Origin of the sequence: Intestinibacillus massiliensis (assembly GCF_900155735.1) — a bacterium.
In the GTDB taxonomy this organism is placed as follows: domain Bacteria; phylum Bacillota; class Clostridia; order Oscillospirales; family Butyricicoccaceae; genus Intestinibacillus; species Intestinibacillus massiliensis.
The window spans coordinates 433,695-548,124 of sequence record NZ_LT707060.1 but is presented as its reverse complement, the minus strand read 5'-3'; the positions used below and the strand labels follow the sequence as shown (position 1 = coordinate 548,124).

The following is a 114,430-nucleotide window of genomic DNA, read 5'->3' as shown; positions in this document are numbered from 1 at the left end:
TTCCAAGCCTTTTTAATCATGGTGGTTGTCGGGATTTATGCGGTGCTGATCCAGCAGATCGGAACCGCCGACGACATATCCGGCGCAATCTGGGGCTGTATGGGCTATACCGTTTTGCTTTGCTTCTGTCTGTTCAAGACCGGCAGCATATCGAAAGCCGTTTTTACCGCACATTGACAGACAGGAGGAATACCAACCATCAAAGAAACACAAAAGAAAACCTACAACATCCTTTACGCCGACCCGCCGTGGCGATATGAACAGAAAGCAGTACAGGGTGCAGCAGAAAAGCACTATCCCACCATGAGCATTGACGAGCTGTGCGCCCTGCCGGTGGAAACGCTGGCGGAAAAAGACTGCCTCTTGTTTTTGTGGGCAACTTTCCCCCAGCTCCCGGAGGCGCTGCGTCTGATTAAGGCGTGGGGCTTCACCTTTAAGACCGTGGCCTTTGTCTGGCTGAAATTGAACCGCAAAAGCCCCACATGGTTTTACGGGCTGGGCTATTGGACGAGAGGAAACGCGGAAATCTGTCTGCTTGCCAAGCGGGGCCATCCCAAGCGTTACTCCAAAAGCGTCCATCAGTTTATCATTTCCCCGGTGGAGGAACACAGCAAGAAACCAGACATTACCCGCGAGAAAATCATAGAGCTTGCGGGCGACCTGCCCCGCGCAGAACTGTTTGCCAGACAGAAAATCCCCGGCTGGGATGCGTGGGGCAACGAAGTGGACAGCGATTTTTCCCTGTCCGTACCAGAAACGAGGTGACTTTTTATGGCTTATGTAACTGTCCCCAAAGATTTAACCAAGGTCAAATCCAAGGTAGTATTCGGGCTGACGAAACGCCAGCTCATTTGTTTTGGCGGTGCGCTGCTTGTAGGCGTCCCGCTTTTCTTTTTGATCCGGGGCCGCGTCCCGACCAGCGCGGCGGCGCTCATTATGGTGTTCGCCATGCTGCCGGGCTTTCTGCTGGCGCTTTACGAAAAACACGGCCAGCCCCTTGAAGTGGTGGTGCGCCAGATCGTCGAGTGCTGCTTCATCCAGCCCAAGGAACGGCCCTACCAGACCAACAACGCTTATACCGCCCTTGTGCGGCAATCCCAAATGGAAAAGGAGGTCAACGCCATTGTCCAAAAAGCAAAAGAACGAAACGAGCGCAAAAGCGCCGGTCAAGCTCACCCGCGCCGAAAAGAAAGAGATTCAGGCCGTCATCCGAAAGTATAAGGGCGACGGCAAGCCCCATTCGGCGCAGGCCAGTATTCCCTATGAGGCCATGTATCAGGACGGCGTGTGCCGGGTAACGCCCCGCACCTTTTCCAAGTGCATTGAGTTTACGGACATCAGCTACCAACTGGCGCAGGCGGACACCAAGACCGCCATCTTTGAAAACCTGTGCGACCTCTACAACTATCTGGACGCCTCCATTCATGTGCAGTTTTCCTTTATCAACCGCAAGATCGACCCCAAGCAGTACGCCAAGAGCTTTGAAATCCGGGCGCAGGGGGACGACTTTGACGACATCCGCAGCGAGTATTCCGGCGTTTTGCAAGACCAGCTTGTGAACGGGAACAACGGCCTGATGAAGCGGAAATTTATGACCTATACCATCGAGGCAGACAGCCTGAAAATGGCCCGCGCCAGACTGCGCCGGATCGAAACCGACCTTTTGGGCTATTTCAAGAGCATGGGGGCCTCCGCGTGGGGACTGGACGCCAAGGAACGGCTGGAAGTCATGCACAGCATTTTCCACCCGGACGGGGAACCGTTCTCCTTTGACTGGAAGTGGCTTGCCCCGTCGGGGCTTTCCACCAAGGACTTTATCGCCCCGTCCTCGTTCCGCTTCGGCAATGCCCGGATGTTCGGGCTGGGCGGCAAATACGGGGCGGTGAGCTTTCTGCAAATCCTCTCCCCGGAGCTGTCGGATGAAATGCTGGCCGACTTCCTCAACACGGAAAACGGCATTGTGGTGAACCTCCATGTGCAGGCCATCGACCAGAGCGATGCCATTAAGACGGTCAAGCGCAAGATCACCGACCTTGACGCTATGAAGATTCAGGAACAGAAACGGGCGGTAAGAAGTGGCTACGATATGGACATTCTTCCCAGCGACCTTGCCACCTACGGGCAGGACGCCAAGGAGCTGCTAAAGACCTTGCAGAGCCGGAATGAACGGATGTTCCAGCTTACCTTTTTGGTGCTGAATACCGCAGACACCCGGCAAAAGCTGGAAAACGATGTGTTCTGGGCTGCCGGGATTGCCCAGAAGTACAACTGCTCCCTTGTGCGGCTGGACTACCAGCAGGAACAGGGGCTTATGAGCAGCCTGCCGCTGGGGGCCAGCCACATCCAGATTGAACGCTCCCTGACGACTTCCAGCGTGGCCGTGTTCGTCCCCTTTGTGACGCAGGAGCTTTTTCAGGGCGGCGACGCCATGTATTACGGGATCAACGCCAAGACCGGCAACATGATTATGCTCGACCGCAAACGGGCGAGGTGTCCCAACGGGCTAAAGCTGGGGACACCGGGAAGCGGCAAAAGTATGAGCTGTAAATCCGAGATTGTGAGCGTATTCCTCTGCACCCCGGACGATGTGTATATCTGTGATCCAGAGGCCGAGTATTACCCCCTTGTGAATCGGCTGCATGGGCAGGTGGTGAAACTGTCGCCTACCAGCAAAAACTATGTAAACCCGCTGGACATCAACCTGAACTACTCCGAGGATGAAAACCCGCTGGCCTTGAAATCCGACTTTGTTCTGTCGTTCTGTGAGCTTGTCATGGGCGGCAAGAACGGGCTGGAAGCCATTGAAAAGACGGTGATCGACCGGGCGGTACAGGTGATCTACCGGCCTTATCTGGCAGACCCCAAGCCGGGAAATATGCCCATCCTTGCAGACCTGCACAAAGCCCTGTTAGACCAGCATATCCCGGAGGCCGACCGGGTGGCGCAGGCCCTTGACCTGTATGTGTCCGGCAGCTTAAATGTGTTCAACCACAGAACCAACATCGACATTCAAAACCGCATTGTGGCCTTTGACACCAAGGAGCTGGGCAAGCAGCTAAAGAAAATCGGTATGCTCATTGTCCAAGACCAGATTTGGGGTCGCGTCACCCAAAACCGCAGCAAGGGCAAGGCGACATGGTATTTCTGTGATGAGTTCCACCTGCTTTTGCGTGAGGAACAGACGGCGGCCTTTTCCTGTGAGATTTGGAAGCGATTTCGTAAGTGGGGCGGGATTCCCACAGGTGCGACGCAGAATGTGAAAGACCTGCTTTCCTCCCCGGAAATTGAGAACATTTTGGAAAACAGCGACTTTATCTGCCTGCTCAATCAGGCCAGCGGCGACCGCAAAATCCTTGCGGAACGGCTGAACATTTCGCCCCAGCAATTACGGTATGTGGACAATTCCGAACCCGGCGAGGGACTTCTCATTTACGAAAATGTGATCCTGCCCTTTAAGAACCCCATCCCGAAAAACACCCAGCTCTACCAGATCATGACGACCCGGTTAGGCGAGGGGGCGACGGTATGAGCACCTTAACACATTTCAGCCTGTTTTCCGGGATCGGCGGGATTGACCTTGCGGCGGAAGCCGCAGGGTTTACCACCGTATGCCAGTGCGAATGGGCGGATTTCCCGATGGAAGTTTTGAAAAAGCACTGGCCGCAGGTACCAAAATTTAAGGACATTACCACAGTGACAAAGGAGGCATTTTTTGAAAAAACAGGACGAGAAACCACCACGCTTATTTCCGGGGGATTCCCCTGCCAGCCCTTTTCCAGCGCCGGGAAACAAAGAGGATTTGAGGACGAACGGTATTTATGGCCCGAAATGCTCCGCGTTATCCGGGAACTGCACCCCTCTTGGGTGCTTGGAGAAAATGTTGCTGGCTTCATCCATCTGGGGCTCGACAAGACGGTTTTTGACTTGGAGCAGGCAGGCTACGCCGTTAGGGTTTTCGTACTTCCTGCTGTCGCCGTCGGCGCATGGCATGAGCGCAAAAGAACTTTCATCATCGGCCATGCTGCTTCCCACGCCCCTTGCCAGCGACACGGGGGATGTGGGGAAAACTGTCGATGTGCGGATGACCCCGACCGGGAGCTTCCGAAAATACAACCCCAGCGGAACCGTATGGACGGCGCGGCTGTCATGGGCGGTTTACAAACTGCTGGGCAGCCCGCCGGGGGATGTGAAACTGAATCCCGACTGGGTGGAATGGCTGATGGGATTCCCCCGGAGATGGACGGACATTCCATGTGGGCCAAAGAACCGGCGCAAATCCCGTACTTAATCAGCGACCCGCCGGCGAATGTGGCAAAGCGGTTAAAGACTTTGGGAAACGCAGTTGTTCCCCCACAGGTGTACCCCATCCTGCGCTATATTGCAGAGATCGAAACCGGGCGCTGCCGGAACAGACCGCAAGGAGGTGATGTTACATGAATCCCTTAAAACCCCGCGACAAGGTGACGCAGCACATGACCCGCGACGGCCTGACGCTGGATAATCAGACCACCGGCGAAAGCGTCAATGTGTCCAGCCGGGAGGCCGAGCAGGAATACACCGCCCAGCCGGAGGGCGCGGCGGAAAAAATACTGGAACGGGCGGACGAACTGCACGACCGCCATAAGGCAAAGAAAGCGGCCAAGGACGCCGGGGAAACCGTGGCGCAGGCCACCGGCCCCGTTTCCCGGTTGCAGTTTACCGCCGAGGAACGGGCCTCCCCGGAGCTGGCCCCGTATATCAAAAAGGCGGAAAAACGGGCGGATAAGCTGGAAGCGGCTAAAGAAGCCTTGCCGAAAAAGCGCATCGTCACCAAGGAAACCGTTTATGACGAGGCCAAGGGCAAAGCAAAAAGCAGGCTGTATTTTGACAAGGTGGAGAAAGCCCCTCCCCAGCTCAAACCAAACCCGGCCAGCCGCCCTATACAGGAAGCCGGGCTTTACCTCCACGGAAAAATCCATGAGGTAGAACACGAAAATGTGGGCGTGGAGGGCGGCCATAAGGGGGAGGAACTGGCGGAACGGCAGGCGGGCCGCATGATCCGCAGCGGCGTCCACCGCCATAAGCTCAAACCCTACCGGGCCGCCGCCAACGCCGAGCGAAAGTCTATCGCCGCCAACGCCGAGTTTGTGTATCAAAAATCCATGCGGGACAACCCGGAGCTGGCACAGGCGGCCAAGAACCCTGTTTTCCGCTTCTGGCAGAAACAGCACATCAAGCGGGAATATGCCAAGGCAGCAAGGGCGGCGGGCCAGACCGCACAGGGGGCCGCAAGCACCGCCAAGACCACGGCTGCCGCAGCCAAGAAAGCCGCAGAGAAAAGCAGACAGGCCGCGTCCTTTGCCGCCCGGCACTGGAAAGGGGCGCTGATTGTCGGCGGCGTGGGCCTTATGCTCCTGCTGGTGATGGGCGGACTGCAATCCTGCACCGCCATGTTTGGCAGCACCGGGACGGGCCTTGCCGCCACCTCCTATCTCTCCGAGGACAGCGATATGCTGGGAGCCGAAGCCGCCTATGCCGCACTGGAAGCAGATTTGCAGCACGAACTTGACAACTACGAAAGCCTGCACCCCGGCTATGACGAATACCGTTTCGATCTGGACGAGATCAAGCATGACCCCTATGTGCTGACCTCCATCCTCTCCGCACTGCATAACGGCGTGTTCACTTTGGAACAGGTACAGGGCGACCTTGCCATGCTCTTTGAAAAGCAGTACATCCTGACCCAGACCATCGAAACGGAAACCCGCTACCGCACCGAAACGAGGACGGACAGCGAGGGAAACACCTACACCGTGGAAGTACCCTACACCTATTACATATGCAATGTGAAGCTGGAAAACTTTGATTTATCCCACCTGCCCATCTACATTCTCACCGAGGAACAGATGGGCTTTTATGCTGCCTATATGCAGACTTTGGGCAACCGGCCAGACCTGTTTCCCAACGGCAGCTATCCCCACGCCTCCACCCCGAAAGAGCCGACCTACTATGAAATCCCCCCGGAGGCGCTAAAGGACGAAACCTTTGCCGCCATGATCGCGGAGGCGGAAAAGTATGTGGGCTATCCCTATGTATGGGGCGGCAGCTCCCCAAGCACCAGCTTTGATTGTTCCGGCTTCATTAGCTGGGTTATCAATCATTCCGGCTGGAATGTGGGACGCCAGACGGCGCAGGGGCTTTACAACATCTGCACCCCCGTTTCCCCGGAGCAGGCCAAGCCCGGCGACCTTGTATTTTTCGTCGGCACTTATGACACTGCCGGGATGTCCCATGTGGGGCTGTATGTGGGAAATTCGGTCATGCTGCACTGCGGCGACCCCATTTCCTACACAAACCTTAATTCAAGCTACTGGCAGCAGCATTTTTATTGTTACGGGCGTTTGCCTTAAACGCCAGAAAGGAGTAAATCACTATGGCAATGAACAAATTGGAGCGCATTGAAAAGGATATTGAGAAAACCAAGGGCAAGATCGCGGAGCTGCAAAAGCAGCTTCGGGAGCTGGAAGCGGCCAAGACCGAACAGGAAAACTTGCAGATCGTCCAGCTTGTGCGCGGCCTCAACATGACCCCGCAGGAGTTCGCCGCCTTTGTGCGCGGCGGCGCGTTGCAGGCGGCCCCGGCCCCAATCCCAGACTTTGAACAGGAGGACAGCGCCCATGAAGAAATCTAAACTGTTCCGTACTTTGACGCTGGCTGTGGCCGCTGCGCTCTGCATGGCGACCACGACCGTTACCGCCTACGCCGGGGGCGCTGACCCTGACCCGGTGCCGCTGCCGGAAACCACCGAGGCCCCCGCAGAAGTGCCGGAGGAAACCGAAGAACCTACCACCGGCGGCATGGAGCCGGAGGGCGTACCCGTCACCCCGCAGGGCAACGCCGCGCTGGTGGATGATTTTTTCGGGGATAAGCAGCTTATCACCGTCACCACCAAGGCCGGGAATTATTTTTATATCCTGATCGACCGGGCCAACGAGGACAAGGAAACGGCGGTGCATTTCCTCAACCAAGTGGACGACGCCGACCTGCAAGCCTTGTTGGAGGACGGGAAAAAAGAGCCGGAGGTCTGCAACTGTACGGCCAAATGTCAAGCCGGGGCCGTCAATACGGCCTGCCCGGTCTGTAAAAACAACCTGACCGCCTGCAATGGGCCGGAGCCGAAGCCCCAGCCGGAGGAAGAAAAGCCGCAGGAGGAAAAGCCAAGCGGCATGGGCGGCCTTGTGGTGTTCTTTGTGGTGGTGCTGCTGGGCGGCGGCGCGGCCCTCTACTTCCTGAAATTCAAAAAGGAAAAAGTTGACACCACAGGCAATGACGATTTGGCCGAGTATGACTTTGGCGAGGACGAGGACGACGAGGACGAAGCCCCGGAGCCGGACGAGGATATGACAAGCGAAGATGGAAATAAGGAGGACGAAGTATGAGCTATCAGTTAGTAATTGCAGAGAAACCAAGCGTAGCCCGCAGCATTGCGGGCGTGATCGGCGCAGACAAGAAACAGGACGGCTACATGGAGGGGAACGGCTATCTGGTGAGCTGGTGTATCGGCCACCTTGTTTCCCTTGCCGACGCCGGGACTTATGACGAGCGTTTCAAAAAATGGCGCTATGACGACCTGCCGATTCTGCCGCAGGAATGGCAGTACATCATTCCCGACGATAAGAAAAAGCAGTTTGACACCCTGCGTTCTTTGATGGAGCGCCCCGATGTCACCGGCCTTGTGTGCGCCACCGACGCCGGGCGCGAGGGGGAATTGATTTTCCGCTTTGTCTACCAGATGGCGGGCTGCAAGAAACCGTTTCAGCGCCTTTGGATTTCCAGCATGGAGGACGCGGCCATCAAGGAGAGCTTTGCCCATCTGAAACCGGGAACCGATTATGATAACCTGTATCAGTCGGCCCTTTGCCGGGCGCAGGCGGATTGGCTGGTGGGGATCAACGCGACCCGGCTGTTCTCCATCCTCTACCACAAGACCCTGACCGTGGGCCGTGTCCAGACGCCGACCCTCAAAATGCTGGTTGACCGGGAGGCCAAGATCAGCAGCTTCCAGAAAGAGAAATACCACATCGTCCAGATCGCGGCGGGCGGCATGGAGGCGGCCAGTGAACGCATGGGAAACGCCGACGACGCCAAGGCCCTGAAAGCTGCCTGTGAAACGGCGCAGGCCGTTTGTGTGTCGGTAACACGGGAGAAAAAGACGGAGCAGCCGCCCCGCCTCTATGACCTCACCACCTTGCAGCGGGAGGCAAACCGGCTGTTTGGATTTACCGCCAAGCAGACCCTTGACTATGCCCAGCAGCTTTATGAAAAGAAGCTGCTGACCTATCCCCGCACCGACAGCCAGTATTTGACCGATGATATGCTGCCAACGGCGGAAAGCCTTGTGTCCGGCCTGTGGCCGCTGCTTTCCTTTGCGGCGGGGCTTGACCTGTCCCCGCAGTTTGGCCGGGTGCTGAACAGCAAAAAGGTGAGCGACCACCACGCCATTGTCCCGACAATGGAATTTGTGCAGAAAGGCTTTGACGGGCTGACCGAGGGGGAAAAGAAACTGCTGTCCCTTGTGTGCTGCAAGCTGCTGTGCGCCGTGGCCGCGCCCCATGTGTACGAGGCTGTCACCGCCACATTTACCTGTGCCGGAAACACCTTTACCGCCAAGGGAAAGACCATCCTGACTCCCGGCTGGAAAGAGCTTGACCGCCGCTTTAAGGCGTCGTTCAAAACAGACGCCGACGACACCGCCCCGGAGCTTGCGCGTGAACTGCCGGAGATCACCGAGGGACAGACCTTTGACAAGGTAACTGCTGCCGTCACCGAACATTTCACAGCACCGCCAAAATCCTACACGGAAGATACCCTGCTTTCCGCTATGGAGCGCGCCGGTGCGGACGATCTGCCGGAGGACGCCGAACGGCAGGGATTGGGAACCCCGGCCACCCGCGCCTCCATCTTAGAAAAGCTGGTGCAGATGGGCTTTGTGGAGCGCAGGGGCAAACAGCTACTTCCCACCAAAGACGGCCATAATCTTGCCTGTGTGCTGCCAGAGGTGCTGACCTCTCCCCAGCTTACAGCACAGTGGGAAACGGAGCTGACGGCCATTGCCAAGGGGCAGGCCGACCCGGAGGGCTTCATGGCTGGCATTGCAGAAATGACAAGGGGCCTGATCGCAAACTACTCCCAGATCAGCGAGGACGCACAGAAGTTGTTTCAAACCGAGCGTGTGGTTATCGGCAAATGTCCGCGCTGCGGGGAAAGCGTCTACGAGGGCAAAAAGAACTACTACTGCGGAAACCGAAGCTGCCAGTTTGTCATGTGGAAGAATGACCGATTTTTTGAGGAACGGGGCAAGGCGTTCACCCCGAAGATCGCCGCCGCACTCCTTAAAGACGGAAAAGCAAAGGTAAAGGGTCTGCGCTCCATGAAAACCGGCAAGACCTATGACGGGACGGTGCTTTTGGCAGATACCGGCGGCAAGTATGTAAACTACCGTGTGGAACAGAGGGGCAAAAACTAAAAACAGCAAGCATAGGGAGTGTAGCCACACTCCCGGCAAAATACCTGACCCGGCGCACTTGCCGGGCCGGGGATTTTCTCTTTGGGGAAGCCCCAAACCCCTTGTATCAGATCACCACCATAGAAAGGATGTGAACCCCAAATGTCTTACAGCTCCTACGACCATGACGATTTAGAACCGGCCAGCACTATGCGGATCGAGCGCCGGATTTACTTTGAAAGCGGCAAGGCCGATCTTTCCGAAATGGTAAAGCTGCCCCTTGCGGAGCTTCTTTCCCTGCGGGCGGAAAGCGCCGCCGCAGAACAGGAAGTGTTTGACCGCCTGAAAGAACAGGCCGCCGCATGGGAGGAACAGGCCGGAAGAACCCTGTTTCTGGACAAAGCCCTTGAATATGCCCGGACGCTTCCCGTTACCCATACCGCAAACCAGTGGGAGGCCCCGGACGAATACCGCCATATCCGCAGCAACATGGTCTACCAGATGGATTACTCCATTTCCGAGAACACCCGGTATGACAGCGCCGCCCAAAAATCCGTCCCCTACTCGTGGACACTCCGCTGGAGCCTCCGCACTAACGCGCCGGGCAGCTACCGGCAGGCCAAGATCGCCGGACAGGATCGGAAAGTCTTTGCCAGCCGGGAAGAACTGGACAAGTACCTGAATGGCCGGATCAAAGCCCATGAACATTACTTTACCGAAATTTCCCCGGTCATCCCCAAGGAATACGCCGACTATTTCAAGGTCAACGGCTGCCTGCTCCCCGGCTACACCATCGAGGGAGAGGAACCGGCAAAAGCCGCAAAGCTTCCCGCGCAGGAAGAAACCGCGCAGCCGCAGCAGACCGCAGCCACCCCGGAAAGGAGGGAACCCGTGAACGAAGTATTTTCCATTTTTCTTGATAACCGCGCCGAAGCGCAGACCGGCGGGCCGCATGGGTACTGGCTTTCCCTGCCGACTACCGCCGAACAGGTACAGGAAGCCCTAAAGGAAATCCACATTACCGCCGACAACCAGCAGGACTTGTTCATTGGCGGCTTTTCTGCCCCGGAGGGAAAACCGCTGGAACTGCCGGAGGATTTAATCAAGGCCGCCAGCGTGGACGAACTGAACTTCCTTGCTACCCAGCTTCAAAGGCTGGACGCCGTGGAGCTTACGGAGCTGAACGCCGCCATGCAGTCCCCGGCAAAAATGCAGACCATCGGGCAGCTTTTGGACTACGCCGAAAACACCGATTGTTTTGTCTTAATCAACGCCAAGGACAACCGCAGTCTGGGGGAATATTACCTGAATGATTCCGGGCTGTTTGTCGTTCCCGACCCGTGGAAACCGGCCATTGACACCGACCGGCTGGGAAGTTTTATCGCCAGCGAGGAACAGGGAACCTTTACCGATTACGGCTATATCCTGCGAACCAGCGACGAATGGCAGCGCGTCCATGAGGGCCAGCCAGTGCCGGAGGAATACCGGGTGATGGCCTATCCCGCGCCGGAAATTCTGCGGGAGGAAAGCAAGGTGCAGCCGGAGGCGGCAGCGCCTACAAAGGCCCCGCAGCCTGTCACCCCCATTCTCTTAAACGGCCAGAACAGCGCCGAGCGCATGAAAGAGATCACCGACCGGCTGGAAACCGGCATACAGGAGCTTTTCGAGAGTGAACGCTACAAAGCCTATCTCACCACCATGTCCAAGTTCCACAGTTACAGCTTCAACAACACCCTCCTGATCGCCATGCAGGGCGGACAGCTTGTGGCGGGCTACAACAAGTGGAGGGACGATTTTCACCGCAATGTAAAGAAAGGCGAAAAGGCCATCAAGATACTGGCCCCGGCCCCGTTCAAGGCGAAAAAGGAAGTGCAAAAGCTGGACGCACAGGGCAGGCCGGTGATGGGTAAGGACGGAAAGCCTGTTACCGAAGTACAGGAAATACAGGTTCCGGCCTTTAAAATCGTTTCCGTCTTTGATGTGAGCCAGACCGAGGGGGAACCGCTGCCCTCTATCGGCGTGGAAGAACTGACCGGCAGCGTGGAACGCTACGGGGAATTTTTCAAGGCGCTGGAACAGACCTCCCCGGTTCCCATTGGTTTTGAGGACATTCCGGGCGGTTCCCACGGCTACTACCACCTGACGGAAAAGCGGATCGCCATTCAGGAGGGCATGAGCGAATTACAGACCCTAAAGACGGCCATCCATGAGATCGCCCATTCCAAGCTCCACGCCATCGACCCGGAAGCCACGGCCATAGAGCAGGCCGACCGCCCCGACAGCCGCACCCGCGAGGTGCAGGCCGAAAGCGTGGCCTATGCCGTCTGCCAGCACTACGGGCTGGACACCTCCGACTATTCCTTTGGCTATGTGGCCGGTTGGAGTTCAGGCAAGGACTTGAAAGAGCTGAAAGCCTCCCTTGAAACCATCCGGGCCACCGCCCATGAGTTGATTACCACCATTGACGGCCACCTTGCCCAGCTTCAGCAACAGCGGCAGGCCCAGCAGGAACAGCCGCAGGCCGCACCGCTGGAACAGGCCGCCGAGCAACCAGACCCGGACAGTGTATTTTCCAAGCTGTCCCCCAAGCAACAGCAGGAAATGACCGCCAGCGTAAAGGCCATGCTGCAAACCCTCATTGACGCGGATTTGAAATCCACCGGCGAAGTGTCGCAGGGAACCAAGGAGGCGGCGCAGGCGCAGGGCTTTACCATTGCCGGGGATGGAACGCTGGAACAGGCAGAAGCCCCGCAGGAGGCCGCCTACCGTCTGGAAAGCGGCGAATATCTGTATATCCAGACATCGGAAACCGGATACGATTACACACTGTACGGCCCCGACTACAAAGAACTGGACGGAGGCCAGCTTGACAATCTCGACCTATCCCTTGCGGAAGCCGGAAAAGAAATCCTTGCCATCCATGAGTTACCGGCTGGGACAATGGAACCCCTGACCGGCGACAGGCTGGATGATTTTCTGGAAGCTGCTGAACAGACCAACGCCATTCCCCAGCCGCAGGCGTGGAACGGGATCGACGGCCTTTTGAATGGAAAGCCGTTCATGCCGGAGGCGTCCCCGGCTGACCGGGCAGCCGCCCTGATTGAGCTGGCGGAGAAAAACGCCCCGCGTCTGGGCAGCGAGGAACGGCAGTTGATCGTGGCCTATGCCGAGGCCGTGGGCGATAACGACAAGGTGATCGGGCTTATCAACCGCCTGTGTGAACAGGGCTATGAACTACAAAAGGGCCAGATGGATTCCTTTGTGAAAAGCGAGATCGAAAGTGAGATTGCCGTTGCTAACGCCCAGCGGCAGATCGCGCAGAATCCGGCAGCGGAGCCGGTTGTCACGATCCTTTGGAGTGAAAGCCCCCATCTGAAAGACGGCCAGCAAATGCCGCTGCATGAAGCCGAGGCCGTTTTCAAGGAGCTGGACAGCGCCAGACGCCATGAACGGGAGCAACCGGGCTATACGGGCCATTGGTACGACAAGACCAAGTTCCGCATTGACTTTACCATGCAGGGCCAGCCGGACAACTACGAGGGGCGGCAGGACTTTGGCGACGGGGACGGTTCCCTGATCCAGCATATCCGGGGCTACCATGAATACTACGCGCAGGATGAAAGCTGGAAAAACCATGTGCTGCACCATGAGGGGCCGGAGGCATGGGAGGCGGACAAGGCCCAGCGGGATATGCTTCTGCATGAGTTCGTCCCGTATATGGAGCTGCATTGCAATCTGGCCGCTATGGAGCAGGAGGCCCGGCGTCCGCTGCGATCCGTGGAAACCCTGACGCCGGAACAGACCGCTTATTTCAACGCGGTTTTGGACTATGTAAAAGAGTGCCGCCCGCTTCTCAATCAGGGCCAGTACCATTTGCCGGAGCCGCCGCAGCTTGCCGACTTCGACCAGAGCTTGCAGGACTACAAAAAACAGATCGAGGCAGAGCTGGAACAGGAGGCCGCCGCTGCCGGGCTGACGATGGAGGAATATATTGCCTCCGACTATGAGGCCCCGGCGCAGCCCAACTTTTCCATCTACCAAGTGCCGCCCGGCCCAGAGGGGCGCGACTTCCGCTACCGTTCCTATGAGGACTTGCAGGCGGATGGGCTTTCGGTGGACAGGAAGAATTACCAGCTTGTCTACACCGCGCCGCTGGACAAAGACACCACACTGGACGAGATTTACCGCCGCTTCAACATAGAACATCCCTCCGATTACAAGGGACATTCCCTCTCTACGGGAGATATTGTGGTGTTCCGGCAGGATGGGAAACAGACCGCCTACTATGTGGACGAGGGGGCCGATTACCGGCAGGTGCCGGAGTTCTTCGCCCAGCCGGAAAAGCAGCTCACGCCGGACGAGTGCATGACCGGCGAACAAATCCAGACGCCGAGGGGCCGTTTCTATCTGACCGACAGGAGCCGGGAACAGATGGAGGCCGCCGGGTATGGATTCCACCACCAGTCGGAGGACGGCAGGTATCTTATTATGGCAAACGGCACAAAGGCCTTTGCCATCCCCACCCAGCCAGAAAGCCATATCAAGACGGCGGAAATGTCCACCGAGCAGAACTACAACATGATTGACGGCATGATGAACAACGCCCCGTCCATGGAGGAACTGGAAGCAAGGGCGAAAGCCGGGGAACAGATTTCCCTTTTGGATGTGGCCGAGGCAGCCAAGGCGGAGGCCAAAAAGCCCAAGCAGACCCGAAAGACGACGCAGAAACAAAAGAAACCGTCCATCCGGGCGCAGCTTGCCGCCGCCAAGGAGGAACAGAAAAAGAAGCCCCCGGCGCGGGAAAAATCAAAAGAAATGGAGGTATGAGGAATGTATTTCACCGTGGAAGAAGAAAACCTGATCTGTCTGTACCACAACGCCGACCGCCGCAGGACGGCGGCAAATCTCCGGGCAGCTTTGCCGGACATGGACAAGGAAATGGCGGCGCTGGCCTGCCAGACCGCCGATAAGCTGGACGCCATGAGTGACGCCGACTTTGCGGCGCAGCGGTTCCACTTCACAGACGAGTAAGCAAAACGCCGGGCGCGAGGGCTATATGGCCCTTGCGTCCGGCATTTTTATATGGTCTTAAACGCTGAAATCATATCGCGAATATTTTGAAATCTTTTGGTTTTATCCGGGTTCAATCCTCTCTCAACAAAATTTCGTAAATTCTGATTCGTAATTTTTTCAGTATTAGTTTTACCTGTCATTACAAAATAAATAACTCTGGTGAGAGCATAAGTTTCGTGAACTATGCCATAAGTGTTAAACCCCTCGACAACCAGTGCAGGATCATTAAAATAACCCTTGAACTCCGTATTAACCGTTGTTAGCGTACTATCAGGAATTTTTACAAGTCCAAAATCTGAAAGTTTAACTACAAGGGTATCGTCGTACTCTTTTATCAAAATATTTTTAGGGCTTATATCACGATGCAGATGTCCTTTTGAATGAAGATAATCAAAAGCGCGTAATATTTGTTGGGCAATTCCTTTTCGCTGTATAATTGTTAAGGTGGAGTTATGAGCAGCGATATATCCGTCCAGTGTATAATCCATATATTCCATAATATACTCATTTTTATCTGGATTGTAGCAGTAAACTTCAAGTATGTATGGAGAAGATAGATCATTCATTACATCAAATTCTCTTTTGAAACGGGCCATTTCTTTATCTGTAAGTTCCTTTTTTGCACGCTTTAAAATAAAAGGCCGATTATAAAAAGTGTCCTTATATTTATAAACATTAGCATAAGAACCGCTTCCGATCAGCTTCAAATCAAATGTAAAATCTTGTTGCTTATGTGAAATGGTTATGCTACTAAGAGGTAAAAAAATAGGAAGTGTATAATATAATTCGACCTTTGCCATATTGGGCGGTAATGAACTGCCTCCACTTGAACTAAGGAAATCTCGACAGCGTGTAAGTAACTCTAAATAGTATGGGTCTATTTGAAAGGCTAAAGGCGTTGCTTTTAGTGAACTTACTAAGCTGAATATAATTTCGATTCTCTTAATTAAATCTCTGCTCGGTTCTGCCCAAAAGTGTGCTTCATGTTCCCCAGTTGGTAGCCTTTCGTTCATTGTTCTAAAAAGTCCAACCAGATCATGATGTAAGGTCATAAGTATTTCCCGAAGTTTTTGATTTCTAAATGATTTATATAAATCGGAGTATTCCACATTTATTTGACTACATGATAATAATTCTCTGTACTGTGATTCAATATAGTTTTCAATATTCATACAAGTTCCACCGTTTCCCGCTTTGTTTTACTGTATTATATCATGCAATTACATAATCGGCAATTATCCAAAACGCCGGGCGCGGGGCTGTATTGCCTCTGCGTCCGGCATTTCTTGTTTGTCCATTTTCCCGCATTTAGAACCCCGTTTTGCGGGGAACAGGATAACTTTATCCATCTGCCTGCTGTCCATGCGGAAAAGCCCTTGATTTCCGTGTATTTTTACCGTCCTAAATGCGTAGACAGGAGGTATCTTTTCCGTTGGCGTTCCGCCTCTTTCTTTCGGCGTACCTGCACCGCACAATCCGGGCAGTATTTGGCCCGGTTGGAGTTGGGCGTAAAGGCCGCCCCGCAGACGGTGCAGCGTTTGATATCATCCCGGCCTTTGGTGATTTCGGCGCACAGGGCCGCGTCCAGCGGCAGGACGGCCACCTTGAACCACCGGCACAGCAGCGAATAGGAAATACTCTGCACACAGACACATTCCTCCCCATCGTCCAGCAGGAGGCAGTTTCCGTTACAGTAGTTGCAGCACTCATGGGTGAGCCTGCGGGCCTTGCGGTATTGGGGGTAACTCATTCTCGGTATATTCATCGTTCCTGCGTAAGCTCCTTTCCCGGCGCTGTCCGCAAAATGCTGTCCACATTCTGTTTGACAATGCCGTATTCTTTCAATTTTTGTTTCGCTTCGCTGTATTGTGCGGACAGCCGTTCCCGTTCTGCGTCCAGCTTTTTATACTCGGTTTTGAGGGCGTACAGGTTGGGGAGCTTTGTGATCCCAGCCTCTTTGAGCGCCTTTGCCGCCGCCTCATACAATATCAGTTGGCTTTCATGCTGCCGCTGGAACGCGGCCTTGTCTTTGACATTTCGCAGTTCCAGCACCACAGGCCGGAGCTGCTTGTAGGCGGAGAGGTTTTTTATCAGCAGCGCCATATCCCCAAGGCGGCGTTCTGCGTCTTTCAGGGCGGAGGCCGCCGCGTCGCCCACCGCGCTGATCTCGGCCAGCCTGCTTTCCAAGCCCTCGTAGCTGTCAATCTGGTGTTCCGTGATGAAGTTTAAGGAGTTGGCGGCCTGTTTCAAGTTGTGCAGCTTCGCCCACCGCGCATAGCCCGCCGACTGCTGGGCCTTGATACTGTCCTCCAAGGCGATCCGCAGGGAGATTTCCCCGGCGCTTCTTCTGCGCGGCCCTCGGTCGATGGCAATGCCCTTGATTCGCTGGGTGATCCGTTCCTCGGTGTAATCCTCCCCCAAGGTCTTGCAGCGGGTGAAGCGTTCCTGTCCGGGGGCGCGGAATGAAATAAACTTGCCCTGTTTGACTTCATAGCCCTGCGCCTCCATGAGCTGCAAAAAGCTGTCAAAATCTTTGGACTGCGGGATGGCCGCGTCGATAGCAATTTTTAGTTTTGCTTTCCAGCTCTTGCCCTTTTTCTGTGCGTCCCACTCGGCATAGGTCTTGCCCTTGTCCTTGCCGGGCTTTACCACAGACAGGCCGTGTTCCTTGCACAGCCGGTCGCTGGTGCGCCGGATAAAGGCGTAGCTCTGACGGTTGGAAATGTACTTGCGCTGGTTCGCCATATCCACGGCGCAGATAATGATGTGGTTATGCAGGTGGCCCTTGTCAATGTGGGTGGTAATCACATAGGGGTATTTGCCTTGCAGCACTTCATCGGCAAGCTGCCGCCCGATCTCGTGGGCCTGCTCCGCCGTGGTTTCCCCCGGTTCAAAGGCTTGTATCAGGTGATGTGCCAGATTGTTTCCCTTTTGGTACGCCTGATCCAGCAGCATTTGAAATTCTATATCCGCCGTTTCATAGGAACAGCCATAGGAAGAAACGAACAGCTTTTCATCGGTCTTGTCCGGGTTCTCGATGTAGTCCAGCGCCTTTTTCAGCGTTGACTTGATAGGATGGATCTTTGTAACTGCCATATCTGTGCCAGCGCCCCCTTGATGTCCTCCAAGTCCTGCGCGTACACAGTCCCGGTACTGTTGATACGCCTTGCAATCTGGTTGATGTTGACGCCGATTTTTTGCAGCTCTGCGGTCTGCGCCCGGACGGGGCCGGTGTCGATATGGACGATATAGCCGTCGATCAACATTTTCCGGGCGTAGGCAGAAAAGTTCTTTGTGCCAAGCTGGGCCATCTTCTGTTGGATCAGCGCCCGTTCCTCCGGCGTCACTGGGACGCGCAGCACAAATTTCCGTTTTCGGTTTGCCATTGGTTCACCTCCGTTCATTCAGGGGTTTGGGGACTTCCCCAAGATACAAACGGGAAGCCGTTTGCCGGGAGTGTGGCTACACTCCCTATGCTTGCTGTTTTTCTTTTCCTCCACTCCTAATACTCTGAGAAGCCATCAAACTACCCGCAAAATAGCGCTTTGGAAAGAAAAATTTGCAAAAAAATAAGAGGCCCTTGGCCTCCATACAACAAATGATAAACAAATGCCGAATCCGTTTGACGCGTTCGCTTGACGGTCCGTGTCTACAGCACATCGTTAAACTTACCCGTTCTTTTGTTTTACCTTTGCAGAGAATACGGTATAAAAGATTCTGTCATACTACTTTCATACTATCAATTTAGAAGAGGTAAAACACGATGAAACAAAATTACAATGAAATCTTGCGGGAGTACCGCATCTACTTGACCGAACATGAAAAATCTCACGCAACCATACAAAAGTATGTTCGTGAGTTGGTTTGGTTTCTTTCATTTTTACAGGGGGAAGAACCTACAAAAGCAAAGGTGCTGGAATATCGAGAGCAACTGCAACAGAGCCACCATGCCCGCACCGTAAATGCCAAGCTGTCCGCCATTCATTCCTATCTGGACTACCTGGGGCTGGCGGCCTGCAAGGTGAGGTTTTTGAAAATCCAGCATACGGTATTTGTGGATGACAGCCGAGATTTGACCGAAGCGGAATACCACCGCTTGTTAGACGCTGCCAAAAGGAAAAAGGACAGCCGCCTGTATCATGTGATGCTTGCCATTTGCACCACCGGAATCCGGGTCAGTGAGCTTTCCTTTCTGACTGTGGAGGCATTGCACAAAGGAAAAGCGGAAATCCGCATGAAAGGCAAAATCCGCACCATTCTCTTGACAAAAGAGCTGTGCCGGAAATTGAACGCCTATGCCAAAGAAAAAGGCATCCGAACGGGGTATCTGTTCTGCACCCGTACCGGAAAGCCCTTAGATCGAAGCAATATCTGTCATGATATGAAAAAGCTGTGCCGGGCGGCGCGGGTAAATCCTGAAAAGGTCTTTCCCCACAATTTGCGGCACTTGTTTGCAAAATGCTATTATGCCATCAAAAAGAATCTGGCATATCTTGCGGATATTTTAGGACACGCCTCCGTGGACACCACGCGTATCTATGTAGCTATGGGCACACGGGAACATGAGCGAACCTTACAGCGGATGCATCTGATCTCATAGCACCACGGAATAATGATTCTGTGGTTCCATGGCCCCCTTGCTCAGTTACAAGTAGAACTGATTAGCTCTATTATAAGTGTATCAGAGCAGATTTTCAACCATTTATTACATATAGAACAGCAAAATAAATACGAAAAATAGACCTGCACCGCGAAATATGTGCGCAGGTCTGCTTTTTATGCCTGTCAGAACGCCCTTAGTTGATTAAAATAATAATTTTCTTCCTAGAAGCAGTAACGATTACCCCAGAATCATTATTCTGCGGTAATTGAATCGTTCAGAAAAGGAAAGTTTGTGGTTAGGATATTCCCTTTGAAATGGCAGGAGGTGAATAAAGTGGAAGAAAGATGGTCGGTAGAATTGTTGGAGTGCTTGGCCCAGAAGGCCGGATGTGGGTATCTGTCGGATTTGCGGTATCTCAGCCCATGGGAGCAATTCCATCTGTCCAGGGAGCTTTTACATGTTCCTTCGGAAGCCTTTTCGCTAAAAACGTGGAATGACGCCTTGGCTTATCTGACGGGTCTTTCCCAGCAAGCGGATGCATCCGCCGCGAAAGAAACGTTGATGAAGCATCTATCGGAACACTGTAGCGGTTTGCAACGTCATCCGAGCCGAGAATGAATTTGAATAGAAAGGTGGTTAGAATGCTATGCAAATTACTGTTGTAGGCGCAGGTTATGTGGGGTTATCTCTTGCCACTCTGTTAGGCCAAAAGCATGAAGTAATAGTGCTTGATATTGATGAAGAAAAGGTTGCGAAAGTTAATTCCCGTATTTCTCCCGTTCAGGACGTATATCTCGAAAAGTTTTTTGCCGAAAGAAAACTAAATTTGACAGCCACTGTAGATACGGCAATAGCATATAAAGACGCCGAGTATGTAATTATTACAACACCTACTAATTATGAGGATGAAACCAATAGCTTTGATACTCATGCGGTTGATTCCACCATAGAAATTTGTATGGCAAATAATGATCATTGCATTATGATCATCAAAAGTACGGTTCCTGTTGGGTATACAAGGAGTGTGCGAAAAAAATATAACACCAGCCACATTCTATTTTCCCCTGAATTTTTAAGAGAAACGAAAGCCCTATACGACAATTTGTACCCTTCCAGAATTGTTGTTGGTACAGATATTGCAGACCCTGCTATGGTTATCCATGCACAGGTTTTTTCAACCATCTTGCAAGAGTGCGCAAATAAAGAAGATATTCCCGTCTTGATTATAGGGCTTGATGAAGCAGAAGCCGCTAAACTTTTCGCTAATACTTATTTAGCCATGCGTGTTGCGTTCTTTAACGAATTGGATACCTTTGCAGAAATGAATGGGTTAAGTACAAAGAACATCATAGATGCAATTTGTCATGATCCTCGAATTGGTAAGCATTATAACAATCCATCTTTTGGCTATGGCGGATATTGCCTCCCGAAAGATACAAAGCAGTTGAAATCAAGTTTTCATGATATTCCTGAAAATTTGATTACCGCTGTGTGTCAGGCAAACCACACCAAAAAAGGCCATGTCATAAAGGGAATTCTGAATAAACATCCTGGCACAGTTGGTATTTACCGCTTAACGGCAAAGTCTAATTCTGACAATTTCCGTTCAAGTGCTGTTTGGGGTGTTATGGAGGGGCTTTCCAAAGAAAAACAAGAAATTGTAATATATGAACCCTTATTAGGCGATGCCGCAGAGTTTATGGGTTATAAGGTTGTACATTCTTTTGCGGAGTTTAAGCGTTCATGTGATGTTATTGTTGCTAATAGAGTTTCCAGTGAACTCTCGGAAGTTATGTATAAGGTTTATACAAGAGACATCTTTGGAAGAGATTGACCCGGCGAGGCGGTGATTGTAATGTACACATTTTTCTTGATGGTCGAGGATTATATCAAAACTCATAACCTTCACCTCTTTATGTTTTTCTTCGCATTCATTTTCATTCGATGGGGAATAGTATTTTTCCATGCTATTCGATATAAGCCATATGATTATGAAGATAAAGAAATAAATTATTTTACATCGGTGCTGCTCCCAGTCGTTGACGAACCATTAGATCTATTTTATAGTGTTCTGATGAAAATAGCACGCCAGAATCCGTCTGAGATTATAGTTGTCATTAATGGGCCAAAAAACGAGGGGCTTGAAAACCTGTGTGTAGATTTCAACAGGAATTTACCAATTTGCTTTACTCCTATTCAGCATTATTATACACCTGTTGCCGGTAAGAGAAATGGGATCCGTGTGGCAATGGAGCACATTAATCCGAATTCCGATATAACAGTGCTTGTGGATAGTGATACGGTATGGACAGAGGATACTTTGTCCGAGTTGCTGAAGCCTTTTGCTTGTGATCAAAAAATTGGCGGTGTTACAACCAGACAGAAAATACTTGATCCTGACCGCAAACTCGTAACCATGTTTGCAAATTTGCTTGAAGAGATCAGAGCTGAAGGAACGATGAAAGCAATGAGCGTTACAGGCAAAGTGGGCTGCCTTCCCGGCAGGACAATTGCTTTCCGTACTCAGATTTTGAAAGATGTGATGTATGACTTTATGAATGAGACATTCATGGGATTTCACAAAGAAGTATCCGATGACAGAAGCCTCACAAACCTGACGCTCCGAAAGGGGTACAAAACAGTTATGCAAGACACCTCAGTAATTTATACAGATGCGCCCACCGAATGGAAAAAATTTATCAGGCAGCAGTTAAGATGGTCGGAAGGTTCACAGTATAACAATCTGAGAATGACTCCTTGGATGTTAAAAAACGCCAAGCTGATGTGCTTTATTTACTGGTCAGATATGATTAGTCCGATGATGCTGGTTAGCGTTTATGCCAATACTATAATTTGCAAGGTGTTAAATATACTTGGCTGCGCGATTCCAACATTGGCATATACCGCTCCATGGTGGCAGATCATTCTCTTTATTCTTCTTGGTTGTATCATTAGTTTTGGTTCACGAAATATTAAGGTTATGAGAAGTGTGAAGTGGTATTATACATTACTGCTTCCAGTATTCATCCTTGTTTTAACTGTTGTCATGGTTCCTATCCGATTGCTAGGCCTTATGCTCTGCTCTGACGATATGGAATGGGGCACCCGGAAATTGGAGGAGGACAGTGATAAAGTGGAAGTTCCTTAATTGCATTTGTATATTCGCGGCTGCTATATTTATATTATGGGTTGGTTGCAACGAACAGCCTGTCGATACCGAGAAGGCCGATGGCTCTGACAGCATTGCGTCTATTGAGGCTCCGAGTAATAGTCAAGCTACACTGGAAGAACCAACTACGGAATCTATTGTAACAGAATCCTCAGTTGTCGAGTCTGAATATTATCCTATTACAGAGGGACAAAGATATTTGGGCGTTTATGTTCAAGGCCCCGAAGAGACTGATGTTTTAGCTGACAGCATCAATACTTTAGCTTGGTTTGATCGTTTTGATCAGACAAGTGATTACAAGATTTCTTTATGTTTAGACGACAATAAATATATAGCGTTTATCACTTTGCAGCCTACCGACTGGGACTTAAAATTGGTTTCTGACGGGTATTATGATGATTTAATTATTGAATATTTTAAGAAACTCTCTTCGGATAACAGAGCCAATACAGAACTTTTTGTTCGATTAGCGCATGAAATGGAAATGAGGCCCTCTTACAAATCTGGTTGGTACAGTTGGCAAACAGATGATGCTCACGCATATGTAAACGCTTGGGTTCACATTGTGAACTTGGGTAGGGAATATGCTCCCAATGTTAAGTGGGTATGGTCTCCCAACAGGGCAGACGAATACACAACGAAATATTATCCAGGTGATGAGTATGTTGATTATGTCGGATTGACATTGAATAACACATTGGATTCCCGTGAGAGTTTTCAGCAATTCTATGAAAATGAGGGTCAAAGAGACTATTTGGAAGCATATAATAAGCCAATTATTTTTGGAGAGATCGCGGAGCATAGCACCAGTGATGAAGTTCGCAATGAATACATACAATCTGTTTTTGATTATCTTGGAACCTACGATAAATGCATCGGTTTTATTTTCTTAAATCATGATATAGAAAGTGCAAGACAATACAAGTTTACAGATTGCGAATTGATATTAGATACATTTATTGAGAATGCGAGGGATTACATTTGTGCGAAATAAGAAGTTTACAAAGTATCAGATCATGACGAGAGTTGGAACGATTATCAGCATTTTACTGTTTGTTGTCCTTGGATTTTGTATCGAAGTTATTTTCTAAAAAAATGGAGAAAGTGAAAGATGGAACATCAAACCAAAGGAACGTTGCGCAATCAGGCCGTCATTACATCAGCCGGATCGCCCCGAGCAACCACACCGCGGTTCGTAAGGTATTGGATGGGAGCAATTCCCCCTAACGCTGATCCCATTGGCGGTTTCAGGAGGGAGCCGTCATGTGTAGAACGGGATATCGACCAACGGAAATGGGAGTAACACCGTTAAAAAAAACATCCCCCGGCCCGTGGGAAATGTGGCCGGAACCATGAATTTGCGTATGCAATAAAATATCATACTATTTTTTTGTTCGCCCGGAGGGTTTATGCCCTTCCGGGCGAATTTTGTTATTTCCTTCGGCCCGCTCTATCGGTCAAACACTTTTTCAAAATTTTTTTAAAAAAGTGGTGTTTGGCGGGTAGCTGGAGGCCTTTCAACAGTAACTTTGGCGGAAAGGGAGAAAACCACCGAAATCCCCCACAGAAAGGGGGTGAAAAGATGGAAACGATCCCCCGCAATGATTTTATCCTGCGGCACCGCTATGATGCTTTCTGCAAAGCGGTACTCCGCAATGAGGCTAAAAGCTACTGGTCGGAGATGGCGCATCGCCGCGAACGTGAAAAGTCGCTGGATGCTCTGACACAAGAGGAAATGGACAAGCTCTCAGTCGTGGATGATTACCCCAGCGACAGCTACGTTTTTTCGTCGTATGGGTATGACCTGCTGATCGACAACGAGCTTGTAGCCGAGGCGTTCGCCAGCCTGCCGGAACAGGAACAAAGCATTTTGATTTTGCACTGTGTTCTGGATTTGGCAGACGGAGAAATCGGCAGCCTCATGGGAATGTCCCGCAGCGCCGTACAGCGTCACAGGACAAGGACCCTGAAACAGTTGCGTATGAAATTGATGGCGTTCATGCCAGAGGGAGGTAAACGCGGATGAAGGAACCTACATTCAACGGCAGAGAGCTTCTTCCCCTTTCGGTGATGGAAGCTGCCCACGCTGGGGATGCAATGGCTATGGAGCAAGTGCTGCGGTACTATGAGGACTACATAAACAAGCTCTGCATCCGCACCTTGTATGACAGCAACGGCATCCCCTATGTGTGCGTGGACGAGTATATGAAGCACCGTTTGGAAATCAAGCTCATTCATTCCATCATCGTTGCCTTGAAGTAACGACCCGGCCACGGTAACGGAAATGTCTTATTACTCTCTTTCCGCATTTCCGCCGGCTCGGTGGCTGATGTATGTACCTTGACAAATACGCCCGCAGGACAATGGCGGCGCGTCATAGGGCATACGGACACATTCTGTCTACACCGAGCCGGACGGCGGGTGCGCCATGATGCTGGTTTCTACGAAAACAGCGGAGCGACAACCACCCAGCCGCAAAATAAGCGTAGCTGCTTATGGGCGATGACGTGCAGGCAGGACAATGATACTCCCTTACAGCCACAGTCCGAGCGTTAAAAGCGTCACAGGCAATGGGTAGGGCCGTGTGAGAACCACACGGGGGTGAAAAGCCCGTGGAGCTGGGCCGCCAGCCGTCCGTGTTTTGCCCACATTTACAAGGAACCTTTGCTTTGAACAGAAGGAGGCCATATTATGAGTAATAACGATGTGCCTATTTGGGAAAAGTATACGCTTACCATTGAGGAAGCGTCGAAATATTTTCGCATTGGAGAAAACAAACTGCGTCGGCTTGCCGAGGAAAACCCATCCGCTGGCTGGGTGATTTTGAACGGCAACCGCATCCAGATCAAACGGCAAAAATTTGAAAAAATCATTGATTCTCTTGACACAATCTAGTGAAAAAGAGCCTTGACTATGCTATAATACTCTTAAAGCGTGTCAAGGCTCTTTCCGTCATGGAAAGGAGCATGACGAAATGTCAAAAAAAGAACGAGATGAAAAAAGGCGGGACAGCAAAGGCCGCCTTTTGAAATCTGGAGAGAGCCAGCGAACAGACGGAAGATACGCCTACAAATATACGGATACCTTTGGAGAACCGAAGTTTGTGTACTCATGGAAGTTAGTCCCTACGGACAAAATCCCTGCCGGAAAACGCCCGGATATTTCTCTGCGTGAGAAAATCAAGCAGATACAAAAAGACCTTGACGATGGGATTGACACCATCGGTAAGAAAATGACCGTGTGCCAGCTATATGAAAAGTATATCCGGCAGCGGGGCAATGTGAAACGGGGAACCCATAAGAGCCGCCAGCAGTTAATGAAACTTCTGTCCGAGGATAAAATCGGAGGGGCCAGCATCGACAGCGTGAAGCTGTCTGACGCCAAAGAATGGGCCTTGCGTATGCAGGAAAAGGGCGTGGCCTATCATACCATCTGCAACGGCAAGCGTTCCCTGAAAGCCATTTTTCACATGGCCGTACAGGACGATTGCCTCCGCAAGAATCCCTTTGACTTCCAGATCAATGAGGTTATCAACGACGATACCGTACCAAAGGTGCCGCTTACCCCTGCACAGGAAAAGGAGCTTTTGGGCTTCATGCAGAGTGACCCCGTTTATGCCAAGTATTATGACGAGGTATTGATTCTGCTGGAAACCGGACTTCGCGTTTCCGAACTCTGCGGCCTGACGCCTGCCGACCTGAATTTTGACAAGCGGTTTGTGAATGTAGACCACCAGCTTTTGAGAAGCACCGAGGACGGCTACTACATCGAAGCGCCAAAGACAGACAGCGGTTATCGCCAGGTGCCTATGAGCGCAGCGGCCTACAAAGCATTTCAGCGTGTGTTGCACAGGCGAAAGGACGGCAAAGGCGTTGTGGTGGACGGGTATAAGGGATTCCTGTTCTTAAATCGGGACGGACTGCCGAAAGCGGCTGTCAACTATGATTCCATGTTTCAGGGCCTTGCCAAGAAGTTCAACAAGTTCCATGCGGAACCGCTGCCGGAGGTCATGACGCCACACACCATGCGGCATACATTCTGTACCAGAATGGCAAATGCGGGCATGAACCCCAAGGCATTGCAGTACATTATGGGGCATTCCAATATCGTTATGACGCTGAACTATTACGCCCACGCCACGTTCCATTCCGCACAGGAGGAAATGGAACGGCTGCAAGCCAAGTCACAGACCGCCGCCGCAGTCAACGCGCAGCCTGCGTCAGAGAGCGCCCAGGAATCCAAGGCCGCATAAGATACGCAGAATGTACTACTGTTTGTACTACGTTTGAGAACGAAAACATGAGGGGTAATAAGAATGTTTGTGAGGTTCTTCCGATAGGAAAAATGCCGGAAAAGCCCGAAGTTAAGGGCTATACCGGCATATAAGAACATCTAACGAGATAATTGGAAATCTATTAAATGATTGATATAAAATTTTAGGTTTGTGTATAAAACTTTTAATTTTACCCGTTACCATTATAATTGGATTTATTTATGGCTTGTGAAAGGAGGCGGACTATGCCGCGAAAGCCCTTGAACAAAATACTGCGCAAGGCAAAGCGCATCCTGCGGCGCAGGCTGCCGCTCGCCTGTTTTGCGGCGATCCTGCTCGCGCTGTGCGCCACGGCCGGAATTTACCTGTCGCGCAGCGCCATTGCCGAACCGCCGGCGCAGGAACCCCCCGTACAAAATACCGATACACAGAAGGATACCGTCCCCCTGCCCCTCCCCATGGCGGGGAGCGGCGTGACCCTATCGGTCGGCAAACAGTACTATACCTTCACGCTGCGCACGGCGGACGCTTCCCTGTCCTGCGGCCTGCCCTCCCGGGTGGGGGAAGCCGACCGGCGCGCGCTGCGCACCCGCTCGGCCTACCGTTTCCCGGTGGCAAGGGACGGCGTTCCCACAGGCGCCGTCACGCTGACGCTTGACCAGAGCGTGGACGGCACGGTCTTCTACGTCCAGTCCGACGCCCCAGCCCAGGACGCGCTCTACCTCGATATCTCGGCCGCCCAGGACGACGCGCTGACCGTCCGGCCGGTTTCCTTTGGGCGCAGCGCCGCCGTGGACGCGGACGCGCCTACGTGGGACGAACCGTACCCCGGCTCCGCCGCCCTCTATCTCGAGGGGGACGGCGTGCACCTGCGCCTGTCGCGCCTGTGTGCGCTGCGCAGCCTCGGGCAGACGGTGTATACCTACCGTTCGCCGGCCGCCGGCGCGGTGCTCTCGCAGACGGGCGGCGGGCTGCGCCTGTCCCTGCCGCTTACCTGCAAGGAGGGCGAGCTTCTTGACGCAAGCGGCGTGCTCACCGAAACGCCCGGCGTAAACTGGGAGGACGGGACCGCCCGCCAGAACGTCGGCTACCTCGACGCGGCGGATACCGACTACCACATTATGGCCGACGGCGTATACATCACGATGCCGGAGGACTACGCCCCCCGCGACGGCGACGGCCGCCATATTTACCGCACCGCGACCGCCTGGCTGCTCGGCCCCTGCACGTACGACAGCAACGGCCCCATGTTTGCGGCCATCGGGAAGTCCATCGTGTACACCTACCTTGACAATGTAAATGAAAAGGGCTTCCTGCCCACTGGGCCGACCTCGGGGTGGCTGCAAGGCGATTTCGGCATCGGCGGCGGCTTTTACGACACCCGTTTCAATTTCGATACCATGAAGCGCCTGATGCGCGCGGAGACCGTCTGGGACGACCACGAAATCGGTGAAACCGTGCAGCGCATGCTGGACTTTTACTGCGGTTTTGCCGACCGCAACCAGTTCACCTTCCTCGGCCACCCCTTTGTACCGGATTACGGGGATGCGGAAGGGGACTCCAGGGGCGCGCTTAGCTCCCTCAACCACTACCTCGCGGAGGGGCTGCTCCTGCTGCGGGCCGGCGACGCCTACGCAAACGAGGGCTATACCGCGCGCGGCTGGGGCGTGCTGGACGCGATTGACAAGACCTATTACCGCTGGATCCGCGACAACGCCGACCTGTGGTACGGCGTCTACCCCGACGGCTGGCTGCGGCGCGGGGATTACGTCGAGGTCACCTACCTCGACCTGATCGACGCGGCCGCGCTGCTCGACAAATACGGCCGCTGGGAGGAGTACGAGGGTATCCAGACCCTGCTGCACGAAAAAGAGCGCTGGCTCCGCCTGGCGGGGCGGCCGGAACTGCTGGAGGATCATCCCGCGTTTACCTTTGCCGATTGATTGCAATTTGACATGCAATATGGTAGACTGGATTAAATATGTCACAAAGGACCGGATTCGATGTCAAGTAAAAACACCATGACGCGCGACGCGATGCTTTTCCTCCCCGCCAAAATCGTAGAGGGCCTGCTGATCATCGCGTGCTCTTCCCTTTATACGCACATTTTCTATACGGACACGGTCGGGACGTTTAATTTCGTCAATTTTAACGTCCAGATCGCCTACCTCGTCCTCGCGGGCTGGATGGCCAACGCCGCCACCCGCTACGTCGGCGAGGAATACCGCACGGACCAGGGGCGCGGCCTGTTTTCCACCGTTGCGACGGTCTACTTGCTGATCTGCGCGGTGGTCGCCGGGGTATGCTGCGTCACCGCCGCGGTCACGCGCAACCCGCTTTACCTGGGGTTTGCGGTGATGTTCTTCAGCTACACCATCTTCCAGATCCTGAATTCCGCGCTCATCCAGCTCGGCCGCATGAAGGCGTCCATTTTCCTGTCCCTGACCTCCGCGGTGCTCAAGCTTGCGGTGGCGTATGGGCTGGTATACGGCATGCGGAATCCCGCGTCGCCCTTCCCCGCCATCCTGTCGAACACGGTGGCGGACGGTGTGGCCGGGATCGGCGCGGTGCTCGCGCTTTCGCTGCCTACCGTGGTGCGGCTGCAGTATTTTTCCAAGCCCCTGCTGAAAAAGTTCTTTAAATACGGCTTGCCGCTCATGGGCATGTCCATTTCCGTCGCCCTGCTGAACCAGATCGACAAGTATTTCGTCGTCGGCTTCTTCGACATGGACGTATACGGCATCTATTCGAGCAACAACTCGATTGCTTCCGGCCTTTTCACCNTTTTTCCAAGCCCCTGCTGAAAAAGTTCTTTAAATACGGCTTGCCGCTCATGGGCATGTCCATTTCCGTCGCCCTGCTGAACCAGATCGACAAGTATTTCGTCGTCGGCTTCTTCGACATGGACGTATACGGCATCTATTCGAGCAACAACTCGATTGCTTCCGGCCTTTTCACCATGATCTCGGTCGGCATCATGCGCGGCGTCTATCCCGCCGTGCTGCGCGGCTGGCGCGACGGCGGCCGCGCGGAGGCCAAGCCCCTGCTGGATGCGGGCGTACGGCTGTACCTGCTGATCGCCGTGCCCGCCGTGTGCGGGCTGGCCGCGGTTTCGCTGCCCATGAGCCGCGTCCTGTTCGACGTAACCAAGGGCTATGACGCGGGCGCGCCCGTGATTGCGTATACCGCGCTCGCCATGCTCTTTATGGGGCTTGCGGAGTACGCGAACAAGGCGTACGAGCTTGAGCAGTCCACCGTGCACGTCCTGCAAAACAGCGCGGCCGCCGCCGTGATCAAGGTGGCTTCCAGCGTCATCCTGCTCAAAACTGTCGGCTTTACCGGCGGCGCGATGGGCTCGGTCGTGGCCTTTGCGGCCTATTTCATCATCACCGCCGTGCGGGTGCGCCGCCGTTTCCTGTTCCATGTGCCCATGGCGCGGCTCACGCGGATCATCGGCTGCGCCCTGCTGTGCGGCGCGTCGGCGTATGCCTGCACGCTTCTGCCTGTGGGGAACCTCGTGCGCCTGGTGTGCGCGGTCGCGGTGGGCGGCCTTGTCTACGCCGTGACCATCGTGGTTTCCGGGGAAGCGCGGCCGGAATTTGATGCAATCCGCCAAAAAGTGTTTAAACGCTGAACTGAACCGCTTGAATTCCGCGTGTTGCGGTGATATAATAGGAACCTATTTGAAAAACCATTGGGGGACCGGTTTTATGCAGCTTTTAAAGGACGCGATCCTGGAGCGCGGCAGCGTCAAGAACGGCGACGTGCTCAAGGTGGACGCGTTTTTAAACCATCAGATGGATATTCCGCTGATCAACGAGATGGGCAAGGCCTTCCAGGAATATTTTAAGAACCAGCACATCACCAAAATCCTGACGATCGAATCGTCCGGCATCGGGATCGCCTGCATCGCGGCACAGTACTTTAACGTACCCGTCGTGTTCGCCAAAAAGAGCGAGAGCCGCAACCTTGACGGGGCGGTTTATACCTCGCGCGTGACGTCCTTTACGCGCCAGCGCAATTACGATGTGATGGTCTCCAAAAAGTTCCTGGCCGCCGATGACCGCGTGCTGATCATCGACGATTTCCTGGCGCGCGGCAGCGCCCTGCTCGGCCTGATCGACATCATCCGCCAGTCGGGCGCGACGATCGTCGGCGCGGGCATCTGTATCGAGAAAGCCTATGACGACGGCGGCAGCAAGGTACGCGGCCTGGGCATCAAGGTGCATTCGCTTGCAAAAATCGAATATATGGATGAAAACCGTATTGTCTTTGCAGATTAACGCAAAATAAAAGAAGTATCATAGAGAGGTTTCGCAGTTATGGAATTTATCAGTGATCCCAAGCAGTATACCGACACGGTGGAACGCGCCGCCGCGAGCATCGGCAAGGAAGTCACCTTCCGCGGCACGGTGCACCGCGTGCGCGATATGTCCGACTTTTCCTTCCTGATCGTCCGTGTGGAGCGCGGCCTGATCCAGTGCACCTTCCAGGGCGATGCGGTCGGCGATATCCAGCGCGCCGACGTGAAGGACGCCATGGTCGTCGAGGTGACGGGCACGGTGCACGAGGAACCCCGCGCGGAGCACGGTTTCGAGGTTGTCCTGCGCGCCATCCGCATCCTGGCTAAGCCGTACGAGCAGCTCCCGATCCCGCTGGGCAAGAAATATATGGGCCTGTCGCTCGACGTCGACCTGCCGCTGCGCCCGATTTCGCTGCGCCACCCGGTCAAGCAGGCGGTATTCCGCATCCAGGGCGCCATTGCGGACGGCTTTGCGGAATACATGCTGAGCCAGGGCTTTACCCATATCCACACCCCCAAGATCGTATCCGCCGGCGCAGAGGGCGGCGCGAACATCTTTAAGCTGGATTATTTCGGCCAGCAGGCGTACCTGGCGCAGTCCCCGCAGTTTTATAAGCAGTATACCGCGGGCGTGTTCGGCCGCGTGTTTGAGATCGGCAACGTCTACCGCGCCGAGCGCCACAACACCAGCCGCCACCTGAACGAATATATCGGCCTGGACTTCGAGATGGCCTATATCGACTCGATGTACGACGTGATGCAGATGGAGACCGGCATGCTCAAGTATGTCATTTCCTACCTGCAGGCGCACTGCAAGCCCGAACTGGCGCTGCTCAAGGCCGACCTGCCCGTCATCGGCGAGATCCCGACCGTCACCTTTGACGAGGCCAAGCAGATCATGCTGGATAAGTTCGGCCACAAGTCCAAGAACCGTTACGACCTCAACCCCGACGAAGAGGTCATGCTGTGCAAATGGGCGAAGGAAGCGCACGGCAGCGAGTTTGTATTCGTGACGCATTTCCCGTCCTCCAAGCGCCCGTTCTACGCGATGGACGACCCGGAGAACCCGAAGTATGCGCTTTCCTTCGACCTGCTGTTCCGCGGCCTGGAAATCACCACCGGCGGCCAGCGTATCCATGACTATGCCGAGCAAATCCAGAAGCTCGAAGACCGCAAGATGGACGTTTCCCTCTTTGAGTCCTTCACGATGCTGCACAAGTACGGCATGCCCCCGCACGGCGGCCTCGGCATCGGCCTGGAGCGCCTGACGATGCAGATGCTGAACCTGTCCAACGTGCGCGACGCCTCCATGTTCCCGCGTGACATGACCCGTCTGGAGCCGTAACCCCGTGTAAGGCTGCGAAAAATGCAAACGCAAGGCCCGCGCCGGAGGCGCGGGCCTTTTCCCTTCCCGGGCGCAAAAAAAGCGCCCGGCCAATGCCGGACGCCCTTTGATGCGCAATTAGTCCTCGATCTCCAGGTAGTCGCCGAGTTCCTTGAACAGCGCGGTGGTGTCAACGTCGTCCTCAACGACGAGCTGCAGCGGCTCGTTCAGGCTGAGCAGGAACATGCCGAGCAGGCTCTTCGCGTCGACCATACCGCTCTTGCCGTGAATCCAAATATCGAAGCCGAAATGGCTGACGATCTGGTTGATCTTCTGGATGTCTTCCGTATTCTTAACCTTGATGCCTCTTGTCATAATAAATACCTCCCATAAATTTTGATTGTTCGTTTTCTCTTGAGACCATTATAACAACAGGAATTTAAAAAATAAAGTGTTTTTTACCCATTCCGGTTATTTTCATCGTTTTCGCGGCTTCTCAAATTTTTCCGGCCAGCTTTTAGTGCTTTTTCACCAATATGGCATTGCGTTGTTGTGCACAATAACGAAACATCTTTCGTATGGAGGAACCCTATGTCCGAATTACAAGCCCCCCGCTACACTATGGGCGAAGAAATTTTCAACGCCGTCACCCACGGCATCGGCGCGTGCCTGTCGCTGGTCTTTTACGGGTACATGCTCGCGCTGTCTGTGCATTTCGGCGACGTGTGGTGCGTCGCGAGCGTCACCATCTACTGCTTCACCCTGTTTGCCATGTTCATTTCCTCGGCCTGTTACCACGCGCTGCCTTACCCCACGGCAAAACGCGTCATGCGCGTGCTGGACCACTGCGCGATCTACCTGCTGATCGCGGGCACTTACACGCCGTACACGCTGATCAACCTGCGCGGCCCGCTGGGCTGGACGATCTTTGCCGTCATCTGGGCAATGGCCATCCTCGGCATCATATTGAACGCCATCGACCTCAAGCGCTTTGCCAAGGTTTCCGTCGCCTGCTATGTGCTCATGGGCTGGGCGGTCGTGTTCGCGCTCAAGCCGCTGCTTGCGACCCTTGCGCTCGGCGGGATCGTGACGCTGGCCGTCGGCGGCCTGTTTTACACGGTCGGCGTGGCCTTCTATGTGATCAAAAAAATCAAGTATTTCCATTCCATCTGGCACCTGTTCGTGCTCGCGGGGGCGATCACACACTTTTATTCCATCCTGCTTTATGTGCTGCCCGCGGGTTTTGCAGCGGCCTGATTGCATGCAATATGGTTACAGCTTGCAAAAAAAGGTGCTATATCTTCTTGTTTTATCCTGCACTGTAAATAATATGCTTGACCTCCGCGCTTTTATCTGCTAAAATGTAAAATCGAGGTGAGCCTTATGGCTTGCCGCTCAACTTACATTCTAAAGGATGGGTAAAAATGAAACTGAACAAGAGACTGCCGGCCCTGCTGATGGCAGGCGTACTGTCGCTTTCCCTGCTCGCAGGCTGCGGAGGCAGCGACTACAAGGTCGGTGTCTGCCAGCTCGCCCCGCATCCGGCGCTTGACGCCGCGACGGAGGGCTTCCGCGACAAGCTGACCGAGCTGATGAAAGCGGACGGCAAGACAGTCGAAATCGACGTAGAGAACGCAAACGGCGAGACCTCCTCGGTCGCGACCATTATCAACGGCTTTGTATCCGGCAAATCCAGCCTGATCCTCGCCAACGCGACCGCGCCGCTGCAGACGGCCGCCGCCTCGACCGGCGACATCCCGATCCTGGGCACCTCGGTATCCGACTACGGCACCGCGCTGGAGATGGACAACTTTACCGGCGTCACCGGCATCAACGTATCCGGCACGTCCGACCTCGCGCCGCTCGACCAGCAGGCCGCGATGGTCAAGGAGTGGTTCCCGGACGCGAAGAACGTCGGCCTGCTGTACTGCTCGTCCGAGGCAAACTCCAAGTTCCAGATCAACACGATCAAGCCGGAACTGGAAGCGCTCGGCTTCGCCTGCACCGAATATTCCTTCGCGGACTCCAACGACCTGGCAACCGTTGCGACCAAGGCCTGCAACGAGAGCGACGTGCTCTACGTCCCCACGGATAACACGGTCGCCGACAACACCGGCATCATCGCCAACATCGCGATCCCGAACAAGATCCCGGTAATCGCGGGCGAAGAGGGCATCTGCTCCGGCTGCGGCGTCGCCACCCTGTCCATCAACTACAGGGAGCTGGGCGAGACCACTGCACAGATGGCGTACGACATCCTGGTGGGCGGCAAGGACATCAGCACGATGGAAATCCAGTACGCGCCCAACCTCACCAAGAAGTACAACAAGGAAATCTGCGACGAACTTGGCCTGACCCCGCCGGAAGGCTACGAAGCGATCGAAAGCGCCGAATAAACAAAAAGAGCGGAAAAGGGCTTCCCTTTTCCGCTCTTTTTCGCTATACTATATTTATCTGCCCTGATCCGGCAGAATAACCTTTTGGGGGAATGAAACCTTGGATATTACAAACCTGTTAAGCGCGTTGCCCGGCGCTGCGGCACAAGGGCTGATCTGGGGCATTATGGCGATCGGCGTATTTATCACCTACAAAGTGCTCGATATCGCCGACCTGACGGTCGACGGTTCGATCGCCACAGGCGGCGCAACCTGCGTCATGCTGACCCTTGCCGGCATGCCGGTCTGGGCGGCGATGCTGTGTGCGCTGGCGGCAGGCCTGCTCGCGGGGCTGGTCACCGGCCTACTGCACACGGCCATGGGCATCCCGGCGCTGCTGTCGGGCATCCTGACGCAGCTCTCGCTCTATTCCATCAACCTGCGGATCCTGGGCGCGTCGAACCAGTCCATCAACGTCATGAAATATGACCTGCTGATCTCGCTGCGTTACATCACCACCGCTATCTGTGTGACGGCCATTTTCGTCGTCGTCATTATCGCCATCCTGTATTGGTTCTTCGGTACCTCCCTCGGCTGCTCCATCCGCGCGACCGGCGCGAACCCCAACATGAGCCGCGCGCAGGGCATCAACGTCAACATGACCAAGGTCATCGGCCTGATGCTGTCGAACGGCCTGGTCGCCCTGGCGGGCGCGCTGCTCGCGCAGTACCAGGGCTTTGCCGACGTCAAGATGGGCATCGGCTCGATCGTGATCGGCCTGGCCGCCGTCATCATCGGCGACGTCATTTTCAGCCGTATTTTCCGCAACTTCGCGCTCAAGCTGCTGTCCGTTGTGCTCGGCGCAGTGATCTATTACATCGTTTTGCAGATCGTCTTCGCGTTCGGCATCAGCTCCGATTATCTCAAGCTGTTGACCGCCGTCATCGTTGCGATCTTCCTTGCCATCCCCTATTGGAAGGGGAAATACTTCGGCAAACGCGTCCGGAAGGAGGACCGCACCAATGCTTGAACTGACGAACCTATATAAGACCTTCAACGCAGGTACGGTCAACGAAAAAACCGCGATCAACGGCCTCAACCTCAACCTCGCGCCCGGCGACTTCGTCACCGTCATCGGCGGCAACGGCGCGGGCAAGTCCACCATGCTCAACCTGATCGCCGGCGTGTTCCCGGTCGATTCCGGCGCGATCCGCCTAAACGGTTTCAACCTCACCGGCCTGCCGGAACACAAGCGCGCCCGCTTCCTGGGACGCGTGTTCCAAGACCCCATGATGGGCACGGCCGCCACCATGGGCATCGAGGAAAACCTCGCGCTGGCTTACCGCCGCGGCAAGACGCGCGGCCTTGGCAGCGGCATCACCAACCCGGAGCGCACGGTCTTCCGCGAGAAGCTTGAGACGCTTGGCCTCGGCCTTGAAGACCGCATGACGAGCAAGGTCGGCCTGCTGTCCGGCGGCCAGCGCCAGGCGCTGACCCTGCTGATGGCGACGCTGCAAAAGCCCGACCTGCTGCTGCTCGACGAGCACACGGCGGCGCTCGACCCCAAGACGGCGGACAAGGTGCTGCAGATCACCGATGAGATCGTCGCACGCGACAACCTGACCACGCTCATGGTCACGCACAATATGAAAAACGCGATCCAGTACGGCAACCGCCTGATCATGATGGACGCGGGGCGCGTGGTCGTCGACATCCAGGGCGAGGAAAAGAAGAACCTCACCGTCCGCGACCTGCTGGAAAAGTTCAATATTGAAAACGACAGGATGCTGCTCAGCGAATAAGAATCGCGGTGCGGCTGCAAAGGCGGCGGGGATGTCCCCGCCGCCTTTGCGTTCCCGGCGCAGATGCGCTATACTAAATATATCACAGCTAGCCGCTGGAAGGGGGAGGGATCATTATGGCGTCGGCCTGGCTCAGTCAATTCCGGAAAAAGTGGGACGCGGCGGTGCCTGTTATCCTGTTTTACCTTTTCCTGTTTTATACGGTCATCGCAATCTTCGGCATCCATTATGTGATGGCCGTATCCTTTATCACCACGCTGTTTAAAATCCGCCACCTGCGCCCCTTCCACCTGCGCAGCGCCGGAAACACCGTGCTCGTGCTGCTCGCCCTGACGGTGCTGGCCTTTTTCGCGACGCTGAGCCTGCCGTTGTGCCTGCTGCTCAATTTTGCGGTGCCCTTTTTGCTGGTCTGCCTGCAGTCGACACAGTTTAACCAGAAGGGCTATTTCTCGTACGCGATGTGCTTCGTCTTCCTGCAGCTCCGCCCGGTGGGCTGGGAAGGGTTTGCAACAGAATTTGCCGTCGTGCTGTATTCCTGCGCCATTTTGGTGGCAGGGCTTGCCCTGTACGCCCGCTTCCGGCAAAAGCCGCAGGATTTCGGCCAGGCGCGCCGCGGCCTCGGCCTGCTGGCGGGGGAGTTCCGCCGGCTCGCGCAGGGGCAGCGCGGCGGCGATACACAAGGCAGCCTGTTCGACGTCGAAAGCGCGCTGCACAAGCTCGCCTATAGCAGCCGCGGCATGACCCAGGTGGTACGCGGCGACGGCAGGATCCATTATATGTTTGCCCTGCTGTTCCAGCGGTCGGCGTACTTCATATCGGACAGCGGCTACCTGCCGGAAAGCCCCTCGCAGTCGGCTTACCTGACGGACGCCGCCGCCCTGCTGGACGCCGTACAGTCCGGCATGAACCGGACGGACAACGGCGCGCTGGTCGCACAGGCGGCCGCCTTGCAGGCGGGGCTGCCGCCCACGTCGGAACGGCTGTCCACGTTCCTGCGGCATTTTTACGACTTGCTGATGCTCATCTTGCAACAGCTCACCGATACAAAAGCACCGGACAGGGGCGCCTGGAAGCTGCCCCCTTACCTGCGCACGCTGCGCGGCCTGCCGTACCGGCTGCACCTTGACGCGTTTGAGGTGCGCTTCGCGCTACGGCTGTCGCTCATTACAACAATCGGCTTTGCCGTGTGCCAGGTTACGGACATCGAGCATTCCTACTGGCTGCCGCTGAACGCCTTCCTGCTGCTCCAGCCCATGTATGAGGAAAGCGCCCAGCGCATGAAAACGCGCCTGGTCGGCACGGCGCTCGGCTGCCTGCTGGTCTTTGTCTGCCTGCCGCTCCTGCCGGGCACGGCCGGCCACTTCGTCTTCGCCACGGTGCTGATCAGCCTGATGTACTGCTGCACACCCGGCACCTGGGTGCAGCCGATCTTCTCAACCGGCTTTGCGCTGACGCTGGCCTCCCTTTCGATCGGCAGCACGACCGCCATCGAGCTGCGCTTTTTGTATCTCATACTGGCGACCGTGCTCGTGCTGGCCGTCAACCGCTTCGTTTTCCGCACCAGCCTGCCGGGACAGTTCCGTATGAACCTGACCGAGCTGTTCCATTTGCAAACCGGGTACCTCTCGCTGCTGGAACAGTGCGCGCAGCACGATATCGATTACAGCGTGCTCTGCGAGGAACTGACGCGCTTCCACCTGATCTACGACCAGGTGGCGCAATACCTCAGCAAGCAGCCCCCAGGCCCGGCGGTGTCCTTCAACCGCGACCTGTTGCGCCTGATGTGGCGGCTCGCCGCCCAGGCGGAGCAGCTGATCTTCCTGGCGCGCAGCACCCGCCCCGGGGAAGACGACCTGCAATCCCTCGTGCTGTTCGCGCGTGAAATGCAGCGCTGCCTTTATGTCCTGCTGTCCGGCAGGCTGCCTGCCGCAGGTGCGCTGGAAAAATTCTGCCCCCCGCCCCACCAGGATGGGCTGCGGCATCTGATGGAACGGTATGACGACACCCTGCGCGCGCTGTGCGCCCTGATCGCCGCACGGCCGGGTGCAGCGGCCGCGCATGCATAACACTGCCCGGGAACAGCAAAAGGCGCCCGAAAATGGGCGCCTTTTTTGTACCTTTAGCGGATAAAATTCGTAAACGTGCGCGCATGGGTCTCCGGCGGGTCGATCTTGCCCTTTGCGGCGTCGATCACCTTGACCATCCAGGCCACATTGCGGCCGAGCTTTGCCATGACCTCCATGCCCTCGGTGTCCTGCTGTACCTCGCCAGCCTGGTGGCCGTGTACCGCGCCCCAGTAGTCCGAGGTTACGATGACCATCTCCATTGCGTCCATGGTGCCGAGCAGCTGCTGGTAGGTCTCCATGCCGCCGGAACGGCGCAGCGTGCAGATCGCCGCGCCGACCTTGTGATGCAGCTGGTTGTCCACACAGCCTGCGCACAGCATCAGGCGGTCGAGCACGCACTTCATGCCGCCCGCAATGCCGCCGTGGTAGACCGGGGAACCCAGGATAATGCCGTCCGCCTCGATGCACTTCTTAATGATCTCGTTCACGCCGTCGTCGTCCTGTACGCATTGCAGCTCGTGATTTTCGATACAGTGGCTGCACGCCAGGCACGGGTGCACGCGGGTACCGATCTGCAGGATCTCATAATCGATCCCGGCCGCTTGGACCGCCTTGCCGACCTCTTCCAGGCACTGGTAGGTGTTGCCGTCCTTGTGCGGGCTTCCGTTAATCGCCACAACTTTCATGTTCATTCTCCTCCCGAATCAAATCAGTCATATATCTTCCAGCGCCGGATCTGGACGCAGGATTACAAAGTGCTCAGGCCATGCCGCCCGGATGCGCGTCGCCGTGCTCCCGGTAACGCCGCATGACCATGATGATATGGTTGAGCTGGGTGCCCATGATCATCACCGTGCCGGTGAGGTACAGCCACAGCATGAGCACGATCATCGCGCCCAGGGAGCCGTACAGGATGGAATAGCGCGCCATATTGTCCACGTAAAAGGAAAAACCGATGGAAAGCGCAAACCATGTGAGCATGGAAAACAGCGCGCCCGGCAACACCTCGCGCCACGCGAGGCGTATGTTGGGCACCATGCGGTTGAACAGCATCAAGAATACGAAAATAAAGGCGATCGCGAGCCAGTAGCCGCCGCTGTGCGCCAGCCCGTCCAGCCAGCCGGGGATTGGGAGCCATTTCCCGATCAGGCGGAGCGACGTGCGCCCGATGACCACGATCAGGAAGCTGCCGATAATGGCGAGCAGGAAGCCCGCGGTAAAGAGCAGGGACAGCAGCCCCTGGTACAGGCCGCCCACCCGCAGCTCCACCCGGTATATGCGGTTTGCCGTGCGCATCAGGGAGCGCATGGCGCGCGACAGGAAAAACAGCGTCAGGCCGATGCCGATGACCAGCGGGCTGATGGACGGCTGCGTGGTAATATACTCGACATAGCTCTGTATCATGGTCTGCAGGCTGTGCGGCATGAACTGCGTCACCGTGTTCAGGCTTTCCGCAGACAGGTTCATCCGCGCCAGCACCGAGTTCAGGAACATCAGCAGCGGGAAGAACGAGAACAGCAAAAAATACGCAAGCTCGGCCGCAGATTGGGAGACCCCATCTGAAAAATAGCGGCGGAACATCTGTCGCAGCACATAGCCCAGCCGGCTGGATTTTTGCATCCCTTCCCCTCCCTTCCCCGGATTTGTATCTATTGTACCAGTTTCCCCCTGTCATTACAATATGAAAACGGTCGGACGGTACGGCAAAAGAAATGCTTGAATTTCCCGCGGGATGTGGTATACTGAAATCGAACAAATATTCGTTTCTGAGGAGGTGCCCCCATGACGCTGCCGCTGCGCGCGCATACCTGCTGCTTTTCCGGCTACCGCCCGGAAAAGATACCCGGCTGCGACCCGGCGCAGGCCGCCCCGCCCGCCGCCCTCGCGGATTCGCTGCTGCGCGCCGTCTGCAACGCGGCGGGGCTGGGGTACACGCATTTTGTGACCGGAATGAGCCGGGGGTTTGACCTTTGGGCGGCACAGGCCGTCCTGGCGCTCGCCGGCACCGCCGGGCTCTCCCTTGTCTGCGCCATCCCGTTCGACGGGCAGGATGCGGGCTGGCCGCCCGCCTGGCGCGCGGCCTACGACGAAGCGCTCCGCCATGCGGCGCAGGTCTTCCTGCTTGCGCCCGCCTATGCGCCGGGCTGCTACCACACGCGCAACCGCTTCCTGGTGGAATCGTCAAGCCGCCTGATCTGCTATTTTGACGGCCAGCCCGGCGGCACGGCGTACACCGTCCGCTATGCAAAGCGCCGCGGCCTGGAACTTGATAATGTGGCCGACCCCCAGGTCTCGCTGGGCGGCCTGCTGTATGGAACCGGAAAGGAGTGACCCCCATGACCACAAACGCCACCCTATACGCCTGCTGCGGTATCGACTGCGCCGCCTGCAGGGACTTCCCCGGCGCTTGCCCGGGCTGCGGCGCGGTGCAGGGACGCCCCGGCTGGATCTCGGAGGTGCCGGGCGCGGGCTGCTGCCCCCTTTATGCCTGCTGCACGGAGCAAAAGGGGCTGACGCACTGCGGCCAGTGCGCCGAACTGCCCTGCCGCCTGTTTTCCGAATTCTGCGACCCGTCGCTGCCAAAGGAAGCCGCGTTGGCGGAACTGCAGGCCCGGCTGAACCTGCTGCGCGCACGCACCGACTGAAAAAAGGGCGCCTAAGCGGCGCCCTTTTTCCATGCATATGCAGTTTGGGTCAATTGACCTTGACCGTCCAGCCCAGCTCGTCGGGCTGCTTGCCCCACTGGATGCCGGTCAGCGTATCGTACAGCTTGTGGGTGACCTCGCCGATCTTGCCGCCGTTGATGTGGGCGACCTCGCCCTCGTAACGCAGCTCGCCGACCGGGGAGATGACCGCCGCGGTGCCCGTGCCGAATACCTCCTCGAGCTTGCCTTCGCGGGAGGCCTTCATGATGTCCGCGATCGGCAGGCGCTCCTCGGAAACCGGGATGCCCCAGTGCCGCAGCAGGTCGATGCAGGACATGCGGGTAACGCCGGGCAGCACCGTGCCGACGCAGGGCGCGGTGTAAACCGTACCGCCAATCTTGAAGAAGCAGTTCATGGAGCCGACCTCTTCGACGTACTTGTGCTCCACGCCGTCTAGCCACAGGGTCTGCTCATATCCAAGCTCGTGCGCCTTTACCTGGGAGATGAGGGAAGCCGCGTAGTTGCCGCCGCACTTGGTAAAGCCCGTGCCGCCGGGGCAGGCGCGCGTGTACTCGTCCTCCACGAAGATCTTGACCGGGTTGATGCCGGACTCGTAATACGCGCCGACAGGCGAGCAGATGATGATAAACTGGTGCGTCTTGGACGGGCGCACGCCGAGGTGCGGCTCGGTCGCAATGACGAACGGGCGGATGTACAGGCTGGTGCCCTCCTGGGACGGCACCCAGTCTGCCTCGGCCTTGACCAGCGCCTGGACCGCCTGGACAAAATCCTCCACGGGCAAGGACGGCAGGCACATGCGCTTGTTGGTGTTGATCATGCGCTCGGCGTTCTTATCGGGACGGAAAAGCTGGATGCTGCCGTCCGGCGTGCGGTACGCCTTCATGCCTTCAAAGGACTCCATCGCGTAGTGCAGCACCATGGCCGCGGGGTCGATGGAAAGCGGCGCATAGGGCACGATGCGCGCGTCATGCCAGCCGATGCCCTCGGTATGGTCGATAATGAACATATTATCCGTGAAGTATACGCCAAAGCCCAGCTTTCCCTGGTCGGGCTTTTCCTTATGTGTTTTTGCAAGGTTGTACTTGATATCAAGCATCTTCAATCACTCTTTTCTCTTTCTTGCAATAAATTTTACTAGTTTTATTCTATAAAACTTTTTCCCTTTTTTCAAGAGTATCCGGCGCGTTTTTTTGGATTCTTTTGCACCGCATTGCCAAAACGGGCGGAAAATGATATACTAAGCCCAAATGGTCCGCACCATTTTCAGATCCGCCGAAGGAGCCTTCACATGAAATACATCAAACGCGCGCTTTGCATTGCGCTCGTAACCGCCCTGCTGCTGTGCGCCGCGCAGGTGTCCGCCGCGCAGAGCATCACCCTCACTGCGGTGAACGACCAGTTCCTGCCGCTGTCCGACAGCACGATGCCCGCGCGCAAAAGCGGCGAAATGTACGTCCCCTATTCGGTTTTCACCGGGACGCTCGGCATTTCAGCGTCGTACAACGCCTCGCAGAAAACGCTCGTCCTGTCCGGCCAGTCGAATACGCTGACGTTCTACATATCGGAAGGCTATGTCTACGACCAGAATATGACAAGCTACGCCCAGCCCGCCTACTTTATCAACGGGGGCGTCTATGTGCCGGTCAAGCTGATCTGCAGCCGCTTCGGGCTGAGCTACTCGGTCATTTCCTCGGATTACCCGGTGCTGCGCATCATTAACGACAACGCCACCCTGTCCGACCACGCGCTGATCGCAGGCTCCGCGGAGACGATCCGTAAAATGGTGGCCGCATACCAAGCACCCTCCGGCGAAGGCGGCGCCACTCCCTCGACGCCCGATATCCCGGTCGCGCCGCCCGCGGTTGAGGAGCGCATCCCACAGCCTTCCGTCGTGTACCTCACGTTTACCGGCGCGCCGACCGAACAGACCCCCGCGATCCTGGACACGCTGCAAGAGTTCGGCCGTACCGCCACCTTTTTCCTCGCCGCGGAAGACCCGCTGTCACGCGGGGACGACGTCCGCCGGATCGTGTCGGAGGGGCACGCGCTCGGCCTGGCCGTCACGGCCGACGCCCACAACGCCGACCCGGAAACCCTGGTGCAGTCCCTGGACGCCCAGAACGGGCGGCTGCTGCTGCTCTGCGGTGTCACCACCCGCCTCGTCATGGTGGAGAACGGCAGCGCCACGCTGTCCCAGGCGCAGCGCGACGCGCTCGCCGACGGCGGCTACCGCCTGTGGGACGCCACCCTCGACAGCCGGGACGATAGCCGTACCGCTTTCCGCGCGGCGCGCACCGTGCTGACGGCTTTCCAAAAATCGTCCGATCCCGCCGTCGTGCGCCTGCGCCATGGCGCGCAGGCAGACGGTACGCTGACGTATATCCTGCGCTATATGCAGCAGACCTCGATCCAGCACAGCACCATCCAGCTCAGCGACACGCCGATCAACGCGGTTGGCGACACCCGCTGACCCATACGCCGCATCCGGCAGGGTGCGGCGTCCTTTTTTTGCGTTCCCGCAGGGCTTTCCCCGGCCGCGCGCCGTCTCCGCGGCGCCTGACGCCCTTTGATGTCCCCCTTTCTTCCAATTGATTACTTGCATTATACTGCAAAGCGCGTTATATTAAAAATGCATCTTTATTATAGCTTTCATTCCTTGGAGGAATAGTATGGACCTGATCAACCTGGAACTTTACCGTGTCTTTTATGTAGTCGCCCGCGTTGGGAACCTGTCGCGCGCCGCGGAAATCCTGTATACCGGGCAGCCCTCGGTCAGCAAGGCCATCCACCGGCTGGAGGATGCGTTTGAAACCCCGCTCTTTACCCGTTCCTCCCGCGGCGTCGCCCTAACCGAAAGCGGCGAGCTGCTGTTCCGGCACGTCAGCCGCGCGCTGTCCGAACTGAACGAAGGCGAGCTGCTGCTCAAAAAGCGCAACCATGCGACGCAGGCGCAGCTTTCCATCGGCATCAGCCCGATGCTGTACAAATATTACGTGTCCCCGCACCTCAAGGCCTTCCTGGACGCGCATCCGAACCTCAAAATCAATATCGTCGACCACAGCATGTCGTACAAGGTCATCGAGGCGGTGCGGCAGGGGGCGCTCGACCTGGGCGTGGTCAGCCGGCCGACCGAAGCGGGCGACCTGACCTTTTTGCCGATCGCTTCCATCCAGGAGCTGTTCATCGCCGAGCCGGGTTACCTTGCAAAGCTGCATTACACCGATATCCCGTCCTTTTTCGGGCAGGCCACGCTGATCTTCCTGGAGAAGGGCAACGTGGCGCGCGAATATAACGAGCGGTACCTGCAGGGGATCGGCGTGCAGGCCGTGCCGGAAATCACAACGAGCAACATGGATTTCATCATCGAGCTGGTGGCTTCCGGGATCGGCGTCGGCATCGTGTACGAAACCGCGGTGCGCGACGCGCTCCGGGACGGGCGGCTCAAAGCGCTCCCCTTCCTGCCGCCGATCCCGCCGCGGGAAATCGGGATCGTCCTCAAAAAGGGCTGCCTGCCGACCTTCGCAGTCGATGCGTTCGTCGCGCACTACCGCTCCGCCTTCCTCGCGCAACACGCAGAAAAAGGGCGCTGACCACATGGCCAGCGCCCTTCCTTTTGGTTTATTGCAGGATATTGTGGATGAGCGTAAAGGTTTCCGCACGGGTGATCGGGTTGTTTACCCGCAGCGTGCCGTCCTCATAGCCCTTCATCAGTCCCTTTTCGAGCAAGCCCGCAATGCCCTTCTGCGCCCAGTCCGGCACATCCTTGCCGTCCTTGACGCCGTCCAGCAGCGCGACGTTGTCGCTCGAAACATTTGCCGCACGGGCGATCATGACCGCCACTTCGACGCNAAACCCCGCAAGCCCCTTCTCCCCCCAGTCCGGCACATCTTTGCCGTCCTTGCCGCCGTCCAGCGGCGCGTCGTTGTCGCTCGAAACATTTGCCGCACGGGCGATCATGACCGCCACTTCGACGCGCGTTGCGCCGTCCTGGCCGTTCATGTGGCCCTTCTCGTCGCCGGTCATAATGCCCTTATCCTTTGCGGCCTGCAGGACGCCTGCCGCCCACGCGGAGGAACGGTCGCCCGCCGCCAGCTTTGCGCCGTCGGCCGCCGCGATATCGAGCGCGCCCAGCAGCGCGGAAGCGACCTCTTCGCGGGTGATGCTCGCATCCGGACGGATGTTGCCGTTCTCAGCGTCGCCCTTGATCACGCCGCGCTCCACCAGATCCATCAGGGTCTGGTAAGCCCAGTGGGAAGCCGCGACGTCGCCGCCGATGACGGGCTTTTCCGTCTGCACGACGGTCCCCTCGTCGGCCTTGCCGGAATAATCGTCAAAGTCCTTGGACAGCGCGCGGTAAACGTCGGAGGACTGGTGGCCCGCGCCGTCCGCAAAGGTACCCTTGCTCCAGTCGGCATAGGTGTTCCAGGCATATTCGCTGCCGGCCTTGAGGTCATAGGTATTCAGCACCGGCAGGTAGCTCGCGTCCTTGCCCAGCTTGGAGGTGAACTCGGTCACGATGCGGATATACTTGCCCTTGCCCGCGTCCTTAAGGTCGATGGCGCCCTTGCCGTCCGCAAGGTCGTACGGCTTGGAGGAAGCCACGGTCTTGCCGTCTTCGGAGAACTGGACGGTTGCGCGGATCGCGGAGCCGCCCTTGATCACCGCGTCATAGGCCAGGGATTCCGGGTCGCCGGAAACCTGTACCCATTCGGTGGTATGCGTGCCGGTCGGGACGATGTTGGATTCGTCAAAGTCCAGCCAGATGGCCAAATGATTTGCCTGCGGCCCCTTTTCCGTTGGCTTGTCGCAGATGGTATCGGTCTCGGCCGCGGTCAGCTTGGTGTCGTACAGGCGCATCTGGGAAATTTCACCCGCCAGCATGGTGCGGTCGATGCCGCGGTTGCGCTTGGTCAGCAGCGCGCCGGTGTAGGAGAAGCCGATATAGGTGGAAGCGCCCGGCCAGTTCTTGATCGGGGAATCAAACGCCGGCGCGTCGATATGGCCGCTCGGGTACTTGTTCTGGTAGGAATCGCCGCCATTCGTGCGGTCGAACGTGCCGACATACTGCACCCATTCGCCCTTCTTGATGCCGGCCTTGGGGTCGGTGTCGTTATCGTTCCAGAAGAATTCGCCGTTGTCGTCGTCAAAGCCGATACCGACGGTGATCTTGCCCGTTGCGCGGACAGCCATGCGGTAGAGGTAATTGGTGCCCCAGCCGATGGAAACGCCCTTGGTCATCAGCGGGTTATGGTCGCGCTTGGTGGGGGTGAGCTGGTCGATGCCGGTGCCCTCGGAGACAGGGAGCTTTGCCCAGACCATGCCGGAAATGCCATCGTCCACGGTAAAGTTCTGGTTGTCCGGGATTTCGACATAGTCCTTGTCGCCGTCCAGGATGACCGTGCCGCCGCCCTTATTGTCGGTGCCGAGCTTCGGCGCGCCGTGGAGATAGCCGTTATTGCCCTTGCCGGACTTGTCCTTGACCATCGGCAGGCCCTGGATGCTGCCTTCGATCGACACGGTGACTGGCTCGGAATTGCCGATGCGTACCTTGAAATCGCCGAACTTCTCGAAGGTGTAATCAAACTCCGCCGTCTTGGTCTTGCCGGAGGCGATGGAATACGCCTTGGTCTGGATCGGCTGGTCGTCGATATACAGCGTGGCGTTAGCCGTGCCGTCCTCGTTGCCGATGTTGGTCACGTCCGCCTTGATGTGCAGCTTGTCGCTGTTGATGTCGCTGATTTCCGCGTCGCCCAGCTTGGTGCGGACGTTGTCATAGGCGAAGGTCGCCGGGCGGAAATCAACCTGTACGTTTTTCGCGACACCTGCGACCTGGATGGCATGCTTGCCCATCTCGCTGAGGGTTACCGTACCGCTCAGCACGACGGACTGCCCCGGGTCAAGCGTCTTGACGCCGTTGGACTCGACCTTGACCGGCTCGCCGGTCGTCGACAGGCCACTGTCGGACTTGAGGTCGCCGTAAATGTACTTCATCTTGCCGTTGTCGTTCACCGGGATCACCGCGGCGGCCAGGCCGTCGCCCACGTTCTTGACCGTTGCGGAAACGGTGATCTCGCCGTTGGACTGGATCTTGTCCGGGGTGATCGTCACGCCGGAATAGGAGAGCTGCTGCTTCTTGGTGGAGATGTACGTGGTGCCCACAGACTTGCCATCCGCCATATTATTGGTGGTCAGCAGGCCGCCCTTGATGGTGTGCTCCATGTAGCTGCCCTTCGCGCTCTCGCTGCGGGACGCCTGGTGCGTCATATAGACCGTGCCCGCGCCGACGGTCGGGTCGTCGGAAACCGCGCGCGCATAGCTGTGCGTATGGCCCGCCAGCATCAGGTCGACATGGCCCGGCTCCGCGATCGGCACAATGTGGCGCTTGGTATACGGGTCGGATTCCGGATGGTGCATCACGAGGATGCGGAACGCCTTGTCCTGGTTCTTCGCCAGGTCGTCCTTCAGCCACTGGAGCGCCTTGTCGATCTTGTCCGCGGTCGAAGCGTCCATGGTGCCGCCGGAGGTCTCGGCGTTCATCTGGAACAGCGCCCACGGGTTGCTGTCCATCAGGTCGAAATGTACGTCGCCGTAATCAAAAGCGATGTTGCCGGGGACGGCGGAGCCGTATTCCTCGGTCTGCGTATTGATGACGTACGCGTCAAAATACTCGCTGAAGTCGTGGTTGCCGCAGGCGTAGACCACAGGGTAATTGTGGATGAACTCGCCGCTGCCGAACCAGAAGTTGTACTGCTCCTTCTGGGTGCCGGTGCCTTCCACCATGTCGCCGCCGTGGATGATGAACGCCGGGTCGTACGAGAATACGCCCTCGTCAAAGTATTCCTTGGTCTCAAACTTGTGCGTGTCCGTGATGGAAATAAAACGGATTTCGTCGGGATTTTCCGCAAGCGTGCGGAAGCTGCCCGCGCAGGTCGCGCCGCCCTCGAGCGCGACCTCGTAATAGTACTTTTCGCCGGGCTTCAGGTCGGCCAGCTTGATGCGGTAGATATTCATCTGCTTGCCGCCGTAGCTCGGCGCGTCCGGATCGCGCGCAACCGCCTGCGCCTCGCCCAGCGCCGCCTTATCCGTGCCATAACGGATCGTGGAAGCCGCGTCCTGGTCTGCTTCCCATACGACGACCATGCTGGTCGTCTTCGGTGCCAGCAGGTAGGGGCCGTTCAAGAACTGCGGCCCGTCCGCGGCCAGCGCCGCCCCGGGCAGCATGACGAGCAGCATCAGCACTGCGAGCAGCAGGCTGACGGCCCTCTTCCCTATACGCCTATGTTTTGTCATTGTACATCTCTCCCATCCCTATTTTTTGCGGGGTACTATAACCTTATCTTATAATATATAATCCATGCTTCACAACATCTTTTTTGTACAAAGTCACCAATACATTTTCTGATAATATACCTCGGTTTCAAAAATACAATTGTAAAGTTACCCAAATCATTTTGTGCAATTCTTCCAAAAATGCTGAAAAGCTTTACACCTTTACCGCTTTTACGATGTAAATTTAGTTTGTTTTGGCTAATTTATTATGCAATTATGTATACAATTTGCACATATCGTTACACGACAAAAGCGGCGGAGATATCCGGTTATCTCCGCCGCTTTTGTTATATCTGTTTCCGGATGCGCTCGAGCGCCCCTTTTTCCAGGCGCGAGACCTGCGCCTGCGAAATATGGATTTCCTTGGCCACCTCCATCTGGGTGCGCCCCTCGAAAAACCGGAGCTGGACGATGCGCTTTTCCCGGTCGCTCAGGCCGCCGATGGCTTGCTTGAGCGCGATCTGTTCCAGCCAGTGCTCGTCCGTATTCTTGGTGTCGCCCACCTGGTCCATCACGCAAATGGTGTCGCCCTCCTCCCCCCAAACCGGCTCGAACAGCGATACCGGGTCCATGATTGCGTCAAGCGCAAACACGACCTCTTCCTTCTTGACCCCCATGCTGTTGGCAAGCTCCATAATGGTAGGCTCGCGCTGGTTGTCCCGGACAAAGGCCTCCTTGGCCTGGAGCGCCCGGTACGCCATGTCGCGCATAGAGCGCGAAACACGGATCGCGCTGTTATCGCGCAGGTAACGGCGGATTTCCCCGATGATCATCGGGACCGCATAGGTTGAAAATCGCACCCCGAGGTCAACGTTAAAATTGTCAATTGATTTAATCAGCCCAATGCAGCCTACCTGGAACAGGTCATCCACCGATTCCCCGCGGCCCCCAAAGCGCTGGATGACGCTCAGCACCAGCCGCAGGTTGCCACTGATCAGTTTCTCACGCGCCGCCTGGTCGCCGTCCCTCACACGGTGGAGCAAATCGTTCATTTCCTCGCCCGAAAGCACCGTGAGCTTGGACGTGTTAACGCCGCAAATCTCGACCTTCATCTGCATCCTGAAATTCCCTCCCACAAGTCAAAGCACTTGTTTGTATCAAGCATTTTCCCCGTGGGCAGGAATATTTATACCGTTTTCCGCATCGTATATTTTTAGCCTTTCGACCGCGTTCGCGCGCATTTTCGCCGGCCGCGTGCTTCCTTGCGCAGCCGCGTGCAAATAAAACGGCGCCCCCTGCCGGGATGCACGGCAGGGGGCGCAGGTATTTATATTGTTGGGGCGACGGCGTCTTATTTGCCGCGCGCTTCCCTGAATTCGAGGAACTCGTCGTAGGTGCAGTCCTTATCGAGCACGCCTTCTTCGCGGATCTCGATGATGCGGTTTGCAATGGTCTGCATGAACTCATGGTCGTGGGATGCAAAGAGCAGGTTGCCCTTAAAATCGATCATGCCGTTGTTGACCGCAGTGATGGACTCCAGGTCGAGGTGGTTCGTCGGCTGGTCTACGACCAGCACGTTGGAGCCGAACAGCATCATGCGCGACAGCATCAGGCGCACCTTTTCACCGCCCGACAGCACGTCGACAGACTTATACACATCGTCGCCGGAGAACAGCATGCGGCCGAGGAAGCCGCGCAGCGTGGATTCCAGGGTGTCCTTGGAATAGGGCGCGAGCCAGTTAAGCATGTTTTCCTTATGGCCGTTAAAATACGCGGAATTGTCCTTGGGGAAATAGGACTGTGAGGTCGAAACGCCCCACTTAAAGGTGCCCTCGTCCGGCTCGAGCTCGCCCATCAGGATCTGGAAGAGCGTGGTGGTCGCCAGCTCGTTCTGCGCGAGGAAGCCGATCTTGTCGCCCTTGCGCACGATAAAGGATACGTCGTTCAGCACCTTTTCGCCGTCGATGGTCTTGGAAATGCCCTTGACCTCCAGGATATCCTTGCCCGCCTCGCGGTCCATTGAAAAGCCGACCCAGGGATAGCGGCGGCTGGATGCGGGCAGTTCCTCGACCGTCAACTTGTCAATCAGCTTGCGGCGGCTGGTCGCCTGGCGCGCCTTGGACTTGTTCGCGGAGAAGCGCTGGATAAAGTTTTGCAGCTCCTTGATCTTATCCTCGTTCTTTTTGTTCTGGTCGCGGATCATGCGCTGCGTCATCTGGCTCGCCTCGTACCAGAACTCGTAGTTGCCGACATAGGCCTGCACCTTGCCGAAATCGATATCGACGATGTGCGTGCAGACATTGTTCAGGAAGTGGCGGTCATGCGATACGACAATGACCGTGCCCATGAAGTCGAACAGGAAGTCCTCCAGCCAGTGGATCGCGTGCACGTCCAGGTGGTTCGTCGGCTCGTCAAGCATGATGACGTCGGGCTTGCCGAACAGCGCCTGCGCCAGCAGCACCTTGACCTTTTCGCTGTCGCCGAGCGTGCGCAGCGGGCGGTACAGCACCTCGTCCGAATCCAGGCCGAGGCCTTCCAGGAGCTGGCATGCCTCGGTGTCGGCGTTCCAGCCGTCCATCTCGGCAAACTCGGCCTCCAGGTCGGCGGCGCGGTTGCCGTCCTCCTCGGTAAAGGGGTCCTTGGCGTACAGCGTCTCTTTTTCCTTCATGATCTCGTACAGGCGCGCGTTGCCCTGGATGATCGTGTCCAGCACGGTGAAATCGTCAAACGCAAAGTGGTCCTGGCGCAGCACGGACATGCGGATGCCGGGCTTGACCGACACTTCGCCGGTCGTGGAGTCCAGCTCGCCCGACAGGATGCGCAGGAAAGTCGACTTGCCCGCGCCGTTCGCGCCGATCACGCCGTAGCAGTTGCCCTCGGTAAATTTCAGGTTGACGTCGGAAAACAGCGGTTCCCCGCTGAAGTTCAGACTCAGGTTCGATACGGTAATCATATTGCCTCCATCGCTCTCAAAAATTAATAACTGATTTGCATTATAACACAAAACGGCGGTTTTGTACCCCGTTTTTCATAATTTTGTGAATTTGTACGGCCTTCCCTTGAAATCCACCCGCGTTTTGGCTTATACTAAAGACAGAAACAAGCAAATACTGCAGGAGGTCGAACAGATGAGTGAAATTTTAAAGGTCATTAAGGAACGCCGCTCCACCCGCGCCTTCAAGCCGGCGCAAGTCCCGCTGGAAACCGTCCGGCAGATTACCGAGGCCGCCACTTGGGCGCCCAGCGGCCGCAGCACGCAAAACTGGCACTTCACGGTCATCCACAGCGCCGAAAAATGCCTGGAGCTTGCAAAGGCCGTGGCGAAGGCCGATAACCGCGGCCCGGACTATAATTTCTACGGCGCGCCCACCCATATCATCGTGTCCTGCCCGCGCGACAGCGAGCACGCCTTCCTGGACGGCGGCGCGGCCATGCAGAATATCCTGCTCATGGCGCATGCCCTGGGCGTCGGCTCCTGCTGGATCAACCAGGTGCGCGTCGTGTGCAACGTGCCGGAAATCCGCGCGATGCTGCACGGCTACGGCGTGCCGGACGACCATGATGTAATCGGCTCGGTCGCGCTCGGCTACATCGCCAAGGAGACCCCGGCGAAGCCCCGCCACGAGGGGCTTGTGACCATCGTCGAATAAAAAAGGGAAAGAAGGGTGCGCCATGGACGCGCAGGTAGCCAAACTGAAGGAATGGGTCGGCCAGTCAGACAATATCGTCTTTTTCGGCGGCGCGGGCGTGTCGACGGAGAGCGGCATCCCGGATTTCCGCTCGGTCGACGGGCTGTATAACCAGAAGTACAAGTACCCGCCGGAAACCATCATCAGCCGCAGCTTCTTCGACGCCAACCCGGAGGAGTTTTACCGCTTCTACAAGGACAAGATGCTTGCGCTGGACGCACAGCCCAATGCCGCGCACCGCAAGCTGGCCGAATGGGAGCGCATGGGCAAGCTACGCGCGGTCGTCACGCAGAACATCGACGGGCTGCACCAGGACGCCGGCTCCAAAGAGGTGCTCGAACTGCACGGCTCGGTGCGCCGCAACTTCTGCCAGCGCTGCCGCCGCCCTTTCGATGCGCGCTACATGAAGGATGCGCCCGGCGTGCCGAAATGCCCGTGCGGCGGCGTGATCAAGCCCGACGTGGTGCTTTATGAGGAGTGCCTCGACGAGGCAACCATCCAGAAAAGCGTGGACTATATCGCAAAGGCCGATATGCTGATCGTCGGCGGCACCTCGCTCGTGGTCTATCCGGCCGCGGGGCTGATCAACTATTACCGCGGGCACAAGCTCGTGCTGGTAAACAAGACCGCCACCCCGGCGGACAGCCGCGCCGACCTCGTCGTGCACGGCAGCATCGGCGAAATTTTCGCGCAGCTATAGGCACAAAAAAGCATCCCGTCACGGGATGCTTTTTTACTGTGCCGGGGCGGCCGCCTTGGCTTGCCGCCACAGCGCCAGCCCTGCGGCGGCAAGCCCCACGCTGATCCAGCCGGAGACCGACAGCGGGCCGATAATCCCCCGGTAAGCGTCATACCGCAAGCGTTCCAGCGCAAACCGCAGCACGGCGTACAGGATCAAATACAGCGCCAGCACCCGCACCGGCCGGCCGGTGCGCGCCGCATACCGCGTCAGAACCGCGAAAATGGCCAGGTCTCCCGCAGCCTCGTAAAGCTGCACGGGCAGCAGGGCGGTCCCGTGCGGCGCAACCGGCGACGCGTCAAAATACAGCCCCCACGGCGGCGGGGCGGGGACGCCGTAGCAGCACCCGGCCATAAAGCACCCGACACGGCCAAACGCATGCGCCAGCGGCACCGCGGGCACTGCGGCGGGCAGGAACCCCGCAAGGCGCAGCCGGTACCGCCGCGCATAGAGCGCCGCGCCTGCAACCGCGCCGCACAGGCCGCCGTAAAACACCAGCCCGCCGAACACATAGGCGCGCAGGAACCGTACCGGGTCGCGCAGCAGGAGCACCATATTCGCCGCCATGGCGGGCAGGTTGACGAGCGCATACAGGAGCTGCGCCCCGGCGAGCATCCCGATCACCCCATAGAGGTACAGGAAGCAGCAGTCGTCCCGGTCAAGGCCAAGGCGCGCGCCCCGCAGCACCGTGTACAGCCAGCCGAGCAGCACGCCCGCAACCCCGCAGAGCGCGTAAACCGGCACCGTCCTGCCCAGCACCGTCAGATAGGGAAACATTCCTACACCTCCAAAAAAGAAGGGAGAGGCGCGCCTCTCCCTTTCCCGCTTTTCAGTTGAATGCGCCGGCCGCGCTGATCGCGCCGATGCAGGCCACGCAGGCGACAAAGAAAATCGCGCCGAAAATCAGGGACAGCAGCGACAGGACGAAGCCCGCGGTCTGGATGCCGCCCTCCGCGCCTTCCTTCTTTGCGTTTGACGCCAGCACCAGGCCGACGATGCCGAGGATCACGGACACGATGGCCGTATACCCGAAGAACCAGAAGACCACGCCGATGATGCCGCACACCATGCTGGCGATGGACGCGTTCTTGCCCGGCGTGTCCCCGCCCGGCGCCTGGTTCATAGGTGCCTGATTATTTTCCATACTTTTATCCCCCTACAACGATGACGTCTGCCGCAAAACGCGGCACCCCCCTATGATTCGCGCAAATCCGCGCAAAAGCTCACCGTCAGTATACGTGCTTTCCGCCTGTTTGTCAAGAACTTCCTATCAGGCCAGGCGGACGCGCCGCAGCAGTACCAGCCCGGCCACGAGGGTCGCAAGCTCGGTAAGCGGCACGGCCAGCCAGATGGCCTGCCCGCCGAAAACCGCGGGGAGCGCAAGCACAAAGAGCAGCGGCAGGGCGATGCCGCGCAGCACGGTCACCGTGAGCGACGGCACCGGCCGTACGACGGACTGGAAATAGGTGCTGAAAAACAGGTTCAGCCCCATCGGCACGAATGCCGGGAAATAGGTGCGCAGCACCGGCACCCCCTCCGCCAGCAGCGCCGCGTCCGGCTCGACGAACAGCCCGATCAGCACCTGCGGCATCCAGTACGCCGTCGAAGCCAGCAGCACGCCGAAGGCCAGCACGGTCAAGACCCCCATGCGGCGCACCGCGTACACACGGCCATACAGCTTCGCGCCGTAGTTTGCCGCAAGCACGGGCTGGGCGGCCTGCGATACGCCGTTAAAGAGCGACATGCATACCAGCGCGCAGTTGGCAATGACGCTGTAGATGACGACGCCGCCCCGCCCGATGTAGCGCAGGAGCTGGTGGTTAAACGAAAAGGTGATTATGCCCGCCGCGCCCTCGATCAGGAAGCTGGGCGCGCCGCACGGCAGGATCTGCCCGAGCATCTTGAGCGATACGGCCTTGCGGGAAAAGCGCAGCCCGTTCCCCGCCGAAAGGAAGTGCGTCAACAGCAGCAGTACCGTCAGCGTATTGCCCATAACGGTCGCAGCCGCGCCGCCCGCCATCCCCATGCCGAGATGGAAAATAAAAATATAGTCAAAAATGATATTGAGCACCGCGCCGCCCAGCACGGCGGCCATGGCGCGCTTGGGGTCGCGGTCGTTGCGTACAAAAGCCTGCAAAAAGGTGGAGAACAGGAAAACCGGCGCAAAATGCGCCATGTAAGANCGTTCTGCCGGTAATAGACGCGATCCATAAGCTGCGCGAGCGGGTTGTCCGCCGTGCCCGGCCAGCCTTTGTAGCCGCCAACCGTCATGGTAAAGCCGGCCATGGCCGCGGCACGCCGGTGCTGCATGGCGATGATCTCCTCGTTGGCGCCGACCGCGCAGCGCACCATGCTGCGCACCTCGACCTGCCCGCTCCCGTTAACGGTCACGCGCCCCAGGTTGGAGGACGAGCCGACCCGGCCGGGGAGGTAGGCGTCCATGGAGTAGACGCCGTTATAGATCAGGATGCAAAGGTCGAGCGTGGCGCGCATGTCCGCGTCCGACCAGACGCGCGGCGGCAGCGCACAGGGCGACAGCCGTACCCGGCCACCCGGGTCGGTAACGGAGAACATATCCGAAACCCGCTGCTGGAACGTGAACGCGGCGCGCTCCATCTCTTCCGCGTACCGCGACGGCGCGACCAGCACGGCTTCGCTGGCGAATGGGATCGCGTTGTGCGCCGTGCCGCCGTCAAACGACGCGAGCGCAAACGGCACGCGCTGCGACAGTTCGGTCAAGAACACGCTGAGGAGCTTGATCGTGTTGGCGCGCCCCTTGTCGATATCATACCCCGAGTGGCCGCCGCGGAAGCCGTCGAGCGACAGCCGCCAGGCGCGGTCGCCGGGCGGCACGGCCGTGTGCAGGGGGCGCAGATAGGTTTCGCGCCGCCCCCCGGACGAGGAAACGACAACGTCGCCCTGCTGGAAGCCGTCGGTATTGATCAGGTAGCGCACATCCGAAACGTATTTTTTGTCCATGTGCAGCGCGCCCTTCAGGCCGACCTCCTCGCCGGTGGTAAACAGCAGGCGCACCGGCCCATGCGCGGTGTTCGGATGTGAAAGCAGGTAAAGCGCGGCGGCGTTGCCGATGCCGCAGTCCGCGCCGAGCGAGGACGCGCCGTTCGTACACAGGCAGCCGTCGCGCACCAGCGCAATCACCGGGTCGCGCGCCGCGTTGAACGCGCTGTGCGGCGCGGCCGCGCACACCATGTCCATATGCCCCTGTACCGCCGTCAGCGGCGCGCCCTCGCAGCCCGGCGTGGGCGGCAGGTCCGCGATCACGTTCAGGCTGTCGTCGCGCACCGGCGACAGCCCCATGCGGCGGAGCCTGTCCATCAGGTAATCGGAGGCCTGTTGCTCATTGCCCGAACCGTGCGGCATGTCGCACAGGCCGAGGAACTCCCAGAGCACGCCGTCGATAATCCGCTCGTCCCGGTCGGGCTGCATATAAATCCGCTCAAATTGCATGTTGCCATCCCCTTCCGCCGCCTGCCTTTGCAAGGCGTTTTTCTTTAAGAGTACCATATCCGCAGCACCCGCGTAAAGGGGCAACCGGCCTTTCCGTCATCTGTCATCCGCAGCAAAAAAACTATTGACAGCGTGTAATCCGTATGATAAAATGACAATTGCTTATCGGGCAAAGGATCCGGAGAGGTATCGAAGTGGTCATAACGAGGCGGTCTTGAAAACCGTTTGTCCGAAAGGGCGCGTGGGTTCGAATCCCACCCTCTCCGCCAATTTTTTTTGGCGGAGCCAACCATATACTTGACATGTGGAGACGTACCCAAGCTGGTGAAGGGGCTCCCCTGCTAAGGGAGTAGGTCGAGAAATCGGCGCGAGAGTTCAAATCTCTCCGTCTCCGCCAAAAAAGAAGTCTGAGAAATCAGGCTTCTTTTCTTTTTTACGTATTCAGGCAGCCTTACGGGCCGCGCTGTTTCAGGCTGTTTCCCCATGCTTCCCGGCACAGGGGAAAAAGGCGCGCATATGCCATGGCATATGCGCGCCTTTTTGCGTCTTACCGCCGTATTTTGCAAACTGCTTATTCCGCGCTGATGGTATCGGCAATGGACAGCTCCCGGATGCGCTTTGCCGGCCCGCGCACCGCGGCAAAGGACGTCACCGCTACGATGGCGACGATGAGGGCGAGCGCGCCCAGCGGCGCCTGCCACGGGTCGCCCCAACGGAAGGAGACCATTTTTTCAAACAGGAACCGGTGCAGCGGCAGCCCAAGGATGCAGCCGGCCACGCTCCCGGCCACGGCGTATGCCGCGGCCTCCGCCGTGACCATGCGCACGAGCTGATGGCCGCCCATACCGACCGCCCGCATCGCGCCGTATTGCCGCATCCACGCAGATACGCTCATGGCCAGGCTGTTGATAATATTGCACACGGTAATCAGGGCGATCAGCGCCAAAAAGCCGTATACGAACAGCGCGAACGCCAAATACGCCCCGGTCGCTTCCGCGTTGCCCGCGCGACGGTCGGAAAAGCGGACGCCCTCCCCCGCCAACGCGCGGATCGCCTGCACGTCCGCATCGGTGGCGCGGCCTGTGAGCTGCATATCGATCACCGTATAGCCGCCGTCCCCCATCAGCCGACGGAAGGTGCCCTCCGAACAGATCAGGTCCCCAAAGCCGTTGCCGCTGGAAAACGGGCTGTCCGACAGCATGCCCGTGACGCGTAGGGTGTGGGACGCCCCATTGCAGTCCAGCGTGACGGTATCGCCGACCCGGAACGGATTTTCCGGGCTATATACCGTCAGCACGGCGTCCGTCCCCCGCTCCGTTTCCTGCACCGAACCCTCCAGCAAGGCCTTCTCCGCCCAGCGGAACTGGGGCGCGTCATAGGAAATGAGGTCGGCCGTGCCCGCCTGCCCACCGGTAACAGCGGGCACATCAAAGGCAAACATGCGGCCATAGACACGCGCGACGGCCGGATTTTCCCCCAGCGTTTCCAGAAGGCCGCCCCGCACGGAGCGGGTGTTATCCGCGCTGATGATGGACAGGTCAGGCGTGGCGGGGTTCAGCGGCGTAACCGCATGGTCCATAAAGCTGATTAGCGCGGAGAAGGACAGGAACAGCACGATACTGAGCGCAAAGGAACCCACCATCAGGGCAAAGTTCTTACGGCTGGCCATTGCGTGATGGATGCCGAGCGCCGTGTCCACATGCAGCCGCTTCGCGCCCACCGCGTGCCGGGCAGGCGCGGCCGCATCCGCGTTGCCGGATACCGCGGTCAAGGGTGATACCCGCGCCGCACGCCGCGCAGGCGCGCGGGCGGCCAGCAGCACGGTGAGCAGCCCGACCACCACGCCTGCGGCGATACTCGGGACGCTAACCGCAATCACCGGCATCTCCGCGAAAAAGTAGGGGCTGAGTGCGCGCAACACCGCACATAGCACCCAAATCAGCACGACGCCAATGCCCACGCCGAGCGGGATGGCGAACTGGCACCAGGACAGCGCCTCGCACCGCACCAGCCGGATCACCTGCTTGGGGGTTGCGCCGATGCAGCGCAGCATCCCGAAAAACTGCGTGCGCTGCGCCACATTGCTGTTTAGGCTGCTCGCAATCATCATGATACCAGCCAGGAGGACGAGCACAAACAGCACCCCTGCCGTGGCATAGAGGCACAGCATCATCGGGTCGCCGCTCTGCCCCATCACGCCGAGCAGCCTTACGTTCTGCCCTACCTGCGCATCGGGGATTTGCAGTTGGGACTGGATATCCGCAATCGCCTTTTGTATGTTACAGTAAGGCGTAAACTGCACGTAATACATCCCCGGGTTCGCTGCCGCGCCCTCCGCGTCCGCCCACGGGATGGCGCGGAACTGCCCCGTGGACAGGAACACCCCGACGCAGTCGTACCGCAGCATCATCGCGGTATTGTCCGCAAAGCCGCACACGGCCAGGGGCAGGGTACGGCCTTCCGGCATGTTAACCGTCACGGTATCGCCCAGCCGCAGCCCGAGCGTTTCCTTTGCGTTCTGCGTCAGTACCGCTTCCTGCCCGCCGGTGGGGAAATGCCCCTCCGTCAGCGCGGTATCTATATAGATATCGCTCAAAAAATCCTCGTCAAAGCCGCATATGGCCACGGTCTTACCATTTATGGAATACGTCGGCTCCGCCTTATAGTTGACCGCATCGTACCACGACATCGCCGCCACGTCCGGCCGCGCCGCGATCATTGCGGCATCCGTATCGCTGATGTTTTGAAAGTTTGCGTGCCAGTTGCCATCCGTTTTGTAGGACTGTATTTTCTGGCTGCGGAGAAACATGTCCGCCATGCCGAAAATCGCGGTCACGAGCAGCACGCTCAGGACGATGCAAAATACCGACATCCGGTTTTGCCGCCTATGCGCCCGGGCGGCAACCGGCACCAAATCCAAATAGCGTTTCATTCCCGCACCCCGCCCAGATCGGAGAGCACGCCGTCCGTCACCCGCAGCACGCGGTCGCAGGCCGCGGCCAGGTTTACGTTATGCGTAATCATCAGGATGGTCTGCTGGAAGCGGCGCGAAGCCTGTACCAGCAGCTCCATCACGTCCCGGCTGTTTTTGCTGTCCAGGTTGCCCGTCGGCTCGTCGGCCAGGATGAGCATGGGCTTCATCATCAGCGCCCGCCCGATCGCCACGCGCTGCTGCTGGCCACCGGAAAGCTGGCTGGGCAGGTGGCGGCGGCGGTCGGAGAGCCCTAGCACCTGCAAGACCTCCTCAACGCGCTTTTGATCCGGCCTTTGATAATCCAGCAGCATCGGGAATGCGATATTCTGCTCCACATCCAGCTCGCCCACAAGCTGGAACGACTGGAACACGAAACCGATATTGCGGCGGCGGAAAACCGTGCGCTCCTGCTCCTTCATCGCAAACAGGTCCTGCCCGTCCAGCAGCACCCGCCCGGAGGTGGGCTGGTCCAACCCGCCGATACAATTGAGCAGCGTGCTCTTCCCCGAGCCGGACTCGCCGATCACGGCCGCGAACTCGCCCTTTTCCAGGCGCAGGGACACATCCCGCAGCGCTTCCACGCGCGTCTCCCCCTGGCCGTAGGTTTTGCAGAGCTTTTCTACCTGTAAAATTTCCATTTGAAAAGAAACCTCCTTTATATGGGAAGTTTAACACGCCCGGCTTACAATCCAGTGAATCCCAGCTTACGGTTCCGTAAGGAAGGAGGCGGTAAAGCGCGCGCCCATACCCGGCGCGCTCCACACGCACAGGGCGCCGCCCTGCCCTTCTATAATGGCTTTCGCAAGCGGCAGCCCCAGCCCTACGCCCTGCGTATCCAGCGAATGGCTGCTGCGGTAAAAGCGTTTGAAGATATGGTGGATGTCCTCCGGGGCGATGCCGCACCCGTCGTCCGTGACCGTTATACGCGTCACCGCGGCGGTGCGTTCCCAGGAAACCTCCACCCGCCCGCCTGCCGCCGTGTGGTCGAGCGCATTTTTGACCAAGTTGCCGACAGCCTCCGCCGTCCAATCCAGATCGCACAGGAGCCACGCCGCCGGGTCGCCGCGCAGGGCAAGCGCCTTGTGCTCCCGCGCCGCCCGCGTCACAAGCTCCGCCGTGGCGCGCTTCGCCAGGCTCCGGAGATCGGCCCGCGCCTTTTCAAACACGATGCCGCCCGCATCCAACCGTGTAATTTTGAGCAGCGCCTGGATCAGCCCCTCCATGCGCGCCAGCGCGCCGGCCATCTTCCCGGAAAACGCCGCCACCACGGCCTCGTCCCCGGCGTCGCCTTGTATGATCTCCTGATACATCCGCAGGGCGGCAAGCGGCGTTTTAAGCTGGTGGGAGATATCCGAAATAGCGTCCTTCAGGAACTCCTTTGCCCGGTGCTCCGCCTCCCCCTTGGATTGCAGCGCGGAGGCCAGGCCGTCCACCGCGGCGCACAGCCGCGCGAACGCGCCTTCCCCCACGCGGGGCAGGTGCGTCCCAAAATCGCCGGATGCAAAACGGCGGACGGCCTGCTCCGCATTCTGGCACCGGCGCTCCCACCCGCGCAGGAACCGCAGGGCGGCAAACAGGAGCGCCGCCGCACACAGCGCGACGCCCGCCAGCAGCCTCACCGCCGTCTGCCTCGCAAACGCGCGCAGGGCGGGAAGCAGGTGGGGCGGGGTGTGCGCCGTACGCCCTATCCGGGACAGGAAGGCCGCCCCGCGCCCGCTGTCCGCATCATGCGAAATAGCGGCCGCCACGACCTCCGGCGCCACCGCGCTGCCAAGCAGCGCGTCCGCGACCTGCCGCTCCCGCGTAAGCAGGAGCCGTTCCGCCGCCCGCGCCTGCGCCATGCAAAACAGGGCGCCCAGGATAACGGCCAGCGCGCACACCCATGAAACCGCAAACAGGTACCGCCGTGCCTGCCTGTCCTGTAAAAAGCTCATGCCTGCCCCCCGTCCCATTGGTATCCAAAACCGCGCACCGTGCGCAGATGCCTTGGCTGCGATGGGTTATCTTCAATCTTTTCGCGCAGGCGGCGGATATATACGGAGACCGTGTTGTCATCCACGTAGTTCCCGTTCTGATCCCACAAGGCCTCCAAAATACGCTGCCGGGATACGACGCGACCCGCATTGCGCAGCAGCAGGCAGAGCAGCTTGTACTCGCCCAGGGTCAATTCGAGCGGCCTGCCCCGGAGCAATGCGCGCCCGCCCAGCAGGTCGACCGTCACGCCGCCGCTGCATAGGGTTTGCCCCTCCTCGGCCTTGCCCGTGCGGCGCAGCAGCGCGCGGATGCGCGAAAACAGCTCGCCCATCCGGAAAGGCTTTGTGATATAGTCGTCGCCGCCGCAATCCAGGCCGCGGATGATATTGACTTCCTCGTCCGCCGCCGTCAGGAAAATGATCGGCGCCTTGCCGCCCCGCCCGCGCAACCATTCGCACAGGGAAAAGCCCGTACCGTCCGGCAGGGCCACGTCAAGCAGCAGCAGGTCATACGCCCCGCGCTCCAAGAGGGCTTTCGCCTCCCGCACCGTCCGCGCGACGTCGAACGCATAGCCGTTTTTGCGCAGCGCGTATTCCAGCCCATCGACCAGGCTGATATCGTCCTCCAATAGCAGCAGCTTTTCCATCGTCTCCGCCTCCATACGCTTGTTTTTTCTCATTATAGCAGCAAAGCCGCCCGCCGCACAGCACTTTTGCGCAAGCTTACAAAACCGTAAGGCGCCCCTCGGTCAAATGCACCTGGCGATGCGCGGCAAGAAGCCCCTGCGGCCTTTCATGGCCGCAGGGGCTTCTTCCATCCAATCCGGGGGACCGTTTTTGAAAACACGTTGCATAGGAGCGCCGCATGGCACTGCCATGCAATCCGATTGGCGCATCCCCGTCGCTTCCTCATTTTCCCGGGTCACCGGCCGTCCCTTTAATCTACTGGGAACCACATTCGCGCGCAAAACCCATCCTGCGTCCGCACGGCCTCAAATCGCCCGCCGTGATCCTCCATGATCTTTTCGCAGGTTTTCAGCCCGATCTCCGTGCTCTCCACCCTGCGGCTGTCCTTGGCGACGCGGTTGCAGAGGCTGACCACCAGCCCGCCGCCTTCCTGCGCATAGCCGACCGATACCGCCGCCCTATGGTCGGCGTACTTTTCAACATTCGTAAACAGGTTGGTAAACAGGCGGCGGAACAGGCCGATATTGACGCGCAGCCGGCAGGCCGGGCACACGCCCTCCCGCACGATCTGGAAGCCCCCGCTCTCCAGGTCGAACAGGCCTTCCTCGACCACCTGGCTCAGCAGTTCGCGCCCGTCAACCTCCTCCAGCCCGACCGTACGGCTTGTCGTGTCATAAACCAGGAAGTATTCAAACAGCTTGTCGGACAGCGCCTTGATCTGGTAGGCCTTGCGGCGGCCAACCTCGATAAAATGCTTTTCCTGCTCCGGGCTGTCGCACTTGCCCCCGCAGATCAAATCCAGATAGCCGATGAGCGCCGTCAGCGGGGAGCGCAGGTCATGGCTCATCGCGGTCACCAGCGCGTGGTTTGCCGCGCGCGCCGCCGCCTCCCCCTGTTCCCGCTCAATAATGGAGCGCCGCATATCGTCGATCCCCTGCGCCAGGCTGGCCAGCTCGTCGCTGCCGCGTACGGTGATTTGGTAGTGCAGGTCGCCGCCCTCCAGGATCTTCAGCTCCCGTTCCAGCTGCGCGATATAGGCCGTTTTGCGCCGGATCAGCAGGATGAGCACAATCGCGACCACAACGCCCGCCACGGCGGCGGCCGCAACGTTTACAAGGAGGTAATAGTACTCTTCAAAGTAGAAATAGAATTCCGCGACCGCCGTGCCGTCTGAAAACCGGATCGGGAAGCTCATCCGGCCGGGGCTATAGCCGGCCTCCGTATCGTTGGTGATGCCAACATCGTCGATCACCATGCCCGTCGCGTAGATAAGGCGGTTTCCCTGCCAGAGCATCAGGAGACGACCGGGCATGGTATTTACGAACGTATCCAGGGCTTTGGGATCCGTCATGGACAGGCCGTGCGCGTCCGCGTAATCCTGAAGCTGCCCCGCGCTTTTCCTGGCGCTTTGCTCATAATAGGCGGGGTCGCTCAGCCGCTGGTCGAGGATAGAATACAGCCCTGTGCGCAGCGGCAGGTAGATGCACAGCCCCGCCAGCAGCGCAATGAGCGCGCCCAGCACTAGTTCGGCGCCCAGCTTCCGGATATGGAACCGTTTATTCAATGCAGTACCCCTTCCCCCACACGTTTTTTATGTAGCGCGGGTTCCTCGAGTCATCCTCCAGCTTTTTGCGCAGGTTGCGGATGTGTACCATAATGGTATTGTTCCCGCTATAATAGTAGGGCTCCTGCCAGATGCGCTCATAGATTTCCTGCGCGCTGAAGGTGCGCCGGCGGTTCTGCGCGAGCAGCAGCAGGATGCGGTATTCCAAATCGGTCAGGGCGACCGGTTCGCCGTTATGCCGCACTTCGTTCCGGTCGGCGCGGATGGACAGGCCGGGCAGCGCGACCGCACCGGCCTCCTGCGCCGCCTCGCCTTTCCCGCGGTAGACCTGGTAGCGCCGTAGGATCGCTTTGACGCGCGCGGTCAGCTCCGCATAGGAAAAGGGCTTGGCGAGATAATCGTCCGCCCCCGCGGAAAACCCCATGGCCTTGTCGGAATCCTGGCTTTTCGCGGTCAGGAACAGGATGGGCGCCGTGGAGTTCTTACGGATTTCGGCGCAGGCCGCAATCCCGGAGCGCCCCGGCATCATCACATCCAGGATGATCAGGTCGACCGAAGGGTCCATTTTCGCGACCGCCTCGTCCCCGTTTTCCGCCTCCACCACCTCATAGCCCTCGCTGGCCAGCAGCAGCCGGATGACCTCGCGGATCTCCGGGTCGTCGTCCGCAAACAGGATTTTTGTTTTTGCCACATGCTCCACCCCTTCCGTCCTTTTTACTCATTATAGCGCAAGCGCGGCCTAATTTCTACCGCGGCGTGGCGACGATGACGCGGATGCGCCCGCCCTCGCTGTCCGGCGCGTCATAATATGCCTTCATATTGTAAACCGCAGGGTCCAGCTCGTTGCGGTCGGCCTTGTGATACTGCTGGTCCTTATAGATATATGCCGTGGCGTTGTCCCAGATGGTATGCGTCTCACCCGCCCCCTTAAGCGTCACGCCGCTGATGCTGTCTACCCGGTCTACCTTGCCAAGCTGCACGATGCGCTTTAGCTGGCCATCCTGCGTTTCGATGCGCGCAGGCCCCGGTTTTGCGCCGAGCACGCGGTCTGCCAGGCTGTAAGCCGTCGTTTCCCCGTTTACCAGCACACGGTATGCCGCGCGCAAGGACTGGCCGTCGTTCTCCTCCTTCGCGGAAAGGACGACGCCGTAGCGGTACTGGTCGCCGGTCACCCCCTTGAGGATGAGTGCGGAAACCTCGCCCGCCGCGTTCTTTTCACTGTACAGTACATCTTCACTGCGCAGGGTCAAGCCGTCCAGGCGGCTCAGGTATACCTTCACGGCCGCGCCGTCGGCAACGTCCAGGATGCGTATATCGGGCGCGGCTGGCGATTGGCCCACCCTGCGCCCCTTGTCAGACACCTTGCCGATGACGGCCTGGTTCTGGCGGAGGGACTCTATTTTAACGCCCCCCGAGGGAAAGCTCACGCGCACGAGGCTGCCCACGCTGCGCTTCTGCGCCGCCTTGACGGTATAGCTTTGCCCATCCAGCCCCAGCACGGTCACGGTGGCCGCCTCGTACGGCGCGCCGTTGGCCGACGTATAGGGCGAGGTGCCCGCCGCCGTCACCACGCCGATGATCTCGGTGCTGAGGGCTTCCGCCGCGTAGGCGGCCGCCACTTCCCCGCCGCGCCCAAGCAGCAGGGTGACCACGGAGCCGATGGGAAGCCCGCCGCCGGTGCCGAGCTGGCTTTTCGCCGCCGCGCCGCCGACCTTGTATTCCGTGCCGGACACGGTCACGGCCTCGGGCGCCTCCTTGTCGGGCGCGGCCTTTTCATAGGTGCCAGAGACCTTGCGCGCATATGCCCACACCGTGCGGCTGCCCTTGGCGTAATAGAGCACGTCCCAGGGCTGGATCGCGTCCGCATCCGCCGCCGTGTCGTTGCGGTACACCGCCGCGGGCGTAAACGGCAACATGCCCTGCGCGCCGCCCGCCGGCACCACGAACGGCCCCTCGGTGGCGGGCTGCAGCATCGCGCCTACATCCGGCTTGCCGTCCTTATCCACCTTATAGCCGGCCACCTCGGCATACTTTTTATCGCCCCCTTTGGCCTTCGCCCCCAGCAAGTTATAGAACAGGTAGGTACAGTCGGACAGCGTCAGGCCGGATAACGCGGCGGCGTGCACGCCGTCGGACAGCCCCATGGACTGGGCGAGCGCCATCTGCCCGTCGGGATAGCCGCCGGAAAAGTCCCCGCTGCCATAACCCAGGAGGGCGAGCACCGCGGTCGCGCCCTCCGCCGCTGTGACCGCCTGGCCAGGATGGAAGGTGCCGTCCAGGTAGCCGGTCATCCAGCCCTCCTGCACCGCGGTCTTGATATAGCTCGCATAGGCATGCGTGTAGGGGACGTCCCGGTACGGGGAGGCGTTGCCCGTGGGGGAAACCGTGCCCTTGCGCGCCGAAGCGGAAACCAGCATTTTGGCAAACTCGCCCCGGGTCACCGGGCGGGTGAAATTTGCCTCCCCTGCGTCCATAACGCCCATTTCTACCGCCACCCTGCGCACCGTCTCCGGGGCTTCGGCCGCCTGTGCGGGCAGCACGAGCAGCGTAAGCGCCGTCGCCGCGCACAGCACGGCGGAAAGCATCCTTTTCATCTTCATTCTCCTTTAATCGTATTTGAGCGCGTCGATGGGGTTCATCTGCGCCGCCTTCCTGGCGGGCATAAATCCAAAAAACACGCCGATGATGACGGAAATCCCGAAGGATACGGCTACCGCGTCCAGCGCGGGCGCCATCGCCATCTTCATGATGATCCCGGCCGCAAACGTGCCGGCGACGCCGACCGCAATGCCGAGCAGGCCGCCGACGGTGGAGGTCACAGCCGATTCGATGATAAACTGGTTTAAAACGTCCCGTTCCTTCGCACCCAGGGATTTGCGTATGCCGATTTCACGGGTGCGTTCGGTGACGGAGACCAGCATGATATTCATGATGCCGATGCCGCCGACCAGCAGCGAAATCGCCGCTACGCCCACGAGCACCATGGTCAGCGTACCGTTCATCTTATTGACCGAATTTACGATTTGCTGGTTATCCATAATGTAAAAGGCGTCGTTGCTGCGGTACACGCCGTACAGCATTTCCTGCAGGATACGCCTGCCTTCGCGGTTCTGCGAGGCGTCCTTTGTGGCGAAGACAAAGCTTGATACCGTGCCGCCGAGCTGCCGCGCCTGGGAGTAGGGCAGCAGGATCTGGTCGTCCTCCGACCCGCGGCTGCCGTTGCCCCGCTGCGCCAGTACGCCCACGATGGTATACGCGTCGCCGTTGATCTTGACGGCCTGCCCGACAGCCTTGCCGCCGAACGCCGTGCGGGCCAGGTACGGCCCCACGACGCAGACCTTGCCGCGCTCCTTGACGTCCATATAGCCCAGGAACCGCCCTGCGCCCATCTCCAGCTTTTCCACCTGCTGGTACTGCTCGCTTACGCCGGCCAACTTGGTGGAGGGATACACCTTGGTACCGACGGATACGCCCGCCGATACATCCACACGCGGGCTCATCGACCCAAAAACATCCCGGTGCCCGCGGTAAAGCCCCTCGAGGTCGGCCACGCCTACCGTGCGGGACGATTCCCCTAGCCCAAAGATGGACACCTCCAGGCGGTTTGTCCCCATCTTGGTAAACTCGGACAGCATCTGCTGCGACATGCCCTGCATAATGGATACCAGGATGATGACCGACGCCACGCCGATGATGATGCCGAGCATGGTCAGCAGCGAACGGAGCTTGCTGCCCGCAAGGCTCTTGAGCGCCATGTGCAGGGACTGGCGGAGGCTCATCCGACCACCCCTTCCGCAAACTGTACGCGCGCCGCGTCGACCGCCGGGCCGTCATAGACCACGCGGCCGTCCTGCAGGCGGATAATGCGCTGCGCCTCGGCCGCGATGCCGTTGTCGTGCGTGATCAGGACGATGGTGTTGCCGCCCGCGTTCAGGTTTTTGAGGAAATCGAGCACTTCCCGGCTCGTGCGGCTGTCGAGCGCGCCGGTCGGTTCGTCGGCGAGGATGACCGACGGGTCGCCCGCCAGCGCGCGGGCGATGGATACGCGCTGCTGCTGGCCGCCGGAGAGCTGGCTCGGCAGGTTCTTGCATTTGCCCTCCAGCCCTACCCGCGCGAGCGCTTCCCGGGCGCGGCGGGCACGCTCCGCCGGGGGGATGCGCGCGTACAGCAGCGGGAGTTCCACGTTTTCCTGCACGCTCAGTTTGGGCAGCAGGTTATATTGCTGGAACACGAAGCCAAGCATTTTATTGCGGAACTCCGCCTGCTCATTCTTGTCCAGCGTGGCGGTATCCCGCCCGTTCAGGTAATAGTGCCCATGGGTGGGCACGTCCAGGCAGCCGATGATATTCATACAGGTGGACTTGCCCGAACCGGACTGCCCGACGATCGCCACAAACTCGCCCTTGCAGATCTTGAAGGAAACGCCGTCGGCCGCACGGACCTCGGAATCGCCCATTTGATAAATCTTATCTATTTTTTCAAACTCAATCAGGGTATTGACGTCATGGATTTTCATTGTGTGCCTCCTTAGCCCAGCATAAGCTCATCGCCGCCCATTTCGCCGCCTTCGCCCATACCGCCGGGATCAGGCGAGGGCGGGGCTTCTGCCGGCACAAACACTTCGTCGCCTTCCTCCAGGCCGGCCTTGATTTCCACGTGGTCGCCGTCGGATACGCCGGTTCCCACCTTGACGCTGTGGAAGCCCTGGGGCACGCCGTCCTCCGGCGGATAGTCCCCGCCCGCCTTGTTGCGGGCATACACCACATCCCCATACTGCACGGCCGCAACCGGCACGGCCAGCGCGTTATCCGCCTTGGCCACCACGATGGCGGCGTTTACGTTCATGCCGGGGAGCAGCTCTTTCGGGGGATTTTCGATTTTCACGGTGACCGGATAGGCGGTCTTGCCCTTTTCGGTATTGCCCGCCATGCTGATTTTGGTGACCGTGCCGTCGAACGTGCGCCCGTCGAGCGCGTCGACGCGCACCGTGACGGCCTGCCCCACGGAAACCTTGCTCACGTCCAGCTCGTCGAGCGGGATCGTAAAGACCAGCGCGGACAGGTCGTAAATGACCGCCATGGAGTTGGTGCCGGAACCGCTCCCGAGGGAGTCCCCGGCCTTGACCTCGCGGCTGACCACCGTACCCGAAATCGGGGCGGTGATATTAAAATGATCCAGCCCCGCCCGCGCGTTCATCAGGTTTACCTCGGCCTGCTGGATGGCGATCGAGTTATTTTCCTGCTGGTTTTGCAGCGCGGTGCTGGAAAGCCGCGCGACCACGTCGCCCGCGGCCACCTTCCCGCCCTTCCTGACCTCGAGCCGGGCAACCTTGCCGGACACGCCCGCGGTCACCGTGCTTTCCGCACTGTACGCGAAGGCTGCCCCGCCATTGCCCGCCACGCCGCCGATCACCGCGGTGCCGGAAGCGGCGGGGGAGAGCGCGCCCGGGTTCGGGATGGATATCGTCACGTTGCGCGTGACCTGGAACCCCTCGCCCACGGTCTCGGCGGCGTCAACCTCCTTGACCGTGCCCGCCACCGTCTGGAAGTTTCCGTTTACCGTGACCGACGCGGCCTGCCCCACGCGGAAGCCCGCGGCGTCCGTGGCGTTGAAGGGCACGGTGAGCAGCATTACCGCGCTGTTGCGGATGGTGGCAATCTTGGCGCCCGCCTCGACCTGCTCGCCCACCTTGACAAAGACCTCGGTCACCGCGCCGGATTCCTCCGCGCGGACGGTGGCCTTGCCCAGTTCCTCGGCTTGCTGCCCCGCGGCCAGCTGCGCCTGCCGCAGGGAAAGCTGTGCCTGCTCAATATTCTTGTTGGCCTCGCTCGGGTCGATCCGGTAAAGGAGTTGCCCCTTTTGCACCGTGTCCCCTTCCTCAAAGGTGCATTCCAGCACCTTCCCCGTGACGAGCGGGGTGATCTTAAACTGCTCGGCCGGCGCGAGCGTACCGGTGCCGGTCAGCGTACGGATCAGGCTCTGGCGGGTAACCGGCACGGCCTGCGCCCCGCCGGCGTCTGTGCCTTTGGGCGTTACCAAGTGCATAACGCCCGCCGCGCCCCCGGCGACCAGCACCGCCGCGAGGACGAGCGCCGTGATGCGGCGGGAACGGCGTTTTGCGGGAGCCGCCCCGTCCTGCGCTTTTTCCTTCTTTAAAAATTTCATCGTATCATACCTCTCTGTATCGTACATTCCCATCGCAGGGGGTGTCCCTTAATGCTGTGTATTATACGGAAAGGTACTTTTTTCCGCCATAGTTTTTAAGTATTCTTAAGGAACCTTTAGAAAGCGGGCAGTCGGGCGCGCAAACAGGCCGGGACGCGCAAAGGGCAGCGGTAAAACCGCTGCCCTTCATACGCCTTTGGCCGCCCGTCAATCGTTCGGCTCCTGATAAAAATTGCCGCTGACCTGGTCGGTGCGGATCTGGTTGATAAAAGCGTGCGGGTCTGCCTGCCGCACCTGCCGCAGGATGCCCTTGACCTGGTCCTTCGTGATGACGGTGTACAGCATCGTGCGCTCCTCGCCGTTATAAAGGCCGACGCCCCGGAACAGCGTGGCGCTGTGCCGCGTGTTGCGGATCTGCTGGTACACCGATTCGGATTGGTTCGTGATGATCAGCAGCGTCACGCGCTGGTAACGCAGGTTGAGCATGTGCACGATCTGCGTAGACGCAAACTGGAAGATGATCGAATAAAGCGCCTTGTCCCAGCCGAACATCGCGCCCGCGATGAGCAGCATGACGACGTTCCCCATGAAAATATAGTTCCATGCGTCCACATTACGCTGCTGCGACAGCGCAACGGCAATAAAGTCCGTGCCGCCGCTGGTCGCGCGCCCCATCAGGCACAGGCTAATGGCGAAGCCGTTGATCAGGCCGCCGAAAATACAGATCAGCAGCACGTCATTCGTGATCGGGATGGAGGGCAGCAGGTCGGTCAGCGCGCTCGTCAGGACGATCATGTAGCACGAATAGGCCGAGAAGCGCCGGCCGATAAACCGGAAGCTGACCGCGGCCGGGATGGCGTTCAGCACAAGGTTGATCACCGTAAACGGCAGCGAAAGCCCGGCAAAGCGCGCCGCGCTGCGCTGGATCAGCAGCGTCAGGCCGTTGAAGCCGCCGGGGAACAGCCCGCCCGCGTCGACAAAGCTCTTGATATTGACCGCCATCACGACCGAAGCCAGGGTGATCAGCAGCAACCGCCGGATTTCACGCCCCCACCGGATGCCGGGACCTGTCTTTTTCATTCCCCCACCTCCCTGATACCCATATCATACCATCCCTCTCGCGCCGTGTACAGGCAAACGCCGCGATTTTTGCATTTTTAGGTCTACTGCCGCGTGCGGATTTGTGATATCATAATGGTATCCGTTTGGCGCCGCGCGCGCCTATTTTAACCGCAAAGGAGCCTTTCCCTATGGCCGATGCACGGCAAATACTACAACAATATTTTGGCTACGACGATTTCCGCCCCGGGCAGGCCGAGCTTGTGGACACGCTCCTCGCCGGGCGGGACGTGCTCGGCGTGATGCCGACTGGCGCGGGCAAGTCGCTGTGCTACCAGGTGCCCGCCCTGCTGCTGCCCGGTGTCACCCTCGTCATTTCGCCCCTGATCTCCCTGATGGCCGACCAAGTGAATGCGCTGCGCGAATCCGGCGTGCCCGCCGCCTACCTCAACAGCACCCTGACCCCCGCGCAGCAGTCCACGGTGCTCCGCCGCGCAGCGCAGGGGCAGTACCGCCTGCTCTATGTCGCGCCGGAGCGCCTGGACACGCCCGCCTTCCTGGCGCTTGCCCAGCGCGTCCCCATCCCGCTCGTCGCGGTCGACGAGGCGCACTGTATCTCCCAGTGGGGGCAGGACTTCCGGCCGAGCTACCTGCGCATCCCGGATTTCCTCCGTCAGCTTCCCGCCCGCCCCGTCCTCGGCGCGTTTACCGCGACGGCGGCAGCCGATGTGCGCGCGGACATCGCGCAGCTCCTTGGCCTGCACGAGCCGCTCACCCTTACGACGGGCTTTGACCGCCCAAACCTCTATTTTGAGGTACAGCACCCGGTCAACAAGCCCGCCGCCCTTAAAAAGCTGCTGGAAGGCCGCCGCGGCCTGAGCGGCATCGTCTACTGCGCGACGCGCAAGTCCGTCGAGGAGGTCGCCGCCCTGGTGTGCGGCTGGGGTTTCGACGCGGCCTGTTACCATGCGGGCATGGACGCGGACAGCCGCCGCCGGAGCCAGGAGGACTTCCTCTTTGACCGCCGGACGGTCATGGTCGCGACGAACGCCTTCGGCATGGGCATCGACAAATCCAACGTGGCGTTCGTCATCCATTACAACATGCCCAAAAACATGGAAAGCTATTACCAGGAGGCCGGCCGCGCCGGGCGCGACGGTTCCCCCGCGGACTGCATCCTGCTTTACAGCCCGCAGGACGTGCGCACCGGGCAGTTTTTCATCGAGCACAGCCGGGACGCGGATGAGGCGCTCGACGAGGAGACCCGCCGCACCGTGCTGGAGCGCGAACGCGAACGCCTGCGGCAGATGGCGTTTTACTGCGCCACGACCGATTGCCTGCGCCATTTCATCCTGCGCTACTTCGGGGAACATACGCAGGGCTATTGCGGCAACTGTTCAAACTGCAATACGCAGTTTGAAACCGTGGACGCGACCATCGACGCGCAAAAGATCGTCTCCTGCGTCTACCGCCTGGCCGAGCGCCGCCGCACGGTCGGCAAGGCGCTGATTGCCGATATCCTGCACGGCGCGCGCACGGAACGTATCCTGGAGGCCGGGTTCGACACCTTGTCCACTTACGGGATCATGCAGGAAATGCCGGTGCGCCGCATCCGCTACCTGCTCGACCGCCTGATCGGCGCGGGATACCTGTCCGTTTCCGAGGGCGAATACCCGGTGGTAACCCTGTGCCCGCGGTCGGATGAGATTATCCGTGCGCGCGGCCCTTTCATCATCCGCGTACCGCAGGATATGGCGCCGCGCAAGGCCGCGCGCGCCGAAGCCCCGTCCGGCGCGCTGATGGATGCGCTCAAGCAGCTCCGCAAGCAGATTGCCACGCGGGGCGGCCGCCCGGCCTACACGGTCTTTACGGACGCCTCGCTCGCGGACATGTGCCGCAAGCTGCCCGAAAACCGGGAAGAGTTCCTGTCCGTATCGGGCGTAGGCCAGTCCAAGGCGGACAAATACGGGGAGGCGTTCCTCGCCTGCATCAAAGAACACCTATCTGCGCCGGCAAATTAACGCCGGCAATGGCAGGCCCCCACGGTAAACCGTGGGGGCCGTTCCCATTAAACGCGGTAGCAGACGCGTACCCAGCGGCAACGCCAGCGGGACGCATTATCGCTATTCGATCCGTTATTGTTGCAGTTGCAACAGCAGCGGCAGCAATGGCAGCAACAGCAGCAGCAACGGCATCTGTTAGACGGGCAGCACATACATTTCCCCTCCTTTATCTGAGATATGTAGCCTCGCCCATCTGCTTTATCCTACGCCGCCGCAAGCATAACTGTGCATCCCCTGGCCGCCTTTTCCCTTGCGGGCAAAAAAGCCGCCGCCCGCGGCTTCTGCCGGGAAGCGGAAGCAGGAGACGCCCTCCCTGTCTCCCGCTTGCTGCAATGCACTTGTCCCGCCGCACGTTTGCGTTTATAATAAAATGAAAGTGTAGCTCACAGGAGGGTACCCATTATGCCGTCAATCAACCTGCTCACCAAACCGGCCTCTTCCGCCTGCAATATGCGTTGCCGGTACTGCTTTTACCATGCCATCGCCGAAGCCCGTGAAACCGCTTTTGAGGGCATGCTTTCGGATGAAATGCTTGAAAACCTGATCCGCAGCGGATTGGAATACGCCGATACGCTTTGTTCCTTCGCCTTCCAGGGCGGCGAGCCCACGCTGGCGGGGCTGCCTTTTTATCAAAAAGCCGTCGCGTTGCAGCGAAAATACGCCCGGGACGGTGTCAGGGTCTCCAACGCCTTGCAGACCAACGGCCTGCTGATCGACGAAGCGTGGGCGCAGTTTTTGCATGACGAGCATTTCCTTGTCGGGCTGTCGCTTGACGGCCCGGCGGACATCCACAACCGCAACCGCGTTACCGCGGATGGCAAGGGCACATGGAACCGCGTGATGCACGCCGCCCGTCTGTTTGACCGCTATCAGGTCGAATATAACATCTTGTGCGTCGTTACCGGTGCGAACGCCAAGGCGATCGAAAAAATATACCATTTTTACCGCAAGCAGGGTTTCCGTTACCTCCAGTTCATCCCCTGCCTTGAACCGCTCGGCCAGGCGCGCGGGAGCGAACCGTACCACCTTTCCGTCAAAGAATACGGCGAGTTCCTGATCCGTATTTTCGACCTGTGGTATGCCGACTTTATACGGGGCGATTATGTCAGCATCCGTCACTTGGACAACTGGTTGCTGCTCGCGCTGGGCGACGCGCCCGAAGCGTGCAACATGTGCGGGAAATGCAGCATCCAGTTCGTGGTCGAAGGTGACGGCGGCGTGTACCCTTGCGACTTCTATGTCTACGACGAATGGCGGCTGGGCACGCTGGGGGACCATCCGCTGGAAACGTTGGGCGCCTGCGATACAGCCAAACGGTTCCTTGCCAGCTCCCACCCCATCCCCCAGCAGTGCCGTGCATGCCGGTGGGGCGCGCTATGCCGGAACGGTTGCCGGCGCGACCGCGTCCCCCAGGCGGACGGGGACGCGCCGCTCAACTTCTATTGCGAAGCCATCCGCGCCTTTTTTTCCGCGCGGGAGGCACAATTTATGGACGCCGCCCGCCGCATCCTCCAGCGCCGCACCGCCCCCCGATAAACCTATATATATGGCAAGGCCCCGGATGTTCCCATTAGGAGCATCCGGGGCCTTGCTGTATTGAGGAGAGGGAAGAACGAGCAGTTTAATGCTGTAAATAGCCTTGCGCCCATGTTTTCTGCGCAGGCGGAAAGTGGTCTGCCATGTATGCAAGGCGCCGCCGCGCCTCGTCCACCGTTCCCAGGTATGCGGGGTCGCCCACCCGGTTGACGGTTTCACACGGGTCTATCCTGTAATCGTAATACTCTTCGACGGGCGTTTCGCCCAGCCGATAGCCTAAATATTTGATGTATTTCCCTGTTTCGGCCGTAATGCACTGCCACGCGTTCGAACGGCCGCGGCCGCCGCGGGAGCGGACGGTTTCTTCGGGCGATATCCCAGGCCCGCGCTCTTCCGTAAAATCGCATTCGGAAAAAGCGAAATCTCTTACCTTATCCGCTTCGCCCCTTAGGATGGGCAGCAGGGATCGGCTCGGGATGATGTCGTTATACGCAGGCCATGCCCGGCTGAGCGCTTTTTCCGGCGTAAGCCCCGCCCAATCAAGGATGGTCGCCGCAAGGTCGCTCAGCTCTACCGGGGAAGTGTTTTCGCCTATCGCGCCTGCGCCCGGCAGACGGATGCAGAGCGGCACATTGAGCGCCTGCCTCCACGGTACGCCCTTTTGCAGCATATAATGGTCACCCAGCATATCCCCATGGTCGGAGGTGAACAGGACCAGCGTGTCGTCCAGCATGCCGCGCTCCTCCAGGATGCCGAGGAGCAGGCCGATCTGGTCGTCGATGAGCCGCAGCATGGCTTTGGCCGAACGCCGCTGCCGCCACAGGGCTTCCTTCTGCCCGTCTGTCAGCACCTGCCCGTCGGGCAGGAGGAAATCGTCCTCCCGCTCCATCGGGAACATGTCCAGATACCGCTGCGGCGCTTCATAGGGCTTGTGCGGCCCGCAGAACGACGCTTTCATAAAAAACGGCTTCTCTTTGTCATGTCCGCGCAAGTACCCGGCTGCGACGCGGCCAGTCACCACGTCCACGTAATCCCCTTCGTCAAACCCCCAGGGAAGCGCCTTATCGTAATTATGGTTGGCCGTATCGCCGTTTATCCCACCGCAGGCGGCCATAAAGTCGCGCACCTGCCCCAGGATCCCTTTATCGTCCAGATATTTGGCGTAGTGGTCATAACACTTGTCGAGCTGTTGTTTGCCGGCCGTTTCCCAGACATAATCATAACCATACGCCTTCATAGCCTCCCGCATTTCGTAGAGCGGCATCCCCATGCCCCGCGGCGTGTCCCACGGGTGGGTCTGTGTATAGTGGAACTTGCCCACGCCATACGTGACGTAGCTTGCCTTTTGCAGCGCCTGCATCATGGTCGGGATCTGGGGGAACAGGTCTCCGGACATGGTCAGCATGCCGATTTGGCGGGCGTAGCGCCCTGTGATCAGCGAGGTGCGCGCGGGCGTGCAGATGGGGTTGGTGGTCTGGCAGCAGGAGAACCAGCCGCCCTCGCGCGCAAGGCGGTCAAGGTTCGGCATAACCGCCTTGCCACCCGGCGCATAGCCGACGTAATCGGCACGCTGCTGGTCGGTCATCAATAGCAAAATGTTTTTGGGCATGGCGGTCACAGCCCCAGCCGTTCAAATTGCTCGGCCGGCGCGTCATGCGCGGCCAGCGCGTCGCGCAGCTTTTGTACAATCCCGGCTTCCAGCGGCGCATCGTGGATCGGATGCGCCTGCTCGTAATCGGTTTCGATGTCGAATAGCAACGTTTCCTCATTAAAGGGGGAGCGGCCGACAAATTCCTGCGAAGCGTTGCCCCAATGGATGATATCCGCCGGGAACCGGTAGACCGGGTAATTGGTCCACGGCAGGAAGCGTCCCATTTCAATCCTGCCGTAATCGGCGACATCCACCGCGTCATTTGCGCCGTATATCTGCCGCAAAACGGTCGGCATGGCGGTATAGACGTAAAGCGGCTGGTTCTTTTCATCCTTTGCCGCACGGAAATAGGTATATTTCCCGTCCGTCCACGCAAGTTGCTTGCCGAAATAGCCGTAAATTGCGGCGTCGCGTACCTTTTCCGCTTCTCCGCGCATAAGCGGCAACAGGCTCCGCCCATGGATGGGATACTGCAAAACGTCCCCAGGGATACCGTAGTATTCCAAAACCGTCGGCAACACGTCGATGTTCTGCGTCACCGCGCTGCAGCGGCCGGGTTTAACGTCCGGCGCCGCGACCAGCAGCGGGATATGGAACACCTCGTTGTAGGGCGCCATGAAATTCTTGGCCATGTAGCCGTGTTCGCCCAAGTGGAAGCCATGGTCGGTCGTCAGGATGACCATGGTATCCTCCCACATGCTATATTTATCCAAAACGTCGAGGATCTCGCCCAGATGCCGGTCGGTCATTGTGGTCAGCGCCTTGCAGCGCCGGCGCAGGTGCGCCGTTTCCTCCGGGCTGAACTCATTCGGAGCGTAGGACGGGTGCGTATAGTCCGGCCCGTCGTAGTCGCCCTCCTTCTCATACAGGTCAAGATAATACTTCGGGCAGTCGTACGGCTCATGCGGGTCAAACGCCTCGACCCACAGGAAAAAGTTGTCCGCCTCGTGGTTTTGCTCCAGCCAATCGGCAGCATGCCACATGGTCTTGACGCTGGGATAATCGTACTCGGTGCGGAAATGCAGGCGGTTTTCCCGCTCCGCCTCCGACCATGTGCCCTTAAAGCCGGCAGGCGGCGTATCCGGGCGTTTGCCTTCCCCGCAAGGGCGCGTCCATACCGGGTCGCCTTCCTGCCCGCGGTTCACCTCCCACGCGGTGAAACCCCTGGTATAGTTTTCACCCCCGGGGATCAGGTAATGCGCATGGTCGGAAAACATCTGCGTATGGACGTTCCTTTCGCCCGACAGGATGCTCTGCAGGGATTGGTCGAACGGCTCCATCGCGCCCCACGGCTTTTCCAGAAAATTCAGCCGCCCGGTCATGATATCGCGGCGCGCCGGCATGCAGGGCGCGGAGCCGCACCAATGGCTGTCAAACACGACCGAACGGCGCGCCAGCCGGTCGATATTCGGCGTGATGGCCGGGTCGCTCCCGCCATAGGCGGACAGCATCCGCCGGTTGAGCGTGTCGCACAGAATAAATACGGTTTTCACGCGGTTTCCTCCTTTGCTACCACCATTTGATCAGTTCGGTCACATGTTCGCGCAGCTCCACAAAGTCCTGTGCCATAACGTCGCGCGGCAGCGGCAGCGGGTTTTGGATGACGGTCTTGATCGAGGTCGGTTTGTTGGTCAGCACCATGATGTTCTGGCCGAGGTAAACGGCCTCCTCGATATTGTGCGTGATGAACAGTACGGTCGTCTTGGTGCGCTCCCAAAGCTTGAGCAGCTCATCTTCCAGGCGGAAGCGCAAGTCGATGTCCAGCTGGCCGTAAGGCTCATCCATCAGCAACAGTTCGGGCTTAGTGGCAAACGCGCGCGCAATGACCACGCGCTGTAGCATCGATACCGATATTTGCGACGGATAATAGTCTGCAAATTTGGTCAGGCCGACGATGTCGAGCATTTCTGCCGCGCTCTCTTCCGCCTCTTTCTCGGGCACTTTCTTGATCTTGAGCCCCCACTTGACGTTTTCCTTGATAGTCAGCCATGGGTATGCAGAATACTCCTGGAATATATACGATATATTCTGTTTTTTCGGATCGACCGGGATACCGTTTACGAGGATTTCGCCCGCGGTCGGCACATATAACTTGGTCAACGTATTCAGGAAGGTGGTCTTGCCACAGCCCGTCGGGCCGACAATACACAAGAACTCGCCATCCTGCACCTCAAAATTCAGGTCGTCCAGCACGAGGAGATCGCCGAATTTCTTTGTCAGGTTCTGTACCTTGACCTTGGCTTCTTTTTTCCCTTGCATTTCGTCACCCCCTTACAAAGTATGGTCGACCACGCTGTCAATCTCGCGGCGCAGGCGCAGGAATTCCGGGTCGGTATAGCTGCGCGGCCGGGGCAGGTCGATTTCATATTCGGCCTTGACGCTGGTCGGGCAATTACGCAAAACGAGGATGCGGTCGGCCAGGTAAACGGCCTCTTCAATATTGTTCGTTACAAAAATAACCGTGCGTTTTTCCAGCTGCCTGATGCGTGTCAGTTCCTCCTGCATCAGATAACGCGTTTGCGCATCCAGGTGGCCGAAGGGTTCGTCCATCAGCATGACGAGCGGTTCGTTACAATATGCGCGCGCAATGCCGACACGCTGTTTCATACCACCGGACAGCTTAATGGGATAGGAATTCTCAAACCCCTGCAGCCCGACCAGTTCGATATAGTGCTGCGCCCGCGCGCGCCGCTCCTTTTTGGGCACGCCGCGCATCCGGGGGCCGTACTCGACGTTGCCCATCACCTTGAGCCATGGGAACAGCGCCGTTGTCTGGAACACCACGCCACGCTCGGGGCCGGGCTTTGTGACCTTTTCGCCGTTTACCGTAATTTCACCTCCGGTAACCGGTTCAAATCCCGCAATCGTATTTAAGATCGTCGATTTCCCGCACTGCCCGGGGCCGAACAACACCAGGAACTCATTTTCGCGTACTTTGATATTCAAATCTTCAATCACTTGGAACACCCCTTCGGGCGTTTCAAACGCTTTGGATACGTGGTCGCAGTTAATTAAATATTTCTGTTCCATTTACTGTCCCCTCTCATTCCACGCGCAGAGCTTTGTCTCCAATAGGCGCATGAACGATACCAGCACCAAGCCGGTCAGCGCGATCGCCACAATGCCCACGAGGACCTGCGGCATGTTGCTGGTCTCCTGCCCGCTGATAATCAGCCAGCCAACGCCTTCCGAAGACCGGATCATCTCGGCGGCCACAATGGTTGCCCAGCTGCTTCCGATTGCAACCTGCAGCCCAGCGAAAATATATGGCACGGTGGACGGCAGCACAACGGTGGTAAACAGCTGGCGGTCCTTTGCGCCCAGCATTTTGGCCGCGCGGACAATGGTATCGTCGACAGAACGGACGCCTGAATAGGTGTTAATTGTGATGGTCGGGAAGCAAGCCAGGAAAATAAGGAAATACTTGGACATTTCCGCAAAACCAAACCATGCGATTGAAAGCGGGATCCATGCGATCGGCGGGATGGGGCGGATTAGTTCGATATAGGGCTTCACAATCGCTTCCAGCGGCTTGTACCAGCCCATGATAACGCCCAGCAGGATCCCGGCTGCGCAAGCAACCAGGTAAGGCAGCAGCATGCGCCGCAGGCTGGTCAGGATATGGAAAATCATCGTCTTGGTGCCAATCGGTTCTGCAAAAGAGAGGAAGAACTTATGTAGTACCGTAACCGGGTCGGGCAGGATTTTGCCGAGGTCCGTGCCGTTTGTCGCAAAGAACCAGATCAGGCCAAACAGCAGCAGGCCACCCGCGCCGTATACAAATTTCCGGCCGTTTTTGTACCAAAATTGTGTCATATCAGTACTTACCTCCCTTCAGCACAGCTTTTTCAATCAATGTAATCAGGCCGGTCAGCGCCGCGCCCGTCAATCCGATGACGATCATGCCGACAATAACGATGTCCAGCCGGAAAATGCCGCGCGCCTGCTGGATCATATAGCCGATGCCCTTGGTAGAGGCGAGCAGCTCAGCGGCGACCAACGTCGTCCACGCCTGGCCCAGCGCGATCTTGCAGCCGGTCATAATCATGGGCAGCGCGGACGGGATGGCAATTTGCGTCAAAAGCTCCCAGTTGGACGCGCCGAAGGTCTGTCCAACCCACAAATGTACCTCCTTGGTCTGTTTAATGCCCGAATAGCTGTTGATAACCGTCGCGACCATGGCGGAAATGAAAATGACGAGCGCCTTGCTCAGCAGGCCGATACCGGCGAGCGAGACCATGACCGGTATCCACGCGACGCCCGGCACGGTACGCACCAGGTCGAACACCGGGCGTACGGTCATCTCAATACGCGGGTACCACGCCATGATGATGCCGAGCGGTATGCCGAGGACGATGCCAAGGCCGTAGCCCGAAAGCGCCACCTGCAAGCTGGCCAGCAAATGGACAAACAGCGTGCCGCCCTCCGGGTTGGGGTCGTACAGCTTTTTGATAAAGGTGTGCACGATGGTATCAGGCGAAGGCAGGATATTGGATTTGACCAGGCCCAGCCCCGCCGTAAGCAGCCACCAGACAAAGATGCCGACTGCGATGGAAATCACACTGATCAGCATATATTTGTTGAACTTTTTTTTGGTTTTCATGGATTCCCTCCGTTCCCAATTGCCTTCCGGGATGAAAAAAAGGGGTCCATATCATATGGGCCCCTTTCCCCTGCCAACCCGGGGCAATTCCCATTTAACCTGCTCCGTCAGTTGGCGGTTTTGACTTCAATGCCCAGCGCATCCTTAATCAGGCTGTTATCGATCGCCGACTGCACATTCTCGGCCTGCGATTCCTCGATCGTGCCAATGGAGGCGAAGAATTTGCCAGTGTTGACCATGCCGAACCCCATTACATAATTATCGTCCTTCATGTATTCGGGCGTGACATACGTACGGGATGCAATCTCCTGGTCGAGCGCCTCTTCCGATGTGGTCTTGCCGTTGTCATTGTAGAACTTGTACGAGAACTCCTTACGGGTTTCCGGGTTATTCTGCAGTTCCTCAGAGGCCTTATACATCCCCTTCAGAAGCAGGACGACATCCTCGCGGCGGTCCTTCAGCACATCATAGCGCGCCAGGATGCCGTTCAGGAATTCGCCGCCTGTAGCCTCTTGATAGCTCGCGACCCTTTTCATGCCGGCCTTTTCCATCTGCTCGACAAACGAGAAATCGGCTACGCCAATCATGTCGCCCTGCCCCGCAAGGAACGCCTGCGCGGCGGCGGAGTTATCCATATTGAGGAATTCATAATCCTTGCCCGCCGACAGTCCGAACTGGTTCATATAAGCGGCGGCCATGTGCTGCTGGATGGTGCTGGTCGGCCCGAGGATCTTCTGTCCCTTGAGCGTATCCGCGCTGCCATACATATCAGGGCGCCCCTCTATCTCGCCCTTGTGCTGGAACACCGGGTTATCCGGACGGGCATAAATCCAGGTGCTGTCCCCGATCGTGTCGGTCTCGCCAACCCATGCGCAAAGGCCGGATGCCATGGAGAATACCGACGCAAGGCCGTTGGACGCAACGTCAAGCTGTTCCGCGGCAAGCCCTTCATTCTCGGGCGAGCCGTTCGGGAAGACTACCAGCTCGACGTCAAGCCCCAAATCGTCAAAATAACCTTTTTCCTTAGCATAGACAATGGGGACTGAAATAATGGAAGACTGCACGCCCACCACCAGCGGCTTGCCGCTGGGCTTATCCGCGCTTGCGGAGGTGTCGCCGCCCTTTGGCGTATCATCCGGCTTCTTCGCGTCTTCCCCGCTACTGCCGCAACCGTTCAGGGCACCGGCCATGATCGCCGAAGCCATCAGGACGCTAAACAACCGTTTTACCATATTCTTTTTCATTCCGTACAACCTCTCTTTCTTTTGGAGCACGTTCTCACCTTCCGGCAGCCCGCCGGCTGCTGCATGAGACCACTTGATGGTGTTATTATGCAGGATTATTTCGTTTTGTACCCATTCAAATCTTGACCTGTTCTTTTGTCATGTTGACTTTTGTTTGTACACATTTGTTGTTTTTCACAGTTATAACAAGAACGGCATGGACACATTGCACATAAAATGTCCATGCCGTTCTTTCGCTCAATGTTTCCGGCTTTCCGCCGGGGTGGTGCCAAACTGCTTTTTAAAAACGGAAGTAAAGTAGCTGACGTTCGGGATGCCGACCTGCTCCGCAATGTCGCTCACGCGCAGCGCGGTTGTACGCAACAGGCGCTGCGCCTCCTGCATCCGAAGCGTTAACAAGTATTCTGAGAAATTGACGCCTACCTCTTTTTTAAAGCGCCGGCTGAAGTATTCGGTATTGAGGAAAGCCGCACCCGCCACATCCTGCAGCGTAATATTATCGCGGAAGTGTTTCCGGATATACGCAACGGCCATTTCAATATTTTCCGAATAACGCTGCCCGCTCTTTTCGAGTTTTTCCGAAAACTCCCGGAACAGCTCCCGCAATTCCTCAAGATGCGCCGCGCTGACGATTTGCGCCAACAGAACCGTGGTCGCCTGTTCGCTATCGGCCGCCATTTCGGCGATAAAGCAAAGCAGCCGCTTGAGGCGCCCCACCGCGACCTGCCGCTCCCCAGCCAAGGCAAACAGGCCGTCCATCTGGTCGCGGAAGGCCGGCCAGTCACGGACACTCAGCGCCGTGATTGCATTGTTCCTGTAGACAAACAGCTGTTTATACATAGCTTCCTTGTCCACGTCATTTACGTCCGCACGGGGCTGCTTGTCCGCACCACGGTAAAAAGCGCGCGATTGGTCCCGCCTTGCATCAAGCGCCGCGCGTTTGAATGCGGCTTCGTCGTGGTAGACCGTGCTGATCCCGACAGGCTCGTCCGTACAGGCGCGCACGCGCGCGGAAAACTCGGCTAGGCGCCGTTGCTGTTCCCCCGCGCTCATGCCGCATACAAAGTCCACGAGCACAAAGATGCCGCCATTTTCAAGCGGCAACGTCCACTGCCGCCTGATCCAAGGGAAATTTGCGAGCGCCAACCCATCCAGCACGGCTTTGTTGTAGCGGAAAAGGCAGACAAAATAGTCATGCAGCATGTATCCCATCAGATGTGCGCGCACCGTGTCCCTGTCCAGCAAATCGGCCGCCGGGTCTTCCAGCACCTGGTCAAGGAATTTGGCAAACGATATCCGCTGCGAAACAATCTGTTCCGGATGTTCGCGCTTCCTGCGCTCCACAACCCGGCCTAGGAGGTCCCGCATCGTATGCGGCTCTATCTCGCTTTTCAGGATGTAATCCGCCGCGCCCCGCTGCATGGCGCTGCGCGCAAACGAAAAATCATCGTGGCAGGTGAGCATGACCACGGTGGCCTGCGGCCATCGGCTGCGGATCTGCGTGAGCAATTCAATACCGTCCATACGCGGCATGGTAATATCGGCCAGCACAAGGTCGGCCGGCTGTTGTTCCATAATGCGTAGCGCCGCCACGCCCGACGCAGCGCTGCCCACAATCTCGTAATCCGCGCCCGATTCCCGGATACAATGCGCAATATAGTCCTTAATCGGCGCTTCATCGTCTACAATCAGGATTTTCATTTGCTTCCTCCTGCACGATCACGATGCGGACAGTCGTGCCCTGCCCCTCAACGCTTTCAATATCGATGTGCGAGCGCTCTCCAAAAACGTATTTGACACGGCTGAGCACATTTTTCAGCCCAATACTATTAATCGACCGCCGCTGCCCCTCATTTTCATCCCAAATGTGCGCTAACTGGCTCGTTGTCATACCGCCGCCGTTGTCTTCCACAGACAGGGTTATGCTGTTCCCGCAATGGCAGGCCGTAATGACGATCGCGCCATCCTCCTCGTCCAACGCCGCCAACCCATGGAAAATCGCGTTTTCCACCAGCGGCTGTAAGATCAGCGGCGGGATCATAAACTGTTCCAGCCCATCCTCTATAAACGCAGAACAGTAAAATTTTCGCCCATAACGGTATTCCATCAGCGTGACATAACGGTGCACATATTCAATTTCATCGTGCAGGCTGTGCCCCTGGGGGTTCGCCTTGAGCGGTATTTTGAGCATGCCCATAAAGGCACTCAGCATTTCCAGCGCGCGCTGGTACTGTGACGTTACCACCAGGCCTTTCACGCTCATCAGCGTGTTCCGCAGGAAATGCGGGTTGATCTGCGCCTGTAAAAAGGCGAATTCAATGCGGCGCTTTTCATCCTCTTCTGCCTTGATGCTGCCGATCAGGTCGCGGATACGTAGCAGCATGGCATTGTAGCCCGTGCTGAGGATTTCAACCTCCCGGTACTGCTGCTGCACGGGCATCGCGGGGAACTGGTCGTCGCGCACCAAGAACATATGTCGCGCGCACTCGATCAGCGGCTGCGAAATCTTCCGGATGGACCAATAGCTCTGTATGATTGTGAACAGGAAAGCCACCATGACCACAAGCAATGTAACCAGGATGACCCGGCTGTATGACAGGAAAAACTCGCCTACTGGCTGCTCCTCAACAAAGATCCAGCCGCTTTCCGGATCCTGATAGTTGGAGAGCATCAGCTCACGCCCGGCCTTCTGCGTCAACGTATAGGAATCGAGCGCATACTGTTTTGTGAACGCATCGATCGTGTACAGCCATACGCCGATCATATCGCTGTTGGAATGGCTGATTACAATGCCGTTTTCATCCAAAATGTAGATAATACTGCCCTCTTCCAGCAGTTTCTGATAGGTGCGGAACAACGACGAAGGGGACGCGCCCAATAAAATGACGCCAATGGGGTTGTGCTCGCCGTCATAAAGGGTGTGCGCATAACACAGGCTATAGCTGTCCAGGTTTTTCGCGTCCTGTACCCGCAGGTTCCATGAGGTTTCGCTTTCGCCGCTAAAGTGCTTGATATACCAGTAGGACTGCATCATGCTCTTGATCCAGGCGTCCGAGTGTTCGTACGCCGAATAAACCGTTTTGTCGTTGAGCACCACGTCAATGCTGTATTCACACCCAAATGCCGCCGCCTGCTTCTGTATTTCGCCAAGCAGCGCATTCATTTGCGCGGCAGGCGGATTCCCTCCCGCCTCCCCTTGCGCAAAAAACGGCGATATCTGGTCGTATAAGTGGCACATGACGCTGGTCATTGTCCGCTGGTTGCCCGCGCTGATTTCACTGATCCGCTGGAGCAGCTCAACCCGCGCGTTGCCGCGCTCCTCCAACACAAAGCGGAAGGTCATCGCCAGCACCAGGCAAAGCGCCCCCAGCAAGATGATGATGTTATATACGAACACGCGCCGGAAAATCAATACTTTCATCTTCGGCGGTTTCTTCCCTTCCCGCTTGCCGCCCAGCCCCATAGCCCCTTCCTTTCACATCATGTATATATTTTCTGCTCTGTTGTTTTCTCATTCTACCATCCTGGAACCGGGAATGCAACTTGAATAAATCCCTGGGATAAAAAAACAAAATATTGATAAAAAACGACAAATACACAACAACCGTCCCTCAATAATCCTAGATATAATAAGAAAAAACGCCGCCTGGGATCGGCGGCCAGGATGGAGGACGGGTACGGTGATACTATATTTCGTGATCGCAATCTGTGCGACGACGGTTGGCGCCCTAACCGGAATGGGGGGCGGGGTTATCATCAAGCCCGTGCTCGATTTGCTTGGGAATTACGACGCGGCCACCATCGGCCTGCTAAGCTCCGTAACCGTGTTTGCGATGTCCGTGGTATCGATTATCAAGCAGATACGGCAAAAAACCCGCATTCCAGGCATGACCGCGCTGCCGCTGGCCGTCGGTTCTGTCATTGGCGGCACCGTGGGCGAGCAGATCCTGAAAGCCCTGATCCGGGCGCTCGGCGATAACCGCGCGGTCGTAGTGACGCAGAATATTTGCCTCGGCCTGCTCATTATCCTGGTTTTCGTCTACATGCTTAAAAAGGATAAATTGCCGACGCTGCACAAGCGGGGGCTGGTACTCTCCACGCTGGTTGGCGTGCTGCTCGGTTTTTTCTCATCCTTCCTCGGCATCGGCGGCGGCCCGATCAACGTCGCGCTGCTGATATTTATTTTCTCCCTGGATACCAAAACGGCGACCGTCTGCTCCATCATCACCATCCTGTTTGCGCAAATCTCCAAATTGGGCACGGTAATGCTGACGACCGGCTTTGCCCCCTTCGATTTGGCCATGCTGCCCGTCATGATCATCGGCGCGATTACCGGCGGCTGGCTGGGCGCCAAACTCAACAAGCAGCTGCCGGAGAAAACGGTGGAAATTGCGTTCAACTGCGTGCAGGTCTTTGTATTTGCCGCCTGCGCCTTCAACATCTACCGCAACATATGATACATAACCGCAAAAAGCCTTCCTATTATCAAATAGGAAGGCTTTTTGGGCTGTAACGGCGCGACAGGGCAATCCCACTCAAAATGGGCAGGTTATCCGCCGCCGTAAAGCACAATAAAGCGTGCGACCCACAAATGCGGGCCGCACGCCTTTCCTGTGCCTATAACGGATTATTTTGCGACGTTTTCGCTGAAGTTCATCAGGATTTGCGCAACCTCAGCGCGGGTCGCGTTACCCGCCGGGTCAAGGACGCCGTTGCCCTTGCCGTTCATCAGCTTCGCGCCGACCGCCCACTCGAGCGCCTCGGCCGCATAGCCGGATACCGCGGACCGGTCGGTAAAGCCGGCCAGTTCGCCCTTTGCAGTGACGTCATACGCCTTGTACTGCGCATAGCGGTACAGGATCGCCGCCATCTGCTCGCGCGTGATGGGATCCTCCGGGCCAAACGTATTGTTGCCGTAACCGGAAACAATGGACTTGGAAGCCGCCCAGTTTACCGCGTCCGCATACCATGCCGTGGACGCCACATCCGTGAACGCCGCACCGGACGCTGCGGGCTTGCCCTCCAGGTTGTAGAGCACCTGCGCGATCATGCCGCGGGTCAGCTTGTCCTCCGGGGCAAATTTGGCCGTGCTGGTACCGTTCATCATGCCCTTGCCGGTGACATATTCGACCGCAGCCGCATACCAGTCGCCGGAGGCCACATCGGTAAAGCCGGCCACGCTGTCCGCCGGTACGCCGTCCTGCGACCACTTTGCATATACTTTGGTGTTGCTTGTCAGCTTGACCGTATCGACCTTTTCGGTCAGGCCGCTGTCGGAATACCAGCCCTCGAAGGTGTAGCCCGCGCGGGTGGTCTTGTAACCGGACAGGTCGATCACCGTGCCGCTGGCCTTGCTCACGCTCTTGACCGCCGTGCCGCCGTTCGTGACAAAGGTCAGGGTACGGTTGGACGAGCCGCTCGAACCGCTCGAAGAACTATGCGTGGGTTCGTTGCCGGAATCGGTTGCCTTCGCCACGGTGTAGGTATCGCCGCTCTTGGTCAGCGTGTAGCCGGAAGCCGCGCTCAGGCTGACCGTGTGCCCGTTTGCATCGACCGTAAAGGTTTTGTTGCCGCTGACCGTGGCGGTAATATCCTTCTGCGCCACAATTGTCCCGCCGTTGGCAACCGCGTCTACCGCTTCCTGGAAAGACGCATAGCCCACGCCGCCTACTTCCGCGGCCGCTTCATTCGTCGCCATCAGGGTGAACTTGCTGAAGCCGTTCGGGTTGGTGAAAGTTGCGGTCTTTTTTGCATCCCCAGCTACCGTTGCCGTGTAATAGTACACCTTGCCGTTGTCTTTGACATGCTTGACATACAGCTCAGAACCCGTGCTAAAAGCTGCCGGCAGCGGGACGGTAATCTCGACCGGGGTGTTAAGCGCCAGTTCCTGGGTGTCAACGACGACGGCGTTCTTGCCAGCGTCGTCCGTGACGATGCCTTCCGCGTCAGTAGCCGTAGACGCTACCAGCTTGGCTTTCGGCGTGATGTCAAGGCTCAGTTCTGTGATATCCGATCCGCCGACCTTCGCGTCGGTTACCGCAATATCCAGATACGGCTGGACATAGATGGTCACAGTATCACCAGGATTAACAGTTACGCCCTCGCTTTTCAGGCTCTCTGTCGCCTTTGCAGCGTCTTCTGTCGTGACGCTTGCGGCAACATTGCCCGCCGCCGCCTTAATGGCTTCCTGGCTGACCTCCACGGTGGACGTACCTGGAGCCGGTTTTAGCGCCTCTACTGCCTCTTCAATCGCCTGTTTTTCTTCGTCCGACTTGCCGGTGGTGTCTGCCGGCTTGATCTCCGGAGCAGCGGGAGCAACCGCAACGTTGTCCACCTTCGCCTCGGCAACCATAAAGGCATAGCCGGTTTTGTCGGACGCAACGGCGACCTTCTTATCCGTTAAGTAAGCGCTCGGGTCTGCGGTAAAGTAGCCGCCGGATACTTGAATAACGCACCCAGACACTCCCTTACCATCGTCTATTAACGTGCCTGTAATGTCGCCGCCTTCAATCGTGGTGGTAGCAAACTTTTCTGTTGCACTTGCACTTCCGCCCCAATTTACGTTATTTATTGCGGTAGGCGCAGAAATAATAGCGCCGTTTTTAACTGTAACGGTCCCTATGTATTCTGTACTTTTATCTTTCCAACCGCTATTGAAAATACCCACAGCTTCGCTTTTGATCATGCCGCCGGAGATTTCCCCAATGATGCTGGTGTTCTGGATAGCCGTCATGGTGCCCTGGATCGAGCCGCCGGAAATCTTCTTAATTTCGCCGCCATCATCATTTTTAATTGTGATAACGCCACCGGTAAAGACGCCCCCGGAAATTTCGCCTATAACGCCGGAAACTTTTGGTCCTGGGTTATTCCAACCATTTACCAGCATGGAGGAGTAGGTACCCTTATTTTCAAAAGTACCGCCGGAGATTTTTTTAATTTCTCCGCCATTATAAACCGTATACCAAGAGTTTCCATTTCCGCTGTCATTTGCCCCAGCTTCTCGGCTTCTGGTAAATGTACCGCCGGAAATCTCTTCTACGGTGCCCATATTATACAGCGCGGCTCTTGCATGCGTTACACAGTCTACCGTGCCGTTACCCGTTACAGAAAGCGTGCCACCTGTTTGAACAGATATTGTATGGCTTGCTTTATTCGTTAACGTTTTTCCATCCAGGTTCAAAGTGATGGCCTTATCTGCCGGTATTACAACATCTTCTGCCGTGTCAGATACCAATGTAATTGTCCCGCTGCTTGTAACGGCGGCAATTGCACCTGCGACAGTCTCATAATAGTCATTGCCTACCTTCGCAGCAAACTCGTTGTTTTCGACAGTCGCATTTTCTGAAATGGTAAACTTCCAGTTTAACTCTGGTTCTGGAGCCCAGCGGTAGATACCGACCGTACCGATCTTGCCACCCTGAATATCCGTATGGATCAGTTCTTTACTCGCATACGTGTAGCTGGACGTTGTCCAAGCATTGCCTTCCGTATAAACGCTCTGGATATCGCCGCCTTCAATAATCGTATTGATCGGTTCATTAAAATGATAATTGCCTGTAGCAATACCATAACTACCGTCAGGTACATTCTTTACCACATTGCCGTTCCCAGCAAGTTTCAGCTGCCCGCAATTGTTAATCGCCGATACCCCGTCGTTTGACAAATTCGTTGCGTCAACAGTTACGCCTTCCAAGGTAAGGTCGCAATAATTCTTAATAATAAAATTAAGGTCGACGCTTGTCTGGATTGTCCCGTTTTTAATGACAACCGTGCAGCCTCGGAGCAGTTGTATGCCGTTTGTCTCGGTGCCAGTAGAGCCTACCCCTGTTTTTACGTCAAGTGCATGCCCTTGCATATCCAGGACAATATTTTTATTATCTGTAAACTTTACGCCACCTTCAGCGTTCTGAAGCAAGGTGATCGTCGTAGGATCCGAAGATTCTTGAACTGCCTCAATCGCCGCAGCCAAGGAGGGGTAAGTCTCCTCTCCAATCTGTGCGACGGCAAGCTTGCTTTCATCAGGTTCCGGCGTCCCAGTTTCCTGCGTTTCCACTGGCTCATCAGAACCGGTCATATTGCCCTCAGGTTCGGCAATCCCCTTCGGTTCCCCGTTTGTCCCGGAACCGACAATGTCATTTTCAGTTTCTTCCGGAATTGTTACGGCTGGGGCTTCTTCCTCAACCGGCGGCTGCTCAGCGCTTTCCTCCGCCGGTGTTTCGCCGTCCGCGATGCCAGCAGGGGCAACCATGTCCTGAGCGTTTCCAACGACCGATGCGCCATCGCCATCCGTCGCAAGCGCGCCCGGCAGCAGGGTTAAAACCATGCATAAGCTGAGCAATGCCGACAAAATCCTTTTTTTCATCGTTTTTATTCCTCCTTTAAATGTGATCATCCCTTTTCAGGGATACCGTACCGTCCAACGGGACGTGACCCGTCACCTCCCTGTTCCTGACAAAATAAATATTTTGTCATAAAGCAGGCATCCGGGAAGCGGTGAAAAGCGCAATAAATTGAAGGTTTCTTCCTTATCTTCCTGATATTTCTGGATAATTGCAGCAAAAAAACGACCGGAAAAATTTTGCTTTTTCGGCCGCAAATTGTTATGTAAGAAAATAGCCAATTTCTTGCCTTGTTAGTAAAATAGTGTTAAAATACACATAGTAAGCAGCAAACGCACCCAAGCGGTAACTGCTGATTCTTTGACAAAATATTTATTTTGCCTAAAGGATTAGATTGAGCCGGTCGAGCTGCCGCGCATGTTCCGCGCCTGTGGAGATCAGGTAAATGCGCGTGGTTTCAATGCTGCTGTGCCCGAGGATATCGGCCAGCTTTACAACATCCCGGCTGGCCTTGTAAAACGTCCGCGCAAACAGGTGCCGCAAATTGTGCGGGAACACCTTGCTGGCCGCAACCCCCGCCTTTGCGCAGACCGCTTTCATTTCCGCCCAAATCTGTGTCCTGGAGAGCCCTTTCCCGCTTCTGGTAAGAAAAATCTTGCCGGAAGCGGTTTTTTGTCTCCTTGCGTATTTCAGGAGCTTGGCGCATAGCCGGTTTGGCAGCAAAATCGTGCGGATTTTTCCTTTCAAGCAAATTTCCGCATACCCCGCGCGCGCGGCTTCCACAGTGACGTACTGTACCTCGGAAACGCGGATGCCCGTGGCGCAGACGGTCTCCATCAGCAGCGCGAGCCGCGTCCGCCCCATCCCCTGCGCGGCGTTCAGCAGGCGTGTATATTCGTCCCGCCCCAGCTCGCGCGTGTCGGAGCGGAAGGTCTGCCGCTGGATACGCAGCGTACGGAGCCGGTACCCCGCCCAGCCGCTGCATTCAAAGAACTGGTTCACCGCCGTGACCATGGAATTGACCGTCACAGGCCGGTACCCCTGTTCCAGCAGGCTATCTTTCCATTGCGCCGCAGCCTCCTTGGTCACCGGCCTATCCCCCAGCCATTTAGCCAACGCCCGCACATCGCGCAGATACTTTTTAACCGTCCCGCTGCTCCGCTCCTGCCCCAGCAAGTACTGTTTGAATTTGACCAGCAGCGCATCCGTTATCTTCCGTTTAAACATGCACCGATCCCTCCGTTTTTCTTTTTATGTTATTGTACCCTGATCCGGCGGATATCTATAACGCATCTTTGCTGTTTCTGCTTTTGTGGGGGCATCACAAAATGGTGCCCAGGCACATCCCGTCCCAGGATGCTGAAAAGCCGGAAAGCGGCAGTATCCAAACTGCTACCTTCCGGCTTTTTGCCCTGCTTGGAGGGAAACGCTTCCATGTGGGATGCGGGATCATACCCGGTTATCCAGCGGGCGCACTATCGCGCCCCTGCATGCCTGGGACGGCGCAAAAAAACCGCCGGACGGCTGTCCGGCGGTTTGGGGTTGCAGAAATGGGATTTAGCGCTTGGAGAACTGCGGCGCGCGACGCGCAGCCTTGAGGCCGTACTTCTTACGTTCCTTCATTCTCGGGTCACGGGTCAGGAAGCCCGCGGCCTTGAGGACGGGACGGTACTCTTCCTCGTTCGCCTGCAGCAGCGCACGGGACAGGCCGTGACGGATCGCGCCCGCCTGGCCGGTGAAGCCGCCGCCGACAACCGTGCACTCGATGTCGAACTTGCCGTTCGTGCCGGTCGCTTCCAGCGGCTGGCGGACGATCAGCTTGAGGGTCTCGAGGCCAAAGTAGTTATCGATCGTGCGGTTATTGATCTTGATTTCGCCGGTGCCGCCCGGGAACAGTCTAACTCTTGCTACAGAGGACTTTCTTCTGCCGGTGCCGTAGAAATATGCTTTCTTAGGTTTGTACATTGATCTATTTCCTCCTTACAAGAATTACTTATCCCAAACTTCGGGCTTCTGCGCCGCGTGGTTGTGCTCGCCGCCGGCATAGACCTTCAGGCGGGTCGCGGACTGGCGGCCGATCGAGTTCTTCGGCAGCATGCCCTTAACCGCCAGCTGCATAGCCAGTTCCGGCTTCTCAGCCATCATGGTCTTGTACTGGACTTCCTTCAGGCCGCCGACCCAGCCGGTGTGACGGCGATAGTACTTCTGGGTGAGCTTTTTGCCGGTCAGGACAGCCTTGTCCGCGTTGATTACGATGACGAAATCACCGGTATCGACGTGGGGGGTAAACTCGGGCTTGTGCTTGCCGCGCAGCAGGGTCGCAGCGATCGCGGCAGTCCGGCCGAGGGGCTTGCCTGCAGCGTCCAGCACGTACCACTTGCGTTCAATGTTTTCAGCTTTTGCCATAAAAGTGGACATGAAACTTTCCTCCGTTTTTATATTTAAACATTTGTTTAACAACTTTTGGGGTTCCAAAGAGAACCTTATATATTAAACCACACCATTTCACGCAAGTCAACCACTTTTTCCGCTTTTTTAATTTATCCCCGAACGAACTCCCGTATCCTCTCTCATCCTCCTGCAATCTCCCGTTTCCTCAAAACCCAATTTAAATTTTTCCCGTTGCCGAAGGCCGCCCATTCTGCTATAGTAATAGGAAACGCACTACCGGAAAGGGGTAAATCCCATGCAAAAGCTGCTTTCTTCAGTCCGCCGCGCCGTGGACCATTACCATATGATTAGCGAGAACGACCGGATCGCGGTCGGCGTGTCGGGCGGCAAGGACTCGCTGGCCCTGCTTATGGCGCTCGCGAACCTGCGGCGTTTTTACCCCGTGCCCTTCGAGGTGGCCGCCATCACCCTGGAAATGGGCTATGACGGGATGGACTTCTCCCCCGTGCAGGATTTATGCGACGGGCTTGGCGTCGAGTACATCCGCATCCCCACCCAGATCAAGCAGATCATCTTTGACGTGCGGCAGGAAGCCAACCCGTGTTCCCTGTGCGCCAAAATGCGGCGCGGGGCGCTGCACGAGGCCGCGCTTGCCGCCGGCTGCTATAAAGTCGCGCTCGGCCACCATTTTGACGACGCGGTGGAAACCTACCTGCTGTCGCTGTTCTACGAGGGCCGCATTTCCTGCTTTAAACCCGTCACCTGGCTCGACCGCCGGGATATTACGCTGATCCGCCCGCTGCTTTATACCAGCGAACAGGATATCCGCAATTTCGCGCGGCGGCAGGCGCTCCCGGTTGTGCACAACCCCTGCCCGGCGGATGGCAACACCAAACGGCAAGAGGTCAAGGAACTGCTGCAATCGCTGGAACAATCCATGCCGGGTGTGCGCGAGCGCATCTTCGGCGCCATGCAGCGCTATCCCCTGCCCGGCTGGGAACCCGACCGCACCTTCCGCAAACGGTAATCGGCTCGGCGGCCTATGCCCGCAATATCACAAAAGGCTTCACCCGTGGAACCGGGCGAAGCCTTTTTTCATGCCGCGATGGCGTGCCACTCCCCGCAACCGGGCAGAAGGAAGCGCCCCGTGGGGGAACGGGGCGCTTCCGATGTGGGGAAAGGGGGTAAATTATTTCTTGTCCTTTTGTTTACGTGTTTTAGTATACCCCGGATTTGTGAACAAATCATGAGCAGGTTGTGAATTGCCTGAAAATTCGTCAGGCGGCAGGCCATGCGCGTTTTTCCAAAGCTTTTGCTTGAAAATGTAATTGAAGGCGGCATTGCATCGGGGGTATAATGGAAGAAACCGGCTAGGACAGGCCGGGACACTGCTATATACCGGAGGATATTGAGATGTTGACGGAACAAGGGATTTTAGAAAATTTCGGCAAGGGCTTTGACTGCTCCCAGGTGGTATTCGGGGAATGCGCGGCGCGCCTCGGCCTGGACGAAGCGCTTGCGAAGAAAATCGCGGCGTGCTTTGGCGGCGGCATGTGGTACGGCCACGAGTGCGGCGCAGTGACAGGCGCGCTGATGGCGGTCGGCGCGAAATATGGGCACAGCGAACCCGGCGACGCGGACACGAAAAATGCCGCGCTCGCCAAGATGCACGAGTTCCGCGCGAAGTTCCTGGAGCGCCAGCCAAGCTGCGTCTGCAAGGAAATCCTGGGATATGACCTTTCCGTGCCGGAGGATATGCAAAAGATCCAGGACGAGGGGCTCCTGACAACCCGCTGTCCCAAGGTCGTCCGCGACGCGCTCGAGGTATTGGAGGAAATCCTGTGACAGCCTCGGAACAGATTGCCGAGGCCAAGCGCCTGTGCCTTTCCGGGGAACGGCTGCCGCGCGGCCTGGTGACGGCGCTGCTCGCCATCCCAACGGATTCGGAGGAATGCGAAGCCCTGGGGCGCGCCGCGCGGGAGGCGGCGTCCGTGCTCTGCCACGACCGCGCCTATCTTTGGGGCGCGATCGGGTTGGATTTCAAGCCCTGCACCATGAACTGCGACTTCTGCTCGCTGGGCGAGGCCTGGGGCGTCGTCGGGCAGCCGCAGGAACTGGGCGAGGCGGAAATCATTGAGATGGTGCGGCGCTACCACGCGCAGGGCGTGCGCTGGATCGTACTGCGCACCACGGAATTTTACAGCTTGGACAGGCTTTCCGTGCTGCTGCAGTCCATCCGCCGGGCGGTGCCGGGGGCGTATGAACTGGGGCTGAACGTCGGCGAATTTGACGACGCGCGCGCGGAAGCGCTGGCTGCTATCGGCGCGGATTTCATTTACCACGCACTGCGCCTGCGCGAGGGGCGCGATACGCGCTTCGACCCGGCGCTGCGCCTCAAGACGCTGCGCGCGGTGCAACGGTCGCCGATGAAGCTGGTCTTCCTGGTCGAGCCGGTCGGCGTGGAGCACACGGACGAGGAAATCGCCGAACGCATCGACACCGTACTGGACTGCGGCGCGCAAATTTCCGGCGCGATGGTGCGCGTCCCGGTGCAGGGCACGCCGCTGGGACGTTACCCCAAGCTGCCCGACCGCCGCATGGCGCAGATCATCGCGGTGATCCGCCTGGCATGCGGCCGCTTTGCACCGGATATCTGCGTGCATACGGCGAGCGAATGCGCGATGCAGTGGGGCGCAAATGTCACAGTCGTCGAGCAGGGGGCGATCCCGCGCGACACCGCCCCATCCGAAACGGTTTGGAACGGCTTCACCTGCGATATGGCGCGGGCGTGGTTCCAAAACGCAGGCTATACGGTACATCAGACGCCGAAATAACGATATAACGGCAAAAAAGCCGCCATTCGGTTGAATGGCGGCTTTTGGTATGCTTTGGGTCAGCCGACGAGCAGCTTGATAAAGAACAGGATGCCGATGATGACGATCACCGGGTTCAGCTCCTTCACGCGGCCGGACAGCAGCTTGAGCAGCACATAGCTCAGCACGCCGAAGACCAGGCCGGTGGAGATCGAGTACGCGACGATCATCATCAGGATGGTCATGAAGGCCGGGAAGCCCTCGGTATAATCGGCGAATTCAATCTTGGTCACGTTCTCCAACATGAACAGGCCGACGACGATGAGCGCCGGGGCGGTTGCGAAGGACGGGATCACCGTGATCACCGGGGTAAAGACCAGCGCAACGAGGAACAGCAGGCCGGTGACGATGGAGGTCAGGCCGGTGCGGCCGCCATCCGTCACGCCGGAAGCGGATTCCACGAAGGTGGTAACGGTCGAGGTGCCGAGCACTGCGCCCGCGGTAGTGCCGACCGCGTCGGCCATCAGCGCGCCCTTGATGCGCGGCAGCTTGCCGTCCTTATCCAGGTAGCCGGCCTTTTCGGAAACGCCGATCAGCGTGCCGAGCGTATCGAACAGGTCGACAAACAGGAAGGAGAACACGACGATGGCAAAGTCCAGGATGTGGATGCCATGGAAGTCCATCTTGAAGAAGACCGGGCCGATGGAGGGCGGCAGGGAAAAGATCTTCTCCGGGATCAGCGAAAATACGCCCGCGTCCGGGTTGACCACATAGATGCCGGTGAGCTGGCAGACGATGCCGAGCAGCCAGGTGATCAGGATGCCCCACAGCAGCGCGCCGCGCACCTTGCGGACGACGAGGGCGATCGTGATGAGCGTGCCGATCAGCGCGAGCGCCACGCCGACCGTCTTGACGTTGCCGAGCGCGACGAGCGTGGAATCGTTCCCCACGATGATGCCCGCGTTCTGCAGGCCGATGAACGCGATGAACAGGCCGATACCGACCGAAGTCGCGGACTTCAGGTTTTTCGGGATCGCGTTAAAGATTGCCTCGCGGACATTGACCAGGGACAGCAGGATGAAGATAAGGCCTTCTACGAATACCGCAGCCAGCGCCGTCTGCCAGGTGTAGCCGTTCTGGATGACAACCGTGTAGGCAAAATACGCGTTAAGCCCCATGCCCGGCGCGAGCGCAAACGGGTAGTTTGCAAAAAGCGCCATGCATGCGGTACCGAGGAAGGATGCGACGGCCGTTGCCGTGAGCACGGCGCCCGCGTCCATCCCTGACGCGCCCAGGATCGACGGGTTTACGATCAGGATGTACGCCATGGTCATGAACGTCGTAAGGCCGGCCATGATCTCTGTGCGGAGCGTGGTGTTGTTTTGCTTGAGCTTAAAGACTTTTTCCAGCATTTCTTTTCCCCCTTTTCTTTTGTAACGAACACATATTTTTATATTAACGGTTTATTCACAATTTTGCAACATAAAATTCATTTTTTACCGCAGATCCCGTCAAAAACCAGAAGGGGCTGCCTGCAAAAAACAAGGGGAAATGTAAAAAAACGCCCGCATCCCCATATATCCACAGCCTTATACGGCTTTTCCGTTTACAGTGTGCGCGCCAAAAACGGTCAGAAAAGGTGGCGGCAGCCCCTGCTGTCGCCGCCTTTTCCCCGTACCTGCCCCTAAAAGCGCTGGCCGCCCGGCTTATTTAAGGAACTTCTGCGCCCCGTCCGCCAGCCGCTGCAGCTCCTCCACGAGGCGCGCCGCGTGCCACCCGTCGGCCACGGCATGGCTTGCGCAGATGGCAAACGGCATATAGGTGCGCCCGTCCCGCACAAAATACCGCCCGAACGTCAGGATGGGGCGCAGCATGCGCGCAGGCTGGAAGGTGTCGAACGAGCAGCTTGTGAACTGCAGCCACGGCGTCATGGACATGGGGCAGCAGTTCGGCGGCGCGTCCGGGCGGCCCTTGTAGCCCTTGCAGCGCCCCCAGGTATCCATATCGTGCACAGCGCCCTGATAAAACGTGTCAAAATCGGGGTCGTACGCACTCCAGATGTCCGAAAAGGTGTGGTCGTCCTCATGAAAGACCGTGTAGGACGGATGCACGCTGTCGAAATAGCCCAGGCGCCCCGCTTCGTCGTAGCCCATGCGGAAGGCGGGCACCTGCCCGATCGCGGTACACGCGAGGTACAACATCACCGGGTACAGCCGCAAACCCCGCGCACGCACGGCGGAAAGCAGCGCCGTTACGTCCAGCTCGACCGTCACGTTCCAGTTGAGCGGCAAAAAAGTCGTATACGCCTCATAGTGCGTGCGGCGCTCCCAGGTTTCAGGATCAATCGGTTGGAAAGACATAAAAATCCCCTTTCTCTCAGCTGCCAAAAAACCGTCTTTGGCGGGAAGCGCACGCGGGGCTGCACCTCGGATGCGCAAAAGCGGCGGGCTGCGCGCGCCCGCCGGGCACACCTGCCGCCGTTTGTATCAAAAACCTGACGCCCGTCCCGGCTTTTACAGGATTGTAAGCAACGCCCCGCCAACCCCCGCACGCCCGGGCATGCAGGCTTATAGGCAACGGAAAAGCCCCTTTCTGCCTATATTGTAGCAGAAAGGGGCGCGGCATGTCAAAACGCTTTACGCGCCGCGGCGCGTTGGGCGCTAGACCCACTTCAGGATATCCTTTTTCATGCGGGAAATAATGCGCTTCTCGAGGCGCGAGATGTAGGACTGCGAGATACCGAGCAGGTCGGCCACCTCTTTCTGCGTTTTGCCCTCTGCGCCGTTCAGGCCGAACCGCATGGAGATAATGCATTTTTCCCGCTCCGGCAGCCGCCCGAGCGCCCGGATGAGGAGCTGTCGGTCGACGTCGTCCTCCAGCGGCCGCAGCACGCTGTCCGGCTCGGTGCCCAGGATATCGCTCAGCAGCAACTCGTTGCCGTCCCAATCGGACGAGAGCGGCTCGTCGAAGGAGACCTCCGAGCGCTGGCCGGACACCTTGCGCAGGTGCATCAGGATCTCGTTCTCGATACAGCGCGAGGCGTACGTGGCAAGCTTGGTATTTTTGTCCGACTTATAGGTGCCAACCGCCTTGATCAGGCCGATTGTGCCGATCGAGATCAGGTCCTCCACGTTGATGCCGGTGTTTTCGAACTTGCGCGCGATATAGACCACCAGCCGCAGGTTGCGTTCGATCAGGATATCGCGCGCCGCGGTATCGCCCTCCCGCCATGCGGCGAGCGCCTCGGCCTCCTCCTGCGCCGCAAGCGGCGGCGGCAGCGTCTCCGAGCCGCCGATGTACTGCACCGGCATGCCGCGCAGCAGCCCCCATCGCACGAGCAGCCGCGTCAGCCAATCGTATACCCTGAATCTTGTCATGTCCGTCCCCTTTCACACACCGATGAGCCCCTCATACCGTCCATTTGCAATACGGTCCGGGGTAATTGCCACATATGCGTCATAGCGCGCGCCGCCCTGCCGCTGTACCGTGTCCGGCCGCAGCATCAGCAGCATCCCGCCCGCGTTGCCGAGCGACCGGTACGGCAGCAGGCGGAACCGCCCCCGCCATGGCTCCGGGATGCGCGGCAGCAGCCCCGCGCAGTCGCCGTCCGCCAGGCCGGTGCAGACGAACAGCAGTTCCTGCGGCAGCAGGCGCGCCGCCGCGCGCCGCTCAAGCACGACGACCGGCCGCCCGGTGAGCGGGTCCGACAGGTCGTTCCCCGTATCGTACAGCAGGGAAAAGCGCTCGCGCCGCCCTTCCAGGCCGATTTCGACCTGCTCCGCCGTCTGGTGCGCCGCACCGTGCTTGGCCGCGCCGCGGAAAAGCAGCCCGCTCAGCACGTAGGAAATTGCGCAGGCCGCGGCGACCACGCGGAACGGCACGTCGAAATAATATACGCCGCCGTGCCCGAGCCGGGTGCCCGTCATCAGGTAGAGCGCCACCGTGCACCCTGCAAACCCGAAGGACACCAGCAGGAACAGCAGGAACCGCTTGCCCAACGCCGTGCGCCCCTGCGGCCCAAAGGCGAGCCGCACCATGCCGAGGCCGACGGCCAGCCGCACCGGCAGCCACAGCAGCCCCCCCGGTATGGGGAACGCCGTCAGCACCGCATACGCCGCACCCGCCGCCGCGCCCGCGAGCAGCCGCGCCCGCCGGGCATAAGCGCCTGCCAGCCGCGCCGTCGCGAGCAGCAGCAGGAAATCCACTGCAAAATTGATCGCGGCGAGCACATCGATATACACGACTTCCATGCCCCGCCCCCTTCCATGTCCACGCCTTTATTATAGGGTCGGGGGCAGGTCTCATTTTGTCAAAGCGGACAGACAACTTTGGGAAACCGCCGTCCCAAAAGCGACACGCCTTCCGTTTGGACAGGCCGTGCGCTACGCCAGCGCATGGAAGGCCTTGCGGGACAGCAGGGCGATGCCGCCGGATACCGCCGCGGCGCCCAGCACAATCGCCCAGGGCGCGCCGGGGAACTGCTCAAACAGCGCGCCGTACATGGCCTGCCCAAGGGGCTGCGCGCACATGGATACCGCCATCAGGCAGGCGATCACCTTGCCCACCAGCGCCTCGGGCGTCTGCGCCTGCACAAACGCCAGCATCTGCACGGAGAACAGCGTGGACAGCGCCATCATCGCAAAGCTTGCCGCCGCAATGACCCAGAAACTCGCCAGGCGGGGCATGCCGAGCAGCAGCGCCAGCCCGACCGGTACCAATAGCGCCGCGCAGCCGGCCAGCAGCCGGTGCGCCTGGGCAATCCGCAGCTTTTGCGCAAACACGCCCGCCAGGACGCCGCCGCAAAGGCCGCCCGCGGCCAGTAGCCCCTGCGACAGGCCGTACATCTCGTCGCTCATGCCGAGGGTCTGCTTGATGATGACCATCAGCCCAATGATCATCAGCGCGCTCAGGAACAGGTTGAAGGCGCACAGCAGGCCGACCGCCTTCGCCAAAACCGGGCGCTCGTGCAGCAGGAAACGGAAGCTGTCCCGCAAATCGTCTATGACCACGGCCAGCACGCCCTTGGCACGCGGCCGCGGCGTGTGCGGGATGTGGATAAATAGCTCCATCACGGCCGAAAGCAGGAAGCACACGCCGCCGACCAGCAGGATCGGGCGCAGCCCCCAGCCGCCGTACAGCAGCCCGCCGACCGCCGGGCCGAGCAGGCTGCTGAGCGCACTGACCTGGTTGATCACCGCATTGGCCGGCAGCAGCCGCTCGCCCTCCGCGAGCAGCGGGAGGCTGGCCTGCACCGCGGGCTGGTATGCGCCCTGGATGCCGTAAAGCAGCATCATCACCGCTATCAGCAGGGGCACCAGCGCCACACGGCCGAGTGCAACGCTAAACAGCACAATCAGCGCCGCCGTGCCGAAGTCCAGCGCGGCCATGATATTGCGCTTGTTGACGCGGTCTGCCACGACCCCGCCGACCGGCGACAGCAGCGCCATCGGCAGGAACGCGAGCGCCGACGCCAGCCCGACCAGCGCGGGCGACGCCGTCTGGTCGAGCAGGTACAGCGGCAGCGCAAACCGCAGGATGGCGTTGCCGAACAGCGAGATGACCTGCCCCAACACGACCATGGTAAAATCCCGGTGGAATAGTTTCTGTTTGCCCATTGTAGTCTCCTTTTTAATACCGACGTTTGGTATGTATATATGTAAAAAAGAAGCTGCCGCGCGGGCAGTCCCTTTTCCCCAATGTTTATTTTTGCCGGGTCTGCGCGACCAGGCGGCAGTAGGTTTGCAGCCGGCCGACCGTCGCCGCATCCAGCAGGCACTCCAGGCCGTGCGTTGCGAGCCAGCCGCGCATCAGCGCGCATTTTTCCGCCATCTCCTCCTCGTCCGCCAAAAAAACCAGGGGGTTCAGCCAGAAGTTGCACGCGAGTAAAAACATTTCTGCAAGCGCGCCCGGCTGTCCGGTGCGGATGGAACCGTCCGCCATACCCTCGCGGAGCACCGGCTCGATATACCCCTTCGCCACCTCCTGGATTGCCAGGAGCTGCATGCCGAGGAAGCGCGCGTTTTTCCGCATATCCGGCGCAATGATGAACAGCGTATCCTGCGAAGGGTCGTGCACGCTGGCGTCCATCATCCGGCGCAGCTTTTGCAGGCCGGTCGCCGAAGCGTCGCGCAGGATTTCGTCCATCTCCTGCTCTTTGTTAGCATACAGGCGGTCCAGCACCGCCTCGAAAATGTCTTCCTTGGATTTAAAATGGTGGTAGATCGCGCCCTTGGACAGGTTCCCCAGGGCGTCGATGATGTCCTGGATCGTTGTGCGGTCGTACCCCTTTTCCAGGAACAGGCGGAGCGATACATCCAAGATGCGCTGCACCGTTTCTTCCGGATACTTATTGCGCGCCATGCGCCCGCCCCCTTATACATACTTTTAGTATGTATCCAGTATAACAGCGGGCGCGCCCCCTGTCAAGGCATAAAAAGGGCGGGGAAAACCCCCGCCCTTATCCGGCCTAGCCGTTACACGTTTTTAATCTGTACGCGCTTTTGCGTCTCCTGCTCGACCAGGAAGCTTTCCGTATAGCTCTGGTAACCGCTGCAGGTAACGCGCAGCGTATAGCTCTGCCGCTTAATGTTGAATTCCGCCAAGCCGTCCGCGCCGGTCGTCACCGTCTGGCTGCCCAGCGTGACGGTCGCGCCGGAAATTTTGGCGCCCGTCGTGCTTGTAACATAAATTTTGACGTTTTCCAGGATTTCCGCCGTCATTTTGACGGTCTGCCCACTGCTGTTGACCGTGATGGTGCGCGTCAACTTGTTCTGGAACTTGTCGCTCTCCGCGGTTACGGTGTAGGTGCCGCGCTTGACGTAGGCCGTCGCCAGCCCTTCGGAATTGCTCTCGACCTTCTGCGCCGGCGTGCCGCCGTCGACCGCGGAGTCGCCCGTCGGGATGATCTCGACCTTCGCGCCTTCGATCGCGTTGCCCAGGTCGTCCACAACGTTGACCTTGATCGCATAGGTGGTGACGAAATTGACGCGCAGGACGGGATTCTCGCCCTTGCTCATGTTAAAGGTGAAGTCGCAGTAGGCCGCGCCCTTCTCCGCAAAATCGTCGATATTGGACTTGTTCAGGACCACGTCCTTGCCGTCCAGCTTGTACTGCCAGTCCTGCGTCAGCGTCTTGCCGCCCGACGACACGCTCTTGAGCGTCGCGCCGTCGACCGCGGTCAGCTCGACGCGGATATCCTGATAGCCGCCGCTCGAAGAATTTGCGTCAAAATCGACCGAGGTCGGCGCAATCTCGTTCTTCGGGGAGGAGTCCTCGACGGTCAGCGACAGCGTCGGGTTGTTGCCCTTGCTGACGTTAAAGGTGACGGTATAGCTGCCCGTACTTTTCTTTTCGAGCGCGGTGCGCTGCAGCACGACGACGCCCGACGCGGTATTGTAGGTATAGTCCGTGCCGCGCTCCAGCGTGGTGCCGCTAATCTTGATGGAATTGAGCGTCACGCCGCTCGCCAGGGAGAGTGTCACGGTCAGGTTGGCGTACTCCAGCGATTCATGGTATTTGTTAAAGTGCAGTTCGCCTGTATCCACCGAGTTCTTGGCGGAATTGACGACCTTGACCGTAAAGGAGCCCTTGGTGCCGTCCTCAAAGTACACGGTAATGACGTGGTTGCCTTCCTTGAGCTTGGTCGTATAGGTTTTATACAGGCGGAAGCCCTTATCGGTCACACGGTAGTCGGTGCCTTCCTTGAGGTTCTTGTCCTCGCAGACCAGCTTGGTGATCGTCTGCGGGTCGCTGCTGATGGTGAAGTCGGAATAGGAATCCGAGCTACTGGAGTTTGCCGCGTCGACGGTTACCGTCGCCGGCGTCACCGTGACCGCGTTCGAGGAGGAAACTTCCTCGCCCGCGATTTCCGCGCTTACGCCGCTGGCAAGCTCGTAGCTCGACGGCTCGACGGAAAGGGAAACGCCCTTCTTATTGATAACCGCCTTCTGGATCGAGCCGTAGCCCGTCACCGTGATGGCCGCGTCGGCCGTCAGCGTGTTGATGGAAGAGTTGGAGGTGGTGTTCATGGAACAGTCGCCCTGCACCTTGACGTCCCACACCTCGCCGTCCAGCGTGATCGCCGGCTTCTGGTCGCCGGTCACCACGAGGTCGGAGAAGCCGCCCGCGCTCACGTCCAGGCCGCTCTCACGCAGGGCGGCCGCGGACTGGATCTCGGTCTTGCCGATGTTGGTCTCGCCCGTGGCGTTGATGGACAGCACGTTTGAAAGCGGGGTCGAAACCACCATTTCGGGCGCGTCCACGCCGTCGAGCACCACATCGCCGCCGGAAACGACGATCTTGCCCTTCACCTTGACGTCCCGCAGCTCGACCGTGCCGCTCAGCACGCCCTCCGTAATATAGAGGTCGCCGTCGATCTCCGCGTCGGACAGCGTGGCCGGCTCGCAGATCGTCACGTTATCGGTGTCCGAGCGCAGGTCTTTGCCGGTGTAGCTGGCGTCCTTCTGGTCGAGCGACGTGCCCATATAGGCGTACAGGATCTTGGCCATCTGCGCGCGGGTGATCAGCTCCTGCGGCTTAAACGAGCCGTCCGGGTAGCCGACGATATAGCCCTTGTCCACCGCTTCGGCGATATAGCCCGCGCTGTAGCTCTGGATCTTGTTCTTGTCCGTAAAGGTCAGGCTGGAGGCGCTCGCCGTCGGCGTGTACTTGTGCAGGCGGCCGATGATCGTCGCGGCCTGCTCGCGCGTCAGGTTGCCGAGCGGCGCCATCTTGTTATCGCCCATGCCGTTGATATACCCGTGCGCGACCGCGACCTGCACCGGCTCGTAATACCAGGCGCTGGTGTCCGTGACGTCGGAAAAGCTGATATTCGCCTTGTCCGTAAAGTGGAACGCGCGGTTTAAGTAGCGCATGAACTCCGCGCGGGAAATCGCCTGATCCGGCTTATAGGTGCCGTCGGACGAGGCTTTCATGACCCCGAGCTTGCTCATGTACTCGATATAGCTTTTTGACCAGTGGTTCTCGATGTCGCTCGCGGCCAGCGCCATGGGTGACGCGGCCAGCAGCAGGGCGCCTGCGAGGACGCCGGAAAGGAACCTTTTTAAATTCTTCAAAGCATTTCACCTCTTCGGTTAATCTTGATGGTATGCCGTCCTAATCGGGAACGCACCCGGACTATCATAGCAGCAGCGCGCGGCGAATCCCGCCGAAACACGGCGCCCCCGCCGCGCGCGCCGCCCCCCTGCCCGGAGGGGACGCGCATCCGCGGATGCTTTCCGCTATTATACCATTAAACTCCCTTTTTGTGTACCCTTATCCGGCGTTTTTCACAGATCTGTCACAAACATGAAAAGAAGCGCTCAGCGCGAGCGCACATACCGGAGGAACTGCCGCCCCTTGCGGCTGGTGCCGGATAGCGCGGTCACCCGCGCCCGCCCCATGCCGCGCAGCGTGATCCAGTCGCCCTCCCGCACGTCCTTTTCCGCCTTAGCGCACTGCAAAAAATTCAGGAACACCTGCCCTTTTGCGATCTGCTCCTGCGCTTCCGCCCGGGACAGGCCGAACAGTAGCGCCGTGACGCTGTCCAGGCGCATGGATGCGACGCTGCCTTCCTTTTCCTCCCCGCTTTCCTGCGGGATACAGAGGCTGCCCGGCGCAATCTCCTGCACCTCCAGCCGTTTGCGCCCCGCACGGTCAAAATGCAGCAGCAGGAAATCCGCCACCTCGCGCAGGACGATGAGGTCCGCGCCCGTCCCATGCACCAGGATATCCCCGATGCACTCCCGCTTGACCTGCAGCCCCATGAGCGCGCCCAGGTAGTCGCGGTGGGTCAGCGTATCCGCCGGGTGCTTCTGCGCGCGCAGCACGGCAAACGGGCTGTTTTCCGGCGAAAGCGCGTCCTCCGCCGTCATATATTCCGGGTAAAAGACCGCGACGGCGCGCTCCGCATCCGCATAGCCGCCCGTGACCACCATCCCGCCCGTACCGTCCGCTAGCCGGACGGCCTCCGTGACAAGCGTGCGTTCCCGCAGGTCCAGGAAACGGGTATTCGTCTGGTAGGAGCGCGTCCGGCAGGTCTCCAGCTTGTCGAGCGCCTGCGCGAGCAGCACCCTGTCTTCCTCGGCCTGCGCCAGCGCGCGGATAATCTCCGCCTTTGTTTTCAACAGTATCTCCCCTCCTGCCGCCTGCCCCCTAATAAATTTTTTATGGGAAATGCGGCAATACAATTGTACCTTACCGTCAAATCGTTTACAATAATATCTGCATATATGATCTGTAAACTTTGCGGAAAAGGGGTATTGGGGATATGGTACGCGACGAGGTACTGGCCGCGCTGGAGCGCCGGCGCGGGGAATATGTCAGCGGGGAGGCGCTCGCGGAGCAGCTCGGCGTATCGCGCGCCGCCGTGTGGAAGGCGATCGACCGCCTGCGGGCGGACGGCCTGGGCATCGAGGCCGTGCCCGGCGGGGGCTACCGGCTCCAGACGGGCGACGACAGCCTGACGGACGCCGCCGTCCTTGCCGGGCTGCGCACCGAAGCGCTCGGCCGCGAACTGGTCGTGCTGCGCGAGACCGGCTCGACCAATACGCTGATCAAGCGCTCCTACCCGACCGCGAGACACGGCTTCACGGCCATCGCGGAGCAGCAGTCCGCGGGGCGCGGCCGCCTGGGGCGCGCCTTTGCGTCCCCGCCGGGGGGCGGGCTGTACATGAGCGTGCTGCTGCGCCCCAGCCTGCCCCTCTCGCAGCTCAATTACCTGACGATCGCGGCGGCCGTCGCGGTCTGCCGGGCGATCCACGAGACCTGCGGCTTTATGCCCGGCATCAAATGGGTCAACGACGTGCTGATGGAGGGCAAAAAGCTTTGCGGCATCCTGACCGAAGCCTCGATCGAAGGCGAAACGGGTGCTGTGGATTTCGCTGTGCTCGGTATCGGCATCAACCTGCGCCTTGACCCGGGGGCGCTGCCGCCCGAGGTGCGCGGGGTCGCCGGCAGCCTGTCCGATTTCTGCGCTGCGCCGCCGCGCCGCGCCGTGCTGGCCGCCGCCATCCTGAACCATGTCGAGGGCTGCTACCGCCTGCTGTGTACGGACGGCGCCGCAGGCCTGATCAGCCAGTACCGCAGCCTGCTGTGCATGCTCGGCAAAACCGTACGGGTTGTCGGCCCGCACGGCGCCTATACCGCCGAGGCCGTCGACGTAGACGAAGACGGGCACCTGCTCGTCCGGGATGGGGACGGCAAGCTGCATACGCTGTCCTCCGGCGAAATTTCCATCCGCCTATGATTATGACGCCGCGCCGTGGCGTTTGTTCCCATAAGTAAAAGCGCCCGGCCAGCTGGCCGGGCGCTTTTACTTGGGATATCCATATAGTGAGAAAAATAAGGGGTGCTTACTGTTGTGCAGGCGCGGCCGCCGCGGAAACCGCCGGGCGGATCGCATGCTGCAGGGGCTTCCAGATCACGCCCGCGATTGCAAAGTCGACCATGGAATGGATCACCGTGCCCACGCCGACGAGCATAAACACGCCGATGAAGAACCCGCGCTGCGCATAGGCCTCCATATTGCCGCCAAAATAGAACGGCAGCACGATCAGCACCTCGCAGACCGCGTGCAGCACGCCGATCAGCAGGCTGAACGCCTGCGTGCCCAGCTTGAACGGGGCGGACGGCAGCGCCGGGTGCTTCTGGATGTATTTCGCGCCAACAAACGCGAACACGACCTGGCTGAACGCGCGCATGACGACGACAATCGGGAACCCGGCCAGGAAAAAGCCCAGCGTCGCGCCGAGGTTGACCGCAACCGCGACCGTCGGGGAAATAAACATGGCGATAAAGATCGCTACATGGCTTGCCAGCGTGAAGGACGCAGGCTCCAGCTGGATCTTGACTGGGGAAAAGATCGGGATGACGATTGCGACCGCGCACAGCAGGCCGGCCAGTACCAGGCGGTATAGCTTCTGGTTGGCAGTGGTGGTATTCATACTCTTTTACGCTCCTTTTGCATGTCAATAGCCTAGACATGTGTCATGACACCTGTCTAGGCTATTATAGCACGCTTCCTGCAATTGTCAACCGCCCGGCTGAAAAAATTTCACCACGCTAACGTGTAAATAAAATCCCCCTGCGCTGCAGCGCTTCCACGATCCGCCGGAACGCGGCCTCGTCGGCGCACCGGATGCGGTGCAGGTGCACGCCGCCGGTCAGGTCGCACAGCGGGCGCGCGCCGGACTCCCGGATTTTCTCCAAAAACAGGTCGGTATCATACCGCGAAAACACATGGAGTTGCGCGCAGATCTGCCCGTAGACCGAATGCTCGACCGTCACGTCCAGCACCGCGCCGCCCAGGTCGACGACCGTGTACAGTTCTTCCGCCATGCGCCCGTCGCCGTCATGCGCGCAGACGACCGTGCCCTCGTACAGCTCCGGGGATGTGGCGGGCGTTTCCAGCACATAGCCGCGCGGCGTCGCCAGCACGCCCAGGCCGCCCGCGCGCAGCAGCGCGATATCGCCCACCACGACCTGGCGGCTCACCGCGCACTGTTTGGCAATTGCGCTCGCGCTCAGCGGGGCGCCGGCCTCCGCCAATAATTTTGCAATCCATTCGCGCCGTCCGGCAGCGTTCATCCTGCATCACCTCGTATTGCCTACTATAGCAGAAAACGCGTTTGCTGACAAGCAAAAAGGGGACCCGGACGGGTCCCCTTCGCAATTAGTTCATCACATATACGTTCGCGTACTTGACGCCGAGGTCATAGCAGCGGCTATGGCTGTTGACGAAGATATCGATCTTATTGCCCTTGATCGCGCCGCCGACGTCCTCCGCGATAAAGTCGCCGAAGCCCTCGATATACACGCGGCTGCCGATCGGGATTTTTTTCGGGTCTACCGCAATCGTACGGCCTTCCGCCGCGCGCTTGCCGGAGCTTGTGCCGCCGCCCCAGGGGCCGGAACACTGGCTGCACGGGCAATAGAACGTCAGCTTGAAGTTGCCGGCATAGCTGCCGTTGGCCTTGATGACCTCGCCGGCCGTCTTGGCCGTGGAATACTGCACCGCCGCGCCGTAAACCGGGCGGTATACGAGGGACGCCAGGCGCGCTTCCTCCGCCGCCTGCGCCGCCTTGGCCGCTTCCGCCGCCTGCGCAGCTTCCATCTGGTCTGCGCTGCGGGCTACGCCCTGCGCGCTGCCGCCGGTGGTCGGTGCGATCACCGCGACGGCCGCCTGCCCTGCATCGTACGCATACGCAGCCGGGACAATGCCCATGCAGAGGGCGATTGCAACCGCCGCGGCGCACCGGGCAATTTTTTTAGAATGGAAAAACATATAAACTCCTAACTCCGTTGTGAAAAGCTGCCTATTGCAGCGACGGTAACGGCTTTCATGGTGTTACCGTTCTGTTTTCGTATTGTTACCAACTTGTAATCTATCATACACACGGAGCCTGTGTTTGTCAAACGTTTTTTTGAAATTATAGTGCTATGTCACAACTTTTCACACGACATTTTTCGCAGTTTTGTGGTATTATGCCGAATTATTTTGCTGTTTTTACCATTCTGTAACTTTCCGCCGCAGCCAGCCGTCCCGCCTTTGCCGCCAAAAAGCCGCCTACCCCATACCGCAAAACGGAGGCAAACGCACATGCGTAAAACCCGCTTTGCCCCGCATATACTATACCCAAATCCGCGCGCCTTATGGCCAGGCGGGCACGCCGCCGCCCTGCGCATCCTGTCGAACGCTTCCTGCAAATCCGGACTGTACAAAATATTATTTTCATGCTATACTAAAAATGATTTATTTTTTGATGGCCGGTTGATTTGGCTTTTCAGGCTGTTTTTCAGCCTCTTTGTATACGGGAAATGCAAATGGACACCTGGGGGACCGCCCGTCGGTTTCCCTTGGTTTTTTGCCGCCTTTTCCGGCAATGCGGCGCGGCATAGCCGCAGCCGCCCACCCATGACGAAACGCCTGTGCCGCCCGCCTGCTGTGGAGAAGCGGTGCGCCGTCAGGCTATTTTGGTATTTTATTATAATGTACGTTTAAGATGTAAAGGAAAGTGATCAAACCATTATGAAGGAAAAATTGAAGATTGTACCCCTTGGCGGCCTCAATGAGATCGGCAAGAATATGACCGCGATCGAGTGCGGCAACGATATCATCGTCGTCGACTGCGGCCTGGCCTTCCCGGACGACGATATGCTCGGCGTAGACCTCGTCATCCCGGACGTGACCTATTTGAAGCGCCACCGCAGCAAGGTGCGCGCATTCGTCATCACGCACGGCCATGAGGACCATATCGGCGCGCTGCCCTACGTGCTGCGCGAGGTAAACGTCCCGGTCTACGCCACGCGCCTGACCTGCGGCATCATTGAGCACAAGCTGACCGAGCACCGTCTGCTTGACAAGGTCAAGCTGATGCGCGTCAAGGCCGGCGACCAGATCAAGCTGGGCTGCTTCGGCGTGGAGTTCATCCACACGAACCACTCAATCGCCGACTCGGTCGCGCTCGCCATCACCACCCCGCTGGGCGTCCTGATCCACACGGGCGACTTCAAGGTCGACCTGACGCCGGTTTCGGGCGAGATGATCGACCTGGCGCGCTTCGGCGAGCTGGGCAAGGCCGGCGTGCTGGCGCTGATGAGCGATTCGACAAATGTCGAGCGCCCGGGCTACACCCCGAGCGAGCAGACGGTCGGCAAGTCCCTGGAGAACTACTTTAAGGACTGCGACCAGCGCATCATCGTCGCGACGTTCGCCTCGAACATCTACCGCATCCAGCAGGTACTGGATATCGCGGCGCGGCACGGGCGCAAGGTGGCGATCTGCGGGCGCAGCATGGAGAACATCTCCGGCGTCGCCATGGAGCTGGGGTATTTGAGCGACCGGAAGAATGTGCTCATTGAGCTCAATACGATCAACCGCTACCCGCGCAACAAGATCGTCATCATCTCCACCGGCTCCCAGGGCGAGACCATGTCCGCCCTCTACCGCATGGCCTTCTCCGCACACAAGCAGGTCGAGGTCGTGCCGGGCGACCGCATCCTGATCGCGGCTTCCGCCATCCCAGGCAACGAAAAGTCGGTCTACAACATGATCAACGAACTGTCCAAAAAGGGCGCGGAGGTCATTTACGACCGCAACGCCGCGATCCACGTTTCCGGCCATGCCTGCCAGGAGGAGCAGAAGCTGATGCTCGCGCTCTGCAAGCCCAAGTATTTCATCCCCGTGCACGGCGAGCATCGCCACCTGCAGATCCACGCGAAGCTGGCGGAGGGCATGGGCGTCAACCCGAAAAACATCCTGATCTCCGAGATCGGCCGCCCCATTGAAATCACCGAAAAATCCGCCCGCCTGGCAAACCCCGTCCCGGCGGGGCGCGTCCTGGTGGACGGCCTCGGCATCGGCGACGTCGGCACCGCAGTGCTGCGCGACCGCAAGCACTTGGCGGAGGACGGCCTCCTGGTCGTCGTCGTGACGATGGACCGCGAGACCGGCGTCGTGATCGCCGGCCCGGACATCGTGTCCCGCGGCTTTATCTATGTCAAGGAAGCCGACGACCTGATGGAGCAGCTCCGCAAGGTCTCCCAGAAGGCGCTTGATAAATGCCTGGACGACAAGATCCGCGACTGGAGCGGCATCAAGACCCAGATCAAGAACGAGCTGAACGAGTATCTTTATAAGAAGACGCAGCGCAGCCCGATGATCCTGCCGGTCATCATGGAAATCTAACCTGCCCGACCAGGGCAGCAAAACGCCGCGCGGCCTGTGCCGCGCGGCGTTTCATTTGAGGAAGGGGGACACACCATGCCCGGAAGGCCTTTGCCGCAGCCCGGCGAACTGTACCGCCATTTTAAGGGCAGGCTGTACCAGGTCGTCGCGCTGGCCGAACATTCCGAAACGCGCGAAACGCTCGTCATCTATCAGGCGCTGTACGGCGATTACCGCTGTTATGCGCGCCCGCTGCCGATGTTCCTGGGTGAAACCGACCGCAGCAAGTACCCGGACGCCGCGCAGCAGTGGCGGTTCGAGCGCGTCCGCCGCGGCAGCCTGGCCTGACGCCGCGCCGCAGCCATGCCAAAAGGGGGCGCTTCCCACAGTGGGAAGCGCCCCTTTTTTACCGCCTTATACCATATAATAGATGATGTCCGCTTCGCCGTCCGCGTTATAGGAGACGGCGGCCGCGCGGTACTGCTGCCCCGTGCTGCGCAGCCCCTCCAGGATGCTGTACGGCTGCGTCTGGATGGCAACGCATGTTTCCGCCACGGGAACCTGTACGCCGTCTACGAACAGTGTGCCGTTTTCATAGCGTACCTGGCTTTCCACCGGCGCCGCGCTGTCCAGCTCGACCTCATGCCCGCTGCCGGAGCGGCGGAACGAGGTATAAGCGACCAGCCCCTCATAGTCCTTGGCGCCGTCGTAATTCGTAATGGTCACGCCGCTGTACACTTGGTCGCCGATACACAGGTTGATGCGTTCCGGGTGTGCCTTATAATGTACGCCGTCGTCCGTCTGCTGGAGCATCCGCACGCGGTACAGCATGACGGCCATTTCCGCGCGGCTGACATTGCCCGCCGGGCGCAGGCCATCCTCATCGCCGCTGACGACGCCTGCGCGGACGAGCGCGCCCGCCGCCTCCTGCGCATAGCCCGACACCCGCGCGGCGTCCGTAAACCCGCCGAGGCTGCCGGGCGCCAGCGTCATCCCGGCGCGGCTGACGGTGCGCGCGAGCAGCACCATCGCGTCCTCGCGCGTGATCGGCGCATCGGGCAGGAACTTCCCGCCGTCGCCGCTCGCGATGCCCAGGTTCTTCGCCGCCAGCACCGCGTCCGCATAGTACGCGCCCGCCGGCACGTCGGGGAAGTTCTGCCCTGTCCGGTACTCGCTCATATCATACGCGCGGTACAGCATCAGCACGAAATCCGCGCGGCTGATCGGCGCGTCAGGCTCAAACAGGTAATTGTCCGTGCCCCGGACGACGTCCGCCGCGGCCAGGTAATCGACCGCCTGCACCGCCCAGGGGTAGCTTTCGTCCACATCGTAAAAGTAGACCGACCGGTTGGAAATATAAGCATACTGCGGCGGCACAGGCTCCCCTTCCCCTTCCGGCTTGTCGGCGGCGAACGCCACATAGGAAACCGACAGCATTGCCGCCAGCAACATGCCGACCAGTAAAAAAGTTGATTTTTTATGTCTCTGCATTGACTTTTCACCTCTGATTGGTCCTTAAATTTGCATATACACTTCGCATTTAAGTATTATATCACAGGCTGTCAAGTCCATGCAAAAAAAGCGTGTCGGATCGCGCCGCGGTCAGCCGTTTTGCTGCTCGCTGCGGTACCAGAAAAAGCTCATCACGCTAGGCAGCAGCACCGCCGCACAGGCCGCGCCGATCAGCACCGCAAACCGCGGCACGGGCGGGAGGAAACAGCCCAGCAGCCCCAGGACGCCCGCCGCAAACAGCAGGCGGCCGCCCATCCGGTGCGTGCGCACCCACACGGCCTCGCTCGAGATCGTCCAGGGGTTTTTAATGCCGAAGAACCAGTTCGGGCGGAATTTTGGCATCATGTTCCCGAGTATGATGAAGAGCAGGCTGACCAGCGCGCACACGACGACGCCCACGTCCACCAGGCCCGGCCGCAGCCCCTCCGCCAGCACGATCCCGGTCATCACGGCCAGGAACAGCATCATGACGAGCTGGAACACCAGATAGGAGCCCATGAACTTGTCATAGCTGCGCCGCCGCGGGTCGATCTTGGGCAGCAGCGGGAACAGCACGGCAAGCAGCGGCGCCATGCCCGCTATCAGCCAAAGCTGCCATTTTTCCCCATAGGACACCACGCCGGACAGCCCCCAGTGCATCGGCACCTGTGCCGGCAGGCTGCCGTAGCACAGCGCGACCGCCAGCACCGGCACGGCCGCGAGAACCCAGACCGCAATTTGCATCCTACTTAATTTTTTCATCCTTGCCCTCTCCCTTCAGCCCGGTCATCCAACCGATAATCTCATCGACGACCGACATGTTCAGTTCATAATAGATGTACTTCCCGCGTTTTTCATCGAGGACCAGCCCGGCCTCCCGCAAAATGGATAAATGGTGCGAGACCGTCGCGCCGGACACGTTGAACTTCGCCGCGATATCGCCCGCCGCCATCGAGCCGCGCTGCAACAGATGCAGGATGTCCCGCCGGATCGGGTCGGACAGCGCCTTAAAGCTCTGCTGAAACCCCATGTACCCACCTCATTTCGATCTTTATCTAAATGTAGGATACAACAACCCACAGGGATTGTCAAGAACATTTTGATCATTGTCTAAATATACTAGAAAAAATAAAAAGCCCGCCGTCCCCCGGCAGGCTTCCCATTACTGTATGTGCTGATTACGCCATTGCGTTCAGCTTTAAGGTCAGTGCGCTCTTCTTGTTGGCAGCGTTGTTCTTGTGCATGATGTGCTTTGCAGCCGCCTGGTCAACAGCCTTGACCGCAACCTTATAAGCCGCCTCCGCCGCCTGCTTGTCGCCGCTGGCAACAGCCGCGTCGTACTTCTTCAGGATGGTCTTCAGCGCAGACTTTACGACCTGATTCTGCATATTCTTAACCTTGGTCACTTTTACGCGCTTCTTGGCAGATTTAATATTCGGCATTCCGATCCACCTCCTTTGGCTCTATTCGTCAGTGCTTTTTATTTTACCATCCTCCCCGGAAAAAAGCAAGCCTTTTTTTCGTACTTTTCCGTATAGGGCGGATATTTCTCCGCAACCTACCCTTATATATGATGATAAAGGAGCGAATTTGCATGGCATTCCGCACCGACCTCGCCATGGAGGCGCTTGAACTGACCGAGCGCGGCGGGCAGGAGCTGTCCGGGCTGCAGGGCGTACACCGCAGGGTTTCCGACACGGAGGGCTTTGAAGTAACGGAAATCGAAATTTCGAGCGAGGAGGGCGCGCGCGCCGTCGGCAAGCCGTGCGGCAATTACGTCACGCTTGGCCTGGGCGCGCTGATCCGCCGCGAGAACGACGCCTTCCCGCGCGCGTGCACCGCGCTGTCCGGCCTGCTGGCAAAGCTGCTGCCGCAGGCGCCGGAGGGGCCCGCGCTCGTCGTCGGCCTGG

At 58.4% G+C, this 114,430-nt stretch carries 98 protein-coding genes, 2 tRNA genes and 2 pseudogenes; 48 read left to right on the top strand and 54 right to left on the bottom strand.

Annotation, left to right across the window (positions count from 1 at the left end):
• From CZ203_RS15620 to CZ203_RS13995, 11 genes and pseudogenes are all read left to right on the top strand, one after another.
• Nucleotides 1–177, top strand: a pseudogene (locus CZ203_RS15620) (VirB6/TrbL-like conjugal transfer protein, CD1112 family); the annotation flags it as partial.
• Nucleotides 178–228: 51 nt separating this feature from the next.
• Entirely contained in the window at nt 229–765 is a 537-nt protein-coding gene (locus tag CZ203_RS14040; protein ID WP_085960445.1) for an MT-A70 family methyltransferase, read from the top strand.
• Between the two features lie 6 nt (nt 766–771).
• Complete coding sequence (locus CZ203_RS14035; protein ID WP_003509300.1) at nt 772–1,221, top strand: PrgI family protein; 450 nt, start codon at nt 772–774, stop codon at nt 1,219–1,221.
• A complete protein-coding gene (locus CZ203_RS14030) occupies nt 1,124–3,529 on the top strand; it encodes a VirB4-like conjugal transfer ATPase, CD1110 family (RefSeq protein ID WP_087066776.1) in 2,406 nt (801 codons plus the stop codon). The genes CZ203_RS14035 and CZ203_RS14030 overlap by 98 nt, the downstream gene beginning before the upstream one ends.
• Nucleotides 3,526–4,437, top strand: coding sequence for a DNA cytosine methyltransferase (locus CZ203_RS14025; RefSeq protein ID WP_018595761.1), 912 nt, complete (start codon nt 3,526–3,528; stop codon nt 4,435–4,437). Before CZ203_RS14030 ends, CZ203_RS14025 begins: the two co-directional genes overlap by 4 nt.
• A complete protein-coding gene (locus CZ203_RS14020) occupies nt 4,434–6,389 on the top strand; it encodes a C40 family peptidase (protein WP_018595760.1) in 1,956 nt (651 codons plus the stop codon). Before CZ203_RS14025 ends, CZ203_RS14020 begins: the two co-directional genes overlap by 4 nt.
• Nucleotides 6,390–6,412: 23 nt before the next feature.
• Complete coding sequence (locus tag CZ203_RS14015; RefSeq protein ID WP_003509287.1) at nt 6,413–6,670, top strand: DUF4315 family protein; 258 nt, start codon at nt 6,413–6,415, stop codon at nt 6,668–6,670.
• Nucleotides 6,657–7,418 carry a DUF4366 domain-containing protein gene (locus CZ203_RS14010; protein ID WP_003509284.1) on the top strand — a complete coding sequence of 254 codons (762 nt, stop codon included), beginning with the start codon at nt 6,657–6,659 and terminating at the stop codon, nt 7,416–7,418. The genes CZ203_RS14015 and CZ203_RS14010 overlap by 14 nt, the downstream gene beginning before the upstream one ends.
• Complete coding sequence (locus CZ203_RS14005) at nt 7,415–9,505, top strand: DNA topoisomerase 3 (protein ID WP_057572783.1); 2,091 nt, start codon at nt 7,415–7,417, stop codon at nt 9,503–9,505. Before CZ203_RS14010 ends, CZ203_RS14005 begins: the two co-directional genes overlap by 4 nt.
• 141 nt (nt 9,506–9,646) lie before the next feature.
• A complete protein-coding gene (locus CZ203_RS14000; protein WP_018595758.1) occupies nt 9,647–14,311 on the top strand; it encodes an LPD25 domain-containing protein in 4,665 nt (1,554 codons plus the stop codon).
• A gap of 3 nt (nt 14,312–14,314) precedes the next feature.
• Nucleotides 14,315–14,515 (top strand): transposon-transfer assisting family protein, encoded by a 201-nt coding sequence (locus CZ203_RS13995; protein WP_003509281.1) that lies wholly within the window; start codon nt 14,315–14,317, stop codon nt 14,513–14,515.
• Between the two features lie 47 nt (nt 14,516–14,562).
• Here CZ203_RS13995 and CZ203_RS13990 read toward each other — a convergent pair whose 3' ends face one another.
• The 4 genes from CZ203_RS13990 to CZ203_RS13975 all read right to left on the bottom strand — a co-directional run bounded on the left by CZ203_RS13990 (nt 14,563) and on the right by CZ203_RS13975 (nt 17,943).
• Nucleotides 14,563–15,729, bottom strand: a complete 1,167-nt coding sequence (locus CZ203_RS13990) for a protein kinase family protein (RefSeq protein WP_002566659.1) — start codon at nt 15,727–15,729, stop codon at nt 14,563–14,565.
• Nucleotides 15,730–15,950: 221 nt separating this feature from the next.
• Nucleotides 15,951–16,322, bottom strand: a complete 372-nt coding sequence (locus CZ203_RS13985) for a cysteine-rich VLP domain-containing protein (RefSeq protein ID WP_002566658.1) — start codon at nt 16,320–16,322, stop codon at nt 15,951–15,953.
• A complete protein-coding gene (locus tag CZ203_RS13980) occupies nt 16,319–17,653 on the bottom strand; it encodes a relaxase/mobilization nuclease domain-containing protein (RefSeq protein ID WP_002566657.1) in 1,335 nt (444 codons plus the stop codon). The genes CZ203_RS13985 and CZ203_RS13980 overlap by 4 nt, the downstream gene beginning before the upstream one ends.
• Nucleotides 17,614–17,943, bottom strand: coding sequence for a plasmid mobilization protein (locus CZ203_RS13975; protein WP_002566656.1), 330 nt, complete (start codon nt 17,941–17,943; stop codon nt 17,614–17,616). Before CZ203_RS13975 ends, CZ203_RS13980 begins: the two co-directional genes overlap by 40 nt.
• A 377-nt stretch (nt 17,944–18,320) precedes the next feature.
• Between CZ203_RS13975 and CZ203_RS13970 the strand changes: the two genes are divergently transcribed.
• From CZ203_RS13970 to aspS, 13 genes are all read left to right on the top strand, one after another.
• Nucleotides 18,321–19,157 carry a tyrosine-type recombinase/integrase gene (locus tag CZ203_RS13970; RefSeq protein ID WP_002573990.1) on the top strand — a complete coding sequence of 279 codons (837 nt, stop codon included), beginning with the start codon at nt 18,321–18,323 and terminating at the stop codon, nt 19,155–19,157.
• 336 nt (nt 19,158–19,493) lie between these two features.
• Nucleotides 19,494–19,778, top strand: coding sequence for a hypothetical protein (locus CZ203_RS13965; protein ID WP_018595755.1), 285 nt, complete (start codon nt 19,494–19,496; stop codon nt 19,776–19,778).
• Between the two features lie 28 nt (nt 19,779–19,806).
• Nucleotides 19,807–20,994: a nucleotide sugar dehydrogenase gene (locus tag CZ203_RS13960; RefSeq protein WP_002566654.1), complete on the top strand. Its 1,188-nt coding sequence runs from the start codon at nt 19,807–19,809 to the stop codon at nt 20,992–20,994.
• 21 nt (nt 20,995–21,015) lie between these two features.
• Nucleotides 21,016–22,308, top strand: a complete 1,293-nt coding sequence (locus tag CZ203_RS13955; protein WP_087066773.1) for a glycosyltransferase family 2 protein — start codon at nt 21,016–21,018, stop codon at nt 22,306–22,308.
• Nucleotides 22,286–23,323 carry a glycosyl hydrolase gene (locus tag CZ203_RS13950; protein WP_087066771.1) on the top strand — a complete coding sequence of 346 codons (1,038 nt, stop codon included), beginning with the start codon at nt 22,286–22,288 and terminating at the stop codon, nt 23,321–23,323. The genes CZ203_RS13955 and CZ203_RS13950 overlap by 23 nt, the downstream gene beginning before the upstream one ends.
• A gap of 588 nt (nt 23,324–23,911) precedes the next feature.
• On the top strand, nt 23,912–24,355 hold the full coding sequence (locus CZ203_RS13940) for an RNA polymerase sigma factor (RefSeq protein WP_002566650.1): 444 nt from the start codon (nt 23,912–23,914) through the stop codon (nt 24,353–24,355).
• The gene (locus CZ203_RS13935) at nt 24,352–24,591 is read left to right on the top strand and encodes a helix-turn-helix domain-containing protein (protein WP_002566649.1); all 240 of its coding nucleotides are present in this window, start codon (nt 24,352–24,354) and stop codon (nt 24,589–24,591) included. The genes CZ203_RS13940 and CZ203_RS13935 overlap by 4 nt, the downstream gene beginning before the upstream one ends.
• A gap of 429 nt (nt 24,592–25,020) precedes the next feature.
• Complete coding sequence (locus CZ203_RS13920) at nt 25,021–25,224, top strand: excisionase (RefSeq protein WP_002566648.1); 204 nt, start codon at nt 25,021–25,023, stop codon at nt 25,222–25,224.
• Between the two features lie 79 nt (nt 25,225–25,303).
• Nucleotides 25,304–26,581, top strand: a complete 1,278-nt coding sequence (locus CZ203_RS13915; protein ID WP_002566647.1) for a site-specific integrase — start codon at nt 25,304–25,306, stop codon at nt 26,579–26,581.
• 266 nt (nt 26,582–26,847) lie between these two features.
• Nucleotides 26,848–28,545: a hypothetical protein gene (locus CZ203_RS13910; protein WP_087066769.1), complete on the top strand. Its 1,698-nt coding sequence runs from the start codon at nt 26,848–26,850 to the stop codon at nt 28,543–28,545.
• Nucleotides 28,546–29,426: 881 nt separating this feature from the next.
• Complete coding sequence (locus CZ203_RS13905; RefSeq protein ID WP_235847536.1) at nt 29,427–30,236, top strand: lipopolysaccharide biosynthesis protein; 810 nt, start codon at nt 29,427–29,429, stop codon at nt 30,234–30,236.
• Nucleotides 30,237–30,312: 76 nt separating this feature from the next.
• Nucleotides 30,313–30,885 (top strand): xanthine phosphoribosyltransferase, encoded by a 573-nt coding sequence (locus CZ203_RS13900; protein WP_087066765.1) that lies wholly within the window; start codon nt 30,313–30,315, stop codon nt 30,883–30,885.
• Nucleotides 30,886–30,924: 39 nt separating this feature from the next.
• Entirely contained in the window at nt 30,925–32,250 is a 1,326-nt protein-coding gene (gene aspS / locus CZ203_RS13895) for an aspartate--tRNA(Asn) ligase (RefSeq protein ID WP_087066763.1), read from the top strand.
• A 117-nt stretch (nt 32,251–32,367) separates the two neighbouring features.
• Here aspS and CZ203_RS13890 read toward each other — a convergent pair whose 3' ends face one another.
• Entirely contained in the window at nt 32,368–32,604 is a 237-nt protein-coding gene (locus tag CZ203_RS13890; protein ID WP_087066761.1) for an HPr family phosphocarrier protein, read from the bottom strand.
• 216 nt (nt 32,605–32,820) lie between these two features.
• On the opposite strand from CZ203_RS13890, the gene trhA reads away from it, so the two are divergent.
• The 5 genes from trhA to CZ203_RS13865 all read left to right on the top strand — a co-directional run bounded on the left by trhA (nt 32,821) and on the right by CZ203_RS13865 (nt 38,472).
• On the top strand, nt 32,821–33,486 hold the full coding sequence (gene trhA / locus CZ203_RS13885; RefSeq protein ID WP_200809491.1) for a PAQR family membrane homeostasis protein TrhA: 666 nt from the start codon (nt 32,821–32,823) through the stop codon (nt 33,484–33,486).
• 167 nt (nt 33,487–33,653) lie between these two features.
• Nucleotides 33,654–34,625, top strand: coding sequence for an ABC transporter substrate-binding protein (locus CZ203_RS13880; protein ID WP_087066758.1), 972 nt, complete (start codon nt 33,654–33,656; stop codon nt 34,623–34,625).
• Nucleotides 34,626–34,731: 106 nt separating this feature from the next.
• Entirely contained in the window at nt 34,732–35,634 is a 903-nt protein-coding gene (locus CZ203_RS13875) for an ABC transporter permease (protein ID WP_456236209.1), read from the top strand.
• Nucleotides 35,627–36,406 carry an ABC transporter ATP-binding protein gene (locus CZ203_RS13870; RefSeq protein WP_087066754.1) on the top strand — a complete coding sequence of 260 codons (780 nt, stop codon included), beginning with the start codon at nt 35,627–35,629 and terminating at the stop codon, nt 36,404–36,406. Before CZ203_RS13875 ends, CZ203_RS13870 begins: the two co-directional genes overlap by 8 nt.
• Nucleotides 36,407–36,522: 116 nt before the next feature.
• The gene (locus CZ203_RS13865) at nt 36,523–38,472 is read left to right on the top strand and encodes an FUSC family protein (protein WP_087066752.1); all 1,950 of its coding nucleotides are present in this window, start codon (nt 36,523–36,525) and stop codon (nt 38,470–38,472) included.
• Between the two features lie 53 nt (nt 38,473–38,525).
• Here the strand turns inward: CZ203_RS13865 and CZ203_RS13860 are convergent, their stop codons facing one another.
• Both CZ203_RS13860 and CZ203_RS13855 read right to left on the bottom strand, forming a co-directional pair.
• Nucleotides 38,526–39,158 carry a flavodoxin family protein gene (locus CZ203_RS13860; protein ID WP_087066750.1) on the bottom strand — a complete coding sequence of 211 codons (633 nt, stop codon included), beginning with the start codon at nt 39,156–39,158 and terminating at the stop codon, nt 38,526–38,528.
• Between the two features lie 73 nt (nt 39,159–39,231).
• On the bottom strand, nt 39,232–40,092 hold the full coding sequence (locus CZ203_RS13855) for a YihY/virulence factor BrkB family protein (protein ID WP_087066748.1): 861 nt from the start codon (nt 40,090–40,092) through the stop codon (nt 39,232–39,234).
• 162 nt (nt 40,093–40,254) lie between these two features.
• Here CZ203_RS13855 and CZ203_RS13850 point away from each other — a divergent pair, with 162 nt between their 5' ends.
• Nucleotides 40,255–40,803, top strand: a complete 549-nt coding sequence (locus CZ203_RS13850) for an SLOG family protein (protein ID WP_087066746.1) — start codon at nt 40,255–40,257, stop codon at nt 40,801–40,803.
• A 5-nt stretch (nt 40,804–40,808) separates the two neighbouring features.
• Nucleotides 40,809–41,117 (top strand): DUF3795 domain-containing protein, encoded by a 309-nt coding sequence (locus CZ203_RS13845; RefSeq protein ID WP_087066744.1) that lies wholly within the window; start codon nt 40,809–40,811, stop codon nt 41,115–41,117.
• Nucleotides 41,118–41,166: 49 nt separating this feature from the next.
• On the opposite strand, the gene CZ203_RS13840 is transcribed toward CZ203_RS13845, so the two are convergent.
• Nucleotides 41,167–42,234 (bottom strand): branched-chain amino acid aminotransferase, encoded by a 1,068-nt coding sequence (locus CZ203_RS13840; RefSeq protein WP_087066843.1) that lies wholly within the window; start codon nt 42,232–42,234, stop codon nt 41,167–41,169.
• Nucleotides 42,235–42,426: 192 nt separating this feature from the next.
• Between CZ203_RS13840 and CZ203_RS13835 the strand changes: the two genes are divergently transcribed.
• Nucleotides 42,427–43,608 carry a polysaccharide deacetylase family protein gene (locus CZ203_RS13835; RefSeq protein ID WP_087066742.1) on the top strand — a complete coding sequence of 394 codons (1,182 nt, stop codon included), beginning with the start codon at nt 42,427–42,429 and terminating at the stop codon, nt 43,606–43,608.
• Nucleotides 43,609–43,807: 199 nt separating this feature from the next.
• Entirely contained in the window at nt 43,808–44,728 is a 921-nt protein-coding gene (locus CZ203_RS13830; protein ID WP_087066740.1) for a LysR family transcriptional regulator, read from the top strand.
• A 28-nt stretch (nt 44,729–44,756) separates the two neighbouring features.
• Here CZ203_RS13830 and CZ203_RS13825 read toward each other — a convergent pair whose 3' ends face one another.
• From CZ203_RS13825 to CZ203_RS13815, 3 genes are all read right to left on the bottom strand, one after another.
• The gene (locus tag CZ203_RS13825; protein ID WP_456236208.1) at nt 44,757–48,278 is read right to left on the bottom strand and encodes an S-layer homology domain-containing protein; all 3,522 of its coding nucleotides are present in this window, start codon (nt 48,276–48,278) and stop codon (nt 44,757–44,759) included.
• 476 nt (nt 48,279–48,754) lie between these two features.
• Entirely contained in the window at nt 48,755–49,525 is a 771-nt protein-coding gene (gene sigG / locus CZ203_RS13820) for an RNA polymerase sporulation sigma factor SigG (RefSeq protein ID WP_087066736.1), read from the bottom strand.
• Nucleotides 49,526–49,758: 233 nt separating this feature from the next.
• Entirely contained in the window at nt 49,759–51,360 is a 1,602-nt protein-coding gene (locus tag CZ203_RS13815) for an ABC-F family ATP-binding cassette domain-containing protein (protein ID WP_087066734.1), read from the bottom strand.
• Between the two features lie 175 nt (nt 51,361–51,535).
• Here CZ203_RS13815 and CZ203_RS13810 point away from each other — a divergent pair, with 175 nt between their 5' ends.
• Nucleotides 51,536–52,057 (top strand): nitroreductase family protein, encoded by a 522-nt coding sequence (locus tag CZ203_RS13810; protein WP_087066732.1) that lies wholly within the window; start codon nt 51,536–51,538, stop codon nt 52,055–52,057.
• A gap of 22 nt (nt 52,058–52,079) precedes the next feature.
• A complete protein-coding gene (locus CZ203_RS13805) occupies nt 52,080–52,796 on the top strand; it encodes an NAD-dependent protein deacylase (RefSeq protein WP_087066730.1) in 717 nt (238 codons plus the stop codon).
• Nucleotides 52,797–52,829: 33 nt separating this feature from the next.
• Here CZ203_RS13805 and CZ203_RS13800 read toward each other — a convergent pair whose 3' ends face one another.
• The 4 genes from CZ203_RS13800 to CZ203_RS14325 form a co-directional block, all read right to left on the bottom strand.
• Entirely contained in the window at nt 52,830–53,612 is a 783-nt protein-coding gene (locus CZ203_RS13800) for a prolipoprotein diacylglyceryl transferase (protein WP_087066728.1), read from the bottom strand.
• A 52-nt stretch (nt 53,613–53,664) separates the two neighbouring features.
• The gene (locus CZ203_RS13795; RefSeq protein WP_087066726.1) at nt 53,665–53,979 is read right to left on the bottom strand and encodes a DUF4190 domain-containing protein; all 315 of its coding nucleotides are present in this window, start codon (nt 53,977–53,979) and stop codon (nt 53,665–53,667) included.
• 126 nt (nt 53,980–54,105) lie between these two features.
• Nucleotides 54,106–54,906: an MATE family efflux transporter gene (locus tag CZ203_RS14990; RefSeq protein ID WP_207651271.1), complete on the bottom strand. Its 801-nt coding sequence runs from the start codon at nt 54,904–54,906 to the stop codon at nt 54,106–54,108.
• Nucleotides 54,813–56,153, bottom strand: coding sequence for a M28 family peptidase (locus CZ203_RS14325; protein WP_456236207.1), 1,341 nt, complete (start codon nt 56,151–56,153; stop codon nt 54,813–54,815). Before CZ203_RS14325 ends, CZ203_RS14990 begins: the two co-directional genes overlap by 94 nt.
• 330 nt (nt 56,154–56,483) lie before the next feature.
• On the opposite strand from CZ203_RS14325, the gene CZ203_RS13775 reads away from it, so the two are divergent.
• Both CZ203_RS13775 and CZ203_RS13770 read left to right on the top strand, forming a co-directional pair.
• Nucleotides 56,484–56,572: transfer RNA gene (locus CZ203_RS13775), tRNA-Ser, on the top strand.
• Between the two features lie 37 nt (nt 56,573–56,609).
• Nucleotides 56,610–56,700: transfer RNA gene (locus CZ203_RS13770), tRNA-Ser, on the top strand.
• A gap of 174 nt (nt 56,701–56,874) precedes the next feature.
• On the opposite strand, the gene CZ203_RS13765 is transcribed toward CZ203_RS13770, so the two are convergent.
• From CZ203_RS13765 to CZ203_RS13715, 11 genes are all read right to left on the bottom strand, one after another.
• The gene (locus CZ203_RS13765) at nt 56,875–59,235 is read right to left on the bottom strand and encodes an ABC transporter permease (protein ID WP_087066717.1); all 2,361 of its coding nucleotides are present in this window, start codon (nt 59,233–59,235) and stop codon (nt 56,875–56,877) included.
• Nucleotides 59,232–59,915 carry an ABC transporter ATP-binding protein gene (locus CZ203_RS13760; RefSeq protein ID WP_087066715.1) on the bottom strand — a complete coding sequence of 228 codons (684 nt, stop codon included), beginning with the start codon at nt 59,913–59,915 and terminating at the stop codon, nt 59,232–59,234. Before CZ203_RS13760 ends, CZ203_RS13765 begins: the two co-directional genes overlap by 4 nt.
• Nucleotides 59,916–59,981: 66 nt before the next feature.
• Complete coding sequence (locus tag CZ203_RS13755; RefSeq protein ID WP_087066713.1) at nt 59,982–61,211, bottom strand: sensor histidine kinase; 1,230 nt, start codon at nt 61,209–61,211, stop codon at nt 59,982–59,984.
• Entirely contained in the window at nt 61,208–61,897 is a 690-nt protein-coding gene (locus CZ203_RS13750) for a response regulator transcription factor (RefSeq protein WP_087066711.1), read from the bottom strand. Before CZ203_RS13750 ends, CZ203_RS13755 begins: the two co-directional genes overlap by 4 nt.
• A gap of 290 nt (nt 61,898–62,187) precedes the next feature.
• Nucleotides 62,188–63,501, bottom strand: coding sequence for a HAMP domain-containing sensor histidine kinase (locus CZ203_RS13745; RefSeq protein ID WP_087066709.1), 1,314 nt, complete (start codon nt 63,499–63,501; stop codon nt 62,188–62,190).
• A complete protein-coding gene (locus tag CZ203_RS13740; protein ID WP_200809490.1) occupies nt 63,494–64,192 on the bottom strand; it encodes a response regulator transcription factor in 699 nt (232 codons plus the stop codon). Before CZ203_RS13740 ends, CZ203_RS13745 begins: the two co-directional genes overlap by 8 nt.
• Nucleotides 64,193–64,247: 55 nt before the next feature.
• The gene (locus CZ203_RS13735) at nt 64,248–66,095 is read right to left on the bottom strand and encodes an S-layer homology domain-containing protein (protein ID WP_159456541.1); all 1,848 of its coding nucleotides are present in this window, start codon (nt 66,093–66,095) and stop codon (nt 64,248–64,250) included.
• A gap of 12 nt (nt 66,096–66,107) precedes the next feature.
• Entirely contained in the window at nt 66,108–67,280 is a 1,173-nt protein-coding gene (locus CZ203_RS13730; RefSeq protein WP_087066702.1) for an ABC transporter permease, read from the bottom strand.
• Nucleotides 67,277–68,017: an ABC transporter ATP-binding protein gene (locus CZ203_RS13725; protein ID WP_087066700.1), complete on the bottom strand. Its 741-nt coding sequence runs from the start codon at nt 68,015–68,017 to the stop codon at nt 67,277–67,279. The genes CZ203_RS13730 and CZ203_RS13725 overlap by 4 nt, the downstream gene beginning before the upstream one ends.
• Nucleotides 68,018–68,028: 11 nt before the next feature.
• Nucleotides 68,029–69,666 carry an efflux RND transporter periplasmic adaptor subunit gene (locus CZ203_RS13720; RefSeq protein ID WP_159456540.1) on the bottom strand — a complete coding sequence of 546 codons (1,638 nt, stop codon included), beginning with the start codon at nt 69,664–69,666 and terminating at the stop codon, nt 68,029–68,031.
• A 207-nt stretch (nt 69,667–69,873) separates the two neighbouring features.
• Nucleotides 69,874–70,746 (bottom strand): YitT family protein, encoded by an 873-nt coding sequence (locus CZ203_RS13715; RefSeq protein WP_087066696.1) that lies wholly within the window; start codon nt 70,744–70,746, stop codon nt 69,874–69,876.
• A gap of 170 nt (nt 70,747–70,916) precedes the next feature.
• Here CZ203_RS13715 and recQ point away from each other — a divergent pair, with 170 nt between their 5' ends.
• Both recQ and CZ203_RS13705 read left to right on the top strand, forming a co-directional pair.
• Nucleotides 70,917–72,746: a DNA helicase RecQ gene (gene recQ / locus CZ203_RS13710; protein WP_087066694.1), complete on the top strand. Its 1,830-nt coding sequence runs from the start codon at nt 70,917–70,919 to the stop codon at nt 72,744–72,746.
• Nucleotides 72,747–73,190: 444 nt separating this feature from the next.
• Nucleotides 73,191–74,324, top strand: coding sequence for an anaerobic sulfatase maturase (locus tag CZ203_RS13705; protein WP_087066692.1), 1,134 nt, complete (start codon nt 73,191–73,193; stop codon nt 74,322–74,324).
• An 85-nt stretch (nt 74,325–74,409) separates the two neighbouring features.
• On the opposite strand, the gene CZ203_RS13700 is transcribed toward CZ203_RS13705, so the two are convergent.
• From CZ203_RS13700 to CZ203_RS13660, 9 genes are all read right to left on the bottom strand, one after another.
• On the bottom strand, nt 74,410–75,933 hold the full coding sequence (locus CZ203_RS13700) for a sulfatase family protein (RefSeq protein WP_087066690.1): 1,524 nt from the start codon (nt 75,931–75,933) through the stop codon (nt 74,410–74,412).
• 5 nt (nt 75,934–75,938) lie between these two features.
• Complete coding sequence (locus tag CZ203_RS13695) at nt 75,939–77,468, bottom strand: sulfatase (protein ID WP_087066688.1); 1,530 nt, start codon at nt 77,466–77,468, stop codon at nt 75,939–75,941.
• A 16-nt stretch (nt 77,469–77,484) separates the two neighbouring features.
• A complete protein-coding gene (locus tag CZ203_RS13690; protein ID WP_087066686.1) occupies nt 77,485–78,234 on the bottom strand; it encodes an ABC transporter ATP-binding protein in 750 nt (249 codons plus the stop codon).
• Between the two features lie 12 nt (nt 78,235–78,246).
• Nucleotides 78,247–79,005 carry an ABC transporter ATP-binding protein gene (locus CZ203_RS13685; RefSeq protein WP_087066683.1) on the bottom strand — a complete coding sequence of 253 codons (759 nt, stop codon included), beginning with the start codon at nt 79,003–79,005 and terminating at the stop codon, nt 78,247–78,249.
• The gene (locus CZ203_RS13680; protein WP_087066681.1) at nt 79,006–79,791 is read right to left on the bottom strand and encodes an ABC transporter permease; all 786 of its coding nucleotides are present in this window, start codon (nt 79,789–79,791) and stop codon (nt 79,006–79,008) included.
• Nucleotide 79,792: 1 nt separating this feature from the next.
• Nucleotides 79,793–80,578 (bottom strand): ABC transporter permease, encoded by a 786-nt coding sequence (locus CZ203_RS13675; protein WP_087066679.1) that lies wholly within the window; start codon nt 80,576–80,578, stop codon nt 79,793–79,795.
• Between the two features lie 107 nt (nt 80,579–80,685).
• On the bottom strand, nt 80,686–81,822 hold the full coding sequence (locus CZ203_RS13670; protein WP_087066677.1) for an ABC transporter substrate-binding protein: 1,137 nt from the start codon (nt 81,820–81,822) through the stop codon (nt 80,686–80,688).
• A gap of 237 nt (nt 81,823–82,059) precedes the next feature.
• Nucleotides 82,060–83,523 (bottom strand): response regulator transcription factor, encoded by a 1,464-nt coding sequence (locus tag CZ203_RS13665; protein ID WP_087066674.1) that lies wholly within the window; start codon nt 83,521–83,523, stop codon nt 82,060–82,062.
• Nucleotides 83,498–85,243 (bottom strand): sensor histidine kinase, encoded by a 1,746-nt coding sequence (locus CZ203_RS13660; protein ID WP_159456538.1) that lies wholly within the window; start codon nt 85,241–85,243, stop codon nt 83,498–83,500. Before CZ203_RS13660 ends, CZ203_RS13665 begins: the two co-directional genes overlap by 26 nt.
• 259 nt (nt 85,244–85,502) lie before the next feature.
• On the opposite strand from CZ203_RS13660, the gene CZ203_RS13655 reads away from it, so the two are divergent.
• Nucleotides 85,503–86,279, top strand: a complete 777-nt coding sequence (locus tag CZ203_RS13655) for a sulfite exporter TauE/SafE family protein (protein WP_227103917.1) — start codon at nt 85,503–85,505, stop codon at nt 86,277–86,279.
• 170 nt (nt 86,280–86,449) lie between these two features.
• Here CZ203_RS13655 and CZ203_RS13650 read toward each other — a convergent pair whose 3' ends face one another.
• The 4 genes from CZ203_RS13650 to rplM all read right to left on the bottom strand — a co-directional run bounded on the left by CZ203_RS13650 (nt 86,450) and on the right by rplM (nt 92,579).
• Nucleotides 86,450–90,184, bottom strand: coding sequence for an S-layer homology domain-containing protein (locus tag CZ203_RS13650; protein ID WP_143436229.1), 3,735 nt, complete (start codon nt 90,182–90,184; stop codon nt 86,450–86,452).
• 358 nt (nt 90,185–90,542) lie between these two features.
• Complete coding sequence (locus tag CZ203_RS13645) at nt 90,543–91,388, bottom strand: tyrosine-type recombinase/integrase (protein ID WP_087066668.1); 846 nt, start codon at nt 91,386–91,388, stop codon at nt 90,543–90,545.
• Nucleotides 91,389–91,718: 330 nt separating this feature from the next.
• Nucleotides 91,719–92,126, bottom strand: coding sequence for a 30S ribosomal protein S9 (gene rpsI, locus CZ203_RS13640; protein ID WP_087066666.1), 408 nt, complete (start codon nt 92,124–92,126; stop codon nt 91,719–91,721).
• A gap of 24 nt (nt 92,127–92,150) precedes the next feature.
• Entirely contained in the window at nt 92,151–92,579 is a 429-nt protein-coding gene (gene rplM, locus CZ203_RS13635) for a 50S ribosomal protein L13 (protein WP_087066664.1), read from the bottom strand.
• Between the two features lie 268 nt (nt 92,580–92,847).
• Between rplM and CZ203_RS13630 the strand changes: the two genes are divergently transcribed.
• From CZ203_RS13630 to CZ203_RS13620, 3 genes are all read left to right on the top strand, one after another.
• Nucleotides 92,848–93,579, top strand: coding sequence for a tRNA 2-thiocytidine biosynthesis TtcA family protein (locus CZ203_RS13630; RefSeq protein WP_087066662.1), 732 nt, complete (start codon nt 92,848–92,850; stop codon nt 93,577–93,579).
• A gap of 386 nt (nt 93,580–93,965) precedes the next feature.
• Nucleotides 93,966–94,397, top strand: coding sequence for a C-GCAxxG-C-C family protein (locus CZ203_RS13625; protein ID WP_087066660.1), 432 nt, complete (start codon nt 93,966–93,968; stop codon nt 94,395–94,397).
• Nucleotides 94,394–95,386, top strand: coding sequence for a biotin synthase BioB (locus tag CZ203_RS13620; RefSeq protein ID WP_235847535.1), 993 nt, complete (start codon nt 94,394–94,396; stop codon nt 95,384–95,386). The genes CZ203_RS13625 and CZ203_RS13620 overlap by 4 nt, the downstream gene beginning before the upstream one ends.
• A gap of 59 nt (nt 95,387–95,445) precedes the next feature.
• Here CZ203_RS13620 and CZ203_RS13615 read toward each other — a convergent pair whose 3' ends face one another.
• The 8 genes from CZ203_RS13615 to CZ203_RS13580 all read right to left on the bottom strand — a co-directional run bounded on the left by CZ203_RS13615 (nt 95,446) and on the right by CZ203_RS13580 (nt 105,489).
• Entirely contained in the window at nt 95,446–96,777 is a 1,332-nt protein-coding gene (locus CZ203_RS13615) for an NCS2 family permease (RefSeq protein ID WP_087066656.1), read from the bottom strand.
• 294 nt (nt 96,778–97,071) lie between these two features.
• On the bottom strand, nt 97,072–97,725 hold the full coding sequence (locus CZ203_RS13610; protein ID WP_087066654.1) for a CatA-like O-acetyltransferase: 654 nt from the start codon (nt 97,723–97,725) through the stop codon (nt 97,072–97,074).
• Nucleotides 97,726–98,025: 300 nt separating this feature from the next.
• Nucleotides 98,026–98,742, bottom strand: coding sequence for an RNA polymerase sporulation sigma factor SigE (gene sigE, locus CZ203_RS13605; RefSeq protein ID WP_087066651.1), 717 nt, complete (start codon nt 98,740–98,742; stop codon nt 98,026–98,028).
• Nucleotides 98,743–98,754: 12 nt separating this feature from the next.
• Nucleotides 98,755–99,615, bottom strand: coding sequence for a sigma-E processing peptidase SpoIIGA (locus tag CZ203_RS13600; RefSeq protein ID WP_087066649.1), 861 nt, complete (start codon nt 99,613–99,615; stop codon nt 98,755–98,757).
• Nucleotides 99,616–99,747: 132 nt separating this feature from the next.
• Nucleotides 99,748–100,980: an MFS transporter gene (locus CZ203_RS13595; RefSeq protein WP_087066647.1), complete on the bottom strand. Its 1,233-nt coding sequence runs from the start codon at nt 100,978–100,980 to the stop codon at nt 99,748–99,750.
• Nucleotides 100,981–101,065: 85 nt separating this feature from the next.
• Nucleotides 101,066–101,725: a TetR/AcrR family transcriptional regulator gene (locus tag CZ203_RS13590; RefSeq protein ID WP_087066645.1), complete on the bottom strand. Its 660-nt coding sequence runs from the start codon at nt 101,723–101,725 to the stop codon at nt 101,066–101,068.
• Nucleotides 101,726–101,838: 113 nt separating this feature from the next.
• Nucleotides 101,839–104,439 (bottom strand): S-layer homology domain-containing protein, encoded by a 2,601-nt coding sequence (locus CZ203_RS13585; protein ID WP_087066643.1) that lies wholly within the window; start codon nt 104,437–104,439, stop codon nt 101,839–101,841.
• Between the two features lie 246 nt (nt 104,440–104,685).
• Nucleotides 104,686–105,489 (bottom strand): YlmH family RNA-binding protein, encoded by an 804-nt coding sequence (locus CZ203_RS13580; RefSeq protein ID WP_087066641.1) that lies wholly within the window; start codon nt 105,487–105,489, stop codon nt 104,686–104,688.
• A gap of 143 nt (nt 105,490–105,632) precedes the next feature.
• Here CZ203_RS13580 and CZ203_RS13575 point away from each other — a divergent pair, with 143 nt between their 5' ends.
• Nucleotides 105,633–106,610, top strand: a complete 978-nt coding sequence (locus CZ203_RS13575; RefSeq protein WP_087066637.1) for a biotin--[acetyl-CoA-carboxylase] ligase — start codon at nt 105,633–105,635, stop codon at nt 106,608–106,610.
• A 106-nt stretch (nt 106,611–106,716) separates the two neighbouring features.
• On the opposite strand, the gene CZ203_RS13570 is transcribed toward CZ203_RS13575, so the two are convergent.
• From CZ203_RS13570 to CZ203_RS13560, 3 genes are all read right to left on the bottom strand, one after another.
• A complete protein-coding gene (locus tag CZ203_RS13570; RefSeq protein ID WP_087066635.1) occupies nt 106,717–107,307 on the bottom strand; it encodes a hypothetical protein in 591 nt (196 codons plus the stop codon).
• Between the two features lie 118 nt (nt 107,308–107,425).
• Nucleotides 107,426–107,950, bottom strand: a complete 525-nt coding sequence (locus CZ203_RS13565) for a transcription repressor NadR (protein WP_087066633.1) — start codon at nt 107,948–107,950, stop codon at nt 107,426–107,428.
• A gap of 85 nt (nt 107,951–108,035) precedes the next feature.
• Complete coding sequence (locus CZ203_RS13560) at nt 108,036–108,647, bottom strand: 3D domain-containing protein (RefSeq protein WP_087066631.1); 612 nt, start codon at nt 108,645–108,647, stop codon at nt 108,036–108,038.
• A gap of 315 nt (nt 108,648–108,962) precedes the next feature.
• Here CZ203_RS13560 and CZ203_RS14320 point away from each other — a divergent pair, with 315 nt between their 5' ends.
• From CZ203_RS14320 to CZ203_RS13550, 3 genes are all read left to right on the top strand, one after another.
• The gene (locus CZ203_RS14320; RefSeq protein ID WP_143436228.1) at nt 108,963–109,364 is read left to right on the top strand and encodes a hypothetical protein; all 402 of its coding nucleotides are present in this window, start codon (nt 108,963–108,965) and stop codon (nt 109,362–109,364) included.
• A gap of 27 nt (nt 109,365–109,391) precedes the next feature.
• The gene (locus CZ203_RS13555) at nt 109,392–111,050 is read left to right on the top strand and encodes a ribonuclease J (RefSeq protein ID WP_087066630.1); all 1,659 of its coding nucleotides are present in this window, start codon (nt 109,392–109,394) and stop codon (nt 111,048–111,050) included.
• 75 nt (nt 111,051–111,125) lie between these two features.
• Nucleotides 111,126–111,377 carry a DUF1653 domain-containing protein gene (locus CZ203_RS13550; RefSeq protein WP_087066629.1) on the top strand — a complete coding sequence of 84 codons (252 nt, stop codon included), beginning with the start codon at nt 111,126–111,128 and terminating at the stop codon, nt 111,375–111,377.
• A gap of 66 nt (nt 111,378–111,443) precedes the next feature.
• Here CZ203_RS13550 and CZ203_RS13545 read toward each other — a convergent pair whose 3' ends face one another.
• The 4 genes from CZ203_RS13545 to rpsT all read right to left on the bottom strand — a co-directional run bounded on the left by CZ203_RS13545 (nt 111,444) and on the right by rpsT (nt 113,962).
• Complete coding sequence (locus CZ203_RS13545; RefSeq protein WP_087066628.1) at nt 111,444–112,520, bottom strand: S-layer homology domain-containing protein; 1,077 nt, start codon at nt 112,518–112,520, stop codon at nt 111,444–111,446.
• Nucleotides 112,521–112,631: 111 nt separating this feature from the next.
• Nucleotides 112,632–113,282 (bottom strand): SdpI family protein, encoded by a 651-nt coding sequence (locus CZ203_RS13540; protein WP_087066627.1) that lies wholly within the window; start codon nt 113,280–113,282, stop codon nt 112,632–112,634.
• Nucleotides 113,266–113,550 carry an autorepressor SdpR family transcription factor gene (locus tag CZ203_RS13535; protein ID WP_087066626.1) on the bottom strand — a complete coding sequence of 95 codons (285 nt, stop codon included), beginning with the start codon at nt 113,548–113,550 and terminating at the stop codon, nt 113,266–113,268. Before CZ203_RS13535 ends, CZ203_RS13540 begins: the two co-directional genes overlap by 17 nt.
• A 148-nt stretch (nt 113,551–113,698) precedes the next feature.
• On the bottom strand, nt 113,699–113,962 hold the full coding sequence (rpsT, locus tag CZ203_RS13530) for a 30S ribosomal protein S20 (RefSeq protein WP_087066625.1): 264 nt from the start codon (nt 113,960–113,962) through the stop codon (nt 113,699–113,701).
• 152 nt (nt 113,963–114,114) lie between these two features.
• Between rpsT and CZ203_RS14820 the strand changes: the two are divergent.
• Nucleotides 114,115–114,430: pseudogene (locus CZ203_RS14820) on the top strand (GPR endopeptidase); the annotation flags it as partial.

Excerpts from the sequence above, each read along its gene's own strand:
- CZ203_RS14035 (WP_003509300.1), top strand. The coding sequence starts at position 772 with ATGGCTTATGTAACTGTCCCCAAAGATTTAACCAAGGTCAAATCCAAG.
- CZ203_RS14025 (WP_018595761.1), top strand. The coding sequence starts at position 3,526 with ATGAGCACCTTAACACATTTCAGCCTGTTTTCCGGGATCGGCGGGATT.
- CZ203_RS14020 (WP_018595760.1), top strand. The coding sequence starts at position 4,434 with ATGAATCCCTTAAAACCCCGCGACAAGGTGACGCAGCACATGACCCGC.
- CZ203_RS14015 (WP_003509287.1), top strand. The coding sequence starts at position 6,413 with ATGGCAATGAACAAATTGGAGCGCATTGAAAAGGATATTGAGAAAACC.
- CZ203_RS14010 (WP_003509284.1), top strand. The coding sequence starts at position 6,657 with ATGAAGAAATCTAAACTGTTCCGTACTTTGACGCTGGCTGTGGCCGCT.
- CZ203_RS14005 (WP_057572783.1), top strand. The coding sequence starts at position 7,415 with ATGAGCTATCAGTTAGTAATTGCAGAGAAACCAAGCGTAGCCCGCAGC.
- CZ203_RS14000 (WP_018595758.1), top strand. The coding sequence starts at position 9,647 with ATGTCTTACAGCTCCTACGACCATGACGATTTAGAACCGGCCAGCACT.
- CZ203_RS13995 (WP_003509281.1), top strand. The coding sequence starts at position 14,315 with ATGTATTTCACCGTGGAAGAAGAAAACCTGATCTGTCTGTACCACAAC.
- CZ203_RS13990 (WP_002566659.1), bottom strand. The coding sequence starts at position 15,729 with ATGAATATTGAAAACTATATTGAATCACAGTACAGAGAATTATTATCA.
- CZ203_RS13985 (WP_002566658.1), bottom strand. The coding sequence starts at position 16,322 with ATGAATATACCGAGAATGAGTTACCCCCAATACCGCAAGGCCCGCAGG.
- CZ203_RS13980 (WP_002566657.1), bottom strand. The coding sequence starts at position 17,653 with ATGGCAGTTACAAAGATCCATCCTATCAAGTCAACGCTGAAAAAGGCG.
- CZ203_RS13975 (WP_002566656.1), bottom strand. The coding sequence starts at position 17,943 with ATGGCAAACCGAAAACGGAAATTTGTGCTGCGCGTCCCAGTGACGCCG.
- CZ203_RS13970 (WP_002573990.1), top strand. The coding sequence starts at position 18,321 with ATGAAACAAAATTACAATGAAATCTTGCGGGAGTACCGCATCTACTTG.
- CZ203_RS13960 (WP_002566654.1), top strand. The coding sequence starts at position 19,807 with ATGCAAATTACTGTTGTAGGCGCAGGTTATGTGGGGTTATCTCTTGCC.
- CZ203_RS13955 (WP_087066773.1), top strand. The coding sequence starts at position 21,016 with ATGTACACATTTTTCTTGATGGTCGAGGATTATATCAAAACTCATAAC.
- CZ203_RS13940 (WP_002566650.1), top strand. The coding sequence starts at position 23,912 with ATGGAAACGATCCCCCGCAATGATTTTATCCTGCGGCACCGCTATGAT.
- CZ203_RS13935 (WP_002566649.1), top strand. The coding sequence starts at position 24,352 with ATGAAGGAACCTACATTCAACGGCAGAGAGCTTCTTCCCCTTTCGGTG.
- CZ203_RS13920 (WP_002566648.1), top strand. The coding sequence starts at position 25,021 with ATGAGTAATAACGATGTGCCTATTTGGGAAAAGTATACGCTTACCATT.
- CZ203_RS13915 (WP_002566647.1), top strand. The coding sequence starts at position 25,304 with ATGTCAAAAAAAGAACGAGATGAAAAAAGGCGGGACAGCAAAGGCCGC.
- CZ203_RS13910 (WP_087066769.1), top strand. The coding sequence starts at position 26,848 with ATGCCGCGAAAGCCCTTGAACAAAATACTGCGCAAGGCAAAGCGCATC.
- CZ203_RS13900 (WP_087066765.1), top strand. The coding sequence starts at position 30,313 with ATGCAGCTTTTAAAGGACGCGATCCTGGAGCGCGGCAGCGTCAAGAAC.
- aspS (WP_087066763.1), top strand. The coding sequence starts at position 30,925 with ATGGAATTTATCAGTGATCCCAAGCAGTATACCGACACGGTGGAACGC.
- CZ203_RS13890 (WP_087066761.1), bottom strand. The coding sequence starts at position 32,604 with ATGACAAGAGGCATCAAGGTTAAGAATACGGAAGACATCCAGAAGATC.
- trhA (WP_200809491.1), top strand. The coding sequence starts at position 32,821 with ATGTCCGAATTACAAGCCCCCCGCTACACTATGGGCGAAGAAATTTTC.
- CZ203_RS13880 (WP_087066758.1), top strand. The coding sequence starts at position 33,654 with ATGAAACTGAACAAGAGACTGCCGGCCCTGCTGATGGCAGGCGTACTG.
- CZ203_RS13870 (WP_087066754.1), top strand. The coding sequence starts at position 35,627 with ATGCTTGAACTGACGAACCTATATAAGACCTTCAACGCAGGTACGGTC.
- CZ203_RS13865 (WP_087066752.1), top strand. The coding sequence starts at position 36,523 with ATGGCGTCGGCCTGGCTCAGTCAATTCCGGAAAAAGTGGGACGCGGCG.
- CZ203_RS13860 (WP_087066750.1), bottom strand. The coding sequence starts at position 39,158 with ATGAAAGTTGTGGCGATTAACGGAAGCCCGCACAAGGACGGCAACACC.
- CZ203_RS13855 (WP_087066748.1), bottom strand. The coding sequence starts at position 40,092 with ATGCAAAAATCCAGCCGGCTGGGCTATGTGCTGCGACAGATGTTCCGC.
- CZ203_RS13850 (WP_087066746.1), top strand. The coding sequence starts at position 40,255 with ATGACGCTGCCGCTGCGCGCGCATACCTGCTGCTTTTCCGGCTACCGC.
- CZ203_RS13845 (WP_087066744.1), top strand. The coding sequence starts at position 40,809 with ATGACCACAAACGCCACCCTATACGCCTGCTGCGGTATCGACTGCGCC.
- CZ203_RS13840 (WP_087066843.1), bottom strand. The coding sequence starts at position 42,234 with ATGCTTGATATCAAGTACAACCTTGCAAAAACACATAAGGAAAAGCCC.
- CZ203_RS13835 (WP_087066742.1), top strand. The coding sequence starts at position 42,427 with ATGAAATACATCAAACGCGCGCTTTGCATTGCGCTCGTAACCGCCCTG.
- CZ203_RS13830 (WP_087066740.1), top strand. The coding sequence starts at position 43,808 with ATGGACCTGATCAACCTGGAACTTTACCGTGTCTTTTATGTAGTCGCC.
- sigG (WP_087066736.1), bottom strand. The coding sequence starts at position 49,525 with ATGCAGATGAAGGTCGAGATTTGCGGCGTTAACACGTCCAAGCTCACG.
- CZ203_RS13815 (WP_087066734.1), bottom strand. The coding sequence starts at position 51,360 with ATGATTACCGTATCGAACCTGAGTCTGAACTTCAGCGGGGAACCGCTG.
- CZ203_RS13810 (WP_087066732.1), top strand. The coding sequence starts at position 51,536 with ATGAGTGAAATTTTAAAGGTCATTAAGGAACGCCGCTCCACCCGCGCC.
- CZ203_RS13805 (WP_087066730.1), top strand. The coding sequence starts at position 52,080 with ATGGACGCGCAGGTAGCCAAACTGAAGGAATGGGTCGGCCAGTCAGAC.
- CZ203_RS13800 (WP_087066728.1), bottom strand. The coding sequence starts at position 53,612 with ATGTTTCCCTATCTGACGGTGCTGGGCAGGACGGTGCCGGTTTACGCG.
- CZ203_RS13795 (WP_087066726.1), bottom strand. The coding sequence starts at position 53,979 with ATGGAAAATAATCAGGCACCTATGAACCAGGCGCCGGGCGGGGACACG.
- CZ203_RS13765 (WP_087066717.1), bottom strand. The coding sequence starts at position 59,235 with ATGAAACGCTATTTGGATTTGGTGCCGGTTGCCGCCCGGGCGCATAGG.
- CZ203_RS13760 (WP_087066715.1), bottom strand. The coding sequence starts at position 59,915 with ATGGAAATTTTACAGGTAGAAAAGCTCTGCAAAACCTACGGCCAGGGG.
- CZ203_RS13755 (WP_087066713.1), bottom strand. The coding sequence starts at position 61,211 with ATGAGCTTTTTACAGGACAGGCAGGCACGGCGGTACCTGTTTGCGGTT.
- CZ203_RS13750 (WP_087066711.1), bottom strand. The coding sequence starts at position 61,897 with ATGGAAAAGCTGCTGCTATTGGAGGACGATATCAGCCTGGTCGATGGG.
- CZ203_RS13735 (WP_159456541.1), bottom strand. The coding sequence starts at position 66,095 with ATGAAAAGGATGCTTTCCGCCGTGCTGTGCGCGGCGACGGCGCTTACG.
- CZ203_RS13730 (WP_087066702.1), bottom strand. The coding sequence starts at position 67,280 with ATGAGCCTCCGCCAGTCCCTGCACATGGCGCTCAAGAGCCTTGCGGGC.
- CZ203_RS13725 (WP_087066700.1), bottom strand. The coding sequence starts at position 68,017 with ATGAAAATCCATGACGTCAATACCCTGATTGAGTTTGAAAAAATAGAT.
- CZ203_RS13720 (WP_159456540.1), bottom strand. The coding sequence starts at position 69,666 with ATGAAATTTTTAAAGAAGGAAAAAGCGCAGGACGGGGCGGCTCCCGCA.
- CZ203_RS13715 (WP_087066696.1), bottom strand. The coding sequence starts at position 70,746 with ATGAAAAAGACAGGTCCCGGCATCCGGTGGGGGCGTGAAATCCGGCGG.
- recQ (WP_087066694.1), top strand. The coding sequence starts at position 70,917 with ATGGCCGATGCACGGCAAATACTACAACAATATTTTGGCTACGACGAT.
- CZ203_RS13705 (WP_087066692.1), top strand. The coding sequence starts at position 73,191 with ATGCCGTCAATCAACCTGCTCACCAAACCGGCCTCTTCCGCCTGCAAT.
- CZ203_RS13700 (WP_087066690.1), bottom strand. The coding sequence starts at position 75,933 with ATGCCCAAAAACATTTTGCTATTGATGACCGACCAGCAGCGTGCCGAT.
- CZ203_RS13690 (WP_087066686.1), bottom strand. The coding sequence starts at position 78,234 with ATGCAAGGGAAAAAAGAAGCCAAGGTCAAGGTACAGAACCTGACAAAG.
- CZ203_RS13685 (WP_087066683.1), bottom strand. The coding sequence starts at position 79,005 with ATGGAACAGAAATATTTAATTAACTGCGACCACGTATCCAAAGCGTTT.
- CZ203_RS13680 (WP_087066681.1), bottom strand. The coding sequence starts at position 79,791 with ATGACACAATTTTGGTACAAAAACGGCCGGAAATTTGTATACGGCGCG.
- CZ203_RS13675 (WP_087066679.1), bottom strand. The coding sequence starts at position 80,578 with ATGAAAACCAAAAAAAAGTTCAACAAATATATGCTGATCAGTGTGATT.
- CZ203_RS13670 (WP_087066677.1), bottom strand. The coding sequence starts at position 81,822 with ATGAAAAAGAATATGGTAAAACGGTTGTTTAGCGTCCTGATGGCTTCG.
- CZ203_RS13665 (WP_087066674.1), bottom strand. The coding sequence starts at position 83,523 with ATGAAAATCCTGATTGTAGACGATGAAGCGCCGATTAAGGACTATATT.
- CZ203_RS13660 (WP_159456538.1), bottom strand. The coding sequence starts at position 85,243 with ATGAAAGTATTGATTTTCCGGCGCGTGTTCGTATATAACATCATCATC.
- CZ203_RS13650 (WP_143436229.1), bottom strand. The coding sequence starts at position 90,184 with ATGAAAAAAAGGATTTTGTCGGCATTGCTCAGCTTATGCATGGTTTTA.
- CZ203_RS13645 (WP_087066668.1), bottom strand. The coding sequence starts at position 91,388 with ATGTTTAAACGGAAGATAACGGATGCGCTGCTGGTCAAATTCAAACAG.
- rpsI (WP_087066666.1), bottom strand. The coding sequence starts at position 92,126 with ATGTACAAACCTAAGAAAGCATATTTCTACGGCACCGGCAGAAGAAAG.
- rplM (WP_087066664.1), bottom strand. The coding sequence starts at position 92,579 with ATGTCCACTTTTATGGCAAAAGCTGAAAACATTGAACGCAAGTGGTAC.
- CZ203_RS13630 (WP_087066662.1), top strand. The coding sequence starts at position 92,848 with ATGCAAAAGCTGCTTTCTTCAGTCCGCCGCGCCGTGGACCATTACCAT.
- CZ203_RS13625 (WP_087066660.1), top strand. The coding sequence starts at position 93,966 with ATGTTGACGGAACAAGGGATTTTAGAAAATTTCGGCAAGGGCTTTGAC.
- CZ203_RS13615 (WP_087066656.1), bottom strand. The coding sequence starts at position 96,777 with ATGCTGGAAAAAGTCTTTAAGCTCAAGCAAAACAACACCACGCTCCGC.
- CZ203_RS13610 (WP_087066654.1), bottom strand. The coding sequence starts at position 97,725 with ATGTCTTTCCAACCGATTGATCCTGAAACCTGGGAGCGCCGCACGCAC.
- sigE (WP_087066651.1), bottom strand. The coding sequence starts at position 98,742 with ATGACAAGATTCAGGGTATACGATTGGCTGACGCGGCTGCTCGTGCGA.
- CZ203_RS13600 (WP_087066649.1), bottom strand. The coding sequence starts at position 99,615 with ATGGAAGTCGTGTATATCGATGTGCTCGCCGCGATCAATTTTGCAGTG.
- CZ203_RS13595 (WP_087066647.1), bottom strand. The coding sequence starts at position 100,980 with ATGGGCAAACAGAAACTATTCCACCGGGATTTTACCATGGTCGTGTTG.
- CZ203_RS13590 (WP_087066645.1), bottom strand. The coding sequence starts at position 101,725 with ATGGCGCGCAATAAGTATCCGGAAGAAACGGTGCAGCGCATCTTGGAT.
- CZ203_RS13575 (WP_087066637.1), top strand. The coding sequence starts at position 105,633 with ATGGTACGCGACGAGGTACTGGCCGCGCTGGAGCGCCGGCGCGGGGAA.
- CZ203_RS13570 (WP_087066635.1), bottom strand. The coding sequence starts at position 107,307 with ATGAATACCACCACTGCCAACCAGAAGCTATACCGCCTGGTACTGGCC.
- CZ203_RS13565 (WP_087066633.1), bottom strand. The coding sequence starts at position 107,950 with ATGAACGCTGCCGGACGGCGCGAATGGATTGCAAAATTATTGGCGGAG.
- CZ203_RS13560 (WP_087066631.1), bottom strand. The coding sequence starts at position 108,647 with ATGTTTTTCCATTCTAAAAAAATTGCCCGGTGCGCCGCGGCGGTTGCA.
- CZ203_RS14320 (WP_143436228.1), top strand. The coding sequence starts at position 108,963 with ATGCGTAAAACCCGCTTTGCCCCGCATATACTATACCCAAATCCGCGC.
- CZ203_RS13555 (WP_087066630.1), top strand. The coding sequence starts at position 109,392 with ATGAAGGAAAAATTGAAGATTGTACCCCTTGGCGGCCTCAATGAGATC.
- CZ203_RS13550 (WP_087066629.1), top strand. The coding sequence starts at position 111,126 with ATGCCCGGAAGGCCTTTGCCGCAGCCCGGCGAACTGTACCGCCATTTT.
- CZ203_RS13545 (WP_087066628.1), bottom strand. The coding sequence starts at position 112,520 with ATGCAGAGACATAAAAAATCAACTTTTTTACTGGTCGGCATGTTGCTG.
- CZ203_RS13540 (WP_087066627.1), bottom strand. The coding sequence starts at position 113,282 with ATGAAAAAATTAAGTAGGATGCAAATTGCGGTCTGGGTTCTCGCGGCC.
- CZ203_RS13535 (WP_087066626.1), bottom strand. The coding sequence starts at position 113,550 with ATGGGGTTTCAGCAGAGCTTTAAGGCGCTGTCCGACCCGATCCGGCGG.
- rpsT (WP_087066625.1), bottom strand. The coding sequence starts at position 113,962 with ATGCCGAATATTAAATCTGCCAAGAAGCGCGTAAAAGTGACCAAGGTT.